General features: G+C 58.8%; 121 protein-coding genes, 2 tRNA genes and 1 pseudogene (2 of these 124 only partly in view). 98 read left to right on the top strand and 26 right to left on the bottom strand.

The window, feature by feature from the left end:
* From OGM67_04330 to OGM67_04315, 4 genes and pseudogenes are all read left to right on the top strand, one after another.
* On the top strand, positions 1-1,043 hold the 3' portion of the coding sequence (locus OGM67_04330) for an ABC transporter ATP-binding protein (GenBank protein ID UYJ36188.1). The gene continues 472 nt to the left of window position 1, outside the view; only the last 1,043 of its 1,515 coding nucleotides appear in the window; the start codon falls outside the window, past its left edge; it ends in the stop codon at positions 1,041-1,043.
* Positions 1,044-1,258: 215 nt separating this feature from the next.
* Positions 1,259-2,017: pseudogene (locus tag OGM67_04325) on the top strand (ABC transporter permease).
* 135 nt (positions 2,018-2,152) lie between these two features.
* Entirely contained in the window at positions 2,153-3,145 is a 993-nt protein-coding gene (locus OGM67_04320; GenBank protein ID UYJ36187.1) for an ABC transporter permease, read from the top strand.
* 70 nt (positions 3,146-3,215) lie between these two features.
* A complete protein-coding gene (locus OGM67_04315) occupies positions 3,216-4,538 on the top strand; it encodes a pyrimidine-nucleoside phosphorylase (GenBank protein ID UYJ35564.1) in 1,323 nt (440 codons plus the stop codon).
* A gap of 66 nt (positions 4,539-4,604) precedes the next feature.
* Here the strand turns inward: OGM67_04315 and OGM67_04310 are convergent, their stop codons facing one another.
* A complete protein-coding gene (locus tag OGM67_04310) occupies positions 4,605-4,997 on the bottom strand; it encodes a hypothetical protein (protein ID UYJ35563.1) in 393 nt (130 codons plus the stop codon).
* Positions 4,998-5,215: 218 nt separating this feature from the next.
* On the opposite strand from OGM67_04310, the gene ispF reads away from it, so the two are divergent.
* The 21 genes from ispF (at position 5,216) to OGM67_04205 (ending at position 25,358) form a co-directional block, all read left to right on the top strand.
* Positions 5,216-6,352 (top strand): 2-C-methyl-D-erythritol 2,4-cyclodiphosphate synthase, encoded by a 1,137-nt coding sequence (gene ispF / locus OGM67_04305; GenBank protein UYJ35562.1) that lies wholly within the window; start codon positions 5,216-5,218, stop codon positions 6,350-6,352.
* Between the two features lie 38 nt (positions 6,353-6,390).
* The gene (gene cdaA, locus OGM67_04300) at positions 6,391-7,287 is read left to right on the top strand and encodes a diadenylate cyclase CdaA (GenBank protein ID UYJ35561.1); all 897 of its coding nucleotides are present in this window, start codon (positions 6,391-6,393) and stop codon (positions 7,285-7,287) included.
* Positions 7,271-8,584, top strand: coding sequence for a CdaR family protein (locus OGM67_04295; protein ID UYJ35560.1), 1,314 nt, complete (start codon positions 7,271-7,273; stop codon positions 8,582-8,584). Before cdaA ends, OGM67_04295 begins: the two co-directional genes overlap by 17 nt.
* Before the next feature lie 135 nt (positions 8,585-8,719).
* Entirely contained in the window at positions 8,720-10,318 is a 1,599-nt protein-coding gene (locus OGM67_04290) for an FAD-dependent oxidoreductase (protein ID UYJ35559.1), read from the top strand.
* Positions 10,315-11,529: a 5-bromo-4-chloroindolyl phosphate hydrolysis family protein gene (locus OGM67_04285; protein ID UYJ35558.1), complete on the top strand. Its 1,215-nt coding sequence runs from the start codon at positions 10,315-10,317 to the stop codon at positions 11,527-11,529. Before OGM67_04290 ends, OGM67_04285 begins: the two co-directional genes overlap by 4 nt.
* Positions 11,530-11,534: 5 nt before the next feature.
* Positions 11,535-13,568: a single-stranded-DNA-specific exonuclease RecJ gene (recJ, locus tag OGM67_04280; protein ID UYJ35557.1), complete on the top strand. Its 2,034-nt coding sequence runs from the start codon at positions 11,535-11,537 to the stop codon at positions 13,566-13,568.
* A gap of 146 nt (positions 13,569-13,714) precedes the next feature.
* Complete coding sequence (locus tag OGM67_04275) at positions 13,715-15,895, top strand: bifunctional (p)ppGpp synthetase/guanosine-3',5'-bis(diphosphate) 3'-pyrophosphohydrolase (protein UYJ35556.1); 2,181 nt, start codon at positions 13,715-13,717, stop codon at positions 15,893-15,895.
* Positions 15,896-15,994: 99 nt separating this feature from the next.
* Entirely contained in the window at positions 15,995-16,450 is a 456-nt protein-coding gene (gene dtd, locus OGM67_04270) for a D-aminoacyl-tRNA deacylase (GenBank protein UYJ35555.1), read from the top strand.
* A 22-nt stretch (positions 16,451-16,472) separates the two neighbouring features.
* On the top strand, positions 16,473-17,078 hold the full coding sequence (locus OGM67_04265; protein ID UYJ35554.1) for an MBL fold metallo-hydrolase: 606 nt from the start codon (positions 16,473-16,475) through the stop codon (positions 17,076-17,078).
* Entirely contained in the window at positions 17,078-18,532 is a 1,455-nt protein-coding gene (gene hemZ, locus OGM67_04260) for a coproporphyrinogen dehydrogenase HemZ (GenBank protein ID UYJ35553.1), read from the top strand. The genes OGM67_04265 and hemZ overlap by 1 nt, the downstream gene beginning before the upstream one ends.
* Positions 18,501-19,427 carry a nucleoside kinase gene (locus OGM67_04255; protein UYJ35552.1) on the top strand — a complete coding sequence of 309 codons (927 nt, stop codon included), beginning with the start codon at positions 18,501-18,503 and terminating at the stop codon, positions 19,425-19,427. Before hemZ ends, OGM67_04255 begins: the two co-directional genes overlap by 32 nt.
* Positions 19,428-19,550: 123 nt before the next feature.
* Entirely contained in the window at positions 19,551-20,015 is a 465-nt protein-coding gene (locus tag OGM67_04250) for a zinc ribbon domain-containing protein (protein UYJ35551.1), read from the top strand.
* Positions 20,016-20,126: 111 nt separating this feature from the next.
* Positions 20,127-20,810: a nucleoside triphosphate pyrophosphohydrolase gene (gene mazG / locus OGM67_04245; GenBank protein UYJ35550.1), complete on the top strand. Its 684-nt coding sequence runs from the start codon at positions 20,127-20,129 to the stop codon at positions 20,808-20,810.
* A gap of 72 nt (positions 20,811-20,882) precedes the next feature.
* Positions 20,883-21,155, top strand: coding sequence for an HU family DNA-binding protein (locus tag OGM67_04240; GenBank protein UYJ35549.1), 273 nt, complete (start codon positions 20,883-20,885; stop codon positions 21,153-21,155).
* Positions 21,156-21,222: 67 nt separating this feature from the next.
* Positions 21,223-21,468, top strand: a complete 246-nt coding sequence (locus OGM67_04235) for an RNA-binding S4 domain-containing protein (GenBank protein UYJ35548.1) — start codon at positions 21,223-21,225, stop codon at positions 21,466-21,468.
* Between the two features lie 82 nt (positions 21,469-21,550).
* Positions 21,551-21,850 carry a sporulation protein YabP gene (locus OGM67_04230; protein UYJ35547.1) on the top strand — a complete coding sequence of 100 codons (300 nt, stop codon included), beginning with the start codon at positions 21,551-21,553 and terminating at the stop codon, positions 21,848-21,850.
* Positions 21,851-22,330 (top strand): hypothetical protein, encoded by a 480-nt coding sequence (locus OGM67_04225; GenBank protein ID UYJ35546.1) that lies wholly within the window; start codon positions 21,851-21,853, stop codon positions 22,328-22,330.
* A gap of 46 nt (positions 22,331-22,376) precedes the next feature.
* Entirely contained in the window at positions 22,377-22,676 is a 300-nt protein-coding gene (locus OGM67_04220; GenBank protein ID UYJ35545.1) for a septum formation initiator family protein, read from the top strand.
* 70 nt (positions 22,677-22,746) lie between these two features.
* On the top strand, positions 22,747-23,229 hold the full coding sequence (locus tag OGM67_04215) for a S1 RNA-binding domain-containing protein (protein UYJ35544.1): 483 nt from the start codon (positions 22,747-22,749) through the stop codon (positions 23,227-23,229).
* A gap of 155 nt (positions 23,230-23,384) precedes the next feature.
* Complete coding sequence (locus OGM67_04210; protein UYJ35543.1) at positions 23,385-24,524, top strand: class I SAM-dependent RNA methyltransferase; 1,140 nt, start codon at positions 23,385-23,387, stop codon at positions 24,522-24,524.
* Positions 24,525-24,527: 3 nt separating this feature from the next.
* Positions 24,528-25,358 carry an NYN domain-containing protein gene (locus tag OGM67_04205; protein UYJ35542.1) on the top strand — a complete coding sequence of 277 codons (831 nt, stop codon included), beginning with the start codon at positions 24,528-24,530 and terminating at the stop codon, positions 25,356-25,358.
* Positions 25,359-25,395: 37 nt separating this feature from the next.
* On the opposite strand, the gene OGM67_04200 is transcribed toward OGM67_04205, so the two are convergent.
* Together OGM67_04200 and OGM67_04195 are read right to left on the bottom strand one after the other, a co-directional pair.
* Positions 25,396-26,739 carry an SH3 domain-containing protein gene (locus OGM67_04200; protein UYJ35541.1) on the bottom strand — a complete coding sequence of 448 codons (1,344 nt, stop codon included), beginning with the start codon at positions 26,737-26,739 and terminating at the stop codon, positions 25,396-25,398.
* Positions 26,740-27,003: 264 nt separating this feature from the next.
* A complete protein-coding gene (locus OGM67_04195) occupies positions 27,004-27,897 on the bottom strand; it encodes a cysteine synthase family protein (protein UYJ35540.1) in 894 nt (297 codons plus the stop codon).
* Positions 27,898-28,286: 389 nt separating this feature from the next.
* On the opposite strand from OGM67_04195, the gene OGM67_04190 reads away from it, so the two are divergent.
* From OGM67_04190 to OGM67_04115, 16 genes are all read left to right on the top strand, one after another.
* Positions 28,287-28,685: a DNA-binding protein gene (locus OGM67_04190; GenBank protein UYJ35539.1), complete on the top strand. Its 399-nt coding sequence runs from the start codon at positions 28,287-28,289 to the stop codon at positions 28,683-28,685.
* Complete coding sequence (gene ffh / locus OGM67_04185; protein ID UYJ35538.1) at positions 28,675-30,030, top strand: signal recognition particle protein; 1,356 nt, start codon at positions 28,675-28,677, stop codon at positions 30,028-30,030. Before OGM67_04190 ends, ffh begins: the two co-directional genes overlap by 11 nt.
* Positions 30,031-30,134: 104 nt before the next feature.
* A complete protein-coding gene (gene rpsP / locus OGM67_04180; protein ID UYJ35537.1) occupies positions 30,135-30,374 on the top strand; it encodes a 30S ribosomal protein S16 in 240 nt (79 codons plus the stop codon).
* Between the two features lie 30 nt (positions 30,375-30,404).
* Complete coding sequence (locus tag OGM67_04175; GenBank protein UYJ35536.1) at positions 30,405-30,638, top strand: KH domain-containing protein; 234 nt, start codon at positions 30,405-30,407, stop codon at positions 30,636-30,638.
* Positions 30,639-30,698: 60 nt separating this feature from the next.
* A complete protein-coding gene (rimM, locus tag OGM67_04170; GenBank protein UYJ35535.1) occupies positions 30,699-31,229 on the top strand; it encodes a ribosome maturation factor RimM in 531 nt (176 codons plus the stop codon).
* Positions 31,230-31,233: 4 nt separating this feature from the next.
* Entirely contained in the window at positions 31,234-32,466 is a 1,233-nt protein-coding gene (gene trmD, locus OGM67_04165) for a tRNA (guanosine(37)-N1)-methyltransferase TrmD (GenBank protein ID UYJ35534.1), read from the top strand.
* A gap of 249 nt (positions 32,467-32,715) precedes the next feature.
* A complete protein-coding gene (locus OGM67_04160; protein ID UYJ35533.1) occupies positions 32,716-32,979 on the top strand; it encodes an HPr family phosphocarrier protein in 264 nt (87 codons plus the stop codon).
* A gap of 108 nt (positions 32,980-33,087) precedes the next feature.
* Entirely contained in the window at positions 33,088-34,938 is a 1,851-nt protein-coding gene (gene uvrC / locus OGM67_04155; GenBank protein ID UYJ35532.1) for an excinuclease ABC subunit UvrC, read from the top strand.
* A gap of 131 nt (positions 34,939-35,069) precedes the next feature.
* The gene (locus OGM67_04150; GenBank protein UYJ35531.1) at positions 35,070-37,481 is read left to right on the top strand and encodes a hypothetical protein; all 2,412 of its coding nucleotides are present in this window, start codon (positions 35,070-35,072) and stop codon (positions 37,479-37,481) included.
* Positions 37,482-37,493: 12 nt separating this feature from the next.
* Positions 37,494-38,747 carry a response regulator gene (locus OGM67_04145; GenBank protein ID UYJ35530.1) on the top strand — a complete coding sequence of 418 codons (1,254 nt, stop codon included), beginning with the start codon at positions 37,494-37,496 and terminating at the stop codon, positions 38,745-38,747.
* Positions 38,744-40,462: a sensor histidine kinase gene (locus OGM67_04140; protein UYJ35529.1), complete on the top strand. Its 1,719-nt coding sequence runs from the start codon at positions 38,744-38,746 to the stop codon at positions 40,460-40,462. Before OGM67_04145 ends, OGM67_04140 begins: the two co-directional genes overlap by 4 nt.
* The gene (locus tag OGM67_04135) at positions 40,446-41,417 is read left to right on the top strand and encodes a substrate-binding domain-containing protein (protein ID UYJ35528.1); all 972 of its coding nucleotides are present in this window, start codon (positions 40,446-40,448) and stop codon (positions 41,415-41,417) included. Before OGM67_04140 ends, OGM67_04135 begins: the two co-directional genes overlap by 17 nt.
* 509 nt (positions 41,418-41,926) lie before the next feature.
* A complete protein-coding gene (locus tag OGM67_04130) occupies positions 41,927-42,988 on the top strand; it encodes a galactose ABC transporter substrate-binding protein (protein ID UYJ35527.1) in 1,062 nt (353 codons plus the stop codon).
* A 107-nt stretch (positions 42,989-43,095) separates the two neighbouring features.
* Complete coding sequence (locus tag OGM67_04125) at positions 43,096-44,604, top strand: sugar ABC transporter ATP-binding protein (protein UYJ35526.1); 1,509 nt, start codon at positions 43,096-43,098, stop codon at positions 44,602-44,604.
* Between the two features lie 15 nt (positions 44,605-44,619).
* Entirely contained in the window at positions 44,620-45,603 is a 984-nt protein-coding gene (locus OGM67_04120) for a beta-methylgalactoside transporter (GenBank protein ID UYJ35525.1), read from the top strand.
* Positions 45,604-45,606: 3 nt separating this feature from the next.
* Positions 45,607-45,807, top strand: a complete 201-nt coding sequence (locus OGM67_04115; protein UYJ35524.1) for a hypothetical protein — start codon at positions 45,607-45,609, stop codon at positions 45,805-45,807.
* A gap of 154 nt (positions 45,808-45,961) precedes the next feature.
* Here the strand turns inward: OGM67_04115 and OGM67_04110 are convergent, their stop codons facing one another.
* The 3 genes from OGM67_04110 to OGM67_04100 are packed head-to-tail and all read right to left on the bottom strand — an operon-like array spanning position 45,962 to position 48,256.
* Positions 45,962-46,540 (bottom strand): flavin reductase family protein, encoded by a 579-nt coding sequence (locus OGM67_04110; GenBank protein ID UYJ35523.1) that lies wholly within the window; start codon positions 46,538-46,540, stop codon positions 45,962-45,964.
* Positions 46,537-47,523 carry a glycosyltransferase family 2 protein gene (locus tag OGM67_04105; protein ID UYJ35522.1) on the bottom strand — a complete coding sequence of 329 codons (987 nt, stop codon included), beginning with the start codon at positions 47,521-47,523 and terminating at the stop codon, positions 46,537-46,539. The genes OGM67_04110 and OGM67_04105 overlap by 4 nt, the downstream gene beginning before the upstream one ends.
* 40 nt (positions 47,524-47,563) lie before the next feature.
* The gene (locus OGM67_04100) at positions 47,564-48,256 is read right to left on the bottom strand and encodes a Crp/Fnr family transcriptional regulator (protein ID UYJ35521.1); all 693 of its coding nucleotides are present in this window, start codon (positions 48,254-48,256) and stop codon (positions 47,564-47,566) included.
* 111 nt (positions 48,257-48,367) lie between these two features.
* Between OGM67_04100 and OGM67_04095 the strand changes: the two genes are divergently transcribed.
* From OGM67_04095 to OGM67_04085, 3 genes are read left to right on the top strand one after another with little or no spacing between them, the layout of a single operon-like run.
* Positions 48,368-49,414, top strand: a complete 1,047-nt coding sequence (locus tag OGM67_04095) for an ABC transporter substrate-binding protein (protein ID UYJ35520.1) — start codon at positions 48,368-48,370, stop codon at positions 49,412-49,414.
* Positions 49,404-50,222, top strand: coding sequence for an ABC transporter permease subunit (locus OGM67_04090; GenBank protein ID UYJ35519.1), 819 nt, complete (start codon positions 49,404-49,406; stop codon positions 50,220-50,222). Before OGM67_04095 ends, OGM67_04090 begins: the two co-directional genes overlap by 11 nt.
* A complete protein-coding gene (locus OGM67_04085; protein UYJ35518.1) occupies positions 50,219-50,782 on the top strand; it encodes an ATP-binding cassette domain-containing protein in 564 nt (187 codons plus the stop codon). The genes OGM67_04090 and OGM67_04085 overlap by 4 nt, the downstream gene beginning before the upstream one ends.
* 39 nt (positions 50,783-50,821) lie before the next feature.
* Here OGM67_04085 and hemW read toward each other — a convergent pair whose 3' ends face one another.
* Complete coding sequence (gene hemW / locus OGM67_04080; GenBank protein UYJ35517.1) at positions 50,822-51,901, bottom strand: radical SAM family heme chaperone HemW; 1,080 nt, start codon at positions 51,899-51,901, stop codon at positions 50,822-50,824.
* 93 nt (positions 51,902-51,994) lie between these two features.
* Here hemW and OGM67_04075 point away from each other — a divergent pair, with 93 nt between their 5' ends.
* The 4 genes from OGM67_04075 to tsf all read left to right on the top strand — a co-directional run bounded on the left by OGM67_04075 (position 51,995) and on the right by tsf (position 54,820).
* Complete coding sequence (locus OGM67_04075; GenBank protein ID UYJ35516.1) at positions 51,995-52,714, top strand: Bax inhibitor-1/YccA family protein; 720 nt, start codon at positions 51,995-51,997, stop codon at positions 52,712-52,714.
* Between the two features lie 102 nt (positions 52,715-52,816).
* Positions 52,817-52,892, top strand: a tRNA-Ala gene (locus OGM67_04070).
* Between the two features lie 254 nt (positions 52,893-53,146).
* Positions 53,147-53,866 (top strand): 30S ribosomal protein S2, encoded by a 720-nt coding sequence (gene rpsB, locus OGM67_04065; GenBank protein UYJ35515.1) that lies wholly within the window; start codon positions 53,147-53,149, stop codon positions 53,864-53,866.
* Between the two features lie 36 nt (positions 53,867-53,902).
* On the top strand, positions 53,903-54,820 hold the full coding sequence (gene tsf, locus OGM67_04060) for a translation elongation factor Ts (GenBank protein ID UYJ35514.1): 918 nt from the start codon (positions 53,903-53,905) through the stop codon (positions 54,818-54,820).
* 198 nt (positions 54,821-55,018) lie between these two features.
* On the opposite strand, the gene OGM67_04055 is transcribed toward tsf, so the two are convergent.
* Entirely contained in the window at positions 55,019-55,594 is a 576-nt protein-coding gene (locus tag OGM67_04055) for a xanthine phosphoribosyltransferase (GenBank protein ID UYJ35513.1), read from the bottom strand.
* A 294-nt stretch (positions 55,595-55,888) separates the two neighbouring features.
* Between OGM67_04055 and OGM67_04050 the strand changes: the two genes are divergently transcribed.
* From OGM67_04050 to OGM67_04030, 5 genes are all read left to right on the top strand, one after another.
* Positions 55,889-57,115, top strand: a complete 1,227-nt coding sequence (locus OGM67_04050; GenBank protein ID UYJ35512.1) for an ABC transporter substrate-binding protein — start codon at positions 55,889-55,891, stop codon at positions 57,113-57,115.
* A gap of 250 nt (positions 57,116-57,365) precedes the next feature.
* The gene (locus OGM67_04045; protein UYJ35511.1) at positions 57,366-58,250 is read left to right on the top strand and encodes a branched-chain amino acid ABC transporter permease; all 885 of its coding nucleotides are present in this window, start codon (positions 57,366-57,368) and stop codon (positions 58,248-58,250) included.
* A 10-nt stretch (positions 58,251-58,260) separates the two neighbouring features.
* Positions 58,261-59,340, top strand: a complete 1,080-nt coding sequence (locus tag OGM67_04040; protein ID UYJ35510.1) for a branched-chain amino acid ABC transporter permease — start codon at positions 58,261-58,263, stop codon at positions 59,338-59,340.
* The gene (locus tag OGM67_04035; GenBank protein ID UYJ35509.1) at positions 59,341-60,102 is read left to right on the top strand and encodes an ABC transporter ATP-binding protein; all 762 of its coding nucleotides are present in this window, start codon (positions 59,341-59,343) and stop codon (positions 60,100-60,102) included.
* Positions 60,103-60,104: 2 nt separating this feature from the next.
* Positions 60,105-60,824, top strand: coding sequence for an ABC transporter ATP-binding protein (locus OGM67_04030; GenBank protein UYJ35508.1), 720 nt, complete (start codon positions 60,105-60,107; stop codon positions 60,822-60,824).
* A gap of 151 nt (positions 60,825-60,975) precedes the next feature.
* On the opposite strand, the gene OGM67_04025 is transcribed toward OGM67_04030, so the two are convergent.
* The 5 genes from OGM67_04025 to OGM67_04005 all read right to left on the bottom strand — a co-directional run bounded on the left by OGM67_04025 (position 60,976) and on the right by OGM67_04005 (position 64,720).
* Complete coding sequence (locus tag OGM67_04025) at positions 60,976-61,638, bottom strand: ABC-2 transporter permease (GenBank protein UYJ35507.1); 663 nt, start codon at positions 61,636-61,638, stop codon at positions 60,976-60,978.
* Positions 61,635-62,495: an ABC transporter ATP-binding protein gene (locus OGM67_04020; GenBank protein ID UYJ35506.1), complete on the bottom strand. Its 861-nt coding sequence runs from the start codon at positions 62,493-62,495 to the stop codon at positions 61,635-61,637. The genes OGM67_04025 and OGM67_04020 overlap by 4 nt, the downstream gene beginning before the upstream one ends.
* A 3-nt stretch (positions 62,496-62,498) precedes the next feature.
* Positions 62,499-62,870 (bottom strand): GntR family transcriptional regulator, encoded by a 372-nt coding sequence (locus tag OGM67_04015; protein ID UYJ35505.1) that lies wholly within the window; start codon positions 62,868-62,870, stop codon positions 62,499-62,501.
* A gap of 265 nt (positions 62,871-63,135) precedes the next feature.
* Positions 63,136-63,711 carry a DUF4364 family protein gene (locus tag OGM67_04010; protein ID UYJ35504.1) on the bottom strand — a complete coding sequence of 192 codons (576 nt, stop codon included), beginning with the start codon at positions 63,709-63,711 and terminating at the stop codon, positions 63,136-63,138.
* Positions 63,712-63,811: 100 nt separating this feature from the next.
* Positions 63,812-64,720, bottom strand: coding sequence for a S1 RNA-binding domain-containing protein (locus OGM67_04005; protein UYJ35503.1), 909 nt, complete (start codon positions 64,718-64,720; stop codon positions 63,812-63,814).
* A 125-nt stretch (positions 64,721-64,845) separates the two neighbouring features.
* On the opposite strand from OGM67_04005, the gene OGM67_04000 reads away from it, so the two are divergent.
* The 7 genes from OGM67_04000 (at position 64,846) to OGM67_03970 (ending at position 70,167) form a co-directional block, all read left to right on the top strand.
* On the top strand, positions 64,846-65,034 hold the full coding sequence (locus tag OGM67_04000) for a DUF951 domain-containing protein (GenBank protein ID UYJ35502.1): 189 nt from the start codon (positions 64,846-64,848) through the stop codon (positions 65,032-65,034).
* Between the two features lie 84 nt (positions 65,035-65,118).
* Positions 65,119-66,207, top strand: a complete 1,089-nt coding sequence (gene prfA, locus OGM67_03995) for a peptide chain release factor 1 (protein ID UYJ35501.1) — start codon at positions 65,119-65,121, stop codon at positions 66,205-66,207.
* 1 nt (position 66,208) lies between these two features.
* Entirely contained in the window at positions 66,209-67,228 is a 1,020-nt protein-coding gene (locus tag OGM67_03990; GenBank protein UYJ35500.1) for an L-threonylcarbamoyladenylate synthase, read from the top strand.
* The gene (gene coaE, locus OGM67_03985) at positions 67,225-67,830 is read left to right on the top strand and encodes a dephospho-CoA kinase (GenBank protein UYJ35499.1); all 606 of its coding nucleotides are present in this window, start codon (positions 67,225-67,227) and stop codon (positions 67,828-67,830) included. Before OGM67_03990 ends, coaE begins: the two co-directional genes overlap by 4 nt.
* Positions 67,823-68,443, top strand: coding sequence for a lytic transglycosylase domain-containing protein (locus OGM67_03980; protein ID UYJ35498.1), 621 nt, complete (start codon positions 67,823-67,825; stop codon positions 68,441-68,443). Before coaE ends, OGM67_03980 begins: the two co-directional genes overlap by 8 nt.
* Before the next feature lie 161 nt (positions 68,444-68,604).
* The gene (locus tag OGM67_03975; GenBank protein ID UYJ35497.1) at positions 68,605-69,996 is read left to right on the top strand and encodes an aminopeptidase; all 1,392 of its coding nucleotides are present in this window, start codon (positions 68,605-68,607) and stop codon (positions 69,994-69,996) included.
* A gap of 95 nt (positions 69,997-70,091) precedes the next feature.
* Positions 70,092-70,167 (top strand) — tRNA-Thr (locus OGM67_03970).
* Between the two features lie 123 nt (positions 70,168-70,290).
* On the opposite strand, the gene OGM67_03965 is transcribed toward OGM67_03970, so the two are convergent.
* Both OGM67_03965 and OGM67_03960 read right to left on the bottom strand, forming a co-directional pair.
* On the bottom strand, positions 70,291-71,718 hold the full coding sequence (locus OGM67_03965; GenBank protein ID UYJ35496.1) for a tyrosine-type recombinase/integrase: 1,428 nt from the start codon (positions 71,716-71,718) through the stop codon (positions 70,291-70,293).
* The gene (locus OGM67_03960; GenBank protein ID UYJ35495.1) at positions 71,690-72,418 is read right to left on the bottom strand and encodes a helix-turn-helix domain-containing protein; all 729 of its coding nucleotides are present in this window, start codon (positions 72,416-72,418) and stop codon (positions 71,690-71,692) included. The genes OGM67_03965 and OGM67_03960 overlap by 29 nt, the downstream gene beginning before the upstream one ends.
* A gap of 141 nt (positions 72,419-72,559) precedes the next feature.
* Here OGM67_03960 and OGM67_03955 point away from each other — a divergent pair, with 141 nt between their 5' ends.
* From OGM67_03955 to OGM67_03915, 9 genes are all read left to right on the top strand, one after another.
* On the top strand, positions 72,560-72,736 hold the full coding sequence (locus OGM67_03955; GenBank protein ID UYJ35494.1) for a hypothetical protein: 177 nt from the start codon (positions 72,560-72,562) through the stop codon (positions 72,734-72,736).
* Positions 72,723-72,938 (top strand): helix-turn-helix domain-containing protein, encoded by a 216-nt coding sequence (locus OGM67_03950; GenBank protein ID UYJ35493.1) that lies wholly within the window; start codon positions 72,723-72,725, stop codon positions 72,936-72,938. Before OGM67_03955 ends, OGM67_03950 begins: the two co-directional genes overlap by 14 nt.
* A gap of 124 nt (positions 72,939-73,062) precedes the next feature.
* Positions 73,063-73,392 (top strand): hypothetical protein, encoded by a 330-nt coding sequence (locus tag OGM67_03945; GenBank protein UYJ35492.1) that lies wholly within the window; start codon positions 73,063-73,065, stop codon positions 73,390-73,392.
* Entirely contained in the window at positions 73,385-73,777 is a 393-nt protein-coding gene (locus tag OGM67_03940; GenBank protein ID UYJ35491.1) for a hypothetical protein, read from the top strand. Before OGM67_03945 ends, OGM67_03940 begins: the two co-directional genes overlap by 8 nt.
* A 155-nt stretch (positions 73,778-73,932) precedes the next feature.
* Positions 73,933-74,184, top strand: coding sequence for a hypothetical protein (locus OGM67_03935; GenBank protein UYJ35490.1), 252 nt, complete (start codon positions 73,933-73,935; stop codon positions 74,182-74,184).
* Between the two features lie 65 nt (positions 74,185-74,249).
* Positions 74,250-74,534, top strand: a complete 285-nt coding sequence (locus tag OGM67_03930; GenBank protein ID UYJ35489.1) for a hypothetical protein — start codon at positions 74,250-74,252, stop codon at positions 74,532-74,534.
* A gap of 119 nt (positions 74,535-74,653) precedes the next feature.
* Positions 74,654-75,328, top strand: a complete 675-nt coding sequence (locus OGM67_03925; protein UYJ35488.1) for a sigma-70 family RNA polymerase sigma factor — start codon at positions 74,654-74,656, stop codon at positions 75,326-75,328.
* Positions 75,318-75,494 (top strand): hypothetical protein, encoded by a 177-nt coding sequence (locus tag OGM67_03920; protein UYJ35487.1) that lies wholly within the window; start codon positions 75,318-75,320, stop codon positions 75,492-75,494. The genes OGM67_03925 and OGM67_03920 overlap by 11 nt, the downstream gene beginning before the upstream one ends.
* 4 nt (positions 75,495-75,498) lie before the next feature.
* On the top strand, positions 75,499-80,712 hold the full coding sequence (locus OGM67_03915) for a hypothetical protein (protein UYJ35486.1): 5,214 nt from the start codon (positions 75,499-75,501) through the stop codon (positions 80,710-80,712).
* Between the two features lie 256 nt (positions 80,713-80,968).
* On the opposite strand, the gene OGM67_03910 is transcribed toward OGM67_03915, so the two are convergent.
* From OGM67_03910 to OGM67_03890, 5 genes are all read right to left on the bottom strand, one after another.
* Positions 80,969-81,400, bottom strand: a complete 432-nt coding sequence (locus OGM67_03910; GenBank protein UYJ35485.1) for a hypothetical protein — start codon at positions 81,398-81,400, stop codon at positions 80,969-80,971.
* Between the two features lie 263 nt (positions 81,401-81,663).
* Entirely contained in the window at positions 81,664-81,960 is a 297-nt protein-coding gene (locus tag OGM67_03905; GenBank protein ID UYJ35484.1) for a hypothetical protein, read from the bottom strand.
* A gap of 27 nt (positions 81,961-81,987) precedes the next feature.
* Positions 81,988-82,242, bottom strand: coding sequence for a type II toxin-antitoxin system RelE/ParE family toxin (locus tag OGM67_03900; GenBank protein UYJ35483.1), 255 nt, complete (start codon positions 82,240-82,242; stop codon positions 81,988-81,990).
* Positions 82,239-82,457: a hypothetical protein gene (locus OGM67_03895; protein UYJ35482.1), complete on the bottom strand. Its 219-nt coding sequence runs from the start codon at positions 82,455-82,457 to the stop codon at positions 82,239-82,241. Before OGM67_03895 ends, OGM67_03900 begins: the two co-directional genes overlap by 4 nt.
* 16 nt (positions 82,458-82,473) lie before the next feature.
* Positions 82,474-82,665 carry an Arc family DNA-binding protein gene (locus OGM67_03890; protein UYJ35481.1) on the bottom strand — a complete coding sequence of 64 codons (192 nt, stop codon included), beginning with the start codon at positions 82,663-82,665 and terminating at the stop codon, positions 82,474-82,476.
* A 385-nt stretch (positions 82,666-83,050) separates the two neighbouring features.
* Here OGM67_03890 and OGM67_03885 point away from each other — a divergent pair, with 385 nt between their 5' ends.
* The 5 genes from OGM67_03885 to OGM67_03865 all read left to right on the top strand — a co-directional run bounded on the left by OGM67_03885 (position 83,051) and on the right by OGM67_03865 (position 84,226).
* Entirely contained in the window at positions 83,051-83,326 is a 276-nt protein-coding gene (locus OGM67_03885) for a hypothetical protein (protein UYJ35480.1), read from the top strand.
* Positions 83,327-83,503: 177 nt separating this feature from the next.
* Positions 83,504-83,638 (top strand): hypothetical protein, encoded by a 135-nt coding sequence (locus OGM67_03880; protein ID UYJ35479.1) that lies wholly within the window; start codon positions 83,504-83,506, stop codon positions 83,636-83,638.
* On the top strand, positions 83,635-83,778 hold the full coding sequence (locus OGM67_03875; GenBank protein ID UYJ35478.1) for a hypothetical protein: 144 nt from the start codon (positions 83,635-83,637) through the stop codon (positions 83,776-83,778). Before OGM67_03880 ends, OGM67_03875 begins: the two co-directional genes overlap by 4 nt.
* Positions 83,775-83,963 (top strand): hypothetical protein, encoded by a 189-nt coding sequence (locus tag OGM67_03870; protein UYJ35477.1) that lies wholly within the window; start codon positions 83,775-83,777, stop codon positions 83,961-83,963. Before OGM67_03875 ends, OGM67_03870 begins: the two co-directional genes overlap by 4 nt.
* Complete coding sequence (locus tag OGM67_03865; GenBank protein ID UYJ35476.1) at positions 83,960-84,226, top strand: hypothetical protein; 267 nt, start codon at positions 83,960-83,962, stop codon at positions 84,224-84,226. Before OGM67_03870 ends, OGM67_03865 begins: the two co-directional genes overlap by 4 nt.
* A gap of 360 nt (positions 84,227-84,586) precedes the next feature.
* On the opposite strand, the gene OGM67_03860 is transcribed toward OGM67_03865, so the two are convergent.
* From OGM67_03860 to OGM67_03850, 3 genes are read right to left on the bottom strand one after another with little or no spacing between them, the layout of a single operon-like run.
* The gene (locus OGM67_03860; protein UYJ35475.1) at positions 84,587-85,423 is read right to left on the bottom strand and encodes a hypothetical protein; all 837 of its coding nucleotides are present in this window, start codon (positions 85,421-85,423) and stop codon (positions 84,587-84,589) included.
* Between the two features lie 12 nt (positions 85,424-85,435).
* On the bottom strand, positions 85,436-85,657 hold the full coding sequence (locus OGM67_03855; GenBank protein UYJ35474.1) for a hypothetical protein: 222 nt from the start codon (positions 85,655-85,657) through the stop codon (positions 85,436-85,438).
* A gap of 31 nt (positions 85,658-85,688) precedes the next feature.
* The gene (locus OGM67_03850; GenBank protein ID UYJ35473.1) at positions 85,689-86,747 is read right to left on the bottom strand and encodes a hypothetical protein; all 1,059 of its coding nucleotides are present in this window, start codon (positions 86,745-86,747) and stop codon (positions 85,689-85,691) included.
* A gap of 57 nt (positions 86,748-86,804) precedes the next feature.
* On the opposite strand from OGM67_03850, the gene OGM67_03845 reads away from it, so the two are divergent.
* The 9 genes from OGM67_03845 to OGM67_03805 all read left to right on the top strand — a co-directional run bounded on the left by OGM67_03845 (position 86,805) and on the right by OGM67_03805 (position 95,791).
* Positions 86,805-87,116: a hypothetical protein gene (locus OGM67_03845; GenBank protein UYJ35472.1), complete on the top strand. Its 312-nt coding sequence runs from the start codon at positions 86,805-86,807 to the stop codon at positions 87,114-87,116.
* On the top strand, positions 87,113-88,264 hold the full coding sequence (locus OGM67_03840) for a sporulation protein YqfD (protein UYJ35471.1): 1,152 nt from the start codon (positions 87,113-87,115) through the stop codon (positions 88,262-88,264). The genes OGM67_03845 and OGM67_03840 overlap by 4 nt, the downstream gene beginning before the upstream one ends.
* Positions 88,265-88,430: 166 nt before the next feature.
* A complete protein-coding gene (locus OGM67_03835) occupies positions 88,431-89,411 on the top strand; it encodes a PhoH family protein (protein ID UYJ35470.1) in 981 nt (326 codons plus the stop codon).
* A gap of 20 nt (positions 89,412-89,431) precedes the next feature.
* Complete coding sequence (gene ybeY, locus OGM67_03830) at positions 89,432-89,932, top strand: rRNA maturation RNase YbeY (protein UYJ35469.1); 501 nt, start codon at positions 89,432-89,434, stop codon at positions 89,930-89,932.
* Positions 89,922-90,422 (top strand): diacylglycerol kinase, encoded by a 501-nt coding sequence (locus tag OGM67_03825; protein ID UYJ35468.1) that lies wholly within the window; start codon positions 89,922-89,924, stop codon positions 90,420-90,422. Before ybeY ends, OGM67_03825 begins: the two co-directional genes overlap by 11 nt.
* Positions 90,403-91,314, top strand: a complete 912-nt coding sequence (gene era / locus OGM67_03820) for a GTPase Era (protein ID UYJ35467.1) — start codon at positions 90,403-90,405, stop codon at positions 91,312-91,314. Before OGM67_03825 ends, era begins: the two co-directional genes overlap by 20 nt.
* A gap of 286 nt (positions 91,315-91,600) precedes the next feature.
* Positions 91,601-92,344: a DNA repair protein RecO gene (gene recO, locus OGM67_03815; GenBank protein UYJ35466.1), complete on the top strand. Its 744-nt coding sequence runs from the start codon at positions 91,601-91,603 to the stop codon at positions 92,342-92,344.
* A gap of 17 nt (positions 92,345-92,361) precedes the next feature.
* Positions 92,362-94,734, top strand: a complete 2,373-nt coding sequence (locus OGM67_03810; protein ID UYJ35465.1) for an endonuclease MutS2 — start codon at positions 92,362-92,364, stop codon at positions 94,732-94,734.
* Positions 94,735-94,855: 121 nt separating this feature from the next.
* A complete protein-coding gene (locus OGM67_03805; GenBank protein UYJ35464.1) occupies positions 94,856-95,791 on the top strand; it encodes a hypothetical protein in 936 nt (311 codons plus the stop codon).
* 67 nt (positions 95,792-95,858) lie between these two features.
* On the opposite strand, the gene OGM67_03800 is transcribed toward OGM67_03805, so the two are convergent.
* Positions 95,859-96,413 (bottom strand): TetR/AcrR family transcriptional regulator, encoded by a 555-nt coding sequence (locus OGM67_03800; GenBank protein ID UYJ35463.1) that lies wholly within the window; start codon positions 96,411-96,413, stop codon positions 95,859-95,861.
* A 274-nt stretch (positions 96,414-96,687) separates the two neighbouring features.
* Here OGM67_03800 and OGM67_03795 point away from each other — a divergent pair, with 274 nt between their 5' ends.
* The 3 genes from OGM67_03795 to sigK all read left to right on the top strand — a co-directional run bounded on the left by OGM67_03795 (position 96,688) and on the right by sigK (position 99,999).
* Positions 96,688-98,106, top strand: a complete 1,419-nt coding sequence (locus OGM67_03795) for a radical SAM protein (GenBank protein UYJ36186.1) — start codon at positions 96,688-96,690, stop codon at positions 98,104-98,106.
* Between the two features lie 321 nt (positions 98,107-98,427).
* Complete coding sequence (locus tag OGM67_03790; GenBank protein ID UYJ35462.1) at positions 98,428-99,288, top strand: sigma-E processing peptidase SpoIIGA; 861 nt, start codon at positions 98,428-98,430, stop codon at positions 99,286-99,288.
* A 15-nt stretch (positions 99,289-99,303) separates the two neighbouring features.
* Positions 99,304-99,999 carry an RNA polymerase sporulation sigma factor SigK gene (gene sigK / locus OGM67_03785; protein ID UYJ35461.1) on the top strand — a complete coding sequence of 232 codons (696 nt, stop codon included), beginning with the start codon at positions 99,304-99,306 and terminating at the stop codon, positions 99,997-99,999.
* Positions 100,000-100,111: 112 nt separating this feature from the next.
* Here sigK and OGM67_03780 read toward each other — a convergent pair whose 3' ends face one another.
* On the bottom strand, positions 100,112-100,633 hold the full coding sequence (locus OGM67_03780) for a hypothetical protein (protein ID UYJ35460.1): 522 nt from the start codon (positions 100,631-100,633) through the stop codon (positions 100,112-100,114).
* 135 nt (positions 100,634-100,768) lie between these two features.
* Here OGM67_03780 and OGM67_03775 point away from each other — a divergent pair, with 135 nt between their 5' ends.
* Positions 100,769-101,548, top strand: coding sequence for a SigB/SigF/SigG family RNA polymerase sigma factor (locus OGM67_03775; GenBank protein UYJ35459.1), 780 nt, complete (start codon positions 100,769-100,771; stop codon positions 101,546-101,548).
* 53 nt (positions 101,549-101,601) lie between these two features.
* Here OGM67_03775 and OGM67_03770 read toward each other — a convergent pair whose 3' ends face one another.
* Complete coding sequence (locus OGM67_03770; GenBank protein UYJ35458.1) at positions 101,602-102,213, bottom strand: HAD family phosphatase; 612 nt, start codon at positions 102,211-102,213, stop codon at positions 101,602-101,604.
* A 111-nt stretch (positions 102,214-102,324) separates the two neighbouring features.
* Between OGM67_03770 and OGM67_03765 the strand changes: the two genes are divergently transcribed.
* The 11 genes from OGM67_03765 to ylqF all read left to right on the top strand — a co-directional run.
* Positions 102,325-102,579 carry a YlmC/YmxH family sporulation protein gene (locus tag OGM67_03765; protein ID UYJ35457.1) on the top strand — a complete coding sequence of 85 codons (255 nt, stop codon included), beginning with the start codon at positions 102,325-102,327 and terminating at the stop codon, positions 102,577-102,579.
* A 102-nt stretch (positions 102,580-102,681) separates the two neighbouring features.
* Positions 102,682-103,032 (top strand): helix-hairpin-helix domain-containing protein, encoded by a 351-nt coding sequence (locus OGM67_03760; GenBank protein UYJ35456.1) that lies wholly within the window; start codon positions 102,682-102,684, stop codon positions 103,030-103,032.
* Positions 103,033-103,048: 16 nt separating this feature from the next.
* Positions 103,049-105,268: a polyphosphate kinase 1 gene (gene ppk1 / locus OGM67_03755; protein ID UYJ35455.1), complete on the top strand. Its 2,220-nt coding sequence runs from the start codon at positions 103,049-103,051 to the stop codon at positions 105,266-105,268.
* A gap of 14 nt (positions 105,269-105,282) precedes the next feature.
* Positions 105,283-105,663, top strand: coding sequence for a hypothetical protein (locus tag OGM67_03750; protein UYJ35454.1), 381 nt, complete (start codon positions 105,283-105,285; stop codon positions 105,661-105,663).
* A gap of 98 nt (positions 105,664-105,761) precedes the next feature.
* Entirely contained in the window at positions 105,762-106,550 is a 789-nt protein-coding gene (locus OGM67_03745) for a M23 family metallopeptidase (protein ID UYJ35453.1), read from the top strand.
* On the top strand, positions 106,516-106,986 hold the full coding sequence (locus OGM67_03740; GenBank protein UYJ35452.1) for a peptidase: 471 nt from the start codon (positions 106,516-106,518) through the stop codon (positions 106,984-106,986). Before OGM67_03745 ends, OGM67_03740 begins: the two co-directional genes overlap by 35 nt.
* 82 nt (positions 106,987-107,068) lie before the next feature.
* The gene (locus tag OGM67_03735; protein UYJ35451.1) at positions 107,069-108,934 is read left to right on the top strand and encodes a TIGR03960 family B12-binding radical SAM protein; all 1,866 of its coding nucleotides are present in this window, start codon (positions 107,069-107,071) and stop codon (positions 108,932-108,934) included.
* Positions 108,909-109,559, top strand: coding sequence for a TIGR03936 family radical SAM-associated protein (locus OGM67_03730; GenBank protein ID UYJ35450.1), 651 nt, complete (start codon positions 108,909-108,911; stop codon positions 109,557-109,559). The genes OGM67_03735 and OGM67_03730 overlap by 26 nt, the downstream gene beginning before the upstream one ends.
* A 209-nt stretch (positions 109,560-109,768) precedes the next feature.
* Positions 109,769-110,110, top strand: a complete 342-nt coding sequence (gene rplS / locus OGM67_03725; GenBank protein UYJ35449.1) for a 50S ribosomal protein L19 — start codon at positions 109,769-109,771, stop codon at positions 110,108-110,110.
* 72 nt (positions 110,111-110,182) lie between these two features.
* Positions 110,183-110,728, top strand: coding sequence for a signal peptidase I (gene lepB, locus OGM67_03720; protein ID UYJ35448.1), 546 nt, complete (start codon positions 110,183-110,185; stop codon positions 110,726-110,728).
* Positions 110,725-111,232: the 5' portion of a ribosome biogenesis GTPase YlqF gene (gene ylqF, locus OGM67_03715; protein ID UYJ35447.1), read on the top strand. Its footprint extends 440 nt past the window's final position; the window shows 508 of its 948 coding nt (coding positions 1-508); the start codon lies at positions 110,725-110,727; the stop codon falls past the right edge of the window. The genes lepB and ylqF overlap by 4 nt, the downstream gene beginning before the upstream one ends.

Below are 111,232 nucleotides of genomic sequence, written 5' to 3'. Positions count from 1 at the left end.
TCGATGAGCCTACGGCTGTTTTGACCCCGCAGGAGATCGATGAGCTTATGGAGATCATGCGCGGCTTCAAGGCAGAGGGCAAGAGCATCCTTTTCATCACCCATAAGCTGAACGAGATCATGGCTGTGTCCGACCGCTGCAGCGTCCTGCGCAAGGGCAAGTATATCGGTACGGTAGACATCAAGGACACCACCAAGGAAGAGTTGTCCAAGATGATGGTCGGCCGCGATGTGCAGTTCGCCGTTGAGAAAAAGCCCAGCGAGCCGGGCAAGCCGATTCTTGAGGTGGAGAACCTCGTAGTGCCCAGCAAGGTACACAAGAATAACGCCGTGCGCGGCGTCAGCTTCAATGTCCGCGCGGGCGAGATCGTCTGCATCGCCGGTATTGACGGCAACGGCCAGAGCGAGCTGATCTACGGCATCACGGGACTCGAAAAGCCGACCGGCGGCACAATCAGGCTGGAGGGCAGGGACATCACGAATGCACCCATCCGTGAGCGTTCCAAGGCCGGCATGAGCCATATTCCCGAGGATCGCCATAAGCACGGTCTGGTGCTGGACTATACGCTGGCTGACAATATGGTCCTGCAGCGCTATTGGCAGCCGGAGTTCCAGAACCACGGCTTTATTAAGAAAGGGGCCGTCCTCGACTATGCCGAGCGGCTCATCAAGCAGTACGATGTGCGCAGTGGTCAGGGGCCTGCCACCATCGCCCGCAGTATGTCGGGTGGCAACCAGCAGAAGGCCATCATCGCCCGCGAGGTCGATAAGGACCCGCAGCTGCTCGTTGCCGTGCAGCCCACCCGCGGCCTTGACGTCGGCGCGATCGAGTATATCCACAAGCAGATCGTGGCCGAGCGCGACAAGGGCCGTGCGGTGCTGCTCGTCAGTCTGGAGCTGGACGAGGTCATGAACCTGTCTGATCGCATCCTCGTGATTTACGAGGGGGAGATCGTGGGCGAGTTTGACCCGCGCAAGACCACTGTCGAGGAGTTGGGTCTGTATATGGCCGGCGCGAAGAAGCAAGGGGAGGCGAAAGCATGAGTAAACAGAATAAACAGCCGCTTTTGCAGCACCCCGCTGTAGTAGGCGTGCTGGCAAGCCTTTTGTCCATCGTCATCGGTCTGGTGCTGGGCTTTGTGTTGCTGGTGTTGCTGAACCCCGGCGCGTCCGTGGGCGGCATGAAAGCCATGATGACGACCGGCTTTTCCAATATGGATAAGCTGGGCAAGGTGCTGTATCAGGCAGCGCCGCTGATGATGTGCGGCCTGTCGGTCGGCTTTGCCTTCAAGACCGGCCTGTTCAACATCGGCGCGTCCGGTCAGTATACGATGGGCGCATTCTTCGCACTGCTGTGTGCCATTCAGTTCCAGATGCCGTGGTTCGTCTGCCTGCTGGCGGGCGCTGTCGGCGGTGCGATCTGGGGCATCTTCCCGGGCCTGTTCAAGGCGTACTTCAATGTCAACGAGGTCATCACCGCCATCATGTTCAACTGGATCGGCATGTACCTTGTGAACCTGCTGCTGGCCAACACCCCCACTATGCTGGCTTCTGCCTGGGGCGCGTCCAACTCGGACCGCACGGCGGCGCTGTCCGCTGCAAACCCCGGGGCTGTCCTGCCCAAGGGGCCGTTTGCCGCACTGTTCGGCAATTCGAGCTGGATCAACATTTCTATCATCATTACGATTGTTTTTGCTGTCCTCGTCTGGGTCGTGCTGCAAAAGACCACCTTTGGCTATGAGCTGAAGGCCTGCGGTCTCAGCCGGGATGCCGCCCAGTATGCGGGCATCAATTCCAAGCGCAACATCGTGCTTTCTATGGTCATTTCGGGTGCGCTGTCCGGCATCGGCGGCGGCATCTACTATCTGGCCGGTACGGGGCAGTATGTGCTGGAAAAATCCATTCTCGGCATGGGCTTCAACGGCATTCCCGTGGCGCTGCTGGCCAGCTCCAACCCCATCGGCACGATTTTCTCGGCGCTTTTCATCAGCTATATTCAGGTCGGCGGCGCGGCCATGCAGCCCGCCTACTCCTCGGAGACCATTGACATCGTGATCGCTGTCATCATCTATCTGGCGGCCTTTGCGCTGCTGATGCGCGGCGTGATCGCCAAGGCGGTCTCCGGCCGCAAAGAGAAAGGGGGGCGCTGCCAAATGATGATCGCTGCCAACATTATCAGTCTGACGATTCTGTTCGCAGTGCCGCTGCTGCTCGTCGCGCTGGGCGGTATGTTCAGCGAGCATTCCGGCGTCATCAACATCGCGCTTGAGGGCATGATGATCATCGGCGCGCTGTTCGCCTGCTTCACGCTGCAGGGGCTTGACCAGAGCGGCTTCGGTTCCGCGCACCCGCAGATTTCCATGCTCATCGCCATCCTTGTGGCGGGCGTCACGGGCATGATCTTCTCACTGTTGCTGGGCTTCGCGGCCATCAACCTGAAGGCCGATCAGACCATCGGCGGCACGGCCCTGAACCAGTTTGCGCCCGCCTTCGCCGTTGTTATGACTTGGGCGATTCAGGGTCAGGGCCTGACGACTATCTCGATCCCCAGCTGGGTGCGCATTACCCGCGATACCTTCGGCCTTGCCCCGGTGGACGGCCCCAGCTTCTGGAACAACCTCATCTTCAAGTATTTCTATCTGACGACTCCGGTGGCCATCGTTCTGTTCATCGCAGCCTACATTGTGATGTACAAGACCCGCTTCGGCCTGCGTCTGCGCGCCTGCGGCGAGCATCCTCAGGCGGCGGATTCTGTGGGCATCAATGTCTACAAGATGCGCTACGCCGGTGTGCTCATCTCCGGTTTCCTCGGCGGTGTCGGCGGTCTGGCCTACACGGTGGCGGCCGGCTCCGGCTTCAACTCCGATGTCGGCGGCTACGGCTTCCTGGCGCTGGCTGTCATGATCTTCGGCAACTGGAAACCATTCCCGATTCTGGCCTCGTCGCTCTTCTTCGCACTGTTCAAGGTCATTGCGGCGTACTCTTCGTCGCTGTCCTTCCTGCCGAAGTTTGAGGGTGTCAAGGAGATCTCCAACTTCTACCAGATGCTGCCGTATATCGTCACGATGATCGTGCTGATCTTTACCTCCAAAAACTCTCAGGCCCCCAAGGCCGAGGGTATCCCCTACGATAAGGGCAGCCGCTGATACAAACGATACACAGGCCGCCCGACGCCTACAGCCGGGCGGCCTGTGCTTTTTTGAAGGAGACAAGCTTATGCGAATGTATGATATTATCGCCAAAAAACGCGATGGCGGCACGCTGAACCGTGAGGAGCTTTCCTTTGCGGTCAACGGCTATGTGGCCGGGGATGTGCCAGACTACCAGATGTCGGCGCTGCTCATGGCCATCTATCTGCGCGGCATGACCGATGAGGAGACTGCCGTACTGACCGATGTCATGGCCCGCTCCGGCGATATGGTCGATCTGTCCGCCATCGCGGGCATCAAGGCGGACAAGCACTCCACCGGCGGCGTGGGGGACAAGACCACGCTCGTCATTGCGCCCATCGTGGCGGCCTGCGGCGTCAAGATCGCCAAGATGAGCGGGCGCGGGCTGGGCCACACCGGCGGCACCATCGACAAGATGGAGGCAGTGCCCGGCACCCGCACCAGCCTGACACAGGAGGAGTTTTTTAAGCAGGTCAATGAGATCGGTATTTCGGTTATCGGACAGAGCGGCAAGATCGCTGCGGCTGACAAAAAGATCTACGCCCTGCGCGATGTGACCGCCACGGTCGGCTGTATTCCGCTGATTGCATCCTCCATCATGTCCAAAAAGCTCGCGGCCGGTTCAGACGCCATTTTGCTCGATGTGACGATGGGGGACGGCGCCTTCATGAAGGATCTGGACAGCGCCCTTGAGTTGGCGCGCCAGATGGTCGCAATCGGCACGGCGCACGGTCGCAAGGTCGCGGCGCTCATTACCGATATGGATAAGCCCTTGGGCAAAAACATCGGCAACTCGCTTGAAGTAGCCGAGAGCATGGCCGTCCTGCAGGGCAGGGGCCCGGCCGATCTGACCGAGGTATGCCTGCAGCTGGCTAGCAATATGCTGGTGCTGGCGGGCAAGGGCGATATGCCGACCTGCCGCAAGCTGGCTGAGGGCGTCATCGCCGACGGCTCCGCTTTTGAAAAGTGCTGCCAGATGTTTGCCGCGCAGGGCGGCGACATCAGCGTGCTGAAGGACGCCAGCAAATTCCGAAAGGCAAAGTACAGCTATGAGCTGACCGCCCCCGCCGATGGATACATTTACAAAAACGATGTCGAGCGCATCGGCAATGCCAGCGTTTTGCTGGGTGCAGGCCGCATCAAGAAGGAGGACAGCATCGACTTTGCCGCAGGCATCACGATGCACAAAAAGCTGGGCGATCATGTCAGTGCAGGAGAGAGCATCTGCACCCTCTACGCCGATGACGAGGCTCTGTTTGCCCCCGCGGAGGAGATGTACCGCGGCGGTCTTGTCATCCGTGACGAAAAGCCCACCGTCCCGCCGCTGATCTACGCCCGCGTTACCAGTGAAGGGGTAGAAAAATTCTAAATTGAAAATCCCTTCCTCACAAACAACAAAAAATTCCTGCAACATTTTCTGCGTTGCAGGAATTTTTTATTTCCTCTTTCTCCTCAGCCAGAATACCTTCCACTTGCCATACCCATTCGCCTTGTCCTCGGCAAATTCCTCAGTCTGGACGTAATGCTTAAATGCATCGTCAAACTGCAAGGCGCCGTCCTCGGCGCGGATGTCAGTCAACACGCGGGGGATCGCTTTTTGCTGGCTTTCAAACTCCGGCTCGTGATCCCACAAAATTTTCCCATCTGCGTCAAAGCCGTGGGCCCATACGCTGAACACAAGGCAGGCGGCCTCGCCGTAGCAGTACCGCTCAAAGCGGATGCGCCCGTCCAGATAGAACAGCAGGCAATCGCGGAAGTGGGTCTCAAGTTCTTTTTCATAGCGGCGTCCGCATCCGGACCCGGCAAAATCGGCAGCGTTGGCAGTCATCGTGTGCCCCTCCTGTACTAAGATGAAACTATTATACTGCAAGCGCCGGCGTTTCGCAAGGCGGGCTTACAGCGGCGGGCTGGTTGACCTTCGGGGGACGCCCCGCAGCGATGGGGATTTTTTCATTTCCCACAAAAAATCATCTGGATTTTAGTGGATTTTTTTGGTATAACCCTGTATAATATTTATTATACATAGGTAAAGGGGGCAGTGTGCCCATGAAAGAAATGAATCTGCCTGCCGTGACTGCCATTGTGGTGGCTGCGGGGGCATCCCGTAGAATGGGGTTTGACAAACTCAGCTTCCGCCTGCCGGATGGCCGCACCGTGCTGGAAACCAGCTGCGCCGCGCTGGCCGCCCACCCGGCTGTCACCCAGCTCGTGTTGGTTTGCGGCGGCAACCGCGCCGCCTGCGAGGCCATCGCCGTGCATTGCCCCAAGCCCTGCACGGTCGTGCAGGGCGGTGCGACCCGCGCCGACAGTGTGCGCAGCGGCCTTGCTGCGGCAGAGGGGGAGCTGGTTGCCATCCATGATGCTGCCCGCCCCTTCGTCAGCAAGGCGGTCATCGATGCCGCGCTGATGGCTGCGGCGGCGGACGGCGCGGCGGCACCCGCCGTGCCTGTCAAGGATACCATCAAGATCGCGGACGGGGCAGGCCGTGTAGCTGCAACGCCCGACCGCGCATCGCTCTATGCTGTGCAGACGCCGCAGTGCTTCCGCCGCAGCCTGTATCTGCAGGCGCTGTCGGCAGTTACCGGCGAAAAGGCAAGCCTTGTCACCGATGATTGCAGCCTGTTTGAGCTGGCGGGCCTGCCCGTCACCCTGACCGAGGGCGATTACGCCAACTACAAGATCACCACCAAAGAGGATCTACAAAAGGAGAAAACCATGCGCATTGGCCACGGATATGATGTTCACCGCTTAGTAGAGGACCGCAAGCTCATTCTGGGCGGCGTTGAGATCCCGTTTGAAAAGGGCCTGCTGGGTCATTCCGATGCCGATGTGTTGCTGCACGCGGTCATGGATGCCGTGCTGGGTGCGGCGGCGCTGGGGGACATCGGTCAGCATTTCCCCGACAACGACCCCGCCTACAAGGGTGCGGACTCGCTGCAGCTGACCCGCGAGGTGGCAAAGATCATCGCCGCCCACGGCTACAGGGTCGGCAACATTGATGCAACGATTCTTTGCCAGCGCCCGAAGCTGGCCCCCCACATCCCCGCAATGCGCGAGAAGATTGCCGATGCCTTCGGTCTGCCGGCGGACGCCGTCAGCGTCAAGGCCACGACCGAGGAGCATCTCGGCTTTACCGGCGAGGGTCTTGGCATTGCCGCCCACGCCGTTGCACTGATCGAGTGAAACCATCATCCTGACCCGGAAAGGGGGACGCGGCAACCATGCTGCCCAACCAGACGCTCAACGCTATTTTAAGCAGTTTGCGCACCTTTGACCCGCTGTCCGACACGCTGGACATCCTGATCATATCGTTTGTGTTTTACCAGCTTTTGCAGTTCGCCCGCAAATCCCGCGCGGGCCAGCTTGTCAAGGGCATCCTTCTGATTCTGGTGTTCTACGGTCTGGCGGTTATGCTGAACCTAAAGACCGTCACATGGGCGCTGAACAATGTCATCACCATCGGCTTTATGGCTGCGGTGGTCATCTTCCAGCCGGAGCTGCGCCGCACGCTGGAGCGGATGGGCCAAAGCACGATGTGGGCCAACCTGATGCTCGGCAATCGGCGCAGCGACCCCTCGCTGCGCGGTGCATGGCAGAGCGCTGTCGTTGCAATCTGCGATGCGGCAGAGCAGCTTTCGGACACCCGCACGGGCGCCCTGATGGTGCTTGAGCGCAACAACAATCTGGACGAGATCATCCGCACCGGCACGCCGATGCACGCCGATGTGATCCCCGAAATGCTGGGAACGATCTTCTATGAGGGGACGCCCCTGCATGACGGTGCAGTCGTGATTCGGGACGGTGTGATCGTTGCGGCCGGCTGCGTGCTGCCGCTGTCCAACAACCTCGAGATGGGCAAGGATATGGGTACCCGCCACCGCGCCGGTCTTGGTATGAGTGAGAATTCCGATGCCATCGTTGTCATTGTCAGTGAGGAGACCGGCATTATCTCGATGGCCAAAAACGGCGTTCTGATCCGCCGTCTGGACCGTCAGAACCTGTTCAATCTGCTGCAGGAGGAGATCGTTCCCCCTGAGGAAGCCGAGGCCGAAAAGGCCTCGCCGCTGCAAAGGCTGCTGCGCAAGGGAGGTGCACTGAACCATGCCAAGCCCGAATAAGCCCGCCGCCCCGGGGCCGATGGGGGCAGTGCCCAAGGGACCGCGCACCTTCTGGAACAACCCAGTCTTTATGATGGTGCTGGCGCTCATCATGGGCTTTGCGACTTGGACCATTGTAACGGTCTACATCGACCCCCAAGGCTCCAAGACAGTGACCAAGGTACCCATCAACTACACCAGCGGTGCCTCCGCCTACACCTCTCAGGGGCTGGACATCGTGGAAAAGCCTGACCTCGAGGGCGTTACCGTCAAGGTCGAGGGCAATGGCACGATCATCGGCAACATTCAGAACTCCGACATCATGGTCTATCCCAGCTATGCCGGTGTCAGCGGCCCGGGCAAGGTGACGCTGCGCCTGCAGGCCCGCGTGACCAACACGACCGACTTCCCCGGGGACATCGAGTGTACGGTCGAAAGCCCCGATACGATTGATGTTGTCTTTGATGAGGTGAGCGAAAAGACCTTCCCGGTCACGGTGGACGCCTCCGCCGTGCCGATCTCCAACGGCTATATGCTCAATAAGACCACTGCTGTGCCCGCTGAGATCACGCTGCGCGGCCCCACGAGCGAACTGGATCAGGTGTCCAGCATCGTGGCCCCTGTGCAGATCGACGGCGAGTTGGCCGATACCACGACCGTGCCCGCAACCCTGCAGCTGCGGGATGAGGTCGGCAATGTCTTTACGCCGCAGTATATCTCGATGGAGAGCGACTCCGCCAATGTGACACTGACCGTTTATCAGGTGCGGGAGCTGCCGCTCAAGGTGGACTTCATCGGCACGCCGAACGGCTTTGATGTGGAAAGCCTGCATTATTCGCTCACCCAACAGACGCTGCGCGTGGCAGGCCCGGCCCGCACCATCAGCACGCTGGAATCCCTGACCGTCACCGATTTTGACCTTGCCCGCGAGTTTGAGCCGGGCCGCGACTACCAGCGTCTGATTGAGCTGCCGGCCGGTATCGTTTCGCTGGACGGTGTGACCAATGTGACGCTGGATTTTGACACCTCCGAGATGGGCTCCACCAAGCTGAATGTATCGAACATCCGCGCCATCAATGTGCCCAGCAACTATGAGCTGCAGATACTCTCCAGCCTTGTCAGCGGCGTCACGCTCTACGGCCCGGCGGATGAGATCGAAAAGCTGAACGCCGACAGCATTGTGGCGCAGATCGACTGCCAGAGCCTGAACCTGACAGTGGGCCAGCAGACGATTGCCGTCAGCATCCAGATCCCGTCCGCGACCCGCATCTTTGCCACCGGCAGCTATACCGTCCAGTGCGAGGTCACATCGAAGTAACGCAACGCAGTAGGGGCCGGGCATGCCCGGCCCGCAGCCTACAGGAAACCGCTCTATAACGGGAAAGCCGAGGGCCGGACATGTCCGGCCCCTACATGGCGCATACAAAATACCATCGTTTAAGGAACCTTATCTATGCTTCTAGTCCGCAATATCCGCCTGCCGCTGACCTGCCCCGACCCGGACGCCGAGGCGGCGGCCAAGGCTTTGGCCATTCTCCGCGTGCCCGCCCGCAAGGCGGCGCACTGCGGTGTGGCAAAGCTCAGCGTGGACGCCCGGCACGGTGCGCCGGTGCTTGTCTACACCATCGCAGTCACACTCAAGGACGAGGGTGAGGAATCGGCGCTGGCCGGGGCCTCGCCCTGCGTCTGTTTCACACAGCCGCCTGCCTTTACCTTTCCCCGGGGCAAAATGCCGCTGGCACACCGCCCGGTGGTCGTGGGCCTTGGCCCGGCGGGCCTCTTTGCCGCGCTGCTGCTGGCCCGCAGTGGCTACCGCCCGCTGGTGCTGGAGCGCGGCCCCGCCCTTGATGAGCGTATCCGCGCGGTCAGCCATTTTGAAAAGACCGGTGAGCTGGATCCGAATGCCAACATCCAGTTTGGCGAGGGCGGCGCGGGGACCTTCTCGGACGGCAAGCTGACCACCCGTGTCGGCGACCCGCTATGTGCCTTTGTGACGGGGGCGTTCCTCGACCACGGCGCGCCGGCAGATATTGCCTGGCGGCAAAAGCCGCATGTCGGCACCGACCTTCTGCGGGATGTGATCCGCAGCATCCGCGGGGAGATAGAGTCTCTGGGCGGGGAGGTGCGGTTCAACACGGCGCTGACCGGCCTGCAGATCCGAAACGGTGCCTTGACCGGCATTGATACTACGGCAGGCAGCGTTGCCTGTGAGCAGCTTATCCTTGCCGTGGGGCACAGCGCCCGGGATACCTTTGCCATGCTGCATGAGCTGGGCCTGCCGCTTGCGTGCAAGCCCTTCTCGGTCGGCTTCCGCGCCGAGCATCTGCAGACGGAGATCGACAAAAGCCTGTACCACGGTGCGGCAGGGCACCCGGCGCTGCCGAAGGGCGAGTACCAGCTCAGCCAGCATGTCAGCGGCGGGCGCTGCGTCTATACCTTCTGCATGTGCCCGGGCGGCACGGTCTGCGCCGCCGCCAGTGAGGAGGGCGGCGTTGTCACCAACGGCATGAGCCTGCACGCCCGCGATGGCAAAAACGCCAATGCGGCGGTGGTCGTCAGCGTGGACGGCAGTGACTTTGACAACGATCCGGTTCAGGCGGTGGCGTTCCAGCGTCAGCTTGAGCAGGCCGCTTACCGCGCAGGCGGCGGGGAATACCGCGCCCCGGCGCAGACGGTCGGCAGCTTTTTGGCGGGGGGCAGCGCATTGGCGCTGGACCGTGTGGAGCCGACCTACCCCCGGGGTGTGACGCCCTGCGATCTCGGCAACCTGCTCCCCACGGAGTTGGGCGGTGCCCTGCGCGAGGGTATGACGGCCTTTGGCCGTAAGCTGGCAGCCTACCGCGCCCCCGATGCCGTGCTGACGGGTCTTGAGACCCGCACCAGCAGCCCGGTGCGCCTTGAACGCGGCAAAGAGGACCTGCAGTGTACCGGCCTGAGCGGCCTTTACCCCTGCGGTGAGGGTGCCGGTTATGCAGGCGGCATCATGACCGCTGCCGTCGATGGTGTGCGCTGCGCCGCCGAGCTGATGAAGAATTGGGCACCTGCAGAATGACCCGAGACGGCGGTCAGTCCTCTGACCGCCGCACGGCAGCAGACGATAAAAACAAACAGATGGGACAAACCATGCCAGACAACAAACACAATTACGAATATAACTACGAATATAACTACGAATATAACTACGACCTTGGCGATGTGATCGACAATGCGGTCGAGATGGGCAGCAAAATCGGCTCCTCCGTGCTGGGCAGCATTGCCAACGCGCTGGAGCAGGCGGGCGATGCCATGGGCGTGAAGCAGCCCGACAGCTTCTCCGCGTGGAAACGCCGTCTGGAGCGCAAGTGGAAAAACGGCGGCCAGTCTGTCGGCATTGCGCTGACGGCGCTCGGCTGGACCTTTACGGGCTGCTTTGGCATCACGGCGCTCGTGCTGGGCATCCTGACGGCAGTCGGCGCAGGGCCGCTGGGGCTTTCCCAACAGGATTTTATAGCCCTGCCGATTCTGACGGCCGTATTTACCCCCGCAACGCTCGGCTTCCTCTTTATGGCCATCGTGGGTATGAAAAAGCTGGCCTATTTCGGCCGCCTGCGCAAGCTGCTGCGCGCTGCCAATGACTGGACCTGCGACCTGCCCGCGCTGGCCCGCAAGGCGCAGATCAAGCAGGAAAAGGCCTATGAAACCGTTGCAAAGGCTGTGGCGAACGGGGATCTTCCCAACGCTGCCATTTCCGATGATTACAGCACCCTCTATCTGGATGATTCGCTCCTGCCATCCGCGCCGCAGCCCGCTGCCGCACCGCAGCCGGCATCTGCTGCGCCGCTGACCGAGGCCGAGCAGTTCCAGCGCGAGGGCGTGGATTTTCTGAACTATTTAAAGGCTTGCTGCGGCAGACTGAGCAGCGATGCCGATGAAGAATTGGTGCAGATGCGCAAGATCTGCGCGTCCATTCTTGGCTTTGTGCATAACCACCCCGAGCAGCTTGGCCGGGTGCGCCGCTTCCGCGAATATTACCTGCCCACGACCCGCAAGCTGCTCGATACAGCGCAAGGTCTTGGCGATACGGACACCGCCAATGCCGCTGAGATACGCCGCGACATCACCGGCATTTTGCACACGCTGAATCAGGCATATGCAAAGCTGTATGATACGCTGCTGCAGGATGTGAGCATGGATGTTTCGACCGAGATCGACACGCTGGAAACGATGCTGCGGCAGGACGGCCTGACCCATGATTTTGAATCTGATTTTAACACAAGGAGTTAAACTGTATGAATTACCCTGCGTGGCAACTGAAAAAGGGCGATCCCGCCGCCGAAACCTCGCTGGCGGGTGCCGGGTGCGGTGTACTGCTGCGCCGGGTGCTGGCCGCCCGCGGCTGTACCGAGCCCGCCGCTGCGCAGGCATTGCTGGGGCAGGGCGAGCCGCTCAGTGATCCGTTCCTGCTCAAGGATATGGACAAAGCAGTCGCCCGCATCGAACAGGCTGTTGAAAACGAGGAGCTCATGGTCATCTACGGTGACTATGATGTGGACGGTATTTCGGCAACGGCTATTTTGTACGAATGTCTCACCAGTCAGGGCGCGCATGTGCGCTGCAAGCTGCCCACGCGCGGTTCCGGCTACGGCCTGACCCGCGCTGCGCTTGAATCGCTGGCACAGAAGGGCTTCAAGCTGGTCGTGACGGTGGACAACGGCATCTCCGCCGTGGAGGAGGCAGCCTGCGCCAGAGAGCTGGGGCTGGACCTTATCATCACCGACCACCATCTGCCGGGCAATACGCTGCCCGATGCCGTTGCCGTGGTGGACCCCAAGCGGGCCGACGATGAAAGCCCGTTTAAGGATCTGTGCGGTGCGGGCGTTGCCTTTAAGCTCTGCGCCGCGCTGGAGGGCTGCGACCCTGCCGAGCTTTTGGAGATGTACGGCGAGCTTGCCGCGCTCGGCACGGTAGCCGATGTCATGCCGCTGGTGGGGGAAAACCGCACCATCGTCCGGGAGGGGCTGGACCTTCTGCAGGATACGATGCGCCCCGGCCTGCACGCCCTGCTGGAAAGCGCCGGCTGTGCCGGAAAGCCGGTCACGGCGGATACGGTAAGCTACAGCCTGGCCCCGCGCCTGAACGCGGCGGGCCGCATGGATAATGCTGCCGTGGCGCTTAAGCTGCTGCTCTGCGGGGACGAGGAGCAGGCAACCGGCATTGCGGACCGTCTGGCAGAGATCAACACCGAGCGTCAGCAAACCGAGCAGCAGGTATTTGCTGCCGCGTTGGAGACGCTGGAAAAAGACCCCGCCCGAACCCGGGACCGGGTGCTTGTCGTCAGCGGTGAGGACTGGCACCCCGGTGTCATCGGCATCGTGGCCGCGCGCCTTATGGAGCGGTTCGGCCGCCCGGTCATCGTTATTTCGATGCATGAGGGCGAGGGACGCGGCAGCGGCCGTGCCCCTGACCCGTTTGATCTGCACAGCGCGCTGGCAGGGTGCGCACAGTATCTGACCCGTTTCGGCGGCCATGCGGCAGCAGCCGGTGTCGAAATTGAGGAGGACAACCTGCCCGCCTTCCGTCAGGCCATCAATGCCTGGGCTGCCGACCACGCCGCGCAGCCCGAGGCCGTCAGCCTGCAGCTTGATGCCGCCGTAACGCTGGGAGAGCTGAGCCTTGACAATGTGCAGGAGCTTGGCCGTCTGGCCCCCTTCGGCCGCGAGAACCCCACACCGGTGCTGCTGGTGCAGCACGCCTTTGTGGACGGCATCTGGCCGATGGGCAGCGAGGGGCGGCACACCCGCCTGCGGTTGCGGCAGGGCAGCGATACCCTGTTTGCATCGACCTTCGGCGTTGCACCGCAGGCGTTTGCCTACCCGGTGGGCAGCGAGGTCGAGGCTGCCCTCGAGGTGTCGATCTTCAACGGGCGCAGCGGGCCGATGGTGTCGGCGCATCTCAAGGCCATCCGCCCTGCCGGGCTGGGCAATACCCCCAGCGAGCAGGCCGCATGGTTTGAAGCGTTCCGCACCGGCGGCACCCTGCCTGCAGACCGCGCCGCTGTGCTGCTGCCGGACCGTGCCGACACCGTGGCGCTCTACCGCCGCATCCGCACGGGGCAGGTGGCTGCAGCGGACCTGCAGCCGGTGTTTGCGGCGCAGGGCGTGCAGAACACCGGCCGTATGCTGGCCAGCCTGACCGCACTGCAGGAGCTGGGCCTGATCGAGGAGCAGGACGGCCGCTGGCTGCCTGTGCCGGTCACGACCAAGCAGGATCTGGCCAGTGCGCCGGTTTTGCAGCGTTTGGCGACCATGGCGAAACAAGGATAAAACGCGGTTTTATCCGGGATTGTAGGGGCGGATGCTCGCATCCGCCCGCGGAGCGTGGCGACAACGGCGATGTTCCCGGGTCGATGCCGAGCATCGACCCCTGCAAAGAGCTGTGCGATTTTATAAAAACGGAGAGGGAATGGACCATGGAAAACACAACCGTGCAGGAAGTAAAAATGCCCATCACCTATGACGACCTGAAGGCAAGTATGATCGACAGCGGCCGTCCGTATGACTTTGAGATGATCGACCGCGCCTACGAGCTGGCCGCCAAGGCGCATGGTGAGCAGCGCCGCCGCAGCGGCGAGCCGTATATCTGTCATCCGCTTTCCGTGGCGCAGATCCTTGTGGAGCTGGGTATGGACAGCGAGAGCATTGCTGCAGCCCTGATGCACGATGTGGCGGAGGATACCCCCGTATCGGTAACGGAGATCCGGCAGAAGTTCGGCCCCGAGGTCGCGCTGCTTGTTGACGGCGTTACCAAGCTGACCCAGATCAAGTTCTCCAATGTCGAGGACCGTCAGGCTGAGAACCTGCGCAAGATGCTGCTGGCGATGAGTCAGGATGTCCGCGTCATGATCATCAAGCTTTGCGACCGGCTGCACAATATGCGCACCGGTGACGCCTGGCCGGAGCAGAAGCGCCGCGACAAGGCCCTTGAAACGATGGAGGTCTATGCGCCCATCGCCCACCGCCTCGGCATCTCCAACATCAAGGAGGAGCTGGAGGACCGCAGCCTGCACTATCTGGACCCGGTCGGCTATGAGACGATCCGTGACCTGCTGAACAAGCACGGCGATGAGTTTCTGCATCAGGTCTGCCATACCATCGCCAAGCATCTGGCGGAAAACGGCATCCAGAAGGCCACCATCCGCCACCGCGTCAAGAGCATCTACGGCATCTACCGCAAGATGTATATGCAGAACAAGGACTTTGAGGAGATCTACGACATCTACGCCGTCCGCATCATTCTGGACAATGTCCCCGAGTGTTACACGGCGCTGGGTCTGATCCACGATATGTACCATCCGCTGCCGAACCGCTTTAAGGATTACATCTCGACCCCGAAGCCCAACGGCTACCAGTCCCTGCACACGACAGTCATCGGCCGCGAGGCCATCCCGTTTGAGGTGCAGATCCGCACATGGGATATGGACCGCATGGCGGAGTACGGCATCGCCGCCCACTGGAAGTACAAGGCCGGCATCACCGGCAGCGGCGATAAGCTGGATGAGCGGCTGGCGTGGGTGCGCCAGCTTTTGGAAAGCCAGCGCTCGAGTGCGGATGCCACCGACCTGCTCAGTGACATCAAGAGCGACCTGCTGCCGGAGGAGGTATTTGCCTTTACCCCGCGCGGAGATGTCATCAACCTGCCGGCCGGTGCCACGACCATCGACTTTGCCTACGCCATCCATTCGGCTGTCGGCAACCGCATGATCGGCGCAAAGGTCAACAACCGCATCGTGCCGATCGACCACAAGGTCCAGACCGGTGAGATCATCGAGATCATCACCGGCCCTGAAAACCGCGGCCCCAGCCGTGACTGGCTCAACATCGTCAAGACGAGCGAGGCCAAAAATAAGATCCGCAACTGGTTTAAAAAGGAGCGGCGGGAGGAAAATGTCCAAGAGGGGCGCGATGCGCTTGAGCGCGAGATGCGCCGCAACCTCATGACGCTGAGTGATGAGCAGCGCCCCGTCTTTATGGAGGCGCTGGCCCGCCGCAACCGCTGCAACAGTGTGGAGGAGATGTACGCCGCCATCGGCTACGGCGGGCTGCAGCTCTCCCGCATGCTGCCCAAGCTGAAGGAGGAGTACACCAAGCTGCAGACCACCGAGCCGCGGCCGGTCACGGTCGAGCTCAAGCGGATGCACTCCTCCGAGGGCGTCGTGGTGGAGGGCATCGACAACTGCCCCATCAAGTTCGCCAAGTGCTGCTCACCGCTGCCCGGCGATGAGATCATCGGCTTTGTCACCCGCGGGTTTGGTGTTTCCATCCATAAGCGGGACTGCGCCAACGCCCGCGAGAGCATGCGCCACCCCGAGAATATCGACCGCTGGGTCCGCGCCTACTGGGATGACGAGGCCCGCGAAAGCTATAAGGCAACGCTCGATATCGTCTGTATGGACCGCCCGAACCTTGTGTCGGATGTGGCGCTGGCGCTGGGCGATATGCGTGTGCCCATCTACTCGCTGACGGCGCGCGCCGCCGAGCAGGGGCGTGCCCGGATGAGCGTGACGGTGGGCATCACCAACACCGAGCATCTCAACAGCGTTGTGGCCCGCCTGAAAAAGATCAAGGATGTCGTCAGTGTGACGAGGAACTGAGTTTGAAGGCCTTCCCCTGAGGGGGGAAGGTGCCCCTCATCAGTCGCCTACGGCGCCAGCTTCCCCCAAGGGGGAAGCCTTACATGGAAGGAGCACCCTATGCGAGCAATCATTCAGCGCGTAACCCGCGCAAGCGTTACGGTCAACGGCGGCGAGCCGCGCGCCATCGGCCCGGGTCTGGTCATCCTGCTGGGCGTGCGTGAAACCGATGAGATCGATATTGTGCCGAAGCTGGCTGACAAATGCGCGCACCTGCGCATTTTTGAGGACGAGGATGGCAAGCTGAACCGCAGCGCGGTCGAGCTGGGCTATTCGGCGCTGGTGGTGTCGAACTTCACCCTGTACGGTGATACGGCCAGAGGCAAGCGCCCAGGCTTCAGCCATGCCGCCAAGGGGGAACTGGCGGTGCCGTGCTATGAAAAATTCCTTGATGAGATGAATCGGCAGGGCCTGCAGGAGGTCAAGCACGGCGAATTCGGCGCGGACATGCAGATCGACCTTGTGAACGATGGCCCGGTGACCATCGTGATCGATACCGACGAGTGGAAAAAGTAAGCAAAATTCAAGGGAGGACGCAATGAACATCCAGCATATCCACGGCGTTCCGCCGCTGTACACGAATACCTTTTTAATTATCACGAACGCCAAGCACGGCATCCTGATCGATGCCGCGGCCGAGCCTGCCACCTATCAGAAGGCGCTGGACGAGGCGGGCGCAACGCTGAGCCATATCCTGCTGACCCACGGTCACTACGACCATGTGGGGGCGGTGGCAGCCCTCAAAAAAGCAACCGGCTGCAAGGTCTATATGGACCCTGCCGATGCGCAGGGCAGCCAGCTGCTGCCCCTGACACCCGATGTCATCACGGACACATGGCCGGCTGGTGACGAGCTTACGATCGATGAGCTGACCTTCAAGATCTACCACACCCCCGGCCACACGCCGGGCGGCGTCTGCCTGTCCTGCTATGGGCTACTGTTCAGCGGCGACACGCTGTTTGCAGGCTCCTGCGGGCGGACGGATTTCCCCGGCGGCAGCATGCAGGAGATGGCAAAAAGCCTGTCCCTGCTGGCAGAGCTGCCGCTGCCCGATGCAACAAAAGTCCTGCCCGGGCATGAGGATTTTACCACCCTTGGGCAGGAGCGCCGCTCCAACCCTTATATGAATGAGGCATGGTTTTGATGCAGATCATTTTACGCGGCCCCGCAGCGGGCTATGAAGCTGAGCATACCGCACGGCTGTTTTTCCCCGGTGCGGAGAAGTCGGAAAATCTCCCGCAGGAGGGTGATTTTGTGCTGGCGCAGAGCCACCAATGCACCGATCTGGCCCTGCTGCGCCTCAACGGTAAGCTGCAGTGGCAAACCGCCCTGCGCCCGCAGGGCGAGGATGCGGAGTACGCCCTGTGCCGGCTGCTGTACGGTATGCTCTGCCGGGCAACCGGCATCACGCCGCCATGGGGCATGATGACCGGTGTGAGGCCGGTGCGCATCATTCACGACATGCGCGCAGCCGGTGCGGGTGAGGACGAGATACGCGCGCGCTTCCTTGACCACTTTGGCTGCGCGCCGGAAAAGTTTGCGCTTGCGCTCGGCATTGCCGACCTGCAAAAGCCGGTTCTGGACGCCGCCGACCCGATGGACTGCAGCGTCTATGCGGGCATCCCGTTCTGCCCGACCCGGTGCAGCTACTGCAGCTTTGTCTCCCGCACGGTGGGGGATAAAGCCACCCGTGCGCTTGTGCAGCCCTATGTCGATAAGCTTTGTGAGGAGCTGACCGCCATCCGCCGGACCGCCGACCGCGCCGGGCTGCATATCCGCACCTTCTATATCGGCGGCGGCACGCCCACCAGCCTGAACGCGCCGCAGCTGGAACAGCTGATGTCCCACATCGCTAAGACCTTTGATTTAGCGAAACTGGACGAATACACCGTTGAGGCCGGCCGCCCCGACTGCACCGATGCTGAAAAGCTGCGCATCATCAAAAAATACGGCGCGACGCGTATTTCCATCAACCCACAGACCTTTTCGGACACGGTCTTGCAGAACATCGGCCGCCGCCATACGGCGCAGGATATTATCGACTGTTTTGCGGCCGCGCGCGCTGCAGGGCACACCAACATCAATATGGACCTGATCGCGGGCCTGCCGGGGGACACGGTCGAAGGCTTTGCAGCCAGCCTGCGTCAGGCCATCTCGCTTGCGCCGGAGAACATCACGGTCCACACGCTGACCCTCAAGCGGGCGTCCAACATCGTGGTCGAGCATCGCGCTGCTGACTATGCCGATGTTGCCGCCATGCTCGACAGCTGTAGTATGCTGGCCGAGGCCGGCTACCGACCCTACTATATGTACCGCCAGAAGGGCACGCTGCAGAATCTGGAAAATATCGGCTGGGCCAAGCCGGGTTTTGAGTGTCTGTATAATATCTATATTATGGAAGAGGTCCACACCATTCTTTCGGCCGGTGCGGGCGGCTCCACCAAGCTTGTCATTCCGGGGCAGCGCCGCGGCAAGATCGAGCGCATCTTCAACTTCAAATATCCCACCGAGTACATCGACCGCTTTGCGGAACTGCTTGACCGCAAAAAGGCCGTGGAGGATTTCTATGCACATTACACATCGCAAACGCTTCATTAGCCGTGACCTTGTGGCACTGGCCGCGCGCAGCCCGCAGGAGCTGGCGGCCCTGAGCGAGCAGCATTATCACGACCAGATCGAGAGCATCGCCGATGAGGTGCTGGCGGCAGGCCAGCGCATCGTCATGCTGACCGGCCCGTCCGCTGCGGGCAAGACGACCTCGGCCCATAAGATCGCCGGGGCCATCGCGGCGCGCGGCCACAGCAGTCAGGTCGTCAGTCTGGATGATTTTTATATCGGGGAGGGGAAATACCCCAAAAATCCCGATGGCAGCGATGATTATGAGAGTCTGGAGTCACTGGATCTGGAGCAACTGCATTTTTGCCTGAAGGAGCTGTACAAAACCGGCATCTGTGAGGCACCGGTGTTTGACTTTACACTTCAGCAGCCCAGCGGCACCCGCCGCATTGATGCCCGCGGCGGTGTGGTCATCATCGAGGGTCTGCACGCCCTGAACCCGGCCCTGACCGAGGAACTGCCTGCCGGGGCCGCCCTCTGCCTGTATGCGGGCCTGCGGGAGGAATACGCCGACAGCAGCGATGCCTGCTGTCTGGCCACCCGGGACATCCGGCTGGCGCGGCGCATCGTGCGGGATTACCTGTTCCGCGGGCATGGGGCTGCCTTCACGCTGGGGCTGTGGGGCCATGTCTGCGCGGGCGAGGAACGGTTCATCAAGCCCTACAAGCCGCGCGCCAACCTGCTGCTGGATACGACCCACACCTATGAGGTCTGCCTGTGGCGCACCGTGCTGGACGCGATGCCTGCCGACCCGGAGCTGACCCCCGTGCAGGCCCGCCAGCTGGAGGCCCTGCGCGCAAGGTTTGACGCATTTCCGGCGCTGGGCACCGAGCTTGTGCCCCAAAACAGCCTGCTGCGGGAGTTTATTGGTAAATAATGCCTTACAATTCACGGAAAATATACATTTGCGCGTTGCAAACCGCGCCGCAATAGGCTATAATAGACCTAAATCGCACGGCACAGATGCCGTGTTCAGGCAAGAAGAAAGAGGTGCTTGACTATGTTTGAACTGGATATTGAGATGCTGAAGGAACAGGGCCTGCAGTTGGTGGATTCCGCTAAAAAGACGGCGCAGGATCTGGCAGACAAGGGCAAAAACAAGCTGGATCTTCTGAACCAGCAGGCACGACTGTCCAAGGCACAGCGGCAGCTGGGCGCTCTGGTTTACAGCCTGCACAAGGCCGGTGAGGAGAACCCCGCACTGGTCGAAAAGTATATCGATGCCGTGGCAGAGGTCGAGAAGGCCATTGAGGAGATCAAGGCCGGCATGACCGAGGACGAGCGCGCAGAGGTCGAGGCACAGGAGGCTACTGACGCCGCCGAGGATGCCCCCGAGCAGGAGCAGGAGGAGGAGATCGAGGAGGAACCCATCCAGCTGCGCGGCGAGACCAAGATCTGCCCCGTCTGCAAGGCCGAGGTCGATGGTGACGCGCTGTTCTGCAACCATTGCGGCGCGCAGCTGTAAAAATAACACTACAGCGAAAAAATGCAGCCGGGCGGACGGCCAACGCTTGACAAATCCGCCGATTTGTGTAAAATGTAGCGTATTGCATTTCTGTGAGCGCGGAGAAGGTCTATGAACGCATACCCCGAAAAACAGCAGTATACGGCAGACGACCTGGTAGCGATCATTGCGATCCTGCGGGATCCGGACTGCGGCTGCCCATGGGATAAGGTGCAGACCCACACCTCGATCCGGATGAACTTCCTTGAGGAAGCCTACGAGGCAGTGGATGCCATCGACCTGAATGACCCCGAGCTTCTCTGTGAGGAGCTGGGCGATGTGATGATGCAGGTAGTCTTTCACGCGCAGATCGAGCGGGAGGCCGGTCACTTTACCTTTGACGAGGTGTGCGACGGTGTCTGCCGCAAGCTCATAGAGCGTCACCCGCATATTTTTGGCGGGGACGAGAGCATAAAAGATTGGGATTCGCTCAAGAATAAGGAAAAGGGCCGTCTGACCCTCGCAGATGATCTCGAAAGCGTCCCCAAGGCGCTGCCTGCCCTGATGCGCGCCGCCAAGCTGCAAAGGCGCGCTGCCCGCTACGGCGTGCAGACAGAGTCGGCAGCCGATACGGTCGCTGCTGCGGCTGCGGCAGTTGAGACCGCACCGGACAAGGCCCGGGCGGAGCAGGCGATGGGCCAGCTGCTGTTTGCCGCTGCGGCGCTTGCACGCAGTGCAGGCATCGACCCGGAGCAGGCCCTGCAGAAATGCAACGCTGCGTTTACCACAGCGCACGCCGACAACCCAGAAAGCTAAGAAGTGAGCCGAGCGGGACGGAGTTTTCCGCAGCTGCTTTTTGCTGATATAACACTTTGGAGGTATAATACCATGACGAAAGTTGAACTGATCGCCGCTGTTGCGAATGAAGCTAACCTGACCAAGAAGGACGCCGAGGCTGCTGTCAACAGCGCCCTGAACGCCATCACCAACGCCCTGAAGGAGGGCGACAAGGTCGCACTGGTCGGCTTCGGCACCTTCGAGGTCCGTGAGCGCCCTGCACGCAAGGGCCGCAACCCCCAGACCGGTGAGGAGATCACCATTGAGGCCTCCAAGCTGCCCGCTTTCAAGGCCGGCAAGGCCCTGAAGGACTCCGTTCAGTAAGTAATGGTCCGCTCCGCCCCGCCGCGCTCCTGCGGCGGGGCGGTTTTGTATCGAAAGGAAAACATCTATGCGTCTGGATAAATACCTGAAGGTCAGCCGTGTCATCAAGCGCCGCACCCTTGCCAACGAGGTTGCGGACGCGGGCCGCGTGCTGGTCAACGGCAAGCCCGCCAAGGCCAGCTATACCGTAAAGCTCGGCGACATCATTGAGGTTACCTTCGGCAACCGCCCTGTCAAGATCCGCGTCCTGTCCGATGTGGAGCAGAAGGGCAAGGATGTCGCACGGGAAATGTTTGAGATCATCGAGGAATAATGCCCCACCGCCCGGCGCGGGGTTCTAAACGCGGTGCCTGCCGCATACAGTATCACTGTAACCAAGCAGGGGAGGGACCGCCATGCCGGAAACAAAACTGGAGCCGCGCGCCGGCCAGCCGCAGCAGCAAAGCCACGGCCTTGCCCTGCGGGACCGCCGCCATCTGGCCGTGACCGGTGTCAGCCGTGTCATCAGCTGTGATGAAAGCGCCGCTGTGCTGGAAACGCCGCTCGGCAATCTGACCGTCGGCGGGCAGGAGCTGCAGATCGGGGAGCTGTCCACCCAGAGCGGGCAGGTGCAGATCTCCGGCAGGATCGAATACCTGCAGTATGCGGAAAATCAGCAGTCCGGCGGCGGTCTGCTGGCGCGGCTCTTCCGTTAGATGGCCCCGTCACCCGCCCCGTGGGCGGTGCTGGGGGATGTGCTGTGGTGCCTTGGGCTGGGCTGCCTGCTGGCGGGCGTGCGGGATGCCGTGCGCCTTGCACTGGGGGAGGGCGCGCTGCGCTGCTTTTTCCGGGATATAGCGGCCTTTGCCGCAGCGGCGGTGCTGGTCTGCGGCTTCGCTGCCGGGGCCAGTGCGGGCGGTCTGGCCCGCTGGTATATGAGCGCCGCGCTGCTGCTGGGGGCTGTATGCTGGCACTGGACCGTGCAGCCCGCCGTACACCGCTGCGCGGCGGCAACCGCCGCCTGCCTGCTGGCACCGCTGCATGCGGTGGAGAAAACCGCCGTCAAGCCCCTCAAAAAGCGCCTTGCCGCCGCCCGCAGCCGCCGCAGAGAGCGCAAAAAGGCAAAAAAGTCCGAAAAAAAGCAAAAATCCGCTGAAAAACAGTTGCAAAAACCTTCGACCATATTATATAATTAGCTACAAGTGGTTGTGCGTGCATTTTTGAGGAAGGGGGCATCCCGCTATGAGCAAAAACAAGGGAAGGTCCCAGCGTGGGTTCCTGCCGTGGTGGATCACCGTTCCGGTGTTTCTGATCGTCTGCGGCTCGCTGTTCATCAATCTTGTGCAGTATCAGGTGTCCATTGCATCCAAGCAGCAGGAGCTGCAGTCTGTGCAGAACCAGCTGAGCACACAGCTTACCGAAAACGCCGAGCTGTCCGGCACGCTGGATCAGGGCGAAAGCGCTATTATCGAGCGCTACGCCCGGGAGCAGGGCTACGCAAAGCCCAACGAGCGCGTCTTTGTGGACATCAGCGGCAAATAAATCGTTTTCAGCGGGGACGCTTTGCGGCAGCCCCCTGGCATAAAAATTACATTTAAAGGGGTATCATAGTTTGGCATTACAAGTTGGGGATATTGTCGAGGGCAAGGTCACTGGTATCAAGCCGTTCGGCGCGTTCGTTTCTCTGCCGGAGGGCAAGACCGGTCTTGTCCACATCTCCGAGGTTTCCTACGAGTTTGTGCAGGATCTTTCCACGGTGCTCAGCGATGGGCAGACGGTTTCCGTCAAGGTGATCTCGATCGCACCGGACGGCAAGATCGCATTGTCCATCAAGCGCACCCAGCCCGCGCCGGAGCGCGGCCCGCGCCAGCAGCACGGCGAGCGCACTGCAGGCGGTAATGACCGCCGCCCGGCCCCGCGCCCCAAGCGTGAGGAAAAGCCCCGCGTCTGGCAGCCCAAGCCTGCCGCACCTCAGGGCGATATGAGCTTTGAGGACATGATGGCCCGCTACAAGACCCGCAGCGAGGAAAAGATCGCGGATCTCAAGCGCGTGACGGAGAACCATCGCGGCGGATATTCCCGCCGCCGCGGCTGATACCGGCCGCGAAAGCCATACAATGAACGGCCCTATCCTGACGGCTGTCAGCCGCCGGGCTGGGGTCTTTTTGCAATTTTACAATACAAAGTGTAGGGGGATAGCCATTGCTCGCCCCTACACAATTCACGGCATATCAACAAGAAAGGACACCTATGTCTACACTTTACACGATGGTCGCGCCCTGCTTCTTCGGTACCGAATCCACGCTGAACTTTGAGGTCAAGCGTCTGGGCGCACAGAATATTCAGGTGACGGACGGCCGTGTGGCATTTCAGGGCGGGGCGGATATGATCGCCGCCGCCAACCTGAACCTGCGCACCGCCGAGCGCGTGCTGCTGCTGCTGGCCACCTACAAGGCCACTACCTTTGATGAGCTGTTTGACGGCTGCTACGCCATCGCGTGGGAGGAGCTGCTCCCCGCCAACGCGGCCTTCCCGGTCAAGGGCTCGAGCCTGTCCAGCCAGCTGTCCAGCGTCCCTGCCTGCCAGAGCATCGTAAAAAAAGCCATCGTCAAGCGGCTGATGAACGGCCATAAGGTCGGCACCCTGCCGGAGGACGGTGCGCTGTACAAGATTCGCTTTGCGCTGCGCAAGGACACGGTGGAGATCTATCTCGACACCTCCGGTGACGGCCTGCACAAGCGCGGCTACCGCAAAAACGCCACGCTGGCGCCCATCAAGGAGACGCTGGCCGCCGCCATCGCCGATCTGGGCCGGGTGCGCCGTGACTCTCTCATGCAGGATCCGTTCTGCGGCTCCGGCACGCTGGTCATCGAGGCTGCGCAGAAGGCGCTGAATCTGGCCCCCGGTCTGCGCCGCCGCTTTGCCGCCGAGCATTTCGACTTTGTGCCGGCTGACCTCTGGGCAGAGCAGCGCCAGAAGGCTCTTGCGGAGGTCCGCAAGGATGCCGCCTTTGAGGGCATCGGCTATGACATCGACCCCGCCGCTGTGGCGCTGGCCAACGCCAACGCAAAGCTGGCCGGTGTGGGGGATCGCTGCCGCTTTGAGGTTGCGGATGTCCGGGATTTCCGTGCGCTCGACAATGCGGTCGTGCTGACCAACCCGCCCTACGGCGAGCGCCTGGGCGATGCCTCCGAGGCGGCGAGTCTGGCGCGCACGCTGGGTCAGGTATGGCAGGCGCACCCTGCGCAGGGGCTGTATGCCATCACGGCCGATGCGGACTTTGAGCAGCACTTCGGCAAAAAGGCTGCCCGCCGCCGCAAGATCTACAACGGCATGATCCCGTGCCAGCTCTATATGTATTTTGAGCAGCCCAAGCGGGAGAGGAAGTAAGCCATGGAAGACCTGAAACTGGCGATCCTGATTGATGCGGACAATATCTCGCCCAAGTATGTCAAGGTGATTTTGGACGAGGCTGCAAACTTTGGCGTTGCAGCCTGCAAGCGCATCTATGGCGACTGGTCTGATGCGCGGCTGAAAAGCTGGAAGGATGCGCTGCTGAACAATTCCATCATCCCCATCCAGCAATATAGCTACACGACCGGCAAGAACGCTACAGATTCCGCCATGATCATTGACGCGATGGACCTGCTCTACAGCGGCAATCTGGACGGCTTCTGCATTGTTTCCTCAGACAGCGATTTCACCCGGCTGGCGGCCCGCCTGCGGGAGGCCGGCAAGCTTGTCATCGGCATGGGGGAGAGCAAGGCGCTCGGCCCCTTTGTCAAGGCCTGCGACCAGTTCAAGTACCTCGATCTGATCCTCGACCACGGTGATCTCAATGAGGCGGAGGGAAATGCCCCGGCCGCCTCTGCTGCCGAGACGAGCGCCCGCGCCGCTGCGGGGGACGACACCGCCATCAACCGGGATTCCATCGGCCGCATCATTCATGGTCTGATTGATGAGATGGATGACGGCACCGGCTGGGTGCGCACCTCCCGCGTGGGGGATCAGCTCATCAAGCGCTATCCGGATTTCGATGTGCGAAACTTCGGCTCCAAGAGCCTGAACAAGTTCCTGACCTCGCTGGCGGAACTCGAGGTTGAGGAGCGCATTCTTGCCAACGGCAACCCCATTCAGTTTGTGCGGGTAAAGCCGGTGCCGAAGCCGGTCAAAAAGCCTGCGGCCCGCCGCACCGCCAAGCGCACGCCCCGCCAAAAGAAATAAAACCAGCCCCAGACACCGCTTGTCTGGGGCTGTTCGCTTATCTCTGCAAATATTCTGTGCTGACCCAGCCGTATTGCTGGTCGTACTGCACCAGCGCCCAGCCGGGGGCGTTGGACATTGTACCATAGACGCGCAGCCGCAGATAATCGGGAATTTTGCCGATGATGTCATACCCTGTGCCCGGCCCGGCGCGCAGGTTCAGCCGCTCGCCGTTGGTGCGGGTCGTAAAAAAGATTGCGTCCGTCCGCGCGGGCGGGGTGTCGGGGGCGGTAATATCTGCGCCCAGACTGTCCAGCAAAAGCCGCCATGGGTCAGGCTTTGTCACTCCGGGAATGCTGTATTCGTGCCAGCCGTCAGCCTGCCTGATCCATGCCGTGCCGCCGTCCCACACAAGGCCGTCATACACACAGGGGACAAGCTCCGCCCCGGTGCTGTCGAGCAGACCGAATTTCCAGTCACGGCTGACAACCGTATAGCCATTCAAAAGCGGTGCGGCCCGGGCAAAGACCCGCGGTTCATCGGTGTAGCGGTTGGGCCTGTACACGCCGTCGTAGCAGGGGGCGGTTACTTCGTTGCCCGCTGTATCCAGATACACCCATTTGCCGTCCCGCTGTGCGGGGGCCAGCGGCGCGTCAAAAAAGAAATCTGCCGCACTGTAAATAAATTCGTTCGCAGCTTTGCTGTCTCTGTTTCGATAAACATACTGCTCGCCGCCAATGTAGTTGAACCAGCCGTCCCCCTCGGCCTCCAGCGCACCGTCCCGGACAGGCACAAAGCCGTTGGCGCTGCCGCTGAACAGCAGCATATCCGCATCGGTCGGTGCTCTCAGCTCGCCCGGACCAAGGGAGCCGCAGTAGATATGCAGAGCATTATCCTGCAAACGGACAAAGCTCAGATACCCGCCGCCGTCATGAGCGTCGCAGAGGGTACCGTCGCCGCTTGCCTTTAACCGGGCGTTGTACTCTCTTTCCAGCGGGTCGCTCTCCTCCCACGCAAGCCCGTCCAGATACCCGTGCCAGTGGTGTTCGTCAATGTCACATTCAAACAGCGGCTCCGGCGCGCGGCAGGAAAGCACTTCTGTACCATCGCTGCGCATCAGACCCCACAGGCCGTCCTTGCACATCGTGTAATAGTCGGTCTCGGGGTAGGTCTGCATGGCACGCTCATAGTCGATCAGCCGAATGTCGTCATAGTCCAGCACTGCCGCGCCGGTCGGCTCCAGTCCCTGCGGCGCAGCGGCTGCGGGGGCGGGAGTCGGCGCTGCTTCGGCGGTTTCCACGGTGGCAGCTGGCGCAGATGCGGAGATCGCATCCCCGGATGCCGCCCCTGCGGCACACCCGGCCAGCAGCAGGGCAGACAAAACGCAGAGCAGAAGCTTCATGACAGAACACCGCCTTTTTCTTTAAGGTAATACCGCATAATTCTAAGTGCCGATACGGCGAGCGAGGTGCGGCAGCTGCTAAGCCAAAAGCGCAGATAATACTGGATGTCTTATCGAGCATTTTGGCAACGCAGATGCCGTGCCGCAGCCGCCGGAGCGGTGCTTAAGCCGTCAGGCGGGAATTGTGCGGTGTTGCCTTAAGTATACCACACGCGCCCCGCACCGGAAAAGCCCGGTGCGGGGCGCGTGTGCAGATTTTACAATTTATTCGTAGGTGCGCCGCCCGGCAAAGACGCACAGGGGACGCTTGGCCTTGCCCATGCCCATCAGCTGCACGGCGGCGGCCAGGGTGGCACCGGCGCTGGTGCAGGCGGGTACGCCGTCAAAGAACAGCACCTCCCGCGCGGCACGCTCGGCATCGGCGGAGGTGACGGTCAGCACGGTGTCCACTACATAGGGGTTGTAATTCTCCGGCACAAAGCCGGGGCCGATGCCCGCAATGCTGTGCTGGCCGATGAACCCGCCAGAGATGGCGGCGCACTCGGCAGGCTCCACGGCCACGATGCGCACCATGCTGTTCCATGCCTTTATGTACTCGGCCACACCGGTGATGGTCCCGCCGCTGCCCACGCCGATGACCACGGCGTCGATCGCATCGCCCGCGTGCTTTAAGATCTGCGGGCCGGTCACCCGGCGGTGATACTCGGGGTTATCATCGTTGGAAAAATAGTGGGTGTAATATCCGCCATATCGCTTGGCGGTGTCCTCGGCGATGCGCTCCATGGCGCGGCGGCCGCCGCTGCTGCAGGCAATGATGCGCGCGCCCAAGTCCTGTAAATGCTTGCGCCGTGCAATGGGCAGGTTGCTCGGCACAACAAGGATGCAGGGGTGTCCTGTGGTTGCACAGCTGACGGCCAGCGCCGCGCCGAAGCTGCCGGAGCTTACCTCCACCACCGGCATGCCGGGCTGCAGCGTGCCGCGCTCGGTCGCAAAGGCCAGCATTGTCTCGGCCAGACCGTCCTTGGAGGTACCGGTTGCACCGCCGAAATCCAGATAGGCGAGGATGCCTGCCTCCAAACCATGGCGGCCGGAGTAGCCGTCCAGCCGCACGACCGGCGAACGGTAGACCTCCTGATAATAACTGCGCAGGATGGGCACAGACAGACACCTCACTTTCAAAAAACGACAACATTTTTATTATAGCATAGTTCGGGGCGGTTTGCTATGGATGGAGAGAAAAATATTGCGGCGAAGGGGGAGGCCCCTCAGGCCTCGCAGGCTCGGCCAGCTCCCCACTTCGTGGGGCGTTTTTTGCGCGGGCAAAGCCCGCGAGAAAGCCTCCTCGCTATGCGGGGAGGTGACGAGCGCAGCGAAGTCGGAGGGGCTTTCCCCGTATACCCTCACGGCGCTGCTAAAAAATCTGCCGTATTTCTTCAAAAAATCGCTCTACGGACTTGACTTCCGGCGCCTGTTCTGTTATAATTCATAGGCTGATGTAAAGAAAATTACTTTACACAGCCTTCACAAGCAGCAAAGGGGGCGCGGGCATGGCCGGTAAGCCGCAGAAAAACCTTGCCTACTCCGTCCTGCTGGACTTCTACGGTCCGGTTCTGACGGAAAAACAGCGCGTCATCCTGACAGAATACTATGACGAGGATTTGTCCTTAGCTGAAATTGCCGAAAATCTCGGCATCACACGGCAGGGGGTGCGGGACGCCATCAAGCATGGCGAGGCCGCACTGGACGAGCTGGAAGCAAAGCTCGGCAACGCCCGCCGCCACACCCGGATGCAGGCCGATTTGGATCGCCTGCGGGTGCTCGTCACGGAGGTTCGCTGCTGCAATTCCGGCTGCTTCACGCCGGATCCGCGCATCAACCACGATACGCAGGAAATGCTTACGATCTTACAACGCTTGGACACGCAGGAGGATGCCGATGGCCTTTGAGTCTTTAACAGAGCGCTTGAATGGCGTTTTCAAAAAGCTGCGCGGCAAGGGCAAGCTGAACGAGGCCGACATTAAGGCCGCTATGCGCGAGGTGCGTATGGCGCTGCTGGAGGCCGATGTCAACTACAAGGTTGCCAAGGACTTCTGCGCTCAGGTTTCGGAGCGCGCGATGGGGCAGGAGGTCATGGAGAGCCTGACCCCCGCCCAGCAGGTCGTCAAGATCGTCAACGAGGAATTGACCAGCCTTATGGGCGGCAATGAGCCGAAATACCTGCGCCTGAAAAACAAGGGCCAGACCGTGCTGATGATGTGCGGCCTGCAGGGCAACGGCAAGACCACCCATGCTGCCAAGCTCGGCAAATTCTACCGCAGTCAGGGCCGCCGCCCGCTGCTGGTTGCCTGCGACATCTACCGCCCCGCCGCCATTGAGCAGTTGAAGGTGGTCGGCGAACAGGCCGGTGTTCCCGTCTTTACGCTGGGCACCGAAAAGCCCGAGCTTATCGCCCAGAAGGCGATGGCCTACGCGAAGGATCACGGCAATGATATTGTCATTCTCGATACGGCAGGCCGCCTGCAGATCGATGACCAGCTTATGGATGAGCTGGTGCGGATCAAGCAGGCAGTCGAGGTCGATGAGACCCTGCTGGTCGTGGACGCCATGGCTGGTCAGGAGGCCGTCAATGTGGCCAAGACCTTCAATGAGAAGGTCGGCATCAGCGGCGTCATTCTGACCAAGACCGATGGTGATACCCGCGGCGGTGCGGCGCTCTCGGTGCTGGCCGTCACCGGTATGCCGATCTATTTTCAGGGCACGGGCGAGAAGCTTGAGGATCTTGAGCCGTTCTACCCGGCGCGGATGGCCAACCGCATCCTTGGCATGGGCGATGTGCTTTCCCTGATTGAGAAAGCCCAGAGCGTCCAGAACGACAAGGAAGCTGAGGCCGCAGCCAAGCGCCTGATGGAAAACAAGTTCGACATGAACGACCTGCTGGCCCAGTTCCAGCAGATCAAGAAGATGGGCGGCGCTGCCTCGCTGCTGGCGATGATGCCCGGCGGCAGTCAGATCGATGCCGATTCCCTCGATGATAAGGCGCTGCCCCGCATCGAGGCTATCATCTACTCCATGACCCCTGCAGAACGCGCCAAGCCCGACATCATCAACCCCAAGCGCAAGCGCCGCATCGCGGCCGGCTCCGGCACCTCGGTCGAGGATGTCAACAAGCTGCTGCGCCAGTTTGAAGCAATGCAGAAGATGATGAAAAAGGTCAAGCGCAACCCCAAGGCTTTTATGCGCGGCCTCGGGAGCATGGGCGGCAGAGGCGGCTTTAAAGGCTTTGGCCGCTGATTTTCACAAAGGTATGACCCGCTCGGCTTTACGGCCCACGGGATGTACAATATATTAAAGATGCCCAACCAAGGGCCGTAAACAATTTTTGGAGGAATATTACTATGGTTAAGATTCGTCTGCGCCGCATGGGCGCCAAGAAGGCTCCTTTCTACCGCGTTGTTGTTGCTGACAGCCGCTTTGCCCGTGATGGCCGTTTCATCGAGGAGATCGGCTACTACGATCCGACCAAGGAGCCCTCTGTCGTCAAGATCGACGCTGAGAAGGCCAAGCAGTGGCTGTCCAACGGCGCTCAGCCCACCGACACTGTCCGCGAGATCCTGAAGAAGGCCGCTGTTCTGTAATCTGTTCGCTTTTTAGGGAGGGAACGCCACATGCAGGAACTCTTATTAGCCGTTGCCCGCGGCCTTGTCGAGGACAAGGAGGCCGTGCAGGTGACTGTTGATCCCATGCGTGAGGACGGCACTGTTGTGTACCACCTCAAGGTGGCTGAGGCCGATATGGGCCGCGTCATCGGCAAGCAGGGCCGCATCGCCAAGGCGATCCGCGTTGTCATGCGTGCCGCGGCTGTCCGTCAGGGCGAAAAGGTCATCGTTGAGATCGACTAAGACCCGTTACAAAGCACTTTGCCGCAGGGTAAAGTGCTTTTTCTGTATCAGGAGGAATATATGCGAAACTACCTTCCCGCCTGCAAGATCGTGTCCACCCACGGCGTGCGCGGCGAAATGAAGGCCCTGCCGCTCTGTGACGGCGCGGCGTTTCTGACAAAATTCAAGCGGCTGTTCAGCACGGCCGAGGGCGCGGGCGAGACCCGCGTGCTGGGCGTGCGCGCACAGGGCAATGTGATCCTGCTGCGGCTGGACGGCATTACCGATATGGACGCCGCCCGCGCGCAGGTGGGCCGGGTGTACTATCTGGCCAAGGCCGATGCCCGGCTGCCCAAGGGCCGCTACTTCATTGACGATCTGTTGGACTGTGAGGTCGCAGATGCCGATACCGGCCGCGTCTACGGCCGCCTGACGAATGTGGAGCATCCGGCTGCGCAGGACATCTACACCGTGACCGATGCGGCGGGGGAGGAGCACATGCTGCCCGCCGTGCCGGAGTTTGTCAAAACCATCGACATGGAAAACCGCCGCATTCTGATCACCCCCATCGAGGGGATGTTCACCGATGCTGTGAACGGCGACGAGGACTGAGCAGATGCGCATTGATATCGTAACGCTTTTTCCCGAGCTGTGTGACAGCTTCCTCTCGGCCAGTATTCTGGGCCGCGCACGCGCGAAGAACCTGTTCGAGGCGCACTGTCACCAGATCCGCGACTATACAAAAAACAAGCAGAAGCAGACCGATGACTACCCCTACGGCGGCGGCTGCGGCATGGTGCTGTACGCCCAGCCCATCGCCGACTGCCTGCGGGCTGTGCAGGCCCAGTGTGCCGGGCAGGGGCGGCAAAAGCCCCATGTGGTGTTCCTGACGGCTGCGGGCCGCCCCTACAATGAGGAAAAGGCCCGGGAGCTGGCCTCCTATGACGCCGTTACGCTTGTCTGCGGCCATTATGAGGGCATTGACCAGCGGGTCATTGACGCCTTCGGCGATGAGGAGATCTCGATCGGTGATTATGTGCTGACCGGCGGTGAGTTGGCCAGCCTTGTCGTGGCCGACAGCGTGCTGCGCCTGCAGCCCGGTGTGCTGGCTGAGGAAAAAGGCTATCAGGACGAGAGTTACTGGGACGGACTGCTGGAATATCCCCAGTTTACCCGCCCCGAAGTGTGGGAAGGACGCGCTGTGCCGCCGGTGCTGCTGACCGGCGACCACAAAAAAATTGACGAATGGCGCGGTGCCCAAAGCCGTGAACGGACCCGTGAGCGCCGCCCCGACCTGTATGACGCCTGGTGCGAGAGCCACCCGCTGACCGAGCTGCCGAAGTGGAAGCGCGGCGAAAATATGCGCCTTGTGAAAAATGACGAACAGCTCAGCCTTTGCGCTGCGCTGATGACCGAGGGACGCTGTGCTGTCTGCGAGGCAGTCTGTGCGGAGCAATATCTGGAAATGCTCACCCCGCAGACCCATCTGCCTATGCTACAGGAGGATAAAAAGAACGGCTGGGCGTTCTATCTGCACTACACCAAAGACAGCGCTGACGGTATGGTGGGTGTCTGCCACAAAACGGGGGAGATCGGCCGCCTGTTTGTGACCGAAGCGGCCCGCGGCAGGGGATATGGCGCTAAGATGCTGGATTTTGCCCGCAAAAAGCTGCCGGAGCATCTGCACCCGACCTTGGGGGTGCTGAACACCAACACCCGCGCGATTGCGCTGTACAAGCGGATGGGCTGGCGGCTGACCGGCAGCGTGCTGCACCGCTATGATCCCGCCGATGCAAACGCCTTTGCGGCGCTGTACTGTGAAGAATTGGAAATGCGCTATCAGGGCTGACCGTTGTTTTTGTCGTCAATCCACAACGATGTTGAAAATAAACTGGCAAAGTTGCACAAACGCGCGCGCGAAGATTTGGCAGAATTACAGAATCATGCCAAATTTGCAATTTTCCACTGTACAAAATCGACCGAATAGGATAAAATAGAGACAATCAAGGCGGCGTATTAACACGCAATAGACCGCCTGGAAGTCGCCCGCGGTAGATACACAGGGGCATATTATTTTCAAAAGTAGGAGAGAATAACTATGTACGTTAAAGAAGTTACCGTTGAGAATCAGGTTGGTCTGCACGCCCGTCCGGCTACCTTCTTCATCCAGAAGGCCAACGAATACAAGTCCTCCATCTGGGTCGAGAAGGAGGAGCGCCGTGTCAACGCCAAGTCTCTGCTCGGTGTCCTGAGTTTGGGCATCGTCGGCGGCACCACCATCCGCATTATTGCTGACGGTGCCGATGAGCAGGCTGCAGTTGACGGTCTGGTCAAGCTGGTCAGCTCCGGCTTTGCCGAGTAATCTTCCTTAAACAATCAGCGGTGGGGTGACCCGCCGCTTTTTTTGTATACGGCGGCACCGCATACAGCGCATCGGGCGCAGCGGCGCTGCCGTAAGAAAGGCCTGTCCATGACAAAAGCTGAACTCTACAAAAAAGCCTGCATGCTGCCGCTGCTGCCCGGCGTGTATATCATCCGTGACAAAACAGACACGATCATCTATATCGGCAAGGCCAAGCGCCTTAAAACGCGCGTGTCGCAGTATTTCCGTGAGGGGGTGCCCCACGATGCCAAGGTCAGCCAGATGATCGCCCATGCGTTCACCTTTGATGTCATCGTCTGCCAGAGCGAGTTTGAGGCGCTTGTGCTGGAGGCCAGCCAGATCAAGGCCCACACACCGAAGTACAATATTTTGCTCAAGGACGACAAGGGCTACAGCTATGTCAAGGTCACGCGCGGTGCATGGCCGCGCATTTCGGCTGCACTGCAGAAGGATGACGATGACGCCGACTATATCGGCCCGTTCACCTCATCGTTTGCCGTGCGGGAGATGGTGGAAACAGCGCAGAATTGCTTTTTGCTGCCCCGCTGCAGCAAGAGCTTCCCGCAGGAGCTTGGCAAGGGCCGCCCCTGCCTGAATGCCCACATCGGAAAGTGCATGGCAGTGTGCAGCGGCAAAATCAGCTGTGAGGCCTACAACGATGCAGTACAGGGCGCGCTGCGGATGATCCGCTACGGCAAAAAGGACATCGTCAAGCAGCTGCGCGATAAGATGGAGGCCGCCTCCGAGCGCCTTGACTTTGAAACGGCCGCCCTGCTGCGCGATCAGATCATGGCCATTGACCGTGTGGCCGCAGGCCAGAAGGTCGTTATGGACAGCGATACCGAAATGGATGTCATCGCGCTGGCAGGCACGACCCATGCGGTCTGCGCCGCTGTGCTGCGCTACCGGGACGGCCGCCTGACTGACAAGCGGGAATTCGTTTTCCACGATACCACCGACATCAACGCCGTGCGGGAGGAGTTCCTGCCGCAGTATTATCTGGACGGTGAGAACATCCCCAGAACCATCGCTGTGGACGCCCTGCCGCCCGATGCCGAGGCGCTGAATGAGGCACTGAACCGGGCCCGCGGCACAAAGGTCGAGCTTTATGTGCCGCAGCGCGGTGATGTGGCAAAGCTGGTCACAATGGCCTACACCAATGCCGTGGAGCGCCTTGGCCGTGAGAGCGGCCGTTACACCCGCGAGGAAAAGCTGCTGGAGGAGGCCGCCCAGCTGCTTGGCCTGAAGGAGCCGCCCCGCGTTATCGAGAGCTACGATATCTCCAACTGGGGCGATGGCTCCAGCGTCTGCGGTATGGTCGTGTTTCAGGACGGAAAGCCGCACCGTTCGGGCTACCGCCGCTTTAAGATGAAGACCGTCGCGGGCACGGACGACTATGCCTCGCTGGCAGAAACGCTCTCCCGCCGTGCGGCGGAATACGAGGCGGCCCGCCGCGGGGAAAAGCCTGACGGCCCGCAGAACCAGTTTGCCACCCTGCCGGATCTGCTGCTCATCGACGGCGGCAGGGGGCAGGTCAGCGCAGTCAGGCAGGCCCTGCGCGGCACGGCACTGGAGAATGTCCCCACCTTCGGTATGGTCAAGGACGACCACCACCGCACCCGCGCCATTGTGGACGATGCGGGCGGCGAGATTGCAATCAACCGCAACCGCAATATCTTTACCTTTGTGACGAATATTCAGGACGAAACGCACCGCTACGCCAACGATTACCGCAAGCGCGCGATGAAAAAGCGCTCCTACGCTGCCACGCTGACGGCCATTCCCGGTGTGGGGGAAAAGACCAGCGCCGCCCTGCTGGCACACTTCAAGACCGTTGCGGCGGTCAAGGCTGCCAGCATCTCCGATCTGGAGGAGGTCAAGGGCATCAGCCACGCCAAAGCGGAAATGCTGTACAACGCGCTGCGGAATGGGGTATAATGAGTGTGACGCACTACCCGGTAGGGGCCGGGCCTGCCCGACCCTCAACTATACGGGAAATGATATTTCTCGGCAAGGCCGCGGGCTGCACCTGTGCAGCCCCTACAACAATTTAAAATGGATTTATCCTTATGCTGATTCTGACCATACTTCTTTCTATCGCCTTTGCGGCGGGCTTCACCCTTCTGCCCGCCCGCGTCCAGCACCGCAAACCCGCCTGCGCCGATGGTTACGCCGGGGCGGGCGTCACGGCGCTTGTCTGGCTGTGGGCGGTCTGCATCTGGTCCCGCCCGGGCCTGACTGTTGACTTTGACGGATTCCGTCTGGCGGCCATTCTGGCCATGCAGGGGCTTTCCTGCAGTATTGTCTGCGGGTTCCGCCTGCGCGGCGCGCTGCCGCAAAGGCTGCGCACCCCGGCTGCGGTCGTCCTGCTGCTGGCGGCCAGCCTTGGGGCGGAGGTATTCATCGGCAACCTAAGCTGGCTGGCAACCAGCCGCTATACGCCGGTGGACCTGCGGCCGTACCTGACAAACGACCCGAACCCCGCTGCACCTCTGACGCTGCAGGGGGACAGCACCGTGCTGGAATTTGCGGATCTCGGCTTTGAGGTCTATAACCTGCAGCTGGACGGGCTGGTCTCGCTGGCGGACGGTGATACCCCCGAGCAGAAAAATGTCCTGCTCCAGCTTTATGTGGCTGCCACGGATGAGGCCAGCTCGGCATCCCGCCAAAGCTGGGGCTGGGAGACTGCACCCGCATCGGGGCGCAGTCTGGTCCGCAGTTTGGACCTTTCCGGCAGGGCCGATACCCTGACGCTGACCGTCACCGGCTATAAGGGGGAGTACCGCAGCTACCCGCTGAACGCGCAGCTGACCACGGTCTGTGCCAATGTGCGCCGCCCGCTGGATTTCTTGCTCCTGCGGTTCGCGGCGGTCTTTGCGCTGGCACTGGCAGGCTTTGCGCTGCGCCCGGCCAGCGTTCTCTGGCGCGATTCCTATTGCGGGCATGAGAAAAAATACCGCCCGGTTATGCTGGCAGCGGGGCTTGCGCTCTGCGCGGCAGCGTTTTTGGCACCGTTCGGGGACCGCTTCAACGCAGGTGTTGCAACGGACTTTTACAATACGCCGGACTGGTCGGGGACGAGCCGCATCGACTTTACCATGCACATCAACGACTGGGCCTCCAACGCATCGGCCCAGTACGGTGCGCTGGCGCACAGCCTGCTGAACGGCCGTCTTGACCTCGAGAAGGACCCGCCTGCCGCCATGGCAGCGCTGCAAAACCCCTACGACACCGCCGCCCGTCAGGAGGCTGCCCCCGATGCACTATGGGATGTGGCCTACTACAATGGCCGGTATTATGTCTACTTTGGGATCGTACCCTGCCTTCTGTTCCAACTGCCCTTTGAGGCACTGACCGGCATACAGGATCTGCCGCCCAGCCTGCCGATGATCCTGCTGGCATGGCTGTACATTGCAGCGGTGTTCGGCTTTGTCCGGCAGGCGGTGCGCCGCTGGTTCCCGGATGCCAGTGCTGCGGCCTGTCTGCTGGCCGGCGTGGGCGCGGCTTCGGGGGCGCAGCTCTGGTACTTACTGCACCGTCCGTCGGTGTATGAATATGCCATCCTCTGCGGGGCGGTCTTTGTGCTGTGGGCGCTGTGGCAGTGGCTGCTGGCGGCGAACACGCCGCTGCAAAAGCGCGGCCGGGTGCTGTTTCATTTGACGCTGGGCAGCCTTTGCATGGCACTGGTGGCAGGCTGCCGCCCCCAGATGGTGCTGTTTGCCGTATTAGCGCTGCCCATCCTGTGGCCGCGCTATATCACGGAGAAGCGCCTTTGCACCCGGCAGGGCGCAGGGGAGTGCATCGCCTTCCTGCTGCCGGTCGTGCTGGTGGCGGCGGGGCTGATGTGGTACAACGCCGCGCGGTTCGGCTCGGTATTTGACTTCGGCGCAAATTACAACCTGACCAGCAATGATATGACCCGCCGCGGCTTTGCGGTGGGGCGCATTGCCCCGGCGGTCGTGACCTTCCTGCTTGGAATCCCCGGTGTGCAGACGGTTTTTCCGTATCTGAGCGCCACAAAAATGCAGACGAACTACATGGGTCTGACCATCACCGAGCTGTACTACGGCGGCGCGTTTGCCTGCCTGCCGCTGCTGTGGGGCCTTGGCGGCCTGCCGCTGGCCCGCCGCCGGCTCGACCGTTGCCGTGATCTGCGCGCCGTATTCCGCCTGACGGCTATCTGCACGGTGGTGCTGGCGGTGCTGGACTGCCAGATGGCCGGCATGCTCTACCGTTACCAGAGCGATTGGCTTGGCCCGCTGCTGCTGACGGCGGCGCTGGCGTGGCTGCTGGCGGAGCGTACCCTGCAGGGGCGCGGGCTGCCAGTGCTGACAAAGGCACTGCGCACGGTCTTTCCGCTGGCGGTGCTGGCGGGTATCTGCTATAACTTCTGTGTCTATTTTGCGGCGGAACCCCAGCTGATGGGGCAGAACCCCGCATTGTATGAAAATGTGAGCCGTCTGGTTCAATTCTGGCTGTAAAGGAAAAAGAGTATGGCTGATAAAAACATCTACACCGTCATCGTGGCCGATGATGAGGACGAGCTGCGCGAGGCCGTCTGCACCATGATCCCCTGGGAGGCGCTGGGCTTCCATCTGGTGGGCAGCGCCAGCAACGGGCTGGATGCGCTTGAGCTTGTCGAGCGGCTCGAGCCGGATCTGCTGCTGACTGACATTCGGATGCCCTTCATCTCGGGCATTGAGCTGGCCCGACAGGTGCGCGAGATCCGCCCTGCCATGCACATTGCCTTTTTGAGCGGCTATGATGACTTTGAGTACGCCAAACAGGCCATTCAGTACAATATCATCAGCTACATGCTCAAGCCGCTGACGATGGACGGTCTGGCCGCCGAGCTGAAGTCCATCCATGAGAAGATCGATGCCCGCTATGCCGGGCTGCGCCGGGCCGATGCATCGCACGCGGACCGGGCGGCATTTCTCATCCCGCTGGTGCTCGCACAGTACGACAATGCCCCTGCTGATCTGGAGGAACGGCTGCGCACCTCCGCCGCAGCCTGCGGCCTGCTACGCGGCACCGATGACCGCAGCACGCTGGTGGTGCTGGCGGCCTCGCTGGAGGGGGCGGCTGACTACGAGGCGGGCTTTACCCAGCTGGTGGAGCAGAGTGCAAACAAGTACCTGCGCCATTTTGTCTTTTACTGCTGCGGCCGCGCGGTGGCGGTGCTGCTGGGCAACCCCTCCGACTTTGAGGAGTATCTGCACATTCTGGCGGATGAGATCTGCCAGCTGGCAGACCGCGCGCTGGGCCGCACGGCCAATGTGGGTGTCAGCCGGGAGTTTGCACGCCTTAGTGAGCTGAACGATGCCTACCGTCAGGCTGTGGAGGCACTGCACACCGCCGCCGAGGGGGAGGGCGGCGTCAGCTTTACGGCGGACGCCCGCAAGACCGGCAGCCTTTGCGACCGTGCACTGGAGATCATCGACCAGCATTATATGGACGAGGATCTCTCGCTTGCATCCCTCTCCGCCATGCTGGATGTCAGCCCCAACCACCTGAGCGCCTGCATCAAAAAGTCGGAGGGGGAGACCTTCATCAACATTCTGGTGCGCCGCCGCATGGAGAAGGCGCAGGCACTGCTGCTGACCACCGACATGCAGATTCAGGAGATCGCCCGCTGCTGCGGCTATACCGACCAGCACTATTTCAGCTATTGCTTTAAAAAGTACAGCGGTACATCGCCGGTGGCATTACGCCGCGCCCGCGCTGCAGGGGAGGCCCGCACATGATGCGCCCGCCGCGCACCGCCCATCTGGCGGCAGCGCTGATCTCCGCTGTGGCTGTCATGGTGCTGACGCTCTGCACAACGCTCTTTCTGCGCAGCTACCGCAATGCGATTGTCGAGGCTGCCCGCACCAACAGCGCTCAGGCCGTCAGTCAGGTCGTGGGGGCAGTCGGCAATTATGTAAACACGATGGAGAGCGCAGTCACCATCGTTATGGGGCATCTGGACGATGCCGAGGAGCCCCGGGATGCGTTTCTGGGCGCGTTCCTGACGGCCCGGCCCGAGGTGGCCGCCATCACCGCCTACGATGCGGACGGCGCGCTGCTGAACTGCTGGGCGCAGGACGGCCGCACCCCGAAGGAGGCAATCCTGCGCAACCTTTCGTTTGATCTGACGACCGCCCGCCGTCTGAGTCAGGGCTATATCAGTACGCCCCATGTTGAGTCGATCTTTGCGGGGTATTATCCATGGGTCGTTTCCGTTGTCCGCACAGTGCCCGGCACCGCCGAAAAGCGCTGGCTGTCGCTGGACCTGAGTTTTACCGAGCTGGCCGCCACCATCAGCAATGTCGGCATCGGCCAGCACGGCTACTGCTACCTGATGGATGAGCGCGGCAATATGGTCTACCACCCGCAGCAGCAGCTTCTCTATGCGGGCTTGAAAAAGGAGGAGGCCGGCCGTCTGGCCTGCCTTGGTGACGGCACCTATGTGGAGGATACCGTCATCTACAGTGTCCAGCGCGTGCCGAACAGCCCATGGCGCGTTGTCGGCGTCAGCTACATTGATGAAACCGTCAACGAAAGCTTCTGGCAGATGGTGCGCATCGCCGTGGCAACGGCAGCGCTGATCTTTGTGGCGGCGCTGGTGGTGGGCTGGGTGCTGTCCCGTCTGCTGTCCCGCCCGCTCCAGCAGCTGGAGAACGCAATGGAGGCGTTTGAGCAGGACGCAGACCACTTTGTCTTTTGCGCGGTGCGCGGCACGCGGGAGGTGCAGAATCTTTCGGATTCCTTCGGCCACATGGTCGGACGTATCCAGCGGCTGATGACCACCGTGCGCGAGGAGGAGATCGTCCTGCGCAAGACCGAGCTGAAGGCGCTGCAGGCACAGATCAACCCGCATTTCCTCTACAATACGCTGGATTCCATCGCATGGATGTGCGAGCGCGGCAAAAATGCTGACGCTGTGCAGATGGTCCATGCGCTGGCAAGGCTTTTCCGCATCAGCATCAGCCGCGGCCATGAGCTGATCCCGATCGAGAAGGAGCTGCAGCACGCCGAGGCCTACCTGCAGATCCAGAAATACCGCTACAAAAACCAGTTTACCTATCATTTCACGGTGGATGAGGACTGCGTACACTGCCTGTGCAACAAGATCACCCTGCAGCCTATCATTGAAAACGCCATCGTCCATGGGCTGGATCTGATGGTGGACGATGGTCATATCGAGATCACGGTCAGGCCGGACGGGGACGACATTCTGCTGATCGTCAGCGATGACGGCATCGGCATGGAGCCAGAGCAGGTCGCGGCGCTTTTGCAGAATGAGCCGAGCGACCGCACCGGCATCGGCATCAAGAATGTCAATGACCGGCTGCGCATCTACTTCGGCCCCGGCTACGGGCTGTCCATCGAAAGCGCCCCCTATGCGGGCACGACCGTTACCATCCGCACCCCGCGCGTGCCGGAGGACAGGGAGGGCGAGTATGATAAAACGCATTAAAATGCTGCTGCCCGCCGTTCTGGCGGTGCTGCTGCTGGCAGGCTGCAATGTGCAGTCTGCGGCGGCCACCACCGCGCGGTACAGGGTGACGGTCGTTGCCAAATCCCGCGAGTCGGAATTCTGGAAGGCGGTGCTGTCCGGGGCCGAGGCCGCCGCGACCGAGTACAACATGCAGCTCACCGTCCTTGCCCCCGATAATGAGGAAAATTATGACGCCCAGAATCAGCTGATCGAAAAGGCGGTCGAGGACGGGGCGCAGGCCATCGTGTTTTCTGCCATCGACTACGAGGCCAACGCCGAGGCCATTGATGCGGCCGCCGCAGCGGGCGTGACGATCGTAGGGATCGACTCGGCCGTACATTCCGATCAGGTAGCGGCCTACATCGGATCCGACAACTACGGTGCCGGGCGGCTGGCGGCCCGCAGCGCACTGGAGGGCACGGAGGGAAAGCTCTGTGTGGGGCTGATCAACTATGAGGTCAACGGCGCCAACGGCCGCGACCGGGAGCAGGGCGCCCGCGACACCTTTGCGGACAGCGGCCGCGCCGAGGTCGTTACCTCGATGCAGACCCATCCGAATGCAGCCAGTGCGCACAGCGATGCCCTGCGGATGCTGCAGCAGCACCCCGAGATCAATGTGCTGGTGGCCTTCAACGAGGCCACCGCCGTGGGGGCCGTGCAGGCTGTGCAGGAAATGGGGCGGGTCGATGACCTTTGGCTGGTGGCGTTTGACTCCAATGTGCAGACGATCGATGCGCTGCAAAGCGGCGCAGTGGACGCCCTGATCGTGCAGAACACCTACAGTATGGGCTATTTCGGTGTGGAGAGCGCCTACAGGCTGCTGGCAGGGCAGGGCAGCAGTGTGGAAAAATCCAACATTACTGCCGTCCGGGTCATTACCCGGGATAATATGTTTGCCATAGATAAGCAAAAGGCGCTGTTCCCGTTCGGGTGAAATTTGTAGAGGCTTGGCCTCTTTGCGGGCGGATATGGAATCCGCCCCTACGGCACATCTCCCTCCCAGAGGGAGGGAAGGGTGTCAAACAACTCTTGTAGGGGCGAGCATTGCTCGCCCGTGCCCGTTTGTCTGTGAAAAACTCCCCGGAAAGCGCGTTACTGTGCCAAGTTGGCGGGCGACCAATGGTCGCCCCTACACATTTAACAGGCCGAGGATGTGATTCTTTGACAACCTGACCTCCCTCCCAGAGGGAGGTTTTTGTTTGCAAAAATCTTACAAAATAAAAACAACAGGAACCGTTTTGTCATTTTTTGTGGGCCTTCTGCACAAAAAAGGCAGGTTCGGATTGGGAAAAGTGCCCTAAACGGTGAAAATTTCCCCCTTTTGTCGGTGAAATTTCACCTTGTTTTTTGCCCTGCACCCGAGTATTATAATAACTGTCAACAGGGCACGCACCTCTACCGCGGCCCGAAAAAATCCACTGCAAAAAGAAGGAGAAACTTATCATGAAAAAGTTTGCTGCTCTGGCCGTTGCTGGCTGCATGGCCGTATCCCTCGCCGCTTGCGGCGGCTCCGCTTCCGCCCCCGCTTCCAGCGAGGCTGCCTCTACTGAGTCCGCCGCTACCTCTGCTGCCGAGAGCGCAGCTGAGAGCGTTACCGAGGCCACTCAGGGCGGTAAGGTCGGCGTCTGCATCTACAAGTTCGACGATGCTTTCATGACCACCTACCGTAATGCTCTGCAGGAGATCCTCGAGGGCAAGGGCTACGAGGTCACCATCGTTGACGGCAACAACGACCAGGCCAAGCAGAACGAGCAGATCAACACCTTCATCACGCAGGGTGTCGATGCGCTGATCATCAACCCCGTTATGACCTCCGCTGCCGACCAGATCATCTCCACCGTCAAGGGTGCCGATGTTCCCACTGTCCTGATCAACCGTGAGCCCACCGCCGATCAGATGTCCGCTTACGACAAGCTGGTCTATGTTGGCTGCGACGCTGCTCAGTCCGGCACCTTCCAGGGCGAGCTGATCCTCGACACTGAGAACAAGGGCGATATCAACGGCGACGGCAAGGTTTCCTACATCATGATTCAGGGCGACCCCGAGAATATCGATGCTCAGCTGCGTACCGAGTACTCCGTCAAGGCTCTGACCGATGCCGGCGTTGAGGTCGAGCAGCTCGACCTGCAGCGCGGTGACTGGGACCGTAACAAGGGCCAGGAAATCTGCCAGAACGACCTCGCCAAGTTCGGCGACCAGATCGAGGTTGTCTTCTGCAACAACGATGATATGGCTATCGGCGCTCTGCAGGCTATTCAGGCTGCCGGCCGTACCGTCAACAAGGACATCTACCTCGTTGGTGTTGACGCTCTGGACGCTGCTAAGAACGAAGTTGCCAACGGCAACATGACCGGCACTGTTCTGAACGATGCTAAGGGCCAGGCTACGCAGGCTGTTGCTTCCATGGAGGAGCTGCTGGGCGGCAAGACCTTCGAGGCTGGCAGCCAGAGCGTCTATGTTGACTACGTCAAGGTTACCCCTGACAACGTCAAGGACTTCCAGTAATTTGACGAAAGCCACAGCTTAAACCAGAACAATCGGGGTGCGTGTGCGCAGGCGCACGCACCCTTTTTTCATGAAAAGGTTACAAAAGATTAAAGGGGGCCAGCGAATTGTCAGAGTACCGCTTGGAGATGTGTGATGTCGTCAAGACGTTCCCCGGCGTCAAGGCACTGAATCACGCACAGCTGAAATTGAAACCCGGCACCGTCCATGCGCTGATGGGAGAGAACGGCGCGGGCAAGTCTACCTTGATGAAGTGCATGTTTGGTATCTACCACATGGACGAAGGCAAGGTCATTTATGAGGGACAGGAGGTCCAGATCAAGGGACCTCTGGATGCACTGAACCGCGGCATTGCGATGGTGCATCAGGAATTGCAGCCCATCCCGGAGCGTTCCATCGGCGAGAATATCTACGTCGGGCGCTACCCAACCAAGAAATACGGACCCGTCACCGTTATCGACCACGACAAGATGTACGAGGATGCGGCCAAGGTCCTGAAGGAAGTCCATCTGAATTATGATCCGCACGCAAAGCTCGGAACCTTGAGCGTCTCCCAGATGCAGTTGGTCGAAATTGCGAAAGCCGTCTCGGCAGACTGCAAGGTACTGATCCTCGACGAGCCGACCTCCTCGCTGACGGCGGCCGAGGTCGAGGCGTTGTTCACCATCGTGGACGAGCTGCGCGCCAAGGGCGTCTCCATCGTTTACATCAGCCACAAGATGGACGAAATTCTTCGCATCAGCGACGAAGTCACGATCATGCGTGACGGCCAGTACATCGGCACCTGGGAGGCCAAGGAGCTGACCACCGATATGATCATCACCAAGATGGTCGGCCGTGAGCTGTCGAACCTCTACCCGCCGCGCAGCAACACGCCCGGTGAGGTCGTCTTTGAGGTCAAGGATTTTACCTCTATCAATCCCAAGAGCTTCCGCCATGTCAACTTCAATGTCCGCAAGGGCGAGATCCTCGGCGTGGCCGGTCTGGTCGGCGCCCAGCGCACCGAATTGATGGAAGGATTGTTCGGTCTGCGCTGCCACACGTCGGGCACTATCACCTATAAGGGCAAGGAACTGACCATCAACCAGCCGCAGGACGCCATCAAAAACGGCATCGCCATGCTGACCGAGGACCGCCGCGCCACCGGTATTCTGGGTGTGCTTTCCATTGCGGATAACGTCTCCATTGCATCGCTGAACAAGTATCTGATCGGCGGCATCATGCTGGACGACAACAAAATCGAAAAGCTCGTGCAGGATAATGTCGCCAAGCTGTCCATCAAGACGCCGTCCTCCAAAACGCAGATTCAATCGCTGTCCGGCGGTAACCAGCAGAAGGTGCTGATTGCCCGCTGGCTGGCCAACGACCCCGATGTTTTCATCATGGACGAGCCGACCCGCGGCATCGACGTCGGTGCAAAGTATGAAATTTACTGCATCATCGCCGAGATGGCCAAACAGGGCAAGAGCATCATCATGATCTCCTCCGAAATGAGCGAGCTGATCGGCATGTCTGACCGCATCATGGTCATGTGCGATGGCCGCTGCACCGGCTTTATCGACGGTGATAAGGCGAATCAGGAGAACATCATGACGCTGGCTACCCAGTTTGAATAAGGAGGAGATCCGAAAATGGAGAAAAAATTCGACTTTAAAAAATTCCTGTCCAATAACGCGATCATTATTCTGATCATTTTGCTGGCCCTCTTCGTCGGCTGCACGACCCAGAACTTCTTTACCGAGAAAAACGGCAAAAACTTGCTGCTGAACGTCGCCCCGCGTTTCATCATCGCCTGCGGCGTTTCGGGATGCCTGATTACCAAGGGCACTGACCTGTCCGCCGGCCGTCAGGTCGGCTTGGCCGCCTGCTTCTCCGCCATGCTGCTGCAGAGCGTTGACTACTCTGCCCGCATGCTGCCCTGGCTGCCCGATATTCCGTGGCCCGTGGCCCTGCTGATCGTCATGGCGATCATGGCCTGCTTCGGTGCCATCAACGGCTGCATTATCGCATTCCTGAAGGTTCCTCCTTTCATCGCTACGCTGGGCATGCAGACCATCGTCTACGGCCTGTGCTCCGTCATCACCAACAACCAGCCCATGGGCGGTTACAAGCAGAGCTACCTGACCGTTGCCAGCGGCACGCTGGGCCCCATCCCGTTCCTGGCCATCTTTGCGCTGATCGTCGGCCTCTACTTCTGGTTCCTCTACAATAAGACCCGTCACGGCAAGTACATGTACGCCATCGGCGGCAACGAAAACGCCGCTCAGGTTGCCGGTGTCAACGTCACCGCGTCCCTGATCCGCATCTACATCCTGGCCTCCTGCATGTATGCTCTCGGCGGCTTCCTCGTCGGCGCAAAGGCCGGCGGCGCTTCCACCAACACCGGCAACGGCTATGAGCTGGAAGCTATCGCAGCCTGCACCATCGGCGGCGTTTCCACCAACGGCGGCGTCGGCAAGGTCTCCGGCGTTCTGGTCGGTGTTCTGGTCTTTGAAGTCTTGAAGATCTGCCTGCAGTTCCTCGGCGTTGACCCCGCCTACACCTACATTGCACAGGGCCTTGTCATCGTCATCGCCGTTGCCCTTGACCTGCGCAAGTATCTGGCAAAGAAGTAACCTATGGGCGAAGAAAAGACTACTCCCGAGACCGAAAAGAAACCCGACCGCCCCGACCGCAGCCAGCTGAATGCCTTTGAAAATTTCTACGAGAATTTCCGCAAGGTTCCGCTGAAATACATCGACATCTTTATCGGCGTCTGTGTTGCTGCTCTGGTCATCGTAGTGCTGGTCGGCATTCTCAAGAGTAAGGGGATACTGTAAAAAAGAAGCACCGTTCACGGAGAAAAATCTCTGTGAACGGTGCTTTTGTTTGTGCTTTAGCAGAGTTGTAGGGGCCGCACATGTGCGGCCCACAACCTTGCCTTTACAGCGCGGCGGCCTTCTAGCCGAGAGGCGGATATGGAATTTGCCCCTATTATTTTTTGATCGCCTTTTTCTTCTTTCGCACACTGTACCCAAAGCTGCCCAGCTTGCGGCCCAGCGCCAGATAATCGCCGTGGCTGTACACAATGAGCTTCGCCTTGTTCAGGCAGAGTTTGCCGCTCTCATCAAGCAGCCGCTCATCGACATCCACGGCCACACATTCGGCCAAAAACAGGTCGTGGCTGCCCAGCGGAATGACCTGTGTGACCTTGCACTCAAGGTTTACGGGGCTTTCCTCGACAAGCACGGTGCCGACCTTGGCGGCAGGCGCAGCGGTAAGGTGCATGGCGGCGAACTTATCCACATCGCGGCCGCTCTTGACGCCGCACCAGTCGATGGCCCGGACAAGACTCTCGGTGGGCAGGTTCACAACGAACTCGCCGCTCTCCTTAATTAAATGGTGGCTGTACCGCTCGGGCCGCACGCTGATGGACAGCATGGGCGGCTGGGTGCAGATTGTGCCTGTCCAGCCCACGGTGATCAAGTTCGGCTTTTCGGGGCTGCCGCAGCTGACCAGCACCGGCGGCTCCGGGTTCAGCAGGGTAGACCCCTTCCATACCTGACGGCTCATTGTGCGTCCTCCTTGATCTCGCCGAAATTCGGCGTTGCTTCGCTGATGATGTAGCGCGGGCGATGCTTTGTTTCCAGATAGATCTTGCCGATATACTCCCCGATGACACCCAGACAGATAAGCTGTACGCCCGATACAAAGCAGATGATGCTGGTCATAGACGCCCAGCCGGAGACGGTAAGCCCCAGCGCGGCCTCGATGACAGCCCACAGCACGCCGATGAAGCTGACCAATGCCACAAAAACGCCGAAGCCTGTAATGAAGCGGATCGGCTTTGTGGACAGGCTGGTGATGCCATCAAAGGCCAATGCCAGCATTTTGGAGAGCGGATAGTGGCTTTCGCCTGCAATGCGCTCGTGGCGTTCGTAGGTCACGCAGGTGGATTTAAAGCCGACCAGCGGCACCATGCCGCGCAAAAACAGGTTGACCTCCCGGAACTTGGCAAACTCCTCCAGCACGCGGCTGCTCAGCAGGCGATAGTCCGCATGGTTGAATACGACCTCGGCCCCCATGGCGTTCAGCAGCTTATAGAAGCTTTCGGCGGTAAAGCGCTTGAAAAAGGTGTCGGTGTCCCGTTTGCTGCGCACACCGTACACAACATCACAGCCGTCACGGTAGGCGTCCACCATGCCGTCCATGGCGTTGATGTCGTCCTGACCGTCACAGTCGATGGAGATGGTGATGTCGCAGCGGCTCTTGGCCTCCATCAGCCCGGCCAGCACGGCGTTCTGGTGGCCGCGGTTGCGGCTCTGGCAGATGCCGACATAGTGCGCATCGCGCGCGGCCAGCTCGTTGATGATCTCCCATGTGCGGTCCTTGGAGCCGTCATTTACAAACAGGACCCGGCTGTCAGGGCTGATCTTGCCTGCAGTGGTCAGATCGGTGAGCTTTTGCAGGAACATCGGCGCGGTGATGGGCAGAACCTCCTGCTCATTGTAGCAGGGGATGACGATATACAGGATGGGACAGGTGCGGTCATTCATAGCATAAAACCTCAGAATATAATGGTGGCAGGCAGCGGGGTCACGGGCAGGCGGCGCGCAGCCGCTCCGGGTCAGCCAGCTTAAAGCTGCCACGGAACAGCTCGATCAGCCCCTCCTCCTGCATACGGCTCAATTCGCGGGAGAGCGCGCTGCGGTCGCAGTTCAAAAAGGCGGCCAGCTCGGTGCGGCTCATGGCGGTGGTAAAGGTGTCGGCCCCGCAGCGCTCGCGCTGCTCCAGCAACCACATGCAGATGCGCCCGCGCAGGCTCCTGCAGCAGATCAGCTCCAACCGGCGGTCCAGCGCAAAATATTTGTCGCTGATGGTTTCAAGCCAGTTCTGCAGCAGCTTTAAATGCGCACTGTGCAGGGCTGCGCAGGGGCACAGCAGCGCCTCACAGGGCAGGTATAGGATCAGGCAGCGCTCGGCGGCAGAGACATTGACGGGGCTGCGGCTGCGCCCGCCGGCCAGTACATCGGCAAATACGCCGCCCGGCCCCATGTGGGCGATAACCACCGTGCCGCCGTCAGCCAGCGGCTTGCTGGCCGTGATGGCACCCTCCAGCACAAGGCCGAGCTCGTGGGTTTCGTACCCGGCCATCAGCAGCAGCTCGCCCTTGGCGTAGCGGCGCACCCGCGGGGCAAAGCAGGTCATCAGCGTGTCCAGTTCTGCATCGGACAGGCCGCGCAAAAGGCTGGTGCTGCGCATGATCTCATAGTAGGGTGTGTAGTCCATACGGCTCCTTGCGTGGGTTACAAAAGGGTTTCCTGTTGCCGGTGCAACAGACAATTCATTTGTATTATAGTATAGTAAGGCCGCAAAAGCAACAAGGAGGATAAGATTTTTATGAAACTGAAACGCGTTTTCGCCGCTGTGACGGCGTTTGCTATGTGTGCCGCTCTGGCAGGCTGCGGTGCGGAAGCGGCTGTGAGCGAGTCTGTTGCCGAATCCGCTGTGGAATCTGCCGTGGAGGCCGCACCGGAAACCGAGGAAACCGCCGATGCCGCCGCGACCGAAGCTGCCCTGCGCATCGCGGGCCTGAAAGGCCCCACAACGATGGGACTTGTCAACCTGATGAGCGATGAAGTCGCATCCAGCTATGATTTCACGATGTACGGTGCAGCCGATGAGATCGTTCCGCTGCTGGTCAAGGGGGAGCTGGATGCCGCCGCTGTGCCTGCCAACCTTGCCGCCACGCTGTACAACAAGACGAACGGCGCGGTGGAGGTTGCCTGCATCAACACGCTGGGCGTGCTCTACATTGTCGAGAACGGCGATACCGTCAACTCGGTCGGGGATCTCAAGGGGCAGACCATTGTCACGACCGGCAAGGGTGCCACCCCTGAGTATGTCCTGCGCTATGTCCTGAGCGAGAACGGCATCGACCCCGACAAGGATGTCACGCTGGAATACACCAGTGAGGCCACCGAGGCCCTGAGCAAGGTGCAGGCGGGTGAGGCGACCATCGCCATGCTGCCCCAGCCCTTTGTCACCAGTGCGCTGTCTCAGGTCGAGGGTCTGCGCGTTGCGTTGGATATGAACGAGGAATGGCAGAAGGTTGCCGGTTCCAAACTCGTTACCGGTGTTCTGGTCGTCCGTAAGGATGCTGTCGAGAATGACCCCGAAGCGTTTGCCGCTTTCATGGACGGCTATAAGGCCAGCGTTGAGGCCGCCAACAACGATGTCGAGGGTACGGCAGCCCTCTGCGAGCAGTATGGTGTTGTCGCCAAGGCTGCACTGGCCCAGAAGGCGCTGCCGCAGTGCAACATCGTCTTTGAAACGGGTGACGAGATGAAGAACGACCTTGCGACCTACTTCAATGTTCTGTATGCCGCCGACCCCGCCAGCGTGGGAGGCACCCTGCCGGCGGATGACTTCTACTATGTCGACTAAATTCCATTTGCATGCCCCCTGTGCGGGCGGATGCAAGCATCCGCCCCTACAGACGCCGTTATGGCAAAAAGCCGCCGCCATCCTCGCATGGGTTGCAATTTGGCAGCTTGCCGCTGCGGGTCTGGGGCATGGCGGGCTCTTTCTGGCCACGCCCTTGCAGACACTGGGGGCGCTGGCAGCACTGGCGCCTACCGCCGCGTTCTGGCAGCGCATCGTGTTCAGTGCGCTGCGCATATTGGCGGGCTTTCTGCTGGCAGCAGCGGGCGGCTTGCTGCTCGGTGCAGCAGGGGCACGCTGGCATTGGGTGCGGGTATTCATTGACCCTGCCATGCAGCTTATACGCGCCATGCCGGTGGCCAGCTTTGTCATTCTGGCACTGCTGTGGGTGCGCAGTGCGAATCTTTCCGTCATCGTCAGCTTTACCCATGTGCTGCCGGTGGTCTATGCGGGGGTGCTGGCCGGCATCGCCGACACAGACACGAAACTGCTGGAGATGGCACAGGTCTACCGCCTGCCGCTGTCTGCGCGGCTGCGGTATATCTGGCTGCCGGGCGTTTTCCCGTCCTTCTGTGAAAGCTGCATCGCTGCAATGGGCATGTGCTGGAAGAGCGGCGTCTCTGCCGAGGTCATCGGCCTGCCGGATCATTCGGTCGGCGATGCGCTCTACCGCGCCAAGATTACGCTGTCCACGCCGGACGTGTTCGCATGGACGCTGGTGATCGTGCTGCTGTCGGCGGCACTGTCTGCGGCGGCAGCCCGGCTGCTGCGCACGGCAAAAATGCGCCTCTGCGGGGAGGTACAGGCATGAGCATTGTGATACGGAACCTCTGCAAACGCTTTGGCGATACGCCTGTTCTGCAGGATTTTACATGGACGGTCGATGGCCCGGCAGTGCTGATGGGACGCTCCGGCTGCGGGAAAACAACGCTGCTGCGCATCCTGATGGGGCTGGAAGCACCGGATTCCGGCACTGTCACGGGCGTTGAGAGGCCCGCTGTCGTCTTTCAGGAGGACCGCCTCTGCCCGCAGCTGACCGCTGCTGCCAATCTAGTGCTGACCGGCCATGGGCTGACGCAGCAGGAGGCAGAGCGGGAGCTGCGCACACTCGGCTTTACCGATGCGGAGCTGGCACTGCCTGCGACGCGGCTCTCCGGCGGGCAAAAACGGCGCACTGCGCTGCTGCGGGCGCTGCTCTGCCGTGATGCACAAACGCTGCTGCTGGACGAGCCCTTCACCGGCATGGACGCCGAGCTTGTAGCCGATGCCGTCAACGCCACAAAGCGGTTGGCAGGGGCGCGCCCCACGATTCTCGTCACCCATGACCGTGCTGCTGCCGAGCTGCTCGGCTGGCCGGTAAAGGAAGTATAAAAAGCACGACCACGCGAAAAAATATCGCGTGGGCGTTTTTTATATCAACTCTGTCAGAATCGCGTTCTGCACGACCATCCCGGCGGGGGTCAGCCGGAAGCTGCTGCCCTCCCACACGGCGTAGCCGTGGGTGACGCACTGGCGCATAAATGCCTGCTGCGCGGCGGTGAAATGCCCGCCGCGCCGCGCATATTCTTCTAAATCCAGACCGCGGGTCAGCCGCAGCTGCATCAAAAGGTAATCCTCGGCAGTGCAGTCACCCTCGATTTCCTCATGGATCGTGCCGTCAATAAACCCCTGCACATCCCCGGGCCAGAACCGCCGCACATTATCCACGCAGCTGTGGGCTGCCGGGCCGATGCCGCGGTACGGCTCGCAGTTCCAGTACAGCAGGTTGTGCCGCCCTTCGTGCCCGGGGCGGGCAAAGTTGCTGATCTCGTACTGATGATAGCCTGCGGCCTCCAGCTGCCGCACGGCGTACAGGTAAAAATCTGCGGCGGCATCGGCATCGGGCAGGCCGGCGGGCGGGTTGCGGTAAAATGCCGTGCCCGGCTCTACTTTTAATAGGTAGGCGGAAATGTGGGTGCAGCCGCCGTTCTGCAGCAAGGCCAGTGTGCGGTCAAATTCGGCGTTTGTATACTGCGGCAGCGCCAGCATGATGTCCCCGCAAATATCGGGGAAACCGGCCTCCTGCGCCCATGCCAGCGCCCGGGCGGCCCCGGCAGCTGTGTGGGTGCGGCCCAGCCGCTGCAGCTGTGCGTCATCGGCGCTCTGCACGCCGAAGCTGATGCGGTTCACCCCGGCCTGCCGAAAGCCAACCAGTGTTTCGGGTGTCACCACATCGGGGTTGGCCTCCAGCGTGATCTCGGCACCGGGCAGGGGGTCAGCAGCCTGTATCAGGGTGCTGACCTGCCCCGCGGAAAGCAATGCAGGGGTGCCGCCGCCAAAGTACAGGGTGTCGGGCCGGCGGGTGTTTTTGGCAAGCTCCCGCAGCAGGGCGTCTACATACGCCTGCGGCACGCCGCGCGCCCCCGGTGCTGAGTAAAAATCACAGTATCGGCATTTTGACCGGCAGTAGGGAATATGAATGTAAATGCCAAACGGCTCGTTTCTGGACATAATGCACCTTTTGTATTATGGATTTCACAATTCTGTGATGATTTGCTATCAAAATACCTGTATAATACATCATAAAGAAAGGAGATTGCAACTATGAATCGCAATTATTCTACTATTTCTTATGCGGAAAGCCCGTTTGGGACCCTTTCCGAGTTTATGTCCAAGAGCTTCGGCTGGATGTTTGCGGGCCTGCTGGTCACCTTCGCGGTCGGCATCGGCGCGGTGATGACGGGGCTGATTTATCCGCTCATCAACTCCGGTCTGTTTATTCTGACCTCCATTGCTGAGTTGGTGCTGGTGTTTACGCTGTCTGCCCGGGTGCAGAAGCTGCAGCCCTCGACGGCCACGGGAATCTTCTTCGGCTATGCGGTGCTGAACGGTCTGAACCTGAGCGCAATTTTTCTGGTGTATGACTACGGCAGCCTGATCCTTGCGTTTCTGGTCGGCGCGGTATATTTCGGCGTCATGGCCGTGTACGGCAATGTCACCAACCGTGATCTGACCGGCTGGGGACCCAAGCTGATGGGCGGTCTGATCGCGCTGATCGTCTGCTCTCTGGTGGGCGGCCTGTTCGCAGCCTTCGGTATGAGCTTCGGCGTCATGGATCTGGTGCTCTGCGCGGTGGGACTGCTGATCTTCATGGGCCTGACTGCCTATGACACCCAGATGCTCAAATACTACTACTCTTATTTCGGCGGCGATGCGGCAATGCTGCATAAGGCCTCCATCATCGGCGCCCTGAATCTCTATCTGGACTTCATCAACATCTTCCTGTATATCCTGCGTATGCTGGGCCGCAGAAACAACGATTAAAAAAGTCAAAAGTTTTTTGCAAAAACCTGTTGACAATCCACGACAGCTTTGCTATAATAACAACCGTCGTCAGGAGCGAACAGCGCTGACGGCGGCCAGCATGGGGGATTAGCTCAGCTGGGAGAGCGCTTGCATGGCATGCAAGAGGTCACCGGTTCGATCCCGGTATTCTCCACCACAAAGACCCGACAGAGATTTCTGCCGGGTCTTTTTTGTTGCACATATCCGCTTGCGTGGGTGAAAACCGCGCCTACAGGAGAAATTTTCAAAAACCTCTTGCATTTTGTATCGGGGTGTGGTACTATACTAAAGCAATACACACGCATTGCGCTGTTTTTTTGTGCCTTTTTTGCGGTAAGACGCCAAAAGGTTAGAAAACAGAAACCCCGCAGTGCGGAGGGTAAAAACTAAATTTTTTGGAGGAAACAAACAATGGCAGTCGTATCTATGAAACAGCTTCTCGAGGCCGGTGTCCACTTCGGCCACCAGACCCGCCGCTGGAACCCCAAGATGGCTAAGTACATCTTCACCGAGCGCAATGGTATCTACATCATTGACCTGCAGAAGACCGTGAAGAAGCTCGATGAGGCTTACAACTTCGTCCGCGACACCGCTGCTCAGGGCGGCGAGATCCTGTTCGTCGGCACCAAGAAGCAGGCTCAGGAGTCCATCCGTGACGAGGCTACCCGCTGCGGCATGCACTATGTCAACGCTCGCTGGCTGGGCGGCATGATGACCAACTTCCGCACCATCCGTAAGCGCATCGACCGTATGGAGCAGCTCAAGACCATGCAGGAGGACGGCACGTTCGATCTGCTGCCCAAGAAGGAAGTTGTCAAGCTCGAGCTCGAGATGGCCAAGCTGGACAAGTACCTGGGCGGCGTCAAGAACATGAAGGCCCTGCCGAAGGCCATGTTCATCGTTGATCCTCACAAGGAGCGCATTGCTGTTTCTGAGGCCCGCAAGCTGAACATCCCCATTGTTGCTATCGTTGATACCAACTGCGATCCCGATGAGATCGACTACGTCATCCCCGGCAACGACGACGCTATCCGCGCTGTCAAGCTGATCTCCGGTGCCATGGCCAGCGCTGTGCTGGAGGGCAAGCAGGGCGTTCAGGACGCTCCCGCCGCCGAGACCAAAGAGGATTGATTTACTCCCTACAATTCAGAAAGGACATTGAGCACTATGGCTATTTCTGCAAAAGACGTTATGGAGCTGCGTAAGCAGACCGACTGCGGCATGATGGAGTGCAAGAAGGCACTGACTCAGGCTGACGGCGACTTCGAGAAGGCTATCGAGATCCTGCGCGAGCAGGGTCTGGCTGCTGCCAACAAGAAGGCTGGCCGCATCGCCGCCGAGGGCATGGTCTATGCCGTTTCCTTCGACAACTGCGCTGTTGTCGTTGAGGTCAACGCCGAGACCGACTTCGTCGCCAAGAACGACAAGTTTGTTGACTTCACCAAGAACCTGGCCAAGGTCGTTGCTGACGAGAACCCCGCCGATGTTGAGGCCCTGATGGCCTGCAAGATGGGTGACGGCACGGTTGACGATGCCCTGAAGGCTCTGATCCTCGTCATCAAGGAGAACATCAAGGTTCGCCGCTTTGCCCGCTATGAGGGCCACTGCGCTGCCTATGTCCATGGCGGCGGCACCCACGGCGTCATCGTCAAGTTCGAGACCTCTGACGACGTCGCTGCCAAGCCCGAGTTCGCTGCCTTCGGCAAGGACATCGCCATGCAGGTCGCTGCTGCTAACCCCAGCTACCTGAACGAGTCCGATGTGCCCGAGGACGTTCTGGCCAAGGAGAAGGAGATCGTTCTGGCTCAGATGGCCAACGATCCCAAGACTGCCAACAAGCCCGACGCTATCAAGGAGAAGATGGCCATCGGCAAGCTGGGCAAGTTCTACAAGGAAGCCTGCCTGGTCGATCAGGCCTTCATCAAGGACGGCGGCATGGACGTCAAGAAGTACGTTGCCGACACCGCGAAGGCTCTGGGCGGCGACATCAAGATCGCTTCCTTCACCCACTTCACCAAGGGCGAGGGCCTGGAGAAGCGCAACGAGGACTTCGCTGCTGAAGTTGCTGCTGCCATCAAGGGCTAATCTAACCGCATAATTTCGGCCGCCTGCGCGTTTGCGCGGGCGGTTTTTTGATTGGCGAGTGCCATGGAAAAGCGGCAAAATGCTTCACCACTGCCCATATTGCCTGATTTGGTGAAGGGTAAAGCATAAAAAATCCCCGGACCGTGATTGCAACGGTTCGGGGATTTTTATACATAATAAAAAGGGACAGGCAGCGAGTTACTGCTCGCGGAAGGTCAGCTGATCATCGGTCATGCTGTCAACGATCGCAAGGCTGGCCAGCTTGTAACCGGCGGCACGCAGCTCGGCACCACCCGGCTGGAAGCCCTTCTCAATGCAGATGCCGATGCCGCCCACGGTGGCGCCCGCTTGGGCGCAGACATCCAGCAAGCCCTTCATGGCCTTGCCGTTGGCAAGAAAGTCGTCCAGAATCAGCACCTTGTCAGCAGGGGAGAGGAACTTCTTGGCAAGGGTGATATCGTAATCACGGCCGTAGGTATAAGAATGTACGGTGGAAGTGTAAACATCGCCGTCGATGTTCTTGCTCTTGGCCTTCTTGGCAAAGACCACCGGCACATTGAAATGCCGGGCTGTCATGCAGGCGATGGCAATGCCGGATGCCTCAATGGTGAGGATCTTGTTGATGCCGTCGTTTTTGAAAATGCGATAGAACTCCTCACCGATCTTATCCAGCAATTCAACATCCAGCTGGTGGTTCAGAAAGCAGTCGACTTTGAGAACATTGCCGGGACGAACCTGTCCCTGCTCCATAATACGCTCCTCCAGAAGTTTCATCTGCGCTGATGCCCCTTTCACAAATCCGATTTTCATTCTATTATGACAAATTCTGCGGTGTTTTTCAAGTCTTTTACATAAAAAAGCTGCGCTAAAATGTCAATAGGTAAAGTTGATAATATTTTGTAATACAAATTTGTGAAAATCCCCCATAAAGGCGGGAATTTGACAGCGGAACACTGTTGAATTGCATTATTGCATTTTTGTGAACAAAAGATTATAATTTAGTCAATGAAACGGCAGGGGTTGTGCGAACCCATTACTGCCGCTTGCATATCAGGAGGGAATGTACATATGAAAAAACTCGTTAGCTCTGTGCTCGCAGCCTCTATGGTCATGAGTCTGGCCGCCTGCGGCTCCACCGCATCTACCGACAGCGCAGCAGATTCTTCCGCTGCCTCCGCTGCTTCTTCCGCCGCCACCACCGAGGCAGCAGGTGAGGGCTCCGGCGCTTATACCGGCACCCCCATCAAGATCGGCGGCATTGGCCCTGTTACCGGCGGCGCCGCCATCTACGGTCAGGCCGTTAAGAACGCCGAGGAGCTGGCCGTCAAGGAGATCAACGCCGCCAACGGCAGCGATGTCTTTGAGTGGAAGTTCGAGGACGATGAGCATGACGCCGAGAAGAGCGTCAACGCCTACAACACCCTGAAGGACTGGGGCCTGCAGGTTCTGGCCGGCCCTGTCACCACCACTCCGTCCATTGCCGTTGCCGCTGAGACCGCCAATGACAACCTGTTTATGATGACGCCTTCCGCTTCTGCGCCCGCTGTCATCGAGAGCGGCGACAATGTGTTCCAGATCTGCTTTACCGACCCCAACCAGGGCGTTGCCTCCGCAGATTATATCGCAGAAAACAAGCTCGGCACCAAGGTCGGCATCATCTATGACTCCTCCGATGCCTATTCTTCCGGTATTTATGAGAAGTTCAAGGCCGAGGCCGATGCCAAGGGGCTGGAGATCGTTGCCGCAGAGGCCTTCACCGCTGACAACAAGTCTGACCTGTCCACGCAGGTTGCCAAGTGCCAGCAGGCCGGTGCTGATCTCGTATTCCTGCCCATCTACTATCAGGAGGCTTCTCAGATCCTGATTGCCGCCAACAAGAGCGGCTATGCGCCTGTCTTCTTCGGCTGCGACGGTATGGACGGCATCCTGACCATTGAGGGCTTTGACACCTCTCTGGCCGAGGGTCTGATGCTCCTGACCCCGTTCGCTGCAGACGCACAGGATGAAAAGACGCAGGCCTTTGTCTCCGCTTACAAGGAGGCCTACGGTGACACCCCGAACCAGTTCGCTGCCGATGCTTACGATGTCGTCTACGCCATCTATCAGGCTGCGGTTGCCGGCGGCATCAACGGCGACATGGATGCCTCTGACGTCTGCGATGCTCTCAAGGCTCAGTTCACCAGCATGACCTTTGACGGTCTGACCGGCGATGGCATGACTTGGGATGCCTCCGGTGCGGTTTCCAAGGCTCCTAAGGCTGTTGTGATCAAGGACGGCGCTTACGCAGCTATGTAACCCGCTGCGGCACAGGTAAACCGATTATTTCGTTGCCAGGGGGGACTGCCGGACATAAGGTTCGGCAGCTTCCCTTTTTTATTATTACGGCATCAAGGATTTTCTGCAAAAACATTTGTTCCTTGAGGAAACACAACAAAAGCCATTGTTTTGGCGGTGGATTTGTGCTACTATGAACTCATATTTTCCTGTGCGCTTGCGGCAAACAACAATCGGCAGGGGAGAAAAATAGAGTGAGGTGTATTACGCAATGCAGTTTTTATCCTATCTGATCAACGGCATCAGTCTGGGCAGTGTCTACGCATTGATTGCACTGGGCTATACCATGGTCTACGGCATTGCCAAGATGTTGAACTTCGCACACGGCGATGTCATCATGATCGGCAGCTATGTTGTCTTTTTTGCCTTCGGCTCTGCAGGCATGAACCCGGTGCTGGCCATCGTCCTGTCGATGGTGGTCTGCACGCTGCTCGGCGTCACGGTGGAGCGCATCGCCTACCGCCCCCTGCGCGAGGCTCCGTCTCTGGCCGTCCTGATCACGGCAATCGGCGTCAGCTATCTGCTGCAGCAGGTGGCCCAGCTGGCATGGACCTCCAACCCCAAGAGCTTTACCTCCGTTGTCTCTGGTCTGAAGCCGATCAGCCTCTTTGACGGGCAGCTGACCATCTCGGTTGAAACGGTCGTGACGATCATTGCCTGCGTTGTCATCATGGCGGTGCTGATCTGGTTCGTCAACAACACCCCCGCCGGTCATGCCATGCTTGCCGTGTCCGAGGATCGCGGCGCGGCCCAACTGATGGGCGTCAATGTCAACGCAACGATCTCGCTGACCTTCGCCATCGGCTCTGCGCTGGCGGCTGTGGCCGGTGCGCTGCTCTGCTCCTCCTATCCGACGCTGCAGCCCACCACAGGTGCCATGCCCGGCATCAAGGCGTTCGTGGCGGCGGTTTTCGGCGGCATCGGCTCGATCCCGGGCGCGTTCCTGGGCGGCATCCTGCTGGGTATCATCGAGAACCTGAGCAAGGCCTATATCTCGACCCAGCTGTCCGATGCTATCGTTTTTCTGGTGCTGGTCGTGGTGCTGATCGTCAAGCCTACCGGCCTGCTGGGCAAGAAAGTCAATGTGAAGGTTTGAGGTGGCAGCTATGTTGAAAAATATGAAGAAGTCCACCAAGAGCAATCTCGTCACGCTGAGCATCGTGGTCGGATTTTATATCTTTATCCAGATTCTGGGCGGGGTGGGGCTGCTGACCAACTCCTTCTCCGGCCAGTTGGTGCCCATCTGTGCCTATGTCATTCTGGCGGTCTCGCTGAACCTGACTGTCGGCATCCTTGGTGAGCTGAGCCTCGGCCATGCGGGCTTCATGAGCGTGGGTGCCTTCTCCGGCACGCTGGTCTATGTGGTGCTGCACGAAACCGCACCGCAGCCGCTGGCAATGCTGCTGGCCTTCGTGGTCGGCGGTGTGGTGGCTGGTTTGTTCGGCTTCCTTGTCGGCATCCCCGTTCTGCGTCTGTCCGGCGACTATCTGGCCATCGTGACGCTGGCCTTCGGTGAGATCGTCAAGAATGTTATGAACGCCTGCTACCTTGGTCTGGATTCCCGCGGGCTTCACTTCTCACTCAAGGATTCTGCCTCACTGAACCTTGAGGCGGACGGCAAGGTCCTTATCAACGGCGCCATGGGCATTACCGGCATCAAAAAGGCATCCACCTTCACCATCGGCATCGTGCTGGTCATCATCACGCTGCTGGTCATCCTCAATCTCGTCAACTCTCGCGCGGGCCGTGCCATTACGGCCATCCGTGACAATGAGATCGCCGCCCGCTCGGTCGGCATCCCCATCACGAAGTACAAGCTCATGGCCTTTGTGACTTCCGCTGTCTTTGCAGGCGTGGCGGGCGTTTTGTACGCGCTGAACTATTCCTCGCTGGTCGCAAAAAAGTTCGATTACAACACCTCCATCCTGATTCTGGTGTTTGTCGTTCTGGGCGGCATCGGCAGTCTGCGCGGCTCGGTCATTGCGGCCACAGTGCTGACGGTTCTGCCGGAGCTGCTGCGCAGCATGAACGATTACCGGATGCTGATTTATGCAATCGTGCTGATCGTTGTGATGATCTTTAACCAGAGTCCGCAGATGATCGCTCTGCGCAAGCGGCTGACGGCGCGCTTCCGCAAGGAAGGCACGGACACAAAAGCAGCAAAAGAGAAAAAGGGGGTGGCGTAAATGGCACTGCTGGAAGTCAGTAACCTGGGTATTGCGTTCGGCGGCCTGCAGGCCGTTGCGCAGCTTGACCTCTCGATTGAAAAGGGCCACCTGTACGGCCTGATTGGCCCCAACGGCGCGGGCAAAACCACGGTCTTTAATATGCTGACCGGCGTTTACAAGCCCACTGAGGGCAACATCATTCTGGACGGCAAGGACATCACCGGCCAGAACCCCGAGCTTATCAGCAAGTCCGGCATTGCCCGCACCTTCCAGAATATCCGTCTGTTCAATGAGATGACGGTGCTGGACAATGTCAAGGTCGGTTTGCACAACCAGATCAAATACGGTATGTGGACCGGTATCCTGCGCCTGCCCGCCTACAAGGAAAAAGAGCATGAGATGAACCGTGAGGCCATGAAGCTGCTCAAGATCTTTAACCTTGACAGGGAGGCACATTACAAGGCCAGCCAGCTGCCCTACGGCAAGCAGCGCAAGCTGGAGATTGCCCGCGCACTGGCCACAAACCCGAAGCTGCTGCTGCTGGACGAGCCGGCCGCCGGCATGAACCCCAACGAGACCGAGGAGCTGATGCACACCATCCACAGCGTGCGCGACCAGTTCGGCGTTGCCATCCTGCTCATCGAGCATGATATGAACTTTGTCATGGGCATCTGCGAGGAGATCACTGTGCTGGATTACGGCCGTGTGATCGCCCGCGGTGACGGCAAGGCCATCCGCAACAACCCGAAGGTCATTGCGGCATATCTGGGAGGTGACTGACGATGGGCGAGATGCTTTCTGTCAAAAATATCAATGTTTACTACGGCTCGATCCACGCCATCAAGGATGTGTCCTTCCATGTCAATGAGGGCGAGATCGTCACCCTGATCGGTGCCAACGGCGCCGGCAAGACAACCACGATGCACGCAATCAGCGGCCTGCTGAAGCTGCAGAGCGGTGAGATCGACTATTGCGGCCAGACCATCAGCAAGATGGAGGCGCACAAGATCATCCGCCTGGGCTTGGCACAGGTGCCGGAGGGCCGCCGTGTGTTCAGCGGCCTGACCGTGCAGCAGAACCTGCAGATGGGTGCCTACACCCGCCGTGACGGCAAGGAGGCCATCCAGAACGATTTCGACATGGTGTTTGACCTGCTGCCGCGCCTGAAGGAGCGCCGCAACCAGCCCGCCGGTACGCTTTCCGGCGGTGAGCAGCAGATGCTGGCCATGGGCCGCGCTCTGATGTGCAAGCCGAAGATGCTGTTGCTGGATGAGCCGTCCATGGGTCTGTCTCCGCTGCTGGTCAAGGAGATCTTCAAGATCATCCGTCAGGTCAACCGCAACGGTGTGACCGTGCTGCTGGTCGAGCAGAACGCCAAGATGGCGCTGGAGATCGCCAACCGCGCCTATGTTCTGGAAACCGGCACCATCAAGATGGAGGGCGAAGCCACCGAGCTTGCCAACAACATCGAGGTCCGCAAAGCATATCTGGGCTGCGAATAAGTGCATACTAAAAAATCCTGTGTCCGCAAAAGGGCACAGGATTTTTTGCTATAAAGCCTCCCTTGTAGGGGCGAGTATTGCTCGCCCGCAGGGAAGCCGCACACACGTAGGGGCGGATTCCATATCCGCCCGGGCACATTGCGGCAGGAACTCAGTATTCCTTCCGCTTATAAATCCCCACACATACCTTATAGCTCACAAAATACACCGCCAGCAGCCCCACAAACGCTGCAACCAGCCCCGTCAGCAGCACTTCGTCGGAGGCATTGAACAGCTGCATCAAATCGGGCGAGACGGAAGCGACCAGCCCAATACAACCGCCGAGCACACCGAGGATCAGAAACAACCAGCTGCGGGCCTTGACACTGTTGAACCGATAGGACAGCGGCAGCAAAAGCGCGACCAACAGCAGCGCCATGCTGCCGCAGGCCAGCAGGGTTGCCAGACACTCGAGGGGCGGTACCTTATACACAGTGTGCCGGAACAGCAGGGGCGGCAGCACATTGTTCAGCGCCACGATCAGCACCGTACACACTGTGCCCAGCGCCAGCCCGCACAGCCCAAACAGGTATTTGCTGCCCACAAGCTGCGCGGGTGTTACGGGCAGCGTGCGGGCGTAGATGTCCCAATGGGAGTTCTCGTCAAACGAAATCGTGGAGGTGATCAGAATGGAAAATACAACGAGCAATGCATAGGCCATCCCGGTCTGCCCGGTCAGAATGCTGATGCCGCCGTAGAGGAACGCGATAAAAAATACAGACTGTTTGTAGGAACTTATCAGAGTGGCCCATTCTTTATACAAAAGCCCTTTCATTGTGCATCCCTCCCGCTGTAAAACCGCATAATATCATCGAGCCTTGCCGCGTCGCAGACGGCCTCCGGCAGAAGCTCCTGCACGGTGCGCCGTTCCCTGACCAGACTTTCACACCCATAGGCCCCGCGCATGGTGAACACCACCAGCCCGGCTGGCAGGGAAGTCAGTACATCCTCGCCGCAGCGCAGCACGCCGTAGCTTTGCAGCAGCTCGTCCTTGTTCTCGTGGAACAGCAGCTGCCCCTTGTGCAGGTAGGCGATAGAATCTGCTACCTGTTCCAAATCGGCCGTGATATGGCTGCTCATGATGATGCTGTGCCGCTCATCCTGAATGAACTCCAGAAACAGATCCATCAGCTCACCGCGCACCACCGGGTCAAGACCGGCGGTGGCCTCGTCCAGCACCAGCAGCTCGGGGTCATGGGCCAGCGCCGCAGCCAGGCTCAGTTTTAACCGCATGCCGCGGCTGTACTCTTTGAGCTTCTTGCCTGCGTCCAGACCAAAGCGGCGCAGATAGGCGGAAAAGCTGTCCGTATTCCACCGCGCACCGTACATTCCGGCCAGACTGCGCGCGACCTGCGCGGCGTTGAAGCTCCCGTAGAAAAAGGCATCCTCAAACACAACGCCAATCTTAGCGCGAGTGGCGGCATCGGCAGGGGAGCCGCCCAGCAGGTCAACCGTGCCGTCATCCGCCCGGTTGACGCCGCAGAGGATTTTCAAAAGTGTCGTCTTGCCTGCGCCGTTCTCGCCGATCAGCCCGACGATGCTGCCCGCGGGCACGGTCATATCAACCGGTCCAAGGGTAAAGTCTTTGTACTGCTTCGTGATGCCGCGCAGTGCGGCGGCGTTTGCTGCCATAGGTCAGCCCTCCCACAAAAGGCGCAGCGTCTCTGCAACCTCATCGTAGCCGATACCGCCCAGCCGCGCGGCGTCCACCGCGCCTTGCAGGCAGTCCTCGACTTTTTTTAAGTGTTCTTCGCGCAGCAGGGCGGGATTTTGCTCGGCGACAAAGCTGCCCCGGCCCGGCTGGGTCAGGATAAAGCCGTCGCGCTCCAAATCCTCATACGCGCGCTTTGTCGTGATGACGCTGATGCGCAGCTCCTTCGCCAGCAGGCGGATGCTGGGCAGCGCGTCCCCGGGACGCAGCGCACCGGACAGGATCTGCTGCTTGATCTGCCGCGTGATCTGCGCGTAGATCGGCTCCTGCCCGGAATTGGAAAGATAAATCTGCATGGTAGGAAGCTCCTTTATCTCGAACTGTACATATTCGATATTTACAGTATATACACACTATACACAGCTGTCAAGGGGGATGGCACAAAAAAATCCCCTGCACCCGTATGGGTGCAGGGGCAAAAGGCTTCCCCAGAGGGGGAAGCTGTCACCGCAGGTGACTGATGAGGGGTGGACTTGCCGTTACGACCCATTTATGGGTAATAGTGATAACGCCGCCCCTCATCCGGCGCTTCGCGCCACCTTCCCCCTGTGGGGGAAGGCATTACAGCAGCGCTGCCGGCGGTCTGTCATCCTCACTGCCGGGCTGGGTCAGCATATCCATCAGCTTGGGGTAGATGTCGCTGCCGTGGGCGATAAAGTTGTTTTTGATCATCTCGGCGGTCAGCTTGTCGGGCATGGCCAGCTCCATGCGGAACACATCGCTGCCCATATCGCCGATGGAGCAGACAACGCTGAACTTGCCGTCCGTTTCCTGCACAACGGCGCGGTTGGAGGCGGCGCGGTGGTTCCAGCTGCGGATCTGCATAACAGCGCGGATGGCACTCTCCCGCACGGTGCGGGGCAGGTCGTAGGCCAGTGTGTCGGCCACGGTCGCGCCCTTGCGGGTGATGGTATACCGGCCCTCGCTGTCCACGGTGACAAGCTTCTGCTTTTCCACCTCGGCAAGCGCATCGGCAAACTCAAAATAGTTGACAAGCTGCTCCTGCAAAAGCGCGCCCTGCAGGGTTTCGTGCTTTACCGGGCCTGCCACTTTGACAAGGTAGCAGAGCAACATACGGATCTGCGTGTCGTCTGTAAGGCCGCCGGGGCGCACACCGGCGGTAAATGCTTCTGCCATCGGGATCACTTCCTCAAGAAATTTTCGTTTACCAATATTATACACGCCCGGCCGAGCTGTGGCAAGATGCGAAAAAGCCAAAGTGACAAAAATCGGACAGTTAAAAGACCGTTTCGATCTGCTTGCGGCTCTGCGGGGTCGAGTAGGTCCACCGCTTGAGCCGCCCGCGCGTCACAAAATAGTGCGGCTCAAACCGCAGGGGCTGGTTCAGGTTTTTATTTACAACCACAAGCTTGATCTTCATCTTGTCCGGCAAAATGTTCTTGATGTACACGCTCACGGCCTGCCCGGGGCGCAGGGTGGAATCTGCCTCAGCCAGACCGGCAAGGTTCGGCGCTATCTCGATAAAAACACCGTAATCCTCAACGCTGCGCACAATGCCGACAACGGTCTCCCCGGCGGCAAAGCAGGCGGCGTTCTCGCTCCAGGTGCCCAAAAGCTCCCGCAGGGTCAGGACGATGCGCCCCTGTGCATCGCGGTTCTTAATGGCGCACAAAAGCTGCTGGCCCACCTGCACTCTGTCAGCGGGGGAGGCAATGCGGCTGACCGACAGGCAGTCGATGGGCAGGAGCGCTGCAATGCCGCAGCCGATGTCGCAGAACGCCCCGAAGTTTTCGATGTGGGTCACGGTGCAGGGAATGACGCTGCCCGCCTCCAGCGTGTCAAGGTACTGCGCGCGACAGCGGCGCTGTGCCTCCGCGCGGGAGAGTAAGTAATATTCCTCCCCGTTCTCGTCAAACTCGGTTCCCATGATGACAAAGCAGGTCGGGCGGCCTACCCGGGTCAGCACGGCAATGTCCTTGACCGTCTCGCCGGGCGCAGCGTCTACACAGTCGGCAAAGGGCATGATGCCCCGCATGCCGCCCAGTTCAAACCGCAGGCGGCGGTCGGTATCGTAGGCAAGGGCGGTGCTTTGCAGCACTTCGCCGTTCGCCATGCAGCGGCTCAGCTCCTCCCGGCTCAGATGGTTCGCATTGCGGCAAAGACCTTCGGCTCGATATTCCAACATTTTCGGTTCCTCATTTCTTGTGTATTTTGTGGTGGCTTAGTAAACTTTTATGCGGGATGTTTGCAAAACAATACCGGCTGTACTATAATAGACATGATATTCTGAAAAGAAAGGCGGTGTGCCGTATGGACATACAGGTCGGGGATGTGATCCAGACCAAGAAACCGCACCCCTGCGGTGCGAACCGTTTCGATGTGCTGCGCGTAGGCATGGATTTTAAAATCAAATGTCAGGGCTGCGGGCATGAGATCATGCTGCCGCGTGCCAAGATCGAGCGCAACATCAAAAAAGTTCTGCGCGCGGGGGAGCAGTAGCGGGCTTTGCACAATGTATTGGCAACCATTTCGGGCGGATATGGAATCCGCCCCTACAAAATGACCTTGTGCAAAGGAGAACCTATGCAGAACTTTACCGAGCTTTACGAGGTCGAGCGCCGCTATGAGGAGCTGGCCCACAAGATGTCCACGCCTGATGCGGCGGCCGACGCCGAGGCGTATGCGCAGATGATGCGTGACTACAAAGAACTTACCCCCTTGATCGAAGAATACCGCCGCTATACCGACCTGCAGCAGCAGGAGCAGGACGCGAAGGAACTGCTTGCTGTGGAGTCGGACCCGGCGTTTGCTGCTATGGTACAGCAGGAGCTTTGCGAAATTGGCCGGAATCTGGCGCAGAGCGAGGAGAATCTGCGCCTGTTGCTGATCCCCAAGGACGCAGATGACGAAAAAAGCGTTATTCTGGAGATCCGTGCCGGTGCAGGCGGCGAGGAGGCCGCCCTGTTTGCCCACAGCCTGTGGCGTATGTACACGATGTACGCTGCCAGACGCGGCTGGCAGTGCAGCACCATCAGCGCCAACGAGACAGAGCTCGGCGGCGTGAAGGAGATCGTATTCTCAGTGGAAGGCCCCGGCGTATACAGCCGCCTGAAATTTGAGAGCGGTGTTCACCGCGTGCAGCGCGTGCCGGAGACCGAGACGCAGGGGCGTATCCACACCTCGACCGTGACGGTGGCTGTCATGCCGGAGGCTGAAGAGGTCGAGCTGGAAATTGACCCGAAGGATCTGCGCATCGACACCTTCCGTTCCTCCGGCGCGGGCGGACAGCACATCAACAAGACCTCATCCGCCATCCGGGTGACCCATCTGCCCACCGGTATGGTCGTGGAATGTCAGGACCAGCGCAGCCAGCGGGAAAATAAGGAGCAGGCGCTCAAGGTGCTGCGCAGCCGTCTGCTGCAGCAAAAGCAGGACGCCTACGATGAGGCCTACAACGCCCAGCGCCAAAGTCAGGTGGGCAGCGGTGACCGCAGTGAAAAGATCCGCACCTACAACTTCCCGCAGGACCGGGTGACGGACCACCGCATTGGTTTAACATTGCGCAACCTGCAGGGCGTGCTGGACGGCGATCTGGACCGCGTGGTCGAGCCGCTGATTCTGGCCGACCGGGAAGAAAAGCTGAAACAGAGCAGCACAGAAGAAGGAAAGTAATATGAAAACACAGGTTTTGCCCATTACGCCAGAGAGCATCGCGCTGGCCGCCAAGCTGCTGCAGCAGGGCGAGCTGGTGGCGCTGCCCACCGAGACAGTCTACGGCATTGCTGCCGATGCCCGCAACGGCGAGGCGGTCAAGAAAATTTTTGACGCGAAGGGCCGCCCGCAGGATAACCCCCTGATCGTGCATATCTGCGGCATGGAGATGCTGCGGGGCATCGTGTCCGAGGTGCCGGAGCGCGCCAAAAAGCTGGCGGCGGCGTTCTGGCCCGGCCCGCTGACGATGGTCATGCCCCGCGGCGAGGAGGTCAGTGCAGTTACCTGCGCAGGGCTGGATACCGTGGGCGTGCGGATGCCGTCCCACCCGGTCGTGCAGCAGGTCATACGGGAGAGCGGCGTGGCCTTTGCAGCCCCGTCGGCCAACCTTTCCGGCAAGCCCAGCCCCACGAACGCCCCCGACACACTGGCCGATATGGACGGCCGCCTGCCGCTGATACTGGACGGCGGCGAATGCACTGTCGGCGTGGAGTCCACCGTTGTGGCGGTCACGGGGGAGCATCCGATGCTGCTGCGCCCCGGCTATGTCACCAAGGAGCAGATGGAGGCTGTCCTCGGCGAGGAAGTCCTCGTCAGCCCGGCCATCCTTGAAAAGCTCAAGGATGGCGAGGTCGCGCGCTCTCCGGGCATGAAGTACAAGCACTATGCCCCCAAGGCGCAGGTGACGATCCTGCGCGGTGACTTCGCACGCTACAGAGCCTATGTGGAGCAGCACGCCGCCCCCGGCGTATGGGCACTCTGCTTTGACGGGGAGGGCGCACAGCTGCCGGTGCCGTTCATCGAGTACGGCAAAAACCACGACGGTGTGACCCAGGCGCACCATCTGTTCACGGCGCTGCGCGATTTGGATAAACACGGCGCACAGGTCGTCTACGCCCGCTGCCCTGAGCAGGACGGCGTTTCGATGGCCGTCTACAACCGCCTGATCCGCGCGGCGGCTTTCCGGGTGGTCACGCTATGAGGGTGGTAGGCATCACGGGGCGGTCCGGCTGCGGCAAATCCAGTGCGACAAATTTCTTGCGGGAGCAGGGGTATCCTTGTATTGATGCAGATCTGGTCGCGCGGGAGGTGCTGCTGCCCGGTTCGGCCTGTATCCCGCAGCTGCAAGCAGCGTTCGGGACGGATATAGCCGATGAAAACGGTGAAGTCCGCCGCCGCCTGCTGGCGGATCGTGCGTTTGCCACGCCGGAGGGAACAGCCGCATTGACCGCCATCACCCAGCCGGAGATCCTGCGCCGTATTGATGCTGCGCTGGCGGACGCCGAGCGGGCAGGGGCGAAGATTGCCTTTGTGGACGGTGCAGTCATTGTCGGCACGCCGTTTGAACAGCGCTGCGACGCACTGATTCTTGTCACGGCACCCTATGACACCAGTGTGGCGCGCATCTGCGCGCGGGACGGCATCGCACCGGAGATGGCCCGGCGCCGTTTGGATGCGCAGATGCCGCTTGAGCGTCTGCGCGCAGCTGCCACCGCCGAGCTTGTCAATGACGGCACACCGGAGCAGCTGCGCCGGAAACTGCAATCTATCTTGCATGGATTGGAGAAGGAGGAACATGCCTAGACAGAGCAAAAAACAAAAACGGTCTGTATGGGTGCCGGTGACGGCTGTCCTGCTGGCGCTGGCCTTGGCGGGTACGGTCCTGTTTTCCGCCTTTCGGGAGAAGATAGACCGCTGGGAATACCCGCAGCGCTATGAGGCGTATGTTGAGTATTACGCCGGGAAATACGGCATAGATCCGATGATCCTGTACGCCTTCATTCGCACCGAGAGCAACTTTGACCCGGCGGTCGATTCCGATGCCGGGGCCAGAGGGCTGATGCAGATTACCGAGGTCACCTTTGACTGGATCAAGACCAAGATCGCCCCGACAGAGGCCTTGACTTTTGATGACCTCTACGACCCGGAAACAAATATCCGGTTCGGTACTTATTTTGTCAGCTATTGCCTGAAGCGGTATGACAATCATCTGGCTACAGCGGCAGCGGCCTATCATAACGGTGTGGGCGCTGTGGACACCCTGCTGGCCGAGGCGCAGTATTCGTCAGACGGCATCACGCTGGACCGGTATCCATACCCGCAGATGCGGCAATATGTAAAGAAAATCACCGAGAGCTATCAACGCTACTCGGAGATATATCAGGCAACACCGCACAATTCCCGCCTGACGGCTTAAGCACCGCTCCGGCAGCTGCGGTACGGCATCTGCGTTGCCAAAATGCTCGATAATACACAAAGTATTATCTGCGCTTTTGGCTTAGCAGCTGCCGCACCTCGCTCGCCGTATCGGCACTTAGAATTATGCGGTATTGCCATAAGCAAGAAAGGAAATTCAAGATGAAAACCACTGAGGAACTCAAAAAACTGCTCTATAAAAACGAGACTGTAGCGGATGCTGCTCCCGATGCCATCGCAGCTGCGCAGGACTTCTGCGAGGGGTATAAGGCCTTTCTGGACAATGCCAAGACGGAGCGCGAGGCCACCGCTTACAGTGAAAAGCTGCTGCTGGCTGCCGGCTACCAGAAATTTGTGCCCGGCACGAACTATGCCCCCGGCACCAAGGTCTACACCATCAACCGTGAAAAGTGCGTGCTGGCTGCGACCATCGGCACCAAGAGTCTGGAGCAGGGCTTCCATCTGAACATTGCGCACATCGACTCTCCGCGTCTGGATCTGCGCCCTGTGCCGGTGTTTGAAAAGTCCGGCATCGGCTACCTGCGCACCCACTATTACGGCGGCGTGCGCAAATACCAGTGGCCTACCATCCCGCTGGCCCTGCACGGCGTCATCTACCGCGCCGACGGCACCCGCGTGGAGGTCTGCATCGGTGAGAAGGACGAAGATCCGGTTTTCTGCATTTCCGACCTGCTGCCGCATCTGGGCGCAAAGCAGAGCGCCAAGACACTGGCTGAGGGCATCACCGCAGAGGATCTGAATGTCATCATCGCGTCCCTGCCGATCGAGGACAAGGACGCTGAGCAGCGCGTTAAGCTGAATGTGCTGGGTATGCTCAACGAGACTTACGGCATCACCGAGCGGGACTTCACCCGCGCCGAGATCGAGATCGTGCCCGCCTACAAGGCCCGCGACATCGGTCTGGACCGCGCCATGATCGGCGCCTACGGCCACGATGACCGTGTGGATGCCTACCCGGCCCTGATGGCTGAGATCGGCATCCAAAACCCCGCCTACACCTCCGTCTGCGTCCTGACCGATAAGGAGGAGACCGGCTCCGATGGTGTCACCGGCCTGAACAGCATGTACACCTTCCACTTCCTGCAGCAGCTCTGCGCTGCACAGGGCGCGGACTACATCACCGCCTGCAAGGCTGCCAAGTGCCTGTCCGCCGATGTGACGGCCGCTTATGATCCGACCTTTGCCGATGCGTTTGAGCCTGACAACGGCACCTACACGGGCAGCGGCGTGGCAATCTATAAGTACACCGGCTCCCGCGGCAAGTCCGGCACCAGTGATGCCTCTGCCGAGCTGGTCAGCTACCTGACCCGCCTGATGGACAACAACGGTGTTGTCTGGCAGATCGGCGAGATGGGCAAGCTGGATCTGGGCGGCGGCGGCACGGTGGCCAAGTATGTTGCCAATCAGGACATCGACACCATTGATGTCGGCGTGCCGGTCCTGTCGATGCATTCCCCGTTTGAGATCGTCTCCAAGGCGGATGTCTACATGGCATACCGGACCTTCAAGGCCTTCTGCGAGGATGCCGAGTAAGCACTTTTATATTTGGGGGCAGGACAGCAATAATTTTTGCAGCAGGGTATTGACTTATCTTGAAAATTCTGTATAATATTATTGTTGTCTTGCGTGCTGGTGTGGCTCAGTTGGTAGAGCAGCTGATTCGTAATCAGCAGGTCGCCAGTTCAAGTCTGGCTACCAGCTCCAAGCGTAAAGCCCCGATACATCGTTGAAAATACGATGCGTCGGGGCTTTCTTTTTGCCTATATTCAAGTTGCTTTTGACGCGAATGGTCATAATTTGGGCATAAATCTTTTTGAAACTGCGCTTTCAGCCGATTTCTTGCCGTTGTTTGATTCTTTCAAAAACATTGCCCAGCGCATCCGCTGCCGCTGCATCGGACGAACGAATTGCAGCAGCATAAATATTTACCGTTGTGGATGTTTGTGCATGCCCCAGGCGGCCCGCAACTGTAGTAACGGGAACATGGGCGGCAATCAACAGCGCTGCATTGGAGTGGCGCAAACTATGGAACCGGCACGGCGGCAGACCATGCTCCCGCAAAAACACCGGGAACCACGAAGAAACTTTGTTGGGATCAAACGGCTTGCCGTCGGGTTTGGTAAACAACAGGTCATTTCTGACGCGCTTGCCGCCCTCTATGGTAACTTCCCGCTGCCAGTATGTACCGACTTTTAGCCGTTCCCGCATCTGCCATTGCTTATAGTCTTTCAATAATGCTATACAGTCGTCGCTTAGCTTTATGCAGCGGCGGCTCTTTTTGGTTTTCGGCAAATCAAACACGGGGCCTTTATGCGCAATGAACGACAAATTTCGATTGATAGCCATGACACCCGCGTCAAGGTCGATGTCTGCCCAACGCAGGCCACAGATTTCGCCCCGCCTGGCTCCTGTGAACAAAGCAAGCTGCACGATCACAGAAAGCTGTGTTGACGCGTCTGGTAAGGCTTCTAGCAAAGAGGCAATCTGACCTTCATCCAAAAATTCAACATCGGTTTCGTCCAGCTTTGGTGGCGTGACTCGTTCGCATGGGTTGCTGTCCATCAGCTGCCAACGAACGGCGGTGCTGAACATGGACGACAGCATTAAATGATAATGCCGCTGGCTCCTGGCACTCAAAGTATCTGCGCTGGTACAGGTAAAGGCCTTTGTGAAAGCCCATCCGGCGGCAGCGGCTATCTTTTCGGCTGAACGCTTAGAGATGTTACGCCCGCACATTGCTTCCGTAAGTGTGCGCTGTGATACATTAGCGGCTTGCAGCAGGGCCAACCGTGTGCCTTTTGGGAAAGCCGTAATAAATGCAGACCGAGCCTTATATTTTCCATCTTCGCGGATTCCGGGCTGCGCCAGCTGGTTGTAAAATTCCTGGATATGGCCGGGCCGGAGGTTTGCCAGCTTAATATGCCCGATGGCAGCAGAGACACGCGGCAGCATCTTTTGATAGTCGGATACAGTGTGTGGCTTTAACTGCTTTTCACAGTAAGTTTTCATCCAGCGTTCAGCAAGACCGTCAACCGTTAAATCATTGGCAACAAACAATCCCTCTTGAACGCGTCGCTCAAAGTCATCGGCAAACTCTTGCACGGCTTTTGCTTCTTTCCGTGCACTTAGTTTTGGCGGCGGTGTGAATGTGGCCGAGCGGTAGATATACCGCCCATCAGCCCCTACCCCGGCGGACACTCGAACGCGGTAGGATGCAGAACCGTCTTTATTTTTTAACTTGGTTATGCTCGCCATCGTTTTGCCCCTCCCGAGTATAAAATTCTAGGGATGCATTTTTTAATTCTTCTAGCAATGGATCTCCACAGATTCTTTGGTATTCCTTTTCTTTATCATGAAAAATACCATCTACAAATGAGCTAAAATACTTTTGGGCTTCATAGCATGACATTTTATATTGATTGTAACTTTCTGGTGATTTGACTGCGCCTACACCGACGATTTTTATCGAACCGTCCGTATCTGTATAAAATTCTGGCATAAACGGTTTGGTTTCAATCTTTTCTCCGGCGTTGGCTCTACTAAGAGCGGCATCGAGAGACTTTTCTGCAATGCCAAGTTCAGTAAATACAATGACGGAACTGAATGATTCCAGAAATTTTGTCGCATATATAGCAATTGGACTATTCCTATTGTTGTGAACATTAGTTATGGCGGTTTCACTTAAACCAGTATATTGACAAATATATGCAATATCTGTATCGGCCGCGCGCTTTGCTCCAGGCCGGCACAAAAGCCAATCCAATGTAACATCAAAGTAATCTGCTAATTTATGCAGTTTGTCTATTGGAGGAATAGATTTTCCACTGGTGTAATTAGACACGGATTGCTTTGTGATTCCGAGCAATGCAGCGATTTCGGTAGCTGTGCATCCTTTTCTTCCCATTTCAGAAAGAAAGCGTTCCGCAAATTCGGTGTATTTATTTACGTCTTTCATGAATCCTCCTTATGAATAAAGCGAATACTGACTTTTTAAATCATGGTAAAGTATGCATTGACTTTCCCATACTCTTAGTATACACTATATTTGCTGACAGCGCAATAGAAAGTCAGTAAATAATATTTAAGGAGATTGGACATGGCAATTGCTAACATCACCCCAGAAGAAGCCCGTCGTGCTTATCTGCGTGAGTGGAAAAAAGCTCACCCGGATAAAGTCCGCGAGTACAATGCACGGTATTGGAAACGCCGCGCCGAGCGCATGGCGCAGGAACGGGCAGCAGAAAGTGAGGCGAAAAGCAATGATGAATTTTGATTTTCCACGGCTGGCAACCATTCCGCAGGCCGCCGCTGAATCCGGCGTTCCGGTCTACCGTGTGCGGCAACTTTGCAAGAGTGGGCAGGTGCGTAGTGTCCAATGTGGCCGCAAAACGCTCGTGAATCTTACCAGCCTTGCGGCTTGGATGGACGGCGGCGAGCCACCACAGCTACCCGGTATTCACCGGGTGGAGTTATGAAAACAGAAAAAGCCCCTGCCGGTGGTGACGCACCGACAAGGGCAGGGCGGGAAAAAATAGCGCTGAGCGCGCTGCATTGCAAAAATTCCCGCCCTCAGTCTATCAGGTTTGGAGGGAAAAATCAATGTCTATTTTTGAAAGGCTCCCCCAGGGAGAAGAAAACGCAATCTCATCTCGAGAACTGACAAAGCTGTGCGGTTATCGAAGCATTCGGGATTTGCAGGCAAAGGTTGCTGTTGAGCGTGCCGCAGGTGCGCCGATTCTTTCTACATGCCGTCATGGTGGTGGATATTTTCGGGCGGATGATGGAGAAAAGGGACAGCAGGAACTTGAGAATTGTCGCCGCACCCTGACTGCACGGGCAGTTCACATTTTTGGCGCTTTGCGTCCAATCCATAAGGAACTAGGCATCCCGCTTGGCCAGCTGAAATTTGACGAGGACAACGATGAGTGATAGCCGCAGACGCAAGCAGCGCGACCCGCCATATTGGCTGACAGGCCCAAAGGGCGGGAAATCAGCAAACGGCAAGCAGCTCCCCTTTGTATCACTGTACGCCGACCTGCTGCAATCAGAAAAATTTCAAGAACTTGCCCCAGGCGAACAAATGCTGTACATAATGATGTCGCTCGAAGCAAAAGGGCAGGAAGCTTTTGAATTTTCGAGGGCAACGGCAGAAATGTACGGGATTAGTAATGCGGCACTCCGGCGCTGCGTACCGAAACTGATTGACGCAGGTTTTATCTCAGTCGTGGAGAACAACAGGACACGGCGAAAGCCAAACGTTTACCGCTTTGAAATAGGCTGGAAAATTTTAAAGAGATCTGCATCACCTGGCTAACATCTTAGAATGTGTCTCAAAATGAGACAGTGCAAATGCCTCTCTGATTCACTGGTTGTCACATATCGAGACAGTGCGATTGTAAAAATCAGTGCAAATCCACTGCGCACTGTCTCGATATGTGACCTACATGGTAACAAAACGAGACAGCCAAAATGTTTTTGCGGACACCGTTAAACCAAGAAAACCCAACGAAATCAAAAGCCAAAATTTGCAACCAGACGGCAACCAGCTATTTCCCGCATGGGATCGTGCTTTATCAGTTCTCCGAACTTTTGTATCAACCACGTTGCAACCACAAGGGGCACGGCGAAGGGCACAGTAATGGCACAGAAATCAACACACCAGCAACACGCAGTTTTCCGCATAACGGTGGGCTTTGTAGGCTCTCGCTGTTCCGAATCTAACAAACCAACGACAAACAAACGACACGATGAGGGCACGCCCACACCGCGCCAGAATAGGAGATTTTATGAAGAACAAAGATAAGATTTGCGCCACCCTCTCCATGATCGCGGCAGATGGTCGCCATGTTGAGATCGCTTTCACCGATAAGGACGACGCCCGCGCCACAATGGATGCGCTGGAAAGTGGCGTTATTCCCAGGCAAGACCTTGACCGTGCGGTGGCGGACATCGCTTACCGGCTGAACGCCGAACACTACGGCAGCAAAGAGCTTGCCGCCCTTGCATGGCTGGCAGCCAACCCAGATGAGTTCTGCCTGATGCTGCGTGAAGCCTACAACGGTATGGTGTAAAGCGGGAGGGTTGTGCTATCCAGACCTTACCGGGCAAATAAAAAAGCCCCGCTGGGCAGCGGGGTAGACGCAGGGGCAGCATCTTCACTAAAGTATACCACAAAGTGGAGGTGCAATCAATGAACGAACTGGACGATTTAACGCTGATTATGCAAGGTAAAGCCGGTGATACAGCCGCCGTCAATGGACTGTGGTGGCGGCACCAAAATTTCATCCGCCAGCAGATGGCTAAAATCTACGCCAAAAATAAGGGCCTTGCTGACCGTGTGGGCATTGACCGGGATGACCTAATCGTTGAGGGCTGGTTTGCTGTCCGCGATGCAGTGCGGCGGTATGACCCGAGCAAGCGCATGGCCTTTCTTACCGTGCTGGGCTGGTCTATCAGGGCCACCGCAACAAAGGTCTTGACCACCAGCCGGGGAAAGCTTCTCCGTGACGAAAACGGCAAGCAGACCCGCGTACCAGCTGACCCGCTGAACTATGCGTTATCCAGCGACCTGCCCCTAGAGGATGACACCGACAACACCATTGCGGATGTGTACGCTGACCCCACCGTCAACATTGAGCTTGATTTTGAGAACGAACAAAACCGCCTGGCTGTTCTAGCCGCGCTCGATACATTGAAGCCACAGCACCGCAGCATCCTTGAACAGCGCTACCGCTACAATCGGACACTGCAAGAGATTGCCGATGATCGGCGCGTATCCAGGCAGTGTGTGAACGCGCAGGAAAGGACGGCACTGCGAAATTTCAAGAAAGCCTTGAATATGGAGACATTATGCTATGGACCGTAAAAAGCACCTAATAGATTGTGGCGCATTTCTCGTTATGTTCTTGCATGGGAACGCTAAATTGTACGCAGCAACAAAAGATATAAACGTAGGACTTTCAGCGGGGCCGCTGGCGGCCGCGATTATATCCTACAAACTTGAAGCAGAAAACCTCAACAGATTGGAGTGATAAAATGGCAATGAGAACCAGCACGGAGGCGCTCGTAAACGCCTACCTCAACAATTATCAGAATGCCCAGGCCAGTACCGTGAACAGCGGCAGGCAGGCCACACAGAGCACTCAAAACAAAGGCAGCGCCCTTATGAACTCGACCGATAAAACGCTGCCGACTATGACAGACCAGTTTTCTTTTGTGGCAGATGCGGCAAACACAGCGGTAAATACAACGGCATCAACCGCCGAATGGCTTTTAAAGAAAGTAAAGGAACAGGCCGAAGAAGCGGCAAAGGCGGCCAAGAAACGCGGCAGTAGTGCTTCCTGCAGCAGCGGCACAACAACTAATGCGGATAGCTATGATGCTATGGCAGCGGCCGCCGGAAATCTGAAATCTGGCACAGCTTCCAGCTCTACAGATGCTACGCCCAATACGAAGCAGACAAAGGCGCAGGCCAATGCTGATAAACCGAAACCCTCCCAACGTGACCAAGCAGAACGCAACAGCAGCGCCCGCGCACGATACCAGAAAAGCGACCAGTACCAGCAGGATAAACAGGACAGCAAAAAGTTGGCGGCCGCACGGGAAAAAGATGCAAAGTACATCCGCAACCAGCGTACCGCACGCACACTGGAAGAAAATCAGAGCGGCGGCAATAAGGGCAAGGCTGTGGGCAAGACCTACGCAGAACAGCAGAACGCCAGTAACACCGCCGCAAAGCCTGCCAATAGCCGTGCTAGCAGTACGGCCGGTAATCATATCGGCAGCACCGCAGCGGCCGCAGGACAGGCCCCTAGTGCGGCAGAAAATGTTGCTGCGAAAATCAACCGCAACGATTGGAACAGCGTACAGAAAGACACCGCCACCGCCTTGCAGCGCCTACAGAATGATGCCGACTACCGCGCAGAACTGGGCGCGCCGGGCCGTAAACTGACACAGGCCGAAGTGCAGGCCGTCAAGCAGTACAACCAGACAGCGGGGGATCTGTACGAACAGGTCCAGGACGGTCCTCTCTCGCTGGACGACTACAATACCCAAGCGCAGGCTCTTTCCCGGATGAACCAGAAAGCCAGTTTAAATGGCTTGGGTCAGAATCTGCAGGCGGCAACAGCGGGCTTTATGCGCAGTTTTCCGATGCAAAACCAGCTGGACAACGCTATTACCAACTGGGCAGATGACCAGACCAACGGAAAGTATAGCCAAGCCCGCGAAAGCGGCGCTGTGCCGGGCCTGCTGCCCACGCTAGACCAGTATAAAGCCCAAGACCCGTTGGCCGCTCTGGGTGGCTCTGTGGCTGGTAAGGCGGTGCAGTACAACGCATTTAACGCCCTGGCAGATGGTACCAAGTACGCCGATGCAGCCGAAAAGGCGGGCGGCAAAATCTACGATGCCGCAAAGCATGTGCCCGGGCTGAGTAATGTCCTGCAGCCGGGCTTTGGTGAAGCTGCCGGACGGGTAATTGCAGATACTGGCGCAGATCTGGCGCTGGATACGCTGCCCACACTGGTTGATGAGCTTTCAACCTACGATAACCAGCAGGGCCGTATCAAAAACGGCGAGCGCGTAGACAATCCCCTTACCCCCGGCGGGATTGCAGCCGATACAGCAAAGAATATTGCTGGAAACGTGGTAATGAACGCACTGCCGGAACTGGGCAGCGCAGCGATTAACGGTATCAAAAACCGCTTTACTGCGGATGCTATGCTGGACCAGCAGGCCCAGACCGCAAGGCAGACCATGAGCACCGAAGAAGCAAAGGGCTATGTAGATGCTTACCGTGAAGCGCAGAATGCGGCAAACTATAATAGCCAGGCGGATGCGCTGGACCGTAGCTTGTGGCAGCAGGATGATGCCGTGCAGGTTGGCGCAGCGGATACTTCAAATTGGGCGTTCAACCCCGATAAGTTCCTGCAAAAAGCGGACACATCCGTTCCCGCCTACACAGATGCCGCTAGAATCGCCGCTGACAGTGCGCTGGATAGTTCTGCATCTACGACCAAAGATGCGGTACAGGGGCTTTCAGGTGGCTTTCCTGATGGCACCGGCACAGCCAAAGAGCGTGGCTTTACTGCATCACTGCGCACAAATTCCGACCTGCCGGATGAGGTCAAAAAAGAGTTTGCAACAGCGCCGGAAATTTATAATCAGCTGTCCAATGCTGATACAAAAGCCCGTGCAGATGCGGTGTTGGCAAAGGGACAGGGGTCGGCTGTCAAGGAATACCAGAACATGCTTTCTCAGCGTGATCCGGCGGCGGTGCCCCTGGGGTATCAGCTGGCAAAGCAGTACATTGCAGATGGTGATAGCGATTCCGCCGTAGAACTGCTACGCGGTATGTCCAAAGAGCTGACAGCCAGCGGCCAGTTCTCACAGGCAGCAGCAATCAATCTGATGCAGAACGACCCCATGACCGCCCTACGCTATGCGCAGCGCAGTATTGATGATCTGAACGCCAGCGGTGCAAAGGAACTGGGCCGCCAATGGAAAGACTTCAAACTGACGGATACCGAGATCGAAGCCTTCAAAAATATCTCCGCCGGGGATAGTGAAGCTATTGCAGCCGCAATGCAAAATGTCGGCAACCGCTTGGCGAAAGAGTACCCGGTATCGCTCACCCAAAAGCTGACCGAAGCCCGCCGCCTGGGCTTCCTGCTGAACCCGCGCACCCAGATTCGCAACATCGCGGCCAACGTGGCGCAGATGCCGGTCACGGGCATTTCGGATAAGGTCAGCGCGGCCTTGCAGACTCTTTACGCTAAGACCGGCAAAAGCACCGATTTTGTACAGACCAAAGCCCTGTACGTTGACAAGACCAGTAAGGACGTTGCGGAACAGGTCTGGAACCAGGTCAAGGACAGCATTGATGGAAGCAGCAGCTATGAACAGCCGCTCTCTGATGTGGTACAAAATGCCGAAGTATTCAAGCTGGGGAAGAACCAGCAGCACAACATTCTGGCGAACGCTCCCGGCGTGAAAAAAGGTGCGCAGGCACTGGAAGCACTCAGCCAGAAGTTCACCGGCAAGAATGTTTTTGACCAGATGAGCAGTGAAAAATCCGTACTTGAAAATATCCGGCAGTTTACCTATGGTTTGCTGGAATTGGGCGATGCACCGTTTGTTAAAAAGAGCTTTACGGACAGCCTGGCCAATATTGCGGCAGCGAACAAAATTACAAGTGCCGACCAAATCACCACAGACATGATCGCCCAGGCTACGCAAGATGCTATGCGGACGACCTACAAGGACGATAATAAATGGACAGAACTGTTCAGCTCTATCCACAAACTGGGCGGCGTGGGCGAAGTCGTCATGCCGTTCACTAAGACCCCTGCAAACATGGTCGCCCGCAGTCTGGATTACAGCCCTGTCGGCCTTGCCAAAGGTGTGAAGGATTTTTACACAAAAGGCGGCAACCCGGCAGAATACATTGACGAGATTGCAAAGGGCCTGACCGGTTCGGCAGGTATAGCTCTGGGCGCAGCGCTGTATAAGTCTGGTGTCTTGACGGGCGCGGAGAGCGACAATGCCAATAAAAAAGCGTTTGATAAGCAGAACGGTTTCCTGCCTTTCGCAATCCATGTTCCGGGAACGAATGTCTACTACCGCATTTCAGATTTTCAGCCAAGCATGATGAGCGTTATCACCGGCGTGGCATTTGCGCAAGCTATTTCCGGCGATGAAACGCCGGAACAGGCGGCAAAAGGCGCGGTTGTGGCGTTTACAAACACACTTGCAGACAACTCAAACCTCTCCAATATTGGTGACCTGTTCGGCAACTATGACGGTCTGGGCGGCGGCCTGTGGGATGCCGCTCTAGGTCTGCCGCAGAGTATGGTCCCGTCACTGTCCAACGCCGTGACTAAAAGTACAGATACCACCGTCCGCAATCCCTATGACGCCACAGACCCCATCCAAAGCCAGAAAAACCAGATCATGGCAAAGATTCCCGGCCTGTCGCAGGAACTTCCCGCCGCCTATGACACCTGGGGCAACGAAAAGCAGCGGGATAATGCAGCGTTTGAACAGTTCCTTGACCCGGCAGCGTTCACGAACCAGACCATCAGCCGCCGAGATGCGGAGATTCAGCGCTTGTACGATGCCACCGGCGACAATGGCGTATATCCGCCCAGCATCAAGAATGGCACTACAGTAGATGACCTGAAGCTGAACAACGTCCAGACCAGTGAATACCAGCGTGTGGCCGGCCAGCTGAACAGCCAGCTTGTAGATACTATCATGGCAACGGACGAGTACAAGCAGGCTGACGATACCTACAAAGTCAAGATGCTGAAAACGGCCTATAGCATTGGCAGAGAAGCAGGCAAAGAAGCTGCCAACCCGGATTATGTCAGCACTGACAAAGATTATCTGGCATACAAAGCCAGCGGCATTGAGGGGGCTATGCTCACCGCTTCTGTTGGTGCAGTGTTGGATAAAGCCCGCGATGAAAAGCGCACGGACACTGGCGACCAGAACGCCAGCCTAAACAAGGCTGAAACCTGGCAGGCTATTCCCTCGCTTGATACTTATGACCAGATGGTCAAGGCGTACCTGATGAACAGTTCTGACGATGCAGCGCAAAAGCTCTATGATAAATCCGGCGCAGATGCAACGGCTGCATATTTGGATATTTACACCGCTACGGCAAAACAGAACGAAGATGACGACAGCGCCACCCAGATTGAAAAAATCCAGGCAACGTTGCCGGTACTGAAACAGTATGACCTGACCGCCGACCAACAGATGGACGTTGCAGAGATGTTCCTGCAGAAAGAAAGCCCTGCAGTTCGTGTACAAAAGGAATACGGCTCCGAGCTGGCCTTAAAGTATTTAGATACCTATGCACAGTCAGACACCAATGCTGACGGCAAAGTCTCAGATGCAGAATTTAAAAATACACTGCTGCGTGTTCCTACTCTCTCCGATGATGATGTCGGCAAGATTTATCTGTCCAGCAAAACCACCGATGACAGCACGGACGAAAAGGCCCAGACCTTTAATGCCACCTACGGCCCCGGCGGTGTGGCCAATTATCTGAAACTGCAATACCTTGAACGCGCCTACCATGAAGCCGAAGCAAACCGCAAGATTGCATCTGGCGAGGGCGGCAATCCTAACGGCAGCTTTAACAAGTCCGATCTGGTCAATGCCCTGAATTATATGGATCTCACCAACGAGGAGCGCCGCGCATATTTCAGTATCGTTGCACCTACCTGGAAAAACCCGTATTAACCCATAGAGGGGCGTATCCGTAGAGGATATGCCTCTCTTTTTTTACGACCGTCCGTTTGAAAGCATCACCAGCCCGCGATACAGGCCTGCACAGCCGTTTTTCTACTATCGAAATATAGTTTACCGTCTACTGCCAAAGCACTGCCATAGACGCTTATTTTAGGGTACAAAGAAACAACCGCCCTCTGCCTACCAGTTCAGAGAGCGGTTGCTTTATATAAGGAGGCGCTTCCCGAGAAGCCGCTCCGGGAAGTCTTTACTTTTCTGTGGGGTCAATACCCAAGCGCTTGGAGATATTTGCCAGTAGCTCCCTATCGGCAGAGGTCATTACCTCATCGGTAGAAATCTCGCTGCGGTCAACGGGTTTGTCTCCGGCACTGTCCCGCACAAAGGTTGCAGCTTTTGTATCGCCATCAATGGCCCGTCTGATCTGTGACAGGGCGATGGCTTCATACAAGCTCACGCTGCGCCCCTGTTCCCGGGCAAGCTGCTGCACCTTTTCGGTCAGTTCGTCATCCGTCAGGGTGGACGTATCGCAATCAAGCGCTAATATTGTATCCAAAATGTCCCGCAAGGCTGTTTTGCGGCGGCGCTGTTCTGCCTGCGCCTGCTGCCCCTTGCGACGCACTTCCAGCTCCCACGCCTTTTGCTCCGGCGTATCGGAACTACCAAAGGATTTTAATGCCATATCCACACCACCCCAGTGTTTTCTTTAATCATACCATAAAAACGCAAAAATGTCAATACAGCGATAATTTTATAGCAAATGGGCGCGGCGATGGCTGATATATATACTAGGGGGGGCTGGCTCGTTAGGAGACCGGGGCCGCCCCTCATAGGGGGGAGGAGTCAACCGGGTTTTCAGTTTTCCAGGTAGCAAAAAAATAAGCCCCGCCGGGCTGGATGACATAAAAAAGAGGGAACGCCGAAGCGTTCCCCATCTGCATTAAATTATGCGGCAATAGCAAATATGACTAGCGCGACAGCTACAGTGCCGACAATAACCGCCCAGGGCATCCAATCGGCCTTCCATTTAAATGCTTTTTCCATAAAATAAGCTTCAAAAGCCTCTAATGCAAATACGATGAACACCGTCGCAAGAATTGCAAATATTCCTGAAAGAAAAATGTTTGTTATCTGCATATAGACCGATTCCATGTCGGAATGACTTCCAAATGTACTATATGCCATACCACATATTCCAGCGACTGATATTAGAGCGTATTCAAGAGAACTCCTGTCTTTCATTTACTGTTGCTCCTCTTATCGGCAATATCAGTATCTATTATAGATCTGCCCACGATTTCCGGCATCCACGACTCGCACAATCAACTGCCCGTTGTCCACCGTGTAGATAATGCGGTAGTCACCCACACGTAGCCGAAAAAATCCTGGATGGCCTTTAAGTTGCTTTCGGTCTCCCTCGTCGGGAAGTTTGGCGATTGCCTTTAAGACTCTGGTTTCATCCGGGCGCGGCAGCTTTTTAAGGAACTTTTGCGCGTCCTTCTCAATCTTGATTTGGTATTTCATAGCGCAATACCTTCCTGCGCCGCGAACTCTTCCAAGCTGATGCTTTCGTGCTTGTCGGGCGAATCATCGTTCAGATAGTTTTGCAACAACTGCTCGCAAAAAGCATCGTCTGCCTCTTCATCGGCGGTCAAGCCCTGCACATAGGCAAGAATATAACCCATCTTGTAGGCTGGTACATCGTCCAGAAGTTGGATAACTCTTTCTTTCTCGCTCATAATAGCGCCCCCTTACTTATACAGTAGTATCTTCTGCAATTTGATTTTCAATCGCTCTTGTAATAAAGCCGTTTACACTTTCCCCATGTTCGTCTGCGTGAGCTTTTATTTCTGCCCTTTTGCCTTTGGGGAGGCGTAACAGCACTTTGTCATAGTTTGCGGTTTCATATTTTGTTGTTGCCTTAATCTGCGCCTTGCTTACCGGCATGGCATACACCTCTTTTCTATTTTACTACATTATAGCACAATACAATCACGATAGCGATATAGAAATTGCATAACGATAGCGCTATATCTTTGTGCACATTGCATATTGATATAACGATAGCGATATAGTATAATGGAATCGTCGAAAGGGAAAAGGTCAAGGCGGACGTCAAGCGAAAGCCCACCAGAAACGACCAGATAAGACGCGGACAGGACTGCAAGAACCGCCACAGAGCGTGCAGACGGCACCGAGCCCCCGCGAACCTCAAACCTTACGGCAAAAAGAAAGCGCCCCGCACCAGCAGACCAAAGCAAACGCGAGACGCACCACATTAAGAGCAAGCCTATTATAGCATGGTTTGCCCCGCAAAGTAAAGGAGTATACCATGAGCAGCACCGAAATTTTGTCCCTCGTTGAACAGTACAAAGAAGCCCAGCAGCTTATTGAAGCCGCACAGGCCGAGATGGACGACCTCAAGCGCCAAATCACTGAAGAGATGACCCGCCGGGATGTGGACACGATGGATGCAGGCACCCACAAGGTGCGCTACCAGACCGTGACCAGCTCCCGGCTGGACAGCAAGGGCCTGAAAGCCGCCGCGCCGGAACTGGCCGCCCGCTTCACCAAGACCACCACGAGCCGCCGCTTCTCTATCGCCTGAAAGGATGGTTTGCAATGGAACTACTTGAAGAAATCAAGACCGCCGCCGATGACCTGACCGCTGATGAACTGGAAAAGGTTCTGCAATACATCCAGGCCGTCAAGCACCGCCGCACAGAATAACAACCACAGCTGCGCTATCAGGCTATACGGGCACTTTCAGGAGGCTCAAACGCTTATGAATGAAATTAACCGCGCCGCCTATATCACGGCCTTACAGGGCCTGCTAGTAGCCGCTACGGATGCCCAACTGGACACCCTTTGGTGCATGGCAACAAAAATGATTCTTGAACAGGGGGAAACCGAGCAATGACAGATAAAGAGCTATGGGAACTGCGCCTTAGTCTTATCAAGGATATCATGACACTGACGGACAAGCAAGTTCAGTACATCATCAACCAACTGAACGCCGCACAAGGCCCCGCCGGGGCGCACACGGAGGCTTTACCATGAAGAAAGCAATCTACCTTGCCATTGCCGCACTCGCGCTCCTGCTGGCCTTTCTCGCGGGCTGTGCGGTCACTATCCGCTGCGCCGTCCCGGTAGGGCCAGTACAGAACACGAACGGCTATATCATCTCGTACCGCTACGGCGATTACTGGCTTAATGAATTTTACGAAGGGAGCATAGCACAATGACTATTGCAAAAGAGGACCGGGAATTTCTGGAGTTGTTTCGCCAAGCAACGCCAGAGGGCAAGCGCCTTATGGTGATTGAACTGATTGCCTTAAATCGTTTGGTCGGGCAGGCTGGGCGCGAAATTCCGAAATGCAGCCGGGCAGAGTACAAGCGTCACATCAAAGCGCTCCGCCAAGTGCAGCACACAAGCAACATTCCTCTAATTAAGCAGGCAGCCACCAAAAGCATCGACCTTATCCGCGAGGTTTGCCCCATCAAGTGACACGGAAAGCACGAGCGCTCCGCAAGGGGCGCTTTTCTTATTTATGGGACTGCAAAAATGGTCATAATTTGGGCATAATTGCATTGAAAACTACTAAAAACCACTAAAAGGCACAACAAGCAGGTATGCGAATTATCGCACAATATTGCACGTTATTTAACGATGCAACGCCAAGAATTAGCAATTCGTAATCAGCAGGTCGCCGGTTCAAGTCCGGCCACCAGCTCCAAGAAAACGCCGCAGAGCGATGAATTTCGTTCTGCGGCGTTTTATTTTTATGTTTTGCCGGGCTGGGCGGCCCGGTTGTATGTAAACCAGTACGGCGGCCGTGCAGAGGAATCTGCACGGCCGCCGTACTATTTATTCGGTTTCAGTCGGTTTCGGCTCGGTGGGCGGGGTGCTGTTGTTCGCTACCGGAATAAAGCGCTTCGCAAATTTGTTCTTGCCGCGGCTGCATACATAAAAATAGCCGATGATCGAGAAGGTCAGCGCGCCGATAAAGTTGACGAACAGATCCTCCATCGTGTCCAGCAGACCAATGTCGAGATACCCGCCCAGACCCAGTGCGGTCTGGGTACCGTCGGCCTGAACAATGATGACATCGGTGATATCCTTCAGCACAACGGGGGTGTTGCCGCCGGTGGGGTCCAGCATGACGGAGCCGATCGTGCTGACGACCGTGTCCTTCTGCATATCAAGGAAGAACAGCTGATCCATCGTACACTCAAAAAATTCCCAGATAACGCCCACCGTCATCGAGAAGCAGAACGCTACGATGGCCAGATACAGGGGGGAAAGATGAAACCGCACTTCGCTGTGGCGGTTCAGAATGTCCAGCAGGGAAAAGCCGATGGCAGCGCACAAAAAGCCGTTCAGCGTGTGCAGGACCGTATCCCAATAGGGGTAGTTTACATAGTACGCACCGATCTCTCCCATGATCTCGGCGGCGTAGATGAACAGCAGGATGATGATCTCCAGCGTGTTTGGAAGGGCAATATCCAGCTTGCGCTCCATCAGGCTCGGCATCATAAAGAGCAGAAGTGTCAGCACGCAGAGAAACACATTCTCAAAGTTGCGGTTGAAGATTTGCGCCAGCATCACCAGCACGACCGAGGTCCGCAGCAGAATATATACCATTGTGACCGAACGCTTTTCGCGCCGGGCCTTTTTAAAGGAATCAGTTTTGGGGTGGTCCATGGCTTCTCCTTCTCAATCGTCCAGCGTAAAGTCCTTGGGGTCCAGCTCGGGCAGCACCTGACGGCGGGGCACACGCATCAGGGGATCATAGCTGAATTTGCGGCAGCAGTAATAAGGGGAGACAACACCCTTGTGCCGACACAGGATCATTTTGGGGTCGGCGGCGGGGGAGCCGTGCAGGCAGTAGGCACAGGCAGGGGCAATGTGCGCGCCGTAGTAACTCTTTTTAAACATTAGCCTCACCCCTAAAAACAAAAATATACTGTTATTTATTATAAAGGTTTTGTCGAACCTTGTAAAGTGCTGCGCACAGAAAGGCAAAACCCAGCAGCGCTGCATCGGGCGGCAGCCGGGAAATTGGCACGACCCTTGCCGAAAGGCTGCTGCAGACAGCCAGACTGCCCGGCAAAAAGCGCACGCAGAGCCGAACCAGCCCCTGCAAAAAGAAAAAGTGCAGTACCCGGCTGAGCAGCAGGGCGCGCGGGCAGAACGCATCCCCGGAAAAAAGCTGTATCTGGGACCAGACTGAAAGGCCGAGCAGACTCAAAACGGCGCAGCAGCCGTAGAGCGCTATCTGCCCGCCCCGCGCGGCAGCATCCGCGCAACCGGCGCTGATCTCCAGCGCAGCACTGAGCAGCAGGGGCGGCACCGGTAAAAACGCACGGATGACCGCGCCCACGATGCGGAAAAACACCACGCACCCGCAGACAGACAGGCTTGCACTGACGGCCGAGGAGATGGCGCAGGGCAGTCCGGATATCTGCGGCGGGGCGGGCGGTGCCGGCCGGGCGGCGGAAAAAGCGCGGCTTGGACGGCCAGAGGCAGAAAAAAGATCCAGACAGGCCGTAGCCGCGAGGTTTGCCGCAAGCTGTGCGGTGTATAATAATACCCCCAGCTGCAGGCGTCCCAGCAGCAGCCCGCCCACGCAGCCTATGACAAAGCCCGGCCCGGAGCAGCAGCCCAGCAGAAGCAGCCTCCGGGCGTCCCGGCGGCTGATGCGCTGCGCGCCGTATAGCCGACCGGCCAGCTGTGCCGATACCGCATACCCGCCCAGCCAGGACAGTGCAACGGCCTGCGCGGCCTCGGGTGTTTCCAGCCCCAGCAGCCGCTGCAGGGGGCGCAGCAGCCGGGCAGGCGGCGGGGCAGCCGTCAGCAGCTCGCACACCACAAAAAAGGGGAACAGCGCGGGCAGCACGCTCGCAAGGCAGAGTGCTGTGCCGGAGGCAAAGCCCTCCGCCGCAGCCTCCGGTGCTGCCAGCAGCAGTATGCCCAGCACCCCCGCTGCTGCCACCGCCGCGCGCTGTCGTTTTTTGCAGTTGTTCATATTGCGCACCTCACTGCGTATATTTGGGTAACAGTTTTGCGCGGGGAGGGAACAGCCATGAAACCGAAAAAGCCGCATCCCCGCAAGCACCATGGGCGCCCCGACCTGCGCCGTATGCTGGCCCCGCCGCCGCAGGGCTTTTACCGCCTGCCGGAGATGGAACTGCGGGGCGGCAGCCTACTGACAGACGGCTGCCGCCGGGTGCTGGATTTCACCCCGCAGCGCATCTGCCTTGATATGGGGGACACTCTGGTAACATTGTATGGCGAGGAGCTGCGGATAGAATCCTTCGCGGGCAAAAGATTGATTCTGGCCGGGCGGTTTGCGCGGGTCGAGCTGCGCAGCAAGTGGGAGGTGACGCAGCCGTGAAACTTAGGCTTTGGGCTGCGGATACCTTCCGCTTTTCGGTGCAGGGACCGGAGATCCACCGGTTCCTCAACCATGCGGCTGCAGCGGGGGTGCGCCTGCGCCGCGTCCGCTGGCAGAAGGACGGCTGCAGCGCAGCCGCCGATGGCATAGATCGCCGCAGGCTGGAAAAAATCGCGGCGGACGGCGGCTGGGTCATCACAGTGACAGCGCGCCGCGGCCCCGGCCGCCGCGCCGAGTCCTTGCTGCAGACCCGCCCCGGGCTGGCGGCGGGCATGATTTTGTTTTTGGTGCTTCTGAAATTTCTGGGCGGGTTTGTCTGGTGCGTGGACTTCGGCGCGATGGATGCCGACCTGCAGCCCATGATGCGTCAGCTGCTTGCCGACTGTGCTATCCATGAGGGAACCCGCCTGACAAAGCCGCTGCTGCAGGCGGCACAGGCGAAGGCTTTGCGCCGCAGTGAGACATTCGGCTGGATCAGCCTGAATTTTATCGGCGGCTGCCTTTCTATCGAAAGCACCCCCGCCCAGACCCGCACTGTCCGGGAACCACCGCCCACGGCGGGGCTGTATGCGAGGGCGGATGGTGTGATTTTGGCAGTAGAGATCGAGAGCGGCTTTGCTGCGGTGGAGCCGGGGCAGACAGTGACGGTGGGTCAACCGCTGGCCGCCGCAGAAAAGCTGGACCGCAAGGGAAATGCGGTGATACAAGGCGCGCAGGGGCGCATTGTGGCGCGGGTGCAGCGGCAGTACACGGCCAGCCGGCCGCTGACGGTCAGGGCTTGTGCCTATACGGGTCGCAGCACAGAGCGGACAACGCTGTATCTGCCCGGCTATACCCGCACGGAGGAAACCGACGCACCGCTGCGCAGCGCAGAGATGCAGACAGAATGGCAGCCCCTGCGTCTGGGACGCTTGGCACTGCCCGGCTGCCTTTGCCGTGTGACAAGCCGGGAGCGGGCTGTGCAGACGCTGATCTACCCGGAGAGGACCGCTGCCGCGCTGTCGCTGCGCGATTGCCGGGCGCAGCTTCTCAAGGAATTTCCCGATGCTGAGATAGAGGCGGAGCAGCGCGAAATTTCCGCGCAAAACCAGACGGTGCAGGCCTGTGTGACCTACATTTTTACGGCGGACATTGCCGCGCGGCAATGATTTAACATTTTTTGCGTAGTGTGACGAAATCGCCGGTAAAATTTTGTGCAATATTCACAGTTTCTTTTGCAGAAAACTGTGATATAATCTAAATGTATAGCTGTGGCATTACCGCGTCGGTGCATAGAGGGATGCGGCAATGCCCGATGATCGGGAGGATATAAATTTGGCAGAACGATCTCTTGAGCTGGACAGCATTGAGCTGGCAGCGGCCATCTTCGGCAGCGGGGACCAGAACATCCATCTGCTGGAAAAGGAGTTCCGCGTCACGGCGGTCTGCCGCGGCTCAGTGCTGCGCTTTACGGGGGAGCAGCGTGATGTGGACGCCGCTGCCCGCGCTGTGGACGGCATGGTGACCCTGATGGAAAACCACACCCCGCTTGAGGAGCAGACTGTGCGGTACTGCATCAGTCTGGCCCACGGCGGGGAGGAAAAGCGCCTGCGGGAGTTGACGGATGATTTCGTTGCCGTCACAGCCAAGGGACGCCCCATCCACCCCAAAACGCTGGGGCAGAAGGAATATCTGGCCGCCATCCGCAAAAATGCCATCACCTTCGGCGTGGGGCCTGCCGGCACCGGCAAGACCTATCTGGCCGTGGCCATGGCGGTCAAGGCGTTCAAGTCCAAGGATGTCAGCCGTATCATCCTGACCCGCCCGGCGGTAGAAGCCGGGGAGAAGCTGGGCTTCCTGCCCGGCGACCTGCAAAATAAGGTGGACCCCTATCTGCGTCCGCTCTATGACGGTCTGTTCGACCTGCTGGGTGCAGAAACATTTCAAAAGCTGTTTGAAAAGCAGGTCATTGAGGTCGCGCCGCTGGCCTATATGCGCGGGCGCACGCTGGACGATGCCTTCATCATTCTGGACGAGGCGCAGAACACAACGCCCGAGCAGATGAAGATGTTCCTGACCCGCATGGGTGTCGGCAGCAAGGTCGTTGTCACCGGTGATGTGACCCAGATTGACCTGCCCGACAAGGTCCGCAGCGGTCTGATTGATGCACTGCATGTCCTGCAGGATGTCGAGGGCATCGCGCAGGTGCGTCTGACCGAAAAGGATGTGGTGCGCCACCGGCTGGTGCAGCAGATCGTAAAAGCCTATGAAAAAGCCGCCGAGGAGAAGACCCGCGGCGAAGCAAACCATAAATAAAAAAACGGAGGTCGATTTCCATGTCCAATAAGGTATTGATCACGAACGACCAGAATGTGGTAAAGGTCCCTTCCGGCCTGCGCATCCTGATCCGCCGCAGCTGTAATGCGGTGCTGGATTTCGAGCATTTTGACGGCCCGGCCGAGATCAGCGTGACTTTTGTGGATAACAGCCGCATCCATGAGCTGAATCGGGAGTATCGCGGTAAGGACTCCGCCACCGATGTGCTCAGCTTCCCTCTGGGGGAAAACGGCGAGTATGATATTGACGAGGACAACGGCTGCAAGCTGCTGGGAGACATCGTCATCTCGATGGAGCGCGCGATGGAGCAGGCCGAGCTGTACGGCCATTCCCTGCAGCGCGAGGTCGCGTACCTGACTGTACATTCCATGCTGCACCTGCTGGGCTACGACCATGAGGCCGGCGGTCTGGAGGCTGTGCGCATGCGCGAAAAAGAAGAAGCCGTCCTGATCCAGCTGGGCCTGCCCCGCACGGTTTCGTATACGAGCGATGAAATTTGAGAAGCTGACGCATTTTGCCCGGGGCTTTGTCTATGCCTACAACGGCATACGCGCCGCCATACGGGAGGAGCGCAATTTCCGCTTTCATCTGTGTGCGGCGCTCTACGCCTTTGTGGCAGCCTACTGGGCGCAGCTGCCTGCGGTGGAAACAGCCCTGATCGCGCTCTGTGTGGCGGCGGTGCTGGCGCTGGAGCTTGTCAACTCCGCAATTGAGCGCGCGGTGGACAAGCCCGATACCACCCACTGGTGGACCGCTGGCGCGGCCAAGGATATGGCGGCAGGGGCAGTGCTTGTCATGGCCATCGGCACGGTCATTGTGGCGGTATGCCTGTTCTGGCCGCGGCTGGACATTCTGTGGGCAGCCTTTACCGCGCGGCCGACACGCCTGCTGTGGCTTCTGATCACGCTGATTGTATTTTACAAATTTATTTTCCGTTCTTCCAATTCAACAGAGAAAGGCAAACAACCGAATGGCAAAACCGATTCCTGAAATGCCCTCCAGCGTATTTGTAGCGCTGGTCGGCCGCCCCAATGTGGGCAAATCCAGCCTGACCAACTACCTTGTGGGCGAAAAGGTCGCTATTGTGACCAAAAAGCCCCAGACGACCCGCAGCCGCATCACCGGCGTCATCACCAAAGGCCCGGTGCAGTATGTGCTGATGGATACCCCCGGCATCCACGCGGCCCGCAACAAGCTGGACGCCCGCATGACCCAGACCGCCGCCGCCAGCCTCAAGGATGTTGATGTGACGATGATGCTGTTTGAGCCGACAGGGGAGTTTACCGATGCAGAGCTGACGATGGTCAAGGCGCTGCAGAAGGGCGGGCCTGCCATCGCCGTTATCAACAAGGTGGACCTGCTCGACAGCTTTGCTGCGCTGGAGGCCCGCAAAAAGCAGTTGGAGGAATTTGGCTGCTTTGACCACATCGTCACGATCTCAGCCAAGGACGGCACAGGCTGTGAGGATCTGTTTGCAATGCTCAAGCCCTACGGCAACGAAGGTCCGCACTACTTTGACGACGATGCCTTCACCGATATGCCGGAAAAGGAGTTGGTGGCAGAACTGGTGCGCGAGAAAGCACTGCTCTTCCTGCGGGAGGAGGTGCCCCACGGCATTGCCGTTGTGGTCGAGCGCTTTAAGGAGCGTCCTGACAAGGACCTCATCGACATTGATGTGGACATCTACTGCGAACGCAAGAGCCACAAGGGCATGATCATCGGCAAGGGCGGCCAGATGCTCAAAAAAATCGCCTCCGCCGCCCGGATGGATATTGAGGAGCTGCTCGGCGTCAAGGTCAACCTGCAGTGCTGGGTCAAGGTCCGTGAGGACTGGCGCGACAACGAGCTGCAGCTGAACTCGCTGGGGTTTGCGAAGCCGTAATGATGCTGCACATCGTAGGGGCGGGGCATGCCCCGCCCGCAGCCTACCCGTTATAGAGCATTATCCGTAAGGCCGCGGGCCGGACATGTCCGGCCCCTACAGCATCCGCAAATTTATTTTATTCCGTATTCCGCCAACATCCCCGCCCACCCTCTGCTAGGATAGAAGCAGGGGGTGACAGGCGTGGAAAATCTGGCGGGAGGCTGGCTGCGCTTTGCGCAGTCCGGCAGTGTTTATGACTATTTAGCGTACAAATTGCAGCAAAACGCAGCGCAGGAGGGCATGTATGCAGACGGCAACGACAGGACTTGTGCTGCGTCAGGTCAAGGTGGGGGAGGCGGACAGGATCATCACGATCCTGACGCCTGAGCTGGGGGTCGTGTCGGCATCGGCCCGCGGCAGCCTGCGGATGAAGAGCGCCCTGTTCAGCGCAACAGGGCTCTTCTGCTATTCGGAATTTACCCTCTCCAGCGGCCGCAGCCACTATTTTGTGGACAACGCGCAGGTCAAAAAGGTGTTCCACGGCATCTCCGCCACCATCGAGGGGATGGCGCTGGCCAGCTATATGGCGGAGATCGCCATGGAGCTTGCCCCCGCCCCGCCGGAGGCGGACGCCCAGCTGCGGCTGCTGCTGAACTGCCTGTACATGCTCAGTGAGCGCAGCTACCCCTGCCGCCAACTGAAGGCCATCTATGAACTGCGCGCATTGACCCTTGCGGGCTATATGCCCGATGTGCTGGCCTGTGCCGGCTGCGGTAAGTATGAGGGCGGGGACTTCTACCTCGACCCTGTGGAGGGCCGCCTGCTCTGCGCGGACTGTGCCGAAAAAGCGCGGCATATCACCAATCTGGATAACGGTGCGCTCTATGCCCTGCGCCATATCTGCCTTGCGGAGGATAAAAAGCTGTTCGGCTTCAAGATCTCACCGGAGAGTCTGAAAGAACTTTCCCGCACGAGTGAGCAGTATACGCTTGCCCACCTTGAGCATGGACTGAAAAGCCTGGACTTTCTCAAAACTGTACTTGAATAAGGAGACCAAAACCCTGTATGGATACCGCCTATAAAACAACACTGGAACTGGACAAGGTCCTTGCCCGGGCCGTGCAGCTCTGCGCCTGTCAGGAGACGAAGGAGATGATGCAGGCGCTGGAGCCGGCCCCCACCGTGGAGGATGAGCGCTACGATTTGGCCCAGACCAATGCCATCAATGCACTGCTTATCAAAAACGGCAGTCCCCGCTTTGGCAGCGTGCACGAGGTGCGCCGCATTGTTGCCCACGCCCGCAAGGGGGGCATCCTCTCGATGGGGGAACTTTTGGAGATTGCCGCAACGCTGCGCAATTTTTCGGGCCTGTCCCAGTGGTACGGCCTGAGTGAGCATGAGATGCTGCCCACGGACGATCTGTTCTTTGCGCTCGCGCCCCAGCCCGTGCTGGAAAAGCAGATCGCAGAGAGCATCCTCTCGCCGGAGGAGATGGCCGACACCGCCAGTGTAACGCTCCACGATCTGCGCCGCAAAATCCGCCAGACCGAGGATTCCATCCGCACCAAGCTGGATAATATCATCCGCAACTCCACCACCAATAAATTTCTGCAGGACGCTGTTGTCTCGCTGCGCAACGGCCGCTATGTCGTGCCGGTCCGCGCCGAGTACCGCGGTGAGGTCGGCGGCGTCATCCACGATGTATCCTCCACAGGCGCGACCGTCTTTGTGGAGCCTACCGCCGTAGTCGAGGCCAACGCCCGCATTATGCAGCTGCGCGCGCAGGAGCAGGAGGAAATCACCCGTATTCTGACCTCCTTTTCGAATCAGGTCGGCTCACTGGAGCCGCAGTTTACCTACAGCTATGAGGCAATGCTCAAGATCGACCTGCTGCTGGCCAAGGCACGGCTGGCCGTGGAGCAGAACGCCTTTATGCCCGCCGTCAGCGACAAGGTCTATTTCAAGCTGAACAAGGCCCGCCACCCGCTCATCGACAAGAAAAAGGTCGTGCCGGTGGACATTGAGCTGGGCAGCGACTATGACACCCTCGTTATCACCGGCCCCAACACCGGCGGCAAGACCGTATCGCTGAAAACAGCCGGCCTGCTCAACGCGATGGCGCAGTACGGGTTCCTGATCCCGGCGCATGAGAGCAGCGTTGTCTGCCATTTTGACGAATATCTCGTTGACATCGGTGATGAGCAGAGCATCGAACAGAGTCTGTCCACCTTCTCCGGCCATATGAAGCGGATCAGCGGCATTCTGGAGCTGGCCGGCCCGGCGACCCTGACCCTGCTGGACGAGCTGGGCGCGGGCACCGACCCTGCCGAGGGTGCGGCGCTGGCCGTCAGCATTCTGGAGCGGCTGCGTCGTCAGGGCAGTTTGCTTATGGCGACGACCCATTACGCCGAGTTGAAGGTCTATGCGCTGGAAACGCCCGGCGTTGTCAATGCCAGCTGCGAATTCAATGTCGAAACGCTGATGCCTACCTACAAGCTCAGCGTCGGCGTGCCGGGCAAGTCGAACGCCTTCCTGATCAGCGCAAAGCTGGGCATCCCGCAGGAGATCATTGATGCCGCGCGCAATCACATGTCGAACGATGACAAGCGGCTGGACAGCGTGCTGTCCCAGCTGGACGATTTGAAGGTCCAGCTGAAGGAGGCGCAGGCCGAGGCCGAGCAGGCCAAGTACAATGCAGAGCATGCCCTTGAAAGCGCCGAGAAAAAGCGGGATGACCTCATCAAAAAGGGTGAGGAGGAGTTGGAGAATGCCCGCCGTCAGGCCCATGATCTGATGCAGCAGGTGCAGAACGAGGCCTACAGCCTGACCGATGAGCTGCGCCGTATCCAGAAGGACGAAAAGACCAGCGCGGCCCAGCGTGCTGTGCGCGCCCGGGAAATCGCCCGCAAGGACACCGAGAGCCTGCTCAAGCAGACCGATGCGAAGCCGAAGCCTGTCAAAGAGTTCGTCCCGCTCAAAGAAGTGCAGATCGGTCAGGAGGTCATCATTGCCGATCTGGGCCAGACGGCCACCGTTACGGCGCGCCCCGACCGCAACGGCATGGTGGAGGTCCGCGCCGGCATCATGAAAACAAAGGTTCCGCTGTCCAACCTGCGTGCCCCTGACAAGATGGAAAAGCGCAAGCCGGCCGAGCCGCGGCGCTCCACCCGCGTGCAGTTGGATAAGTCCCGCAAGACCAGCATGGAGCTGAACCTGCTGGGTTACACGGTGGACGAGGCCCTCAACGAGGTGGACAAGTTCCTCGACAGCGGCATGCTGCGCGGGCAGTCCACCCTGTATATCATCCACGGAAACGGCACCGGCGCCCTGCGCACCGCCATCCAGAAGCATCTGCGCACCCACAAGGCGGTCAAAAGCTTCCGGCTGGGTCGCTACGGCGAGGGCGAGAGCGGCGTGACCGTTGTGGAATTAAAGTAAAAATTCAAAACAATCCACCCTTTTTGTCTATAGCAATCCTTGGCTGCATCTGCTATGCTATTCATAGAATGTATGAGTGTCTGCCTTTAAAATGAAATGAAAGCGAGTGAACGCTTTGCCAATGGACTATAACAGTACACGCAGCTTTACAATGACGCTGGCGCACCGCGCGGTAGGGGACATCCGCCGCGGGGGCTTCCGGCAGCTGCGCAATTATGTGGACATGTGTGCCACGCTGGCAAAAAAGCCGCAGCAAAAAGACTTTTTTGCCTACGCACAGAAGGCCCTGCAGCGCACCGACAGCTGCTATTACAGCCTGATCCACCGCCTGCTGGATACCGTGGATGAGGATCGCATCTGCACGGTCGGTGTCAATATGGGCTTCGGCGGCCTGATCTACGGTGCAAGCGAGTTGAAAAAGAAGGCCGATGCGGACGGCCAGCCTACTTCTTGGGTCACAGCGGCACGCTGCGGGGACGAACGCCTGGCGGAGATGATCCCCGAGGCGGCAAAGCACGGCAGCTATGTCTGGCTGCTGGATGCCCTTTCTACTGATCCGGCACAGGTCGTGCCGCTGGCAAAGGCCAACCCTCAAACGGCCTTCGGTCTGCTGGCAGACCCCGCTGCCTTGACCGAGGACTGCGTTGCTGCGCTGGTGGCCTGCCGTAATCTGGTGGTGATGCCGCTGTTGAACACGCCGGAGCTGACCCCCGAGGCCTGCCGCGCCGCCCGCCGTATGAAGGCGCAGAACATGTTCTACGCCCTGACTGTTCTGGTCGATGACGACACCGTGGACGAGGTCATGCAGGACGACTGGCTTGAGAGCATCGCGCAGAAGACACTGTTCTGCGTCTGCGCCCGCAAAAACGGCATCTCGGACGAAGCCTCCCACAGACTGCGCCGCAGCATTGTGGAGGGCCGCATGGAGACCGGCAAGCCGGTTCTGCTGCTCGACTGGGACGGCGATGTGAGTTACCTGAATCAGCGTATCTCGGAGCACATGGTTTTCGGCAATGCGCTGCCGCAGGGCTGCTCCTTCCCCCTGCAGCTGGGCTGAAACCGCACATAATAACAAAAAACGACCCTGTAACGATGGTATCATCGTTACAGGGTCGTTTGGCTTTTCAGGTATCGCCGCGCAGCAGCTTTTGCAGGATGTCATGGTTGAACACCGGGATCGTCAGGTCAGAGATGACAAGGCCGTTGGTGCGCATGCCGCCAAGCACCCATGGGATCAGGATCCCCATCAGCGCGCCGGAAAAAAACTGGCCGATGGCGCGTGTTTCGCTGGCGCTGATGTCAGGGTTCAGCTCCCGGGCGTTCTGCTCAAAAATAGAGCACAGGTAATCAAACATGTACTTCTGCAGGCTGTTCTGGCCGTTGTAGGCCAAAGCGTTGCAGTAGAACACCTTGTTTTCCCAAAAATAATCCTTGATAGCTGCCAGCAGGGAATCCCAGCTGGTGTAGGCGCCGCGCTCCACAAGGAACTGTGTGATGCCGCTCTGGAAATACCAGTTGACGAGGTCGTACTTGTCCTCAAAATGGTAGTAGAAGGTGTTGCGGCCTACGCCCGCATGATCCACGATGTCGTTGACCGAGATCTTTTCAAGCGGGGTCGTGACCATCAGCTCCTGCAGGCTTTCGGCCAGCAGATGTTTGGTTTGATTGGAACGAGGCATAGTGATCCTCCTGCAAATGGGGTGGTAAACAGCGTACCTGCATTATAACACATTTTCTGCGTCAAGTGCAAATGATTCGTGAAATTCCCCGCAGGACCTGCGCTGTGATTTGTATGACAAATTATCCCGAGTGTTTGGTTTTGCCCGCCGCGGCCGGGAACAGGGCTTTCTAATTGAACATTCGCCGGCTTTTGTCTATGTACACTGCGGCGAAAAAAAGCCTACAATAGGGCATACGCTAACGGAGAGAAAAGGAGTGCAATCAACTATGCCGATGAATAAAGTAGTCCATGCCGCCCAGCGCGCAGCGTTCAGCGCCGCCCTTGACTCTGCCATCAAGGCAGTGCGCGGCAAGGGTCCTGAAAATATGGCCGAGCAGGCCGTCAAGCTCGTCAATCTGGCTCAGCCTCTGCTGGCCCACCGTTACCCCGATGCCGACTGGGATAAGGTCCGCGCCTTTGTGTCCGACCCCAACAGCAAGTGGATGGGGTATGCCTACAGGGCAATCAACGAGATCGACCCCCATATCCTGAAGATGAACGCCCTGAACCTTGTGTATGAGGGTATGTTCGCCGGTTACAACTATGTCATGGAGCTGCGCAGGCAGTACGACTGCAATATGCCGTGGATTTTGCTGTTCGACCCGACCTCTGCCTGCAACCTGCACTGCAAGGGCTGCTGGGCTGCCGAGTACGGCAACCGCCTGAACCTCAGCTTTGAGGATATGGACCGCATCGTCACCGAGGGCGAGGCGCTGGGCATCCACTGGTACATGTGCACCGGCGGTGAGCCGACCTGCCGCAAGGAGGATCTGTTCAAGCTGGCTGCCAAGCACCAGAGTTCTGTGTTCCATCTGTTCACCAACGGCACCCTGATCGACCAGGCCTTCTGCGACCGCGTCAAGGAAGTGGGCAACATGGCCTTCTTCATCTCCATCGAGGGCATCGGCGATGCCACCGATGCCCGCCGCGGCGACGGCGTCTATGACCGCGTCATGCACGCCATGGACCTGATGAAGGAGAACGGTCTGCTGTTCGGCACCTCCATCTGCTACACCAGCGCTAACTATAAGGCTGTCACCAGCGATGAGTTCATGGATATGCTCATCAGCCATGGTGTTCGCTTCAACTGGTACTTCCATTACATGCCCATCGGTGACGGCGCGAATGTCGATCTGATGCTCAACGCCGAGCAGCGCGAGTACATGATCCACCGCGTCCGTGAGATCCGCGGCTTTACCGGCGGCAAGCCGATCTTCTGCATCGACTTCCAGAATGACGGCGAGTACATTGACGGCTGCATTGCCGGCGGCCGCCAGTATGCCCATATCAACCCGGCCGGCGATGTGGAGCCCTGCGTCTTTATCCACTACTCCAACGCCAATATCCATGACAAGAGCCTGCTCGAGTGCCTGCAGCAGCCCCTGTTCAAGGAATACCACAAGGGCCAGCCCTTCAACAACAACCACCTGCGCCCCTGCCCGATGCTTGAAAACCCCGAGCTGCTGGGTGAGATGGTCAAGCGCAGCGGTGCGCACAGCACCGATATGCAGCAGCCGGAATCCACCGATGATGTATTCCGCCGCTGCCGCCCCTACGCTGACCAGTGGACGCCCTCTGCCGAGCGTATCTGGGCAGAGGAGCACCCCGGCTGCACCTCCTGCGCGAGCTGCTCCGGCTGTGCCTCCAAGTAAAACAGCATAAGCTCCTGCGCCCCGCTGCCTTTTGCAGCGGGGCGCTTTTTGTTTGGTTTGGCTTCCCCCGTGGGGGAAGCTGTCAGCGGCCCCGCCCGCTGACTGATGAGGGGGAGCCTTGCCAATACCATCCGCTAATGGGTGACCACGCAAGCCTGCCCCTCATCCGGCCTCAGGCGGGGCCTCGGCCACCTTCCCCCGTGGGGGAAGGCATTCATCTTGTCAGCTTTTCGCACATCCCACCGTCCGCGGATTTTCTCTTCCACCAGCGCATATAGTGGTAGCATGGCGGCAAAAAGGGGAGGTGGGCGTATCAAAACGGTGGTATATCTCGATGTGCTGCTGCTGACCAATTTTCTGCTGGCCTATTTTCTGCTGCTGGCGGCGGGGGCGCTCAGCGGCCAGCGGGCGGGCTTTGGGCGGATGCTGGCGGGCAGCGGTGTGGCGGCGCTCTCGGCCCTTGTTCTGTTTGCCCCGCCGCAGCCCTACCCGGTGCAGGCTGCCTACAAGATCGCCACGGCACTGGGCATCACGGCAGCGGCCTTTGGGCGGCGCAGCCTGCGCCGTCTGCTGACAGCGGCCTGCTGGTATGCGGCACTCAACATTGCGCTGGCGGGGGTGGTAATGCTCGTCATGCTGAACACCGGCGCGCGGTGGCTGGACGCAGCCAACCTGACGGTCTACCTGCACATCTCGCCGCTGCTGCTGTTGGGGCTGTGCGGGGGGTGCTGTGCGGCTGTTGAGTTGGGACTACGGCTCCTTTCCCGGCGGGAGCCGCCTGTAAAAACGGCGGGGCTGGAGTTTGAACTGTGCGGCCAGCTTGTCCGTCTGCGCGCAGCGCTGGACACGGGCTGTCATCTGCAGGACCCGCTGACCTGCCTGCCGGTGCTGGTCGTCAGCTACCCAGATGCAAGAGCACGGCTGCCTGCCGCTGCGGATGCCTTCCTCGCGCAGTGGTTTGCAGGGCAGGACCATGCCGAGCCGCCGCCCGGGACCCGGCTGCGGCTGGTGCCCTGCGGCACGGCGGCAGAGAAGGGACTGCTGCCCGGCTTTGCAGTGCAGGGCATCAGCCTTATCACCGAGAAGGGCGTGCTGGGGCTGGGGCGCAGCGCGGTGGTATTTGCGCCGCGCAGCTTCGGCAGCACCGACTATGAGGCGCTTTACGGCAGTGATTTCATGTAAGGGGGAAAACAAGACATGCGCAAAGAACTGTACCGTCTGTGGCTGTGGCTGGCGGCACCGCAGCAGCTGCATTACATCAATGGGGCCGATACCCTGCCGCCGCCCCTGCCGCCCGAGCAGGAGCGCGAGGCGCTGGCTGCACTCGCCCGGGGGCAGACCCCGGCACGGGATCTGCTCATCACACATAATCTGCGGCTTGTTGTGTACATTGCCAAAAAGTTTGAGACACCGACCGCCGGCATCGAGGATATGATCTCGATCGGCACGATCGGGCTGATAAAGGCGGTCAACACCTTTGAGCCCACCAAAAACATCAAGCTGGCGACCTATGCCAGCCGATGCATTGAGAATGAGATCCTGATGTATCTGCGCAAAAGCTCCAACCGGCGGCAGGATGCCAGCATTGACGAGCCGCTGAATACCGACACGGACGGCAATGAGCTGCTGTTGATGGATGTGCTGACCAGCGATGACCCGCAGGTTGGGGAGGAACTGGAGCGCAGCGCCGAGCGCGCCGCCCTGCGGGGGGCAGTCGGCCGGCTTTCCCCACGGGAGCGCCGCATTATGGAGCTGCGCTTCGGCCTGAACCATGAAAAGGAGCATACCCAGAAGGAGGTGGCCGACACGCTGGGCATCTCGCAGAGCTATATCTCCCGCCTGGAAAAGCGCATTATCCGCCGCCTGCGCCGGGAGCTGGAGGCGGTGGGCTAAAAAATCTGCAGCTTCGTAGGGGCCGGGCATGCCCGGCCCGCGGCCTGCCGTCAGCAGGAGTCCTCGGAAAACCGCGGGCCGCACATGTGCGGCCCCTACAGGGCAATGCCTTCTACACCGCCGGCTCCACCCGGGTGTTTGTCACAAACGGTACGGCCAGCCCGGCAATCATATTCATCTCGGGCTGCATGGAGTAGAGCAGATACTCATAGCCGTCCCGCACCCAGAAGATGCTGGAGATGCGCCCGGCGTTCTGCCGCTGGGTGACGGTGATGCCGTCAATATCGTACTGCTGGACATCCTCAAAGGTAAATTCAAAGAAGTCGGTGGGGTAAAGCATCTGCCCCTGCTTTGCAGTGCGCAGGCTCATGCGGCGGCCCGGCACAATGTCGTAGTCGATTTCCGACACCCGCCCCTCGATAAGCCAGTAGCGATAGGGCAGAATGACCTCGCTGCTGGGGGCAGAGGCTACCCGGAACCCGCACGCCTGGCCGTAGTCGGGATGTAAATATTCCGTGCGTGTCTCGCGTGTGGGGCGGGTCTCCTCCCGCCGAAGGATCAGCACCAGCACCAACGCCACGGACACGACCGCCAGCAGCACCAGCGTCAGGACAAACCACAGGGAATCTACCATAACAAGCCCTCCTTTTCCGTATGCTATGCCGCAGCGGCAGGGCGTGTGCGGTGCTGCCCAAAATTTGCCAGTTTGCCAACGCACACAGCTGCCTATACTCCCAGCAAGGAAATGCTTGATTTGGGGGTTGAAAGGATGTATGCAGGAAAAGTCGAGATATGCGGTGTGGATACAGCCCGCCTGCCGGTGCTGAGCGAGGCGGAAAAAAGCCGGCTCATCAAGGCGGCGCGGGCGGGGGACAGGCAGGCCCGGCAGGAGATGGTGCAGGGCAACCTGCGTCTGGTGCTGAGCGTTGTGCAGAAGTTTGCCGGGCGTGGCGAGAACATGGACGATCTGTTTCAGGTCGGCTGCATCGGGCTTATCAAGGCCATCGACAACTTTGACCCGGCGCAGAATGTGCGGTTTTCCACCTACGGTGTGCCGATGATCGTGGGTGAGATCAAGCGCTATCTGCGGGACAACAACGCCGTGCGGGTCAGCCGCTCCATCCGCGATTTGGCCTGCCACTCAATGCGCGCACGGGAGGAGCTGCAAAAGAAAAACGGCCGTGAGCCGAAAATCTCCGAGATTGCGGCACAGGTGGGGCAAAGCCCCGAAAATGTGGCGATGGCGCTGGAATCCGCCGTGACGCCCACAAGCCTGTATGAGCCGATCTACTCGGACGGAGAGGACAGCTTTGCCGTGGTCGATCAGCTGCGGGACGCAACCGGGGAGGAAAGCTGGATCAGCGATATGATGTTCCGTGATACGGTGCGGGCACTCTCTGCGCGGGAACGCCGTATCATTGCACTGCGCTATCTGGGCGGCAAGACCCAGACCCAGGTGGCCCGGGAGATCGGCATCAGTCAGGCACAGGTCAGCCGTCTGGAAAAGGCCGCGCTCAGCCGCATCAAGGCGCAGATATGCAGCCAATAAAAAAGCGGCATCCGCCGGGATGCCGCTTGGCTGCAAAGCAGGAGAGCAGAAAATCAGTCCACCTCGATCCCGCACGCACCCAGCGCACGGGTAAAGGATTTCGGGTTCTTGTACAGGATGCCCGTGATGCCCAGGTTGTACGCGGCCTGGGCATTGGCCTTTGTGTCGTCCACAAAGATCGTCTCGTCATACGCAAGGTTGCAGGTCTGCATCAGCGTGGTGAAGATCTCCGGCTCAGGCTTGAGCAGATGGACATCGCAGGAGGCAACGCCGCCGTCAAACAGTGAGAACCACTCCCGCTGGCGCAGCTCGTCCATCATGTCGGATGCCATATTCGTCAGGTAATACAGGCGGTAGCCTGCGCTTTTCAGCTTGCGCATGATCTGCACGGTGGTCTTTTTTGTCTGCATCATGGCAGCCCACTCCTCGATGCAGGTCTGCACCTCAAATACGCGGTTGGCGCGGGCGGCGTTTTCCAGCATAAGCTGGTTGGCCTGCTCCCGGCTGATGATGCCGCGGTCCAGATCGAGCCATTCCTGGCTGCCGAACACAAGCGCGTAGGTCTCCTCCTCGGCGCGGCGGTTCATAAAGTGATCCATCAAAAAATCCTTGGGGGCAAAATCCACAACAACGCCGCCGAAATCAAAAATAATATTTTTATACATAAAAACCTCCGGTAAGGGTCTGCTTCGTTTCTCATCCTTATTATACACGCAATCCGGCAAGGAAACAATTCCTTTTTTGCTGCATAGGATGGCAGAGAAGGGGGTGCTGCCATGACGCTGCGTGAATTGAGCGGTAAGGATGTCATCCGGCTTAAAAACGGTGAAAACCTCGGCCGCATCGACGATCTGGCCTTTGACGAAAACGGCGGACGGCTGCAGTCCGTCATTCTGCGCGGGCGCGCGCACTGCTTTGGCCTGCTGGGGTGCGATGATGACCTTATCCTCCCGTGGGAGAGCATCCGCAGCATCGGCACTGATGTGGTTATGGTCGATGCAGACCCCTTGCCGGGAAAACACCGCCGCTAAAGCAGGAAAATCGTATATTTTGTGTAAAATCCCGCGAAAGCGGATGCTTTTTTTGGCGCAATGTGCTATAATTAAAAATCAATGGAAGGCGGGGAACAGGCAATGCAGACAACGCAGAAACAGATTCTGGCGGCTGCGCTGGCGGTGGTGCTTATTGCGGCCGGTGCACTGTTCCTGATCGCCCCTGTGTGGCAGCCGCAGCGCCCGGCCGCCGTCTATGCCCCGGTCACGGCAGCGCAAACCACTGCGCCGGAGCCGGAGCTTATCGACATCAACACGGCTACGGCAGAGGAATTGACCGCACTGCCGGGCCTTGGCCCGCGGAAGGCCGCAGCATTGGTGGCATACCGCACAGAGCACGGTGCCTTTGCATCGCTGGCCGATGCAGCTGCGGTCAGGGGCATATCTCTACGCATGACAGAAAGCTGGGCGGGACTTGCCGCCGCAAAATAAATAGGAGGAGATCCATTTGGAAAAAAAGCCGGAGAGCATCTTCATCAACCGCGAACTCAGCTGGCTGGATTTTGACAGCCGCGTTCTGGCCCTTGCCAAAGAAAAAACGGTGCCCTTGGGGGAGCGCATCAAGTTTGCCGCCATCTTCGGCAGCAATATGGATGAATTCTTCATGGTTCGTGTCGGTTCTCTGTATGACCAGACGCTGCTGAAAACCAACAAGACCGACAATGTCACCCACATGACGGCGGCGGAGCAGATCAATGCCATCACGCCGCGCGTGGCGGAGCTGCAGGCCAAGTGCGACAAATACTTCCAGCATCTTGTGTCGGCGCTTGCGGAGCAGGGCTACCACAAGGTGGACTTTACCAAGCTCAGCAAGCAGCAGGAGCATTTCTGGAAAACCTACTTCCAGCGTGAGCTGCTGCCCCTGCTCAGCCCGCAGATCGTGGACTCCCGCCATCCGTTCCCCTTCCTGAACAACAAGGACATCTACTATATTGCCCAGCTGCACTCCAAAAACGAGGGGGTCAGCTACGGCATCGTGCCGGTCAGCAGTCAGTTTGAGCGGGTGCTTTTCGTCAAGGACGGCGAGACAGCCTGCTTCGCTTTTGTGGAGGAGCTGATCGCCCACTATGCCGCTACGATCTTTACAGCCAGCACCGTGCAGAAGCAGTGTCTGTTCCGTGTGACCCGCAACGCCGACATCACGGTGGACGAGGGCATGATGGACCATGATGTGGACTTCCGCGATGTCATGAGTGAGCTGCTGAAAAAGCGCCGCAAGCTGGCTGCCGTTCGGCTGCAGTTCTGGCCCGAGGCCCCGCAGGAGGTCGTGAAATTCCTGCGGGACAAGCTGGTGGTCCCGGCGGACCGCTGCTATACCCAGACCTCGCCCCTTGATGCAGGTGCGCTGTTCAAGCTGGCAGGGCGCATCTCGGGCGACAGCGGCCATGCGGACCTGTTCTACCCGGCGGCCAGGCCGATGCAGGCCCCGGCGGGCTATGACCTGTATACCGAGGTCCGCAAGCATGATGTGCTGCTGGCCTATCCGTACCAGAGCATCCGTCCGTTCATCAAGATGCTGCTGCGTGCGGCTGCCGACCCGGATGTGGTCTCGATCAAGATGACCCTCTACCGTATGGCCAGCGATTCCCAGATCGTCAACGCCCTGATTGCCGCTGCTGAAAACGGCAAGGAGGTCGTGGCCATGGTCGAGCTGCGCGCCCGCTTTGACGAGCAGAACAACATCGACTGGTCCAAGCAGCTGGAGGATGCGGGCTGCACCGTGTTCTACGGCTTTGATGATTACAAGGTCCATTCCAAGCTGACCCTAATCACCAGCCGGGTCAGCGGCCAGTATAAGTACTTGACGCAGATCGGTACCGGCAATTATAATGAAAAGACAAGCGAGCTGTACACCGACCTGTCCTTCATCACCACCCGGCAGGAGATCGGCGAGGAGGCCAGCAGCGTATTCAACAACATGGCCCTGCAGCGCCTGACGAGCGAGGCCGATACGATGTTGGTGGCGCCGCTGCGCTTCAAGAGCGTTTTGCTTGAGGAGATGGATCGTCAGATCGCACTGGCTATACAGGGCAAGCCTGCGTCCATCATCGTGAAAAACAACTCTATCAACGATCCGCAGATCATTGATAAGATCAGCGAGGCCAGCTGCGCGGGCGTAAGGGTGGATATGATCGTGCGCGGCATCTGTTGCGTGCGGGCAGGGGTGCCGGGCCGCACCGAGAATGTGCATATCCGCAGTCTGGTGGGCCGGTATCTCGAGCATTCCCGCATCTACTGCTTCGGCAGCGGTGAGGCGATGCGCATCTACATTGCGTCCGGCGACTTCCTGACCCGCAACACCGAGCGCCGTGTGGAGGTGGGCGTCCGGGTGGATGACCCTGCTATCGCAAAGAAGCTGCGCGGCATCCTTGACCTGCAGCTGCGCGATACCGTCAATGCCCGGGAAATGCAGCCGGACGGCACCTATACCAAGGTACACCCCGCCGAGGGACAGCCCCCGGTAGACAGCCAGATGGCGATGTTTGGCTATTTCAAGGACGGCTTTGAGATGGCACCGGAAAAGCCAAGACCGGAGCCGAAAGCAGCCCCCAAGCCCCAGGCGGCAGCCGCCAAAGCTGTGGTAAAACCTGTTGTCCGGCAGCGTGCAGCCCTGCGCCCTAAGCGCGCAAGCCTGCTGCAAAGCCTGTTCGGCCGCGGGAAAAAGTAAGGAGAATCCGAAACATGAAAAGCTGTGTAGTGACCGCAAATTTTGCCTGTGACCCCATGAAGGTCTGGCTCTACCTGACCAAGCCTACCCTCAACAATTGGTGCAAAGATGTCAGCACCTATGAGGAGAGCAGCGACGGTATGACGGCAACGGAAAAGCATACCGATGGCAGCGAGACCCAGATCACCTTTACCCGCAAGGAAAAGCCCCGCTGCCTGAGCTGCAGCTTCCAGCGGGGCAAAATCAGCGGCAGCTTTACGGCGCTGCTGCTGGGCGGCGGTGACTCCACCAGTGTAGAATGTACACTGGATGTGAACGGACTGGGGCTTTTTGCCAAGCCCGCCAAGCTGCTGGAGGCACACTTCGATATGCTGCGCAAGACCCTCGGCGCGTAAGCTGCGCGCTCTGCCAATACCCCGGCTGTCCGCCCCGTAAATGGGGCGGATATTTTTTGCCCCTCCCGCATACGGTTGAAAAAGGGGAGGTGTATGCCATGTGGGAAAATGCAGCCCCGCCGCCGCAGCCGGAGGAAAAGCCCCGGCCCTGCCGCCCAAAGAGTGAGGAGGATCTCGTCCTGTGGGCGCAGGTGCTGCTTTGCCTTGCAGCCATCGGCTTTGTACTGGCGGCAAGGGCGCTGGGGTGGCCGGTCTACCCTGAGCTTCGCCGTGCGTTTGCCGCTGCTCTGCAGCCGGAGCAGTCGCTTTTGCTGGGGGAGGAGCGCGGCCTGCTCCGATTTACCGAGCAGACGGCGCAGGAGCTGGCGGATGCCGCCCGCAGCATGTGGGAGGATGTGACCGCCACGCCGGAGACGGCCCGCACGCGCCACAGCCAGCCCGCCCCGCCGGCCTATGCCAGCGAGGAAGGCTATGAGCCGGCATTTGCCCTCTGCTTTCCGCTGCCCGGGCAGCATGACCGCAGGACCTCCGGCTACGGCTGGCGCACCGACCCGATGGGCGGGCTGGAGGAGGATTTCCACATCGGTAACGACCTTGCGGCAGCTGAGGGGACGGCGGTGCTGGCGGCGGCGGACGGCGTTGTGCGGATGGCAGGACGCCACAAAAGCTACGGCAACTATCTGCGGGTGCTTCATGCCGATGGCGATGAAACGCTCTATGCTCACCTGCAGTATCTGTTCGTGCGGGCGGGGGAGGCGGTCAGCGCCGGGCAGACGCTGGGCACGGTGGGCCAGACGGGCAACGCCACGGGCCCCCACCTGCATTTTGAAATTCTGCACAGGGGGCTGCGGTATGACCCGGCGGCAGCGCTGCAGCATGCCTCGTAGGCCCGGCGGGCTGCGCTGGCGCAGGCCGCTGGCGGTGCTGCTCGGTCTGACGGTGCTGCTGGCGCTGGACGGCAGCGGCATCCTGCGGGTCGGGCTGGGCTGTGCGCTCCTGCATGAGAGCGGCCATGCGCTGATGTACCGGCTTTTGTGGCATCACTGGCCGGAACTGGAGATCTCGCCGCTCGGCATCTGCCTGCGGCTGCGCGGGCTGCTTATGACGCCTGCGCAGGAGCTGCTGCTGGCCGCCGCCGGGCCGCTGGCCAACCTTTTGGCCTGCGCGGCGGCGCTTGCCTTTATGCGGTGGGCAGGGTACAGCTGCGGCGGGTACTGGTTTGCCTGCTGCAATCTGCTGGTGGGCGGCAGCAGCCTGTTGCCCCTGCCCGGGCTGGATGGGTGGCATGTTGCGGCGTGTCTGTTGCATTTTCTGCGAAAATAAGATACAATCAAATATATGCCTTTACAATAACAGCGGCCCCGACGGGGCGGCGAAAATAACACGGTAAGGATGGTTCACCAAAATGGCGGAATTTTCCCCAAAATTTAAAGAGGCCCTGAGTCTGGTACAAAAGCCGGGCCGTTACACGGGCGGCGAGCCGGGCTGCATCTACAAGGATAAATCCAAGGTGGATGTGCGCATGGCGTTCTGCTTCCCGGATACCTATGAGATCGGCATGTCCTTTCTGGGCGAGAAGATCCTGTACGATATTCTGAACCGCCACGAAAACTGGTGGTGTGAGCGCGCCTTTATGCCATGGACGGACATGAAGGCCCAGATGGAGCGGCTGGACATCCCGCTGTACTGCCTTGAAAGCAAGGATCCGCTGACGGATTTTGACATTGTCGGCTTCTCTCTTGAATATGAGCTGTGCTATACGAATGTTCTGGCAATGCTGCGTCTGTCGGGCATCCCGCTGCGGGCCGCCGACCGTGACGAGCGGTGGCCGCTCATCATCGCGGGCGGCCCCTGTGTATGCAACGCCGAGCCAATGGCAGACTTCTTTGATGTCATGCAGCTTGGCGAGGGTGAGCAGATGCTGCAGGACATCTGTGCAACCGTTGAGCAGGGCAAAAAGCAGGGCTGGGATAAAGAACAGCTGCTGTTGGAGCTGGCAAAGCTCCCCGGCGTCTATGTGCCGTCCTTCTACGATGTGACCTACAAGGAGGATGGCCGCATCGAGGCTGTCACGCCCAACCGCCCCGGCGTGCCGCCGCGCGTGACAAAGGCCATCGTGCAGGATATGGACAGCTTTACCCCGCCGGAAAACTTCGTGGTGCCGCTTGTGGGTGCAGTGCAGGACCGCGCCTGTGTCGAGGTGCTGCGCGGCTGCGTCCGCGGCTGCCGCTTCTGTCAGGCGGGCCAGCTCTACCGTCCCTTCCGGGAGCGCAGCCCCAAGCTTATCAGCGACAGTGCGCGGATGCTCTGCCGCAACACCGGCTATGATGAACTGAGCCTGTCGAGTCTTTCGACCTCCGACCACTCCCGGCTGGAGGATATTCTTGACAACCTCAACTCTTGGGCAGAGTCCGACCATGTCAGCCTTTCGCTGCCCAGCCTGCGTGTGGACAACTTCTCGCAGTCCCTTGTGGAAAAGACCACCAAGGTCCGCAAGAGCGGCCTGACCTTTGCTGCCGAGGCCGGCACCCAGCGCCTGCGCGATGTCATCAATAAGAATGTCACATGGGAGCAGATCGAGCGCGGCTGCCGCATCGCCTTCTCAGAAGGGTACACCTCGGTCAAGCTTTACTTTATGATGGGTCTGCCCACCGAAACGATGGAGGACATCAAGGGAATTGCCGACACCGCCCAGCAGGTGGTGGACCTGTTCTATACGATTCCTGACCGCCCAAAGGGCAAGGGTGTTCAGGTCACGATCAGCGTGGCCTGCTTTGTGCCCAAGCCCGACACGCCGTTCCAGTTCTGCGCGCAGGACCGCCGCGAGTCCCTGCAGGAAAAGCAGAAATACCTGCTCAGCTGCGTACATTCCCGCAAGATCAAGGTCAACTACCACGACAGCACCACCAGCGTGCTGGAGGGCGTGTTTGCCAAGGGTGACCGCCGTCTGGGCCGTGTGATCGAGACTGCATTTGAGAACGGCTCCTTCTTTGACACATGGGAGGAGTATTTCAACTACGACCGCTGGGTGGAGGCGTTCAAAAGCTGCGGCATTGACCCTGATTTTTACAACTACCGCGCCCTCGGTCTGGACGAGGTCACGCCCTGGGATCACCTCGATGTGGGCGTGACGAAGGCCCATCTGGTGCGTGAGTACAACAAGGCGCTGGAGGCCAAAACCACCCAGCCCTGCAACCGCCAGTGCAGCGCTTGCGGTGCCAACAAGCTGATCGGAGGACCGTGCTTTGACTACAGTAAGAATCTTCTTTGAAAAGTGCGGTGAGGCCGCCTACATTTCGCTGCTGGATCTGCAGCGCGTATTCCATCGGATGCTTAAAATGAGCAGCCTGCCGGTGTACTATACGCAGGGGTTCAACCCGCATATCTACCTCTCCTTTTCCTGCCCGCTGTCTCTGGGGCAGGAGAGCCTCTGCGAGAGCTGTGAGGTCAAGACGGAGCAGGAGAGCATCGAACCGCAGCGCTGGATCGATGCCCTGCAGCCGCTGATGCCGCGCGGCATCGTCATCACTAAGATCGCCCCAGCTAAGGAAAAGGTCGGCGAGATCGAGACCGCCGCCTATGAGATCACCATGCCGGCAAGCAGTGCCATTGCGCTGGATGCCTACAACAATGCAGAGCATGCCGAGGTTACAAAAAAGACCAAGCGCGGCCAGAAGACGCTCGATTTGAAGGCGTACCTCGACCGCATTGCTTATAAGGTCGAGGGCGATACGCTGCATTTTACGGCCGTGCTGCCCTGCGGCTCCGGCGAGGCACTGAACCTGAACCCGGCGCTGCTGACCGACTTCCTGCGTGAGCAGGGCGCCGCCCCTGTCTGGCAGTGCCGCGTGGTGAGGACGCACCTTTATAATAAAGCGGGCAAAGACTTCGAGTAAGAAAAGCCTTCCCCCGCGGGGGAAGGCAAAAAGCAAAAAAATCTTCGATTTTCTGTTAAAACCCCTTGCCAAACGCCCGGTACAATGCTATAATACTAAAGCGTTAGTGCCGCCGAGCCATCGGCGGGATAATGACACATCATTATACAGGCGGTCCTCTGACGAAACATCGTGTATGAACGTCGCAACAAAATGGAGGAATTCATAACATGGACGCAATGAAGCATTTTACCGAGGGTATGATCAAAGAGAACAAGCCCCAGTTCGAAGTCGGCGACACCGTTCGCGTCTCCGTCCGCATCAAGGAAGGCGACAAGGAGCGTATTCAGGCTTTCGAGGGCACCGTTATTGCCAAGAAGCATGGCGGCATCGCTGAGACCTTCACCGTTCGCCGCACCTCTTACGGTGTCGGTGTTGAGCGCGTGTTCCCGGTCAACAGCCCGTTTGTCGAGAAGGTTGACGTCGTTCGCCGCGGCAAGGTCCGTCGTGCGAAGCTGTTCTACCTGCGCGAGCGCACCGGCAAGGCTGCCAAGGTCAAGGCACGTATCTGAGCATACTGAGAAAAGGGGAGGACGGTTGGCGTTCTCCCTTTTTTCGTATTTTTCCAAAAGGTGGGATAAGACATGGGTGCAGCATTCAAGGCGCGCTACCGCCGCAACAAGGAAACACTGGAATGGTATGACGCTCTGGCCATGGCTGTGGCGATCATTGCACTGGTGTTTACCTTCGGTGTGCGCATCGTGAAGGTCGATGGACACTCGATGGATCACACGCTCTCCGATGGAGAGCGCATCCTTATCAATCTGCTCAAGGCGCCGGACTACGGTGATATTGTCGTGGTGGACGGCTATACCGACTACGGCAAGCCGCTGGTCAAGCGGGTCATAGGCATGGGCGGGGATACCATCGACATCGACTTTGAGGCCGGCATCGTCTACCGTAACGGTGCTGCACTCGAGGAGCCATACACCGCCGAGCCCACCTATTTGTTTGAAAGCGTGGAATTTCCCATTACGGTGCCGGACGGCTGCCTGTTTTTGATGGGAGATAACCGCAATAACTCCACCGACAGCCGCGATGTCAGCGTAGGCTGCGTGGATGAACGCGATATTATGGGCGCAGCCGTGCTGCGCGTACTGCCCTTTGGCAAGATAGGAGCGGCCGAATGAGCCAGAGCGACATTATCAACAGCCGCCAGATCCAGTGGTTCCCCGGGCACATGACAAAGACCCTGCGCCTGATGGAAAAGGAAATCCGCAATGTGGACTGTGTTCTGCAGATCCTTGATGCGCGCATCCCGCTTTCCAGCCTGAACCCCGAGATCGAGCGCATCACCGCGGGCAAACCGCATCTGTATGTACTGAACAAGGCCGATCTGGCTGACCCCGAGATCACCAAGCAGTGGCTGGCCTACTTTACGAGTGCCGGCGCCGGCTGCATTGCGATGGACTCGAAGCAGCGCGGCCGTGCCACGGCCACCAAGAGCCTGATTGAGAAAGAACTTTCCGCCCTGATGGAGCGCCGCCGCAACCGCGGTATGGTCGGCGCGGCCATCCGTGTCATGATCGTAGGCATCCCCAATGTGGGCAAGTCCACCTTCATCAACTCCTTTGCGGGCACGACCCGCGCCAAGGCTGCCAACAAGCCCGGCGTCACCCGCGGCAAGCAGTGGA

It is taken from the genome of Oscillospiraceae bacterium, assembly GCA_025757985.1.
Classification (GTDB): domain Bacteria; phylum Bacillota; class Clostridia; order Oscillospirales; family Ruminococcaceae; genus Gemmiger.
The sequence above is the reverse complement of the archived record's forward strand: the minus strand, read 5'-3'. Positions and strand labels throughout refer to the sequence as shown.

Coding starts and splice junctions, on each gene's coding strand:
- OGM67_04320 (UYJ36187.1), top strand. CDS start 2,153: ATGATGATCGCTGCCAACATTATCAGTCTGACGATTCTGTTCGCAGTG.
- OGM67_04315 (UYJ35564.1), top strand. CDS start 3,216: ATGCGAATGTATGATATTATCGCCAAAAAACGCGATGGCGGCACGCTG.
- OGM67_04310 (UYJ35563.1), bottom strand. CDS start 4,997: ATGACTGCCAACGCTGCCGATTTTGCCGGGTCCGGATGCGGACGCCGC.
- ispF (UYJ35562.1), top strand. CDS start 5,216: ATGAAAGAAATGAATCTGCCTGCCGTGACTGCCATTGTGGTGGCTGCG.
- cdaA (UYJ35561.1), top strand. CDS start 6,391: ATGCTGCCCAACCAGACGCTCAACGCTATTTTAAGCAGTTTGCGCACC.
- OGM67_04295 (UYJ35560.1), top strand. CDS start 7,271: ATGCCAAGCCCGAATAAGCCCGCCGCCCCGGGGCCGATGGGGGCAGTG.
- OGM67_04290 (UYJ35559.1), top strand. CDS start 8,720: ATGCTTCTAGTCCGCAATATCCGCCTGCCGCTGACCTGCCCCGACCCG.
- OGM67_04285 (UYJ35558.1), top strand. CDS start 10,315: ATGACCCGAGACGGCGGTCAGTCCTCTGACCGCCGCACGGCAGCAGAC.
- recJ (UYJ35557.1), top strand. CDS start 11,535: ATGAATTACCCTGCGTGGCAACTGAAAAAGGGCGATCCCGCCGCCGAA.
- OGM67_04275 (UYJ35556.1), top strand. CDS start 13,715: ATGGAAAACACAACCGTGCAGGAAGTAAAAATGCCCATCACCTATGAC.
- dtd (UYJ35555.1), top strand. CDS start 15,995: ATGCGAGCAATCATTCAGCGCGTAACCCGCGCAAGCGTTACGGTCAAC.
- OGM67_04265 (UYJ35554.1), top strand. CDS start 16,473: ATGAACATCCAGCATATCCACGGCGTTCCGCCGCTGTACACGAATACC.
- hemZ (UYJ35553.1), top strand. CDS start 17,078: ATGCAGATCATTTTACGCGGCCCCGCAGCGGGCTATGAAGCTGAGCAT.
- OGM67_04255 (UYJ35552.1), top strand. CDS start 18,501: ATGCACATTACACATCGCAAACGCTTCATTAGCCGTGACCTTGTGGCA.
- OGM67_04250 (UYJ35551.1), top strand. CDS start 19,551: ATGTTTGAACTGGATATTGAGATGCTGAAGGAACAGGGCCTGCAGTTG.
- mazG (UYJ35550.1), top strand. CDS start 20,127: ATGAACGCATACCCCGAAAAACAGCAGTATACGGCAGACGACCTGGTA.
- OGM67_04240 (UYJ35549.1), top strand. CDS start 20,883: ATGACGAAAGTTGAACTGATCGCCGCTGTTGCGAATGAAGCTAACCTG.
- OGM67_04235 (UYJ35548.1), top strand. CDS start 21,223: ATGCGTCTGGATAAATACCTGAAGGTCAGCCGTGTCATCAAGCGCCGC.
- OGM67_04230 (UYJ35547.1), top strand. CDS start 21,551: ATGCCGGAAACAAAACTGGAGCCGCGCGCCGGCCAGCCGCAGCAGCAA.
- OGM67_04225 (UYJ35546.1), top strand. CDS start 21,851: ATGGCCCCGTCACCCGCCCCGTGGGCGGTGCTGGGGGATGTGCTGTGG.
- OGM67_04220 (UYJ35545.1), top strand. CDS start 22,377: ATGAGCAAAAACAAGGGAAGGTCCCAGCGTGGGTTCCTGCCGTGGTGG.
- OGM67_04210 (UYJ35543.1), top strand. CDS start 23,385: ATGTCTACACTTTACACGATGGTCGCGCCCTGCTTCTTCGGTACCGAA.
- OGM67_04205 (UYJ35542.1), top strand. CDS start 24,528: ATGGAAGACCTGAAACTGGCGATCCTGATTGATGCGGACAATATCTCG.
- OGM67_04200 (UYJ35541.1), bottom strand. CDS start 26,739: ATGAAGCTTCTGCTCTGCGTTTTGTCTGCCCTGCTGCTGGCCGGGTGT.
- OGM67_04190 (UYJ35539.1), top strand. CDS start 28,287: ATGGCCGGTAAGCCGCAGAAAAACCTTGCCTACTCCGTCCTGCTGGAC.
- ffh (UYJ35538.1), top strand. CDS start 28,675: ATGGCCTTTGAGTCTTTAACAGAGCGCTTGAATGGCGTTTTCAAAAAG.
- rpsP (UYJ35537.1), top strand. CDS start 30,135: ATGGTTAAGATTCGTCTGCGCCGCATGGGCGCCAAGAAGGCTCCTTTC.
- OGM67_04175 (UYJ35536.1), top strand. CDS start 30,405: ATGCAGGAACTCTTATTAGCCGTTGCCCGCGGCCTTGTCGAGGACAAG.
- rimM (UYJ35535.1), top strand. CDS start 30,699: ATGCGAAACTACCTTCCCGCCTGCAAGATCGTGTCCACCCACGGCGTG.
- trmD (UYJ35534.1), top strand. CDS start 31,234: ATGCGCATTGATATCGTAACGCTTTTTCCCGAGCTGTGTGACAGCTTC.
- OGM67_04160 (UYJ35533.1), top strand. CDS start 32,716: ATGTACGTTAAAGAAGTTACCGTTGAGAATCAGGTTGGTCTGCACGCC.
- uvrC (UYJ35532.1), top strand. CDS start 33,088: ATGACAAAAGCTGAACTCTACAAAAAAGCCTGCATGCTGCCGCTGCTG.
- OGM67_04150 (UYJ35531.1), top strand. CDS start 35,070: ATGCTGATTCTGACCATACTTCTTTCTATCGCCTTTGCGGCGGGCTTC.
- OGM67_04145 (UYJ35530.1), top strand. CDS start 37,494: ATGGCTGATAAAAACATCTACACCGTCATCGTGGCCGATGATGAGGAC.
- OGM67_04140 (UYJ35529.1), top strand. CDS start 38,744: ATGATGCGCCCGCCGCGCACCGCCCATCTGGCGGCAGCGCTGATCTCC.
- OGM67_04135 (UYJ35528.1), top strand. CDS start 40,446: ATGATAAAACGCATTAAAATGCTGCTGCCCGCCGTTCTGGCGGTGCTG.
- OGM67_04130 (UYJ35527.1), top strand. CDS start 41,927: ATGAAAAAGTTTGCTGCTCTGGCCGTTGCTGGCTGCATGGCCGTATCC.
- OGM67_04120 (UYJ35525.1), top strand. CDS start 44,620: ATGGAGAAAAAATTCGACTTTAAAAAATTCCTGTCCAATAACGCGATC.
- OGM67_04115 (UYJ35524.1), top strand. CDS start 45,607: ATGGGCGAAGAAAAGACTACTCCCGAGACCGAAAAGAAACCCGACCGC.
- OGM67_04110 (UYJ35523.1), bottom strand. CDS start 46,540: ATGAGCCGTCAGGTATGGAAGGGGTCTACCCTGCTGAACCCGGAGCCG.
- OGM67_04105 (UYJ35522.1), bottom strand. CDS start 47,523: ATGAATGACCGCACCTGTCCCATCCTGTATATCGTCATCCCCTGCTAC.
- OGM67_04100 (UYJ35521.1), bottom strand. CDS start 48,256: ATGGACTACACACCCTACTATGAGATCATGCGCAGCACCAGCCTTTTG.
- OGM67_04095 (UYJ35520.1), top strand. CDS start 48,368: ATGAAACTGAAACGCGTTTTCGCCGCTGTGACGGCGTTTGCTATGTGT.
- OGM67_04090 (UYJ35519.1), top strand. CDS start 49,404: ATGTCGACTAAATTCCATTTGCATGCCCCCTGTGCGGGCGGATGCAAG.
- OGM67_04085 (UYJ35518.1), top strand. CDS start 50,219: ATGAGCATTGTGATACGGAACCTCTGCAAACGCTTTGGCGATACGCCT.
- hemW (UYJ35517.1), bottom strand. CDS start 51,901: ATGTCCAGAAACGAGCCGTTTGGCATTTACATTCATATTCCCTACTGC.
- OGM67_04075 (UYJ35516.1), top strand. CDS start 51,995: ATGAATCGCAATTATTCTACTATTTCTTATGCGGAAAGCCCGTTTGGG.
- rpsB (UYJ35515.1), top strand. CDS start 53,147: ATGGCAGTCGTATCTATGAAACAGCTTCTCGAGGCCGGTGTCCACTTC.
- tsf (UYJ35514.1), top strand. CDS start 53,903: ATGGCTATTTCTGCAAAAGACGTTATGGAGCTGCGTAAGCAGACCGAC.
- OGM67_04055 (UYJ35513.1), bottom strand. CDS start 55,594: ATGAAACTTCTGGAGGAGCGTATTATGGAGCAGGGACAGGTTCGTCCC.
- OGM67_04050 (UYJ35512.1), top strand. CDS start 55,889: ATGAAAAAACTCGTTAGCTCTGTGCTCGCAGCCTCTATGGTCATGAGT.
- OGM67_04045 (UYJ35511.1), top strand. CDS start 57,366: ATGCAGTTTTTATCCTATCTGATCAACGGCATCAGTCTGGGCAGTGTC.
- OGM67_04040 (UYJ35510.1), top strand. CDS start 58,261: ATGTTGAAAAATATGAAGAAGTCCACCAAGAGCAATCTCGTCACGCTG.
- OGM67_04035 (UYJ35509.1), top strand. CDS start 59,341: ATGGCACTGCTGGAAGTCAGTAACCTGGGTATTGCGTTCGGCGGCCTG.
- OGM67_04030 (UYJ35508.1), top strand. CDS start 60,105: ATGGGCGAGATGCTTTCTGTCAAAAATATCAATGTTTACTACGGCTCG.
- OGM67_04025 (UYJ35507.1), bottom strand. CDS start 61,638: ATGAAAGGGCTTTTGTATAAAGAATGGGCCACTCTGATAAGTTCCTAC.
- OGM67_04020 (UYJ35506.1), bottom strand. CDS start 62,495: ATGGCAGCAAACGCCGCCGCACTGCGCGGCATCACGAAGCAGTACAAA.
- OGM67_04015 (UYJ35505.1), bottom strand. CDS start 62,870: ATGCAGATTTATCTTTCCAATTCCGGGCAGGAGCCGATCTACGCGCAG.
- OGM67_04010 (UYJ35504.1), bottom strand. CDS start 63,711: ATGGCAGAAGCATTTACCGCCGGTGTGCGCCCCGGCGGCCTTACAGAC.
- OGM67_04005 (UYJ35503.1), bottom strand. CDS start 64,720: ATGTTGGAATATCGAGCCGAAGGTCTTTGCCGCAATGCGAACCATCTG.
- OGM67_04000 (UYJ35502.1), top strand. CDS start 64,846: ATGGACATACAGGTCGGGGATGTGATCCAGACCAAGAAACCGCACCCC.
- prfA (UYJ35501.1), top strand. CDS start 65,119: ATGCAGAACTTTACCGAGCTTTACGAGGTCGAGCGCCGCTATGAGGAG.
- OGM67_03990 (UYJ35500.1), top strand. CDS start 66,209: ATGAAAACACAGGTTTTGCCCATTACGCCAGAGAGCATCGCGCTGGCC.
- coaE (UYJ35499.1), top strand. CDS start 67,225: ATGAGGGTGGTAGGCATCACGGGGCGGTCCGGCTGCGGCAAATCCAGT.
- OGM67_03980 (UYJ35498.1), top strand. CDS start 67,823: ATGCCTAGACAGAGCAAAAAACAAAAACGGTCTGTATGGGTGCCGGTG.
- OGM67_03975 (UYJ35497.1), top strand. CDS start 68,605: ATGAAAACCACTGAGGAACTCAAAAAACTGCTCTATAAAAACGAGACT.
- OGM67_03965 (UYJ35496.1), bottom strand. CDS start 71,718: ATGGCGAGCATAACCAAGTTAAAAAATAAAGACGGTTCTGCATCCTAC.
- OGM67_03960 (UYJ35495.1), bottom strand. CDS start 72,418: ATGAAAGACGTAAATAAATACACCGAATTTGCGGAACGCTTTCTTTCT.
- OGM67_03955 (UYJ35494.1), top strand. CDS start 72,560: ATGGCAATTGCTAACATCACCCCAGAAGAAGCCCGTCGTGCTTATCTG.
- OGM67_03950 (UYJ35493.1), top strand. CDS start 72,723: ATGATGAATTTTGATTTTCCACGGCTGGCAACCATTCCGCAGGCCGCC.
- OGM67_03945 (UYJ35492.1), top strand. CDS start 73,063: ATGTCTATTTTTGAAAGGCTCCCCCAGGGAGAAGAAAACGCAATCTCA.
- OGM67_03940 (UYJ35491.1), top strand. CDS start 73,385: ATGAGTGATAGCCGCAGACGCAAGCAGCGCGACCCGCCATATTGGCTG.
- OGM67_03935 (UYJ35490.1), top strand. CDS start 73,933: ATGTTTTTGCGGACACCGTTAAACCAAGAAAACCCAACGAAATCAAAA.
- OGM67_03930 (UYJ35489.1), top strand. CDS start 74,250: ATGAAGAACAAAGATAAGATTTGCGCCACCCTCTCCATGATCGCGGCA.
- OGM67_03925 (UYJ35488.1), top strand. CDS start 74,654: ATGAACGAACTGGACGATTTAACGCTGATTATGCAAGGTAAAGCCGGT.
- OGM67_03920 (UYJ35487.1), top strand. CDS start 75,318: ATGGACCGTAAAAAGCACCTAATAGATTGTGGCGCATTTCTCGTTATG.
- OGM67_03915 (UYJ35486.1), top strand. CDS start 75,499: ATGGCAATGAGAACCAGCACGGAGGCGCTCGTAAACGCCTACCTCAAC.
- OGM67_03910 (UYJ35485.1), bottom strand. CDS start 81,400: ATGGCATTAAAATCCTTTGGTAGTTCCGATACGCCGGAGCAAAAGGCG.
- OGM67_03905 (UYJ35484.1), bottom strand. CDS start 81,960: ATGAAAGACAGGAGTTCTCTTGAATACGCTCTAATATCAGTCGCTGGA.
- OGM67_03900 (UYJ35483.1), bottom strand. CDS start 82,242: ATGAAATACCAAATCAAGATTGAGAAGGACGCGCAAAAGTTCCTTAAA.
- OGM67_03895 (UYJ35482.1), bottom strand. CDS start 82,457: ATGAGCGAGAAAGAAAGAGTTATCCAACTTCTGGACGATGTACCAGCC.
- OGM67_03890 (UYJ35481.1), bottom strand. CDS start 82,665: ATGCCGGTAAGCAAGGCGCAGATTAAGGCAACAACAAAATATGAAACC.
- OGM67_03885 (UYJ35480.1), top strand. CDS start 83,051: ATGAGCAGCACCGAAATTTTGTCCCTCGTTGAACAGTACAAAGAAGCC.
- OGM67_03880 (UYJ35479.1), top strand. CDS start 83,504: ATGAATGAAATTAACCGCGCCGCCTATATCACGGCCTTACAGGGCCTG.
- OGM67_03875 (UYJ35478.1), top strand. CDS start 83,635: ATGACAGATAAAGAGCTATGGGAACTGCGCCTTAGTCTTATCAAGGAT.
- OGM67_03870 (UYJ35477.1), top strand. CDS start 83,775: ATGAAGAAAGCAATCTACCTTGCCATTGCCGCACTCGCGCTCCTGCTG.
- OGM67_03865 (UYJ35476.1), top strand. CDS start 83,960: ATGACTATTGCAAAAGAGGACCGGGAATTTCTGGAGTTGTTTCGCCAA.
- OGM67_03860 (UYJ35475.1), bottom strand. CDS start 85,423: ATGGACCACCCCAAAACTGATTCCTTTAAAAAGGCCCGGCGCGAAAAG.
- OGM67_03855 (UYJ35474.1), bottom strand. CDS start 85,657: ATGTTTAAAAAGAGTTACTACGGCGCGCACATTGCCCCTGCCTGTGCC.
- OGM67_03850 (UYJ35473.1), bottom strand. CDS start 86,747: ATGAACAACTGCAAAAAACGACAGCGCGCGGCGGTGGCAGCAGCGGGG.
- OGM67_03845 (UYJ35472.1), top strand. CDS start 86,805: ATGAAACCGAAAAAGCCGCATCCCCGCAAGCACCATGGGCGCCCCGAC.
- ybeY (UYJ35469.1), top strand. CDS start 89,432: ATGTCCAATAAGGTATTGATCACGAACGACCAGAATGTGGTAAAGGTC.
- OGM67_03825 (UYJ35468.1), top strand. CDS start 89,922: ATGAAATTTGAGAAGCTGACGCATTTTGCCCGGGGCTTTGTCTATGCC.
- era (UYJ35467.1), top strand. CDS start 90,403: ATGGCAAAACCGATTCCTGAAATGCCCTCCAGCGTATTTGTAGCGCTG.
- recO (UYJ35466.1), top strand. CDS start 91,601: ATGCAGACGGCAACGACAGGACTTGTGCTGCGTCAGGTCAAGGTGGGG.
- OGM67_03810 (UYJ35465.1), top strand. CDS start 92,362: ATGGATACCGCCTATAAAACAACACTGGAACTGGACAAGGTCCTTGCC.
- OGM67_03805 (UYJ35464.1), top strand. CDS start 94,856: ATGGACTATAACAGTACACGCAGCTTTACAATGACGCTGGCGCACCGC.
- OGM67_03800 (UYJ35463.1), bottom strand. CDS start 96,413: ATGCCTCGTTCCAATCAAACCAAACATCTGCTGGCCGAAAGCCTGCAG.
- OGM67_03795 (UYJ36186.1), top strand. CDS start 96,688: ATGAATAAAGTAGTCCATGCCGCCCAGCGCGCAGCGTTCAGCGCCGCC.
- sigK (UYJ35461.1), top strand. CDS start 99,304: ATGCGCAAAGAACTGTACCGTCTGTGGCTGTGGCTGGCGGCACCGCAG.
- OGM67_03780 (UYJ35460.1), bottom strand. CDS start 100,633: ATGGTAGATTCCCTGTGGTTTGTCCTGACGCTGGTGCTGCTGGCGGTC.
- OGM67_03775 (UYJ35459.1), top strand. CDS start 100,769: ATGTATGCAGGAAAAGTCGAGATATGCGGTGTGGATACAGCCCGCCTG.
- OGM67_03770 (UYJ35458.1), bottom strand. CDS start 102,213: ATGTATAAAAATATTATTTTTGATTTCGGCGGCGTTGTTGTGGATTTT.
- OGM67_03765 (UYJ35457.1), top strand. CDS start 102,325: ATGACGCTGCGTGAATTGAGCGGTAAGGATGTCATCCGGCTTAAAAAC.
- OGM67_03760 (UYJ35456.1), top strand. CDS start 102,682: ATGCAGACAACGCAGAAACAGATTCTGGCGGCTGCGCTGGCGGTGGTG.
- OGM67_03750 (UYJ35454.1), top strand. CDS start 105,283: ATGAAAAGCTGTGTAGTGACCGCAAATTTTGCCTGTGACCCCATGAAG.
- OGM67_03745 (UYJ35453.1), top strand. CDS start 105,762: ATGTGGGAAAATGCAGCCCCGCCGCCGCAGCCGGAGGAAAAGCCCCGG.
- OGM67_03740 (UYJ35452.1), top strand. CDS start 106,516: ATGACCCGGCGGCAGCGCTGCAGCATGCCTCGTAGGCCCGGCGGGCTG.
- OGM67_03735 (UYJ35451.1), top strand. CDS start 107,069: ATGGCGGAATTTTCCCCAAAATTTAAAGAGGCCCTGAGTCTGGTACAA.
- rplS (UYJ35449.1), top strand. CDS start 109,769: ATGGACGCAATGAAGCATTTTACCGAGGGTATGATCAAAGAGAACAAG.
- lepB (UYJ35448.1), top strand. CDS start 110,183: ATGGGTGCAGCATTCAAGGCGCGCTACCGCCGCAACAAGGAAACACTG.